Source organism: Ferrimonas sp. SCSIO 43195, from assembly GCF_023716685.1.
GTDB lineage: Bacteria > Pseudomonadota > Gammaproteobacteria > Enterobacterales > Shewanellaceae > Ferrimonas > Ferrimonas kyonanensis.
In genome coordinates, this window is sequence record NZ_CP072679.1 from 965,459 (window position 1) to 1,080,801 (window position 115,343).

At 57.1% G+C, this 115,343-nt stretch carries 104 protein-coding genes, 1 tRNA gene, 1 other RNA gene and 1 pseudogene (2 of these 107 running past the window's edge); 77 read left to right on the forward strand and 30 right to left on the reverse strand.

Annotated elements, in window-relative coordinates; all coding sequences use genetic code 11:
• Positions 1 to 360, reverse strand: a transfer-messenger RNA (tmRNA) gene (gene ssrA / locus J8Z22_RS04650) (it extends 3 nt beyond the left edge of the window).
• A gap of 66 nt (positions 361 to 426) precedes the next feature.
• Positions 427 to 915, reverse strand: a complete 489-nt coding sequence (smpB, locus tag J8Z22_RS04655) for an SsrA-binding protein SmpB (RefSeq protein ID WP_028113941.1) — start codon at positions 913 to 915, stop codon at positions 427 to 429.
• A gap of 95 nt (positions 916 to 1,010) precedes the next feature.
• On the opposite strand from smpB, the gene J8Z22_RS04660 reads away from it, so the two are divergent.
• Together J8Z22_RS04660 and J8Z22_RS04665 are read left to right on the forward strand one after the other, a co-directional pair.
• On the forward strand, positions 1,011 to 1,445 hold the full coding sequence (locus tag J8Z22_RS04660; RefSeq protein WP_028113940.1) for a type II toxin-antitoxin system RatA family toxin: 435 nt from the start codon (positions 1,011 to 1,013) through the stop codon (positions 1,443 to 1,445).
• Positions 1,438 to 1,737: an RnfH family protein gene (locus tag J8Z22_RS04665; RefSeq protein WP_028113939.1), complete on the forward strand. Its 300-nt coding sequence runs from the start codon at positions 1,438 to 1,440 to the stop codon at positions 1,735 to 1,737. The genes J8Z22_RS04660 and J8Z22_RS04665 overlap by 8 nt, the downstream gene beginning before the upstream one ends.
• A gap of 56 nt (positions 1,738 to 1,793) precedes the next feature.
• Here J8Z22_RS04665 and J8Z22_RS04670 read toward each other — a convergent pair whose 3' ends face one another.
• The 4 genes and pseudogenes from J8Z22_RS04670 to recN all read right to left on the reverse strand — a co-directional run bounded on the left by J8Z22_RS04670 (position 1,794) and on the right by recN (position 6,398).
• Positions 1,794 to 2,609, reverse strand: coding sequence for a hypothetical protein (locus J8Z22_RS04670; RefSeq protein ID WP_252009119.1), 816 nt, complete (start codon positions 2,607 to 2,609; stop codon positions 1,794 to 1,796).
• A 108-nt stretch (positions 2,610 to 2,717) separates the two neighbouring features.
• A pseudogene (locus J8Z22_RS04675) lies at positions 2,718 to 3,104 on the reverse strand (outer membrane protein assembly factor BamE); the annotation flags it as partial.
• A gap of 194 nt (positions 3,105 to 3,298) precedes the next feature.
• Positions 3,299 to 4,450: an L-threonine dehydrogenase gene (gene yiaY / locus J8Z22_RS04680; RefSeq protein ID WP_028113937.1), complete on the reverse strand. Its 1,152-nt coding sequence runs from the start codon at positions 4,448 to 4,450 to the stop codon at positions 3,299 to 3,301.
• A 271-nt stretch (positions 4,451 to 4,721) separates the two neighbouring features.
• Positions 4,722 to 6,398, reverse strand: a complete 1,677-nt coding sequence (gene recN / locus J8Z22_RS04685) for a DNA repair protein RecN (protein ID WP_252009131.1) — start codon at positions 6,396 to 6,398, stop codon at positions 4,722 to 4,724.
• Between the two features lie 155 nt (positions 6,399 to 6,553).
• On the opposite strand from recN, the gene J8Z22_RS04690 reads away from it, so the two are divergent.
• Positions 6,554 to 7,246, forward strand: coding sequence for an SDR family oxidoreductase (locus J8Z22_RS04690; RefSeq protein WP_252009133.1), 693 nt, complete (start codon positions 6,554 to 6,556; stop codon positions 7,244 to 7,246).
• Between the two features lie 10 nt (positions 7,247 to 7,256).
• On the opposite strand, the gene nadK is transcribed toward J8Z22_RS04690, so the two are convergent.
• Positions 7,257 to 8,141, reverse strand: a complete 885-nt coding sequence (gene nadK / locus J8Z22_RS04695) for an NAD(+) kinase (protein ID WP_051252794.1) — start codon at positions 8,139 to 8,141, stop codon at positions 7,257 to 7,259.
• Positions 8,142 to 8,376: 235 nt separating this feature from the next.
• Between nadK and grpE the strand changes: the two genes are divergently transcribed.
• Positions 8,377 to 8,967, forward strand: coding sequence for a nucleotide exchange factor GrpE (gene grpE / locus J8Z22_RS04700; protein ID WP_028113933.1), 591 nt, complete (start codon positions 8,377 to 8,379; stop codon positions 8,965 to 8,967).
• Positions 8,968 to 8,995: 28 nt separating this feature from the next.
• On the opposite strand, the gene J8Z22_RS04705 is transcribed toward grpE, so the two are convergent.
• Entirely contained in the window at positions 8,996 to 9,703 is a 708-nt protein-coding gene (locus tag J8Z22_RS04705; RefSeq protein WP_252009135.1) for a murein L,D-transpeptidase family protein, read from the reverse strand.
• On the reverse strand, positions 9,666 to 10,388 hold the full coding sequence (locus J8Z22_RS04710) for an SDR family oxidoreductase (RefSeq protein WP_028113932.1): 723 nt from the start codon (positions 10,386 to 10,388) through the stop codon (positions 9,666 to 9,668). The genes J8Z22_RS04705 and J8Z22_RS04710 overlap by 38 nt, the downstream gene beginning before the upstream one ends.
• A gap of 247 nt (positions 10,389 to 10,635) precedes the next feature.
• Here J8Z22_RS04710 and J8Z22_RS04715 point away from each other — a divergent pair, with 247 nt between their 5' ends.
• Positions 10,636 to 11,475, forward strand: a complete 840-nt coding sequence (locus tag J8Z22_RS04715; RefSeq protein ID WP_028113931.1) for a LysR family transcriptional regulator — start codon at positions 10,636 to 10,638, stop codon at positions 11,473 to 11,475.
• Here the strand turns inward: J8Z22_RS04715 and J8Z22_RS04720 are convergent.
• Positions 11,472 to 12,407, reverse strand: coding sequence for a DMT family transporter (locus J8Z22_RS04720; protein ID WP_252009137.1), 936 nt, complete (start codon positions 12,405 to 12,407; stop codon positions 11,472 to 11,474). The genes J8Z22_RS04715 and J8Z22_RS04720 overlap by 4 nt on opposite strands.
• 247 nt (positions 12,408 to 12,654) lie before the next feature.
• Between J8Z22_RS04720 and dnaK the strand changes: the two genes are divergently transcribed.
• The 9 genes from dnaK (at position 12,655) to greA (ending at position 25,709) form a co-directional block, all read left to right on the forward strand.
• Positions 12,655 to 14,571 carry a molecular chaperone DnaK gene (gene dnaK, locus J8Z22_RS04725; protein WP_028113929.1) on the forward strand — a complete coding sequence of 639 codons (1,917 nt, stop codon included), beginning with the start codon at positions 12,655 to 12,657 and terminating at the stop codon, positions 14,569 to 14,571.
• Positions 14,572 to 14,659: 88 nt separating this feature from the next.
• Positions 14,660 to 15,796, forward strand: a complete 1,137-nt coding sequence (gene dnaJ / locus J8Z22_RS04730; protein WP_252009138.1) for a molecular chaperone DnaJ — start codon at positions 14,660 to 14,662, stop codon at positions 15,794 to 15,796.
• Between the two features lie 228 nt (positions 15,797 to 16,024).
• Positions 16,025 to 17,968 carry a S9 family peptidase gene (locus J8Z22_RS04735; RefSeq protein ID WP_252009141.1) on the forward strand — a complete coding sequence of 648 codons (1,944 nt, stop codon included), beginning with the start codon at positions 16,025 to 16,027 and terminating at the stop codon, positions 17,966 to 17,968.
• Positions 17,969 to 18,039: 71 nt separating this feature from the next.
• Positions 18,040 to 18,831, forward strand: a complete 792-nt coding sequence (locus J8Z22_RS04740; protein WP_028113926.1) for a M48 family metallopeptidase — start codon at positions 18,040 to 18,042, stop codon at positions 18,829 to 18,831.
• 115 nt (positions 18,832 to 18,946) lie between these two features.
• Positions 18,947 to 19,558 (forward strand): FKBP-type peptidyl-prolyl cis-trans isomerase, encoded by a 612-nt coding sequence (locus J8Z22_RS04745; RefSeq protein WP_028113925.1) that lies wholly within the window; start codon positions 18,947 to 18,949, stop codon positions 19,556 to 19,558.
• Positions 19,559 to 19,683: 125 nt separating this feature from the next.
• On the forward strand, positions 19,684 to 20,493 hold the full coding sequence (gene dapB, locus J8Z22_RS04750; RefSeq protein ID WP_090363757.1) for a 4-hydroxy-tetrahydrodipicolinate reductase: 810 nt from the start codon (positions 19,684 to 19,686) through the stop codon (positions 20,491 to 20,493).
• A 193-nt stretch (positions 20,494 to 20,686) separates the two neighbouring features.
• Positions 20,687 to 21,811: a glutamine-hydrolyzing carbamoyl-phosphate synthase small subunit gene (gene carA / locus J8Z22_RS04755; protein ID WP_156897084.1), complete on the forward strand. Its 1,125-nt coding sequence runs from the start codon at positions 20,687 to 20,689 to the stop codon at positions 21,809 to 21,811.
• 22 nt (positions 21,812 to 21,833) lie between these two features.
• Positions 21,834 to 25,055, forward strand: a complete 3,222-nt coding sequence (gene carB / locus J8Z22_RS04760; protein WP_028113922.1) for a carbamoyl-phosphate synthase large subunit — start codon at positions 21,834 to 21,836, stop codon at positions 25,053 to 25,055.
• A gap of 177 nt (positions 25,056 to 25,232) precedes the next feature.
• Positions 25,233 to 25,709 carry a transcription elongation factor GreA gene (gene greA, locus J8Z22_RS04765; protein WP_028113921.1) on the forward strand — a complete coding sequence of 159 codons (477 nt, stop codon included), beginning with the start codon at positions 25,233 to 25,235 and terminating at the stop codon, positions 25,707 to 25,709.
• A 99-nt stretch (positions 25,710 to 25,808) separates the two neighbouring features.
• Here greA and yhbY read toward each other — a convergent pair whose 3' ends face one another.
• Positions 25,809 to 26,111 (reverse strand): ribosome assembly RNA-binding protein YhbY, encoded by a 303-nt coding sequence (gene yhbY, locus J8Z22_RS04770; RefSeq protein ID WP_028113920.1) that lies wholly within the window; start codon positions 26,109 to 26,111, stop codon positions 25,809 to 25,811.
• 130 nt (positions 26,112 to 26,241) lie between these two features.
• Between yhbY and rlmE the strand changes: the two genes are divergently transcribed.
• The 24 genes from rlmE (at position 26,242) to deoD (ending at position 52,655) form a co-directional block, all read left to right on the forward strand.
• Positions 26,242 to 26,874: a 23S rRNA (uridine(2552)-2'-O)-methyltransferase RlmE gene (gene rlmE / locus J8Z22_RS04775; protein ID WP_035416046.1), complete on the forward strand. Its 633-nt coding sequence runs from the start codon at positions 26,242 to 26,244 to the stop codon at positions 26,872 to 26,874.
• Positions 26,875 to 26,915: 41 nt separating this feature from the next.
• On the forward strand, positions 26,916 to 28,862 hold the full coding sequence (gene ftsH / locus J8Z22_RS04780; RefSeq protein WP_252009144.1) for an ATP-dependent zinc metalloprotease FtsH: 1,947 nt from the start codon (positions 26,916 to 26,918) through the stop codon (positions 28,860 to 28,862).
• A 61-nt stretch (positions 28,863 to 28,923) separates the two neighbouring features.
• Positions 28,924 to 29,754 (forward strand): dihydropteroate synthase, encoded by an 831-nt coding sequence (gene folP, locus J8Z22_RS04785; protein WP_028113917.1) that lies wholly within the window; start codon positions 28,924 to 28,926, stop codon positions 29,752 to 29,754.
• Positions 29,755 to 29,851: 97 nt separating this feature from the next.
• Positions 29,852 to 30,634: a triose-phosphate isomerase gene (gene tpiA / locus J8Z22_RS04790; protein ID WP_028113916.1), complete on the forward strand. Its 783-nt coding sequence runs from the start codon at positions 29,852 to 29,854 to the stop codon at positions 30,632 to 30,634.
• 6 nt (positions 30,635 to 30,640) lie between these two features.
• Entirely contained in the window at positions 30,641 to 30,943 is a 303-nt protein-coding gene (gene secG / locus J8Z22_RS04795) for a preprotein translocase subunit SecG (protein ID WP_028113915.1), read from the forward strand.
• A gap of 8 nt (positions 30,944 to 30,951) precedes the next feature.
• Positions 30,952 to 31,037: transfer RNA gene (locus J8Z22_RS04800), tRNA-Leu, on the forward strand.
• 484 nt (positions 31,038 to 31,521) lie between these two features.
• Positions 31,522 to 31,977, forward strand: a complete 456-nt coding sequence (rimP, locus tag J8Z22_RS04805) for a ribosome maturation factor RimP (protein ID WP_028113914.1) — start codon at positions 31,522 to 31,524, stop codon at positions 31,975 to 31,977.
• Positions 31,978 to 32,005: 28 nt separating this feature from the next.
• A complete protein-coding gene (gene nusA / locus J8Z22_RS04810; protein ID WP_028113913.1) occupies positions 32,006 to 33,508 on the forward strand; it encodes a transcription termination factor NusA in 1,503 nt (500 codons plus the stop codon).
• A 26-nt stretch (positions 33,509 to 33,534) separates the two neighbouring features.
• Positions 33,535 to 36,183, forward strand: a complete 2,649-nt coding sequence (gene infB / locus J8Z22_RS04815; RefSeq protein ID WP_028113912.1) for a translation initiation factor IF-2 — start codon at positions 33,535 to 33,537, stop codon at positions 36,181 to 36,183.
• Between the two features lie 42 nt (positions 36,184 to 36,225).
• Entirely contained in the window at positions 36,226 to 36,636 is a 411-nt protein-coding gene (rbfA, locus tag J8Z22_RS04820) for a 30S ribosome-binding factor RbfA (RefSeq protein WP_028113911.1), read from the forward strand.
• Positions 36,636 to 37,580, forward strand: coding sequence for a tRNA pseudouridine(55) synthase TruB (gene truB / locus J8Z22_RS04825; RefSeq protein WP_028113910.1), 945 nt, complete (start codon positions 36,636 to 36,638; stop codon positions 37,578 to 37,580). Before rbfA ends, truB begins: the two co-directional genes overlap by 1 nt.
• An 88-nt stretch (positions 37,581 to 37,668) precedes the next feature.
• The gene (gene rpsO, locus J8Z22_RS04830; RefSeq protein ID WP_028113909.1) at positions 37,669 to 37,938 is read left to right on the forward strand and encodes a 30S ribosomal protein S15; all 270 of its coding nucleotides are present in this window, start codon (positions 37,669 to 37,671) and stop codon (positions 37,936 to 37,938) included.
• 225 nt (positions 37,939 to 38,163) lie between these two features.
• Positions 38,164 to 40,272, forward strand: coding sequence for a polyribonucleotide nucleotidyltransferase (gene pnp / locus J8Z22_RS04835; RefSeq protein WP_028113908.1), 2,109 nt, complete (start codon positions 38,164 to 38,166; stop codon positions 40,270 to 40,272).
• A 200-nt stretch (positions 40,273 to 40,472) separates the two neighbouring features.
• Positions 40,473 to 41,369 carry a lipoprotein NlpI gene (gene nlpI, locus J8Z22_RS04840; protein WP_252009147.1) on the forward strand — a complete coding sequence of 299 codons (897 nt, stop codon included), beginning with the start codon at positions 40,473 to 40,475 and terminating at the stop codon, positions 41,367 to 41,369.
• 138 nt (positions 41,370 to 41,507) lie between these two features.
• Positions 41,508 to 43,091 (forward strand): peptide chain release factor 3, encoded by a 1,584-nt coding sequence (gene prfC / locus J8Z22_RS04845; RefSeq protein WP_028113906.1) that lies wholly within the window; start codon positions 41,508 to 41,510, stop codon positions 43,089 to 43,091.
• A 70-nt stretch (positions 43,092 to 43,161) separates the two neighbouring features.
• Entirely contained in the window at positions 43,162 to 43,293 is a 132-nt protein-coding gene (locus J8Z22_RS22130; protein WP_256471817.1) for a hypothetical protein, read from the forward strand.
• A complete protein-coding gene (locus tag J8Z22_RS04850; RefSeq protein ID WP_252009149.1) occupies positions 43,283 to 44,050 on the forward strand; it encodes a TatD family hydrolase in 768 nt (255 codons plus the stop codon). The genes J8Z22_RS22130 and J8Z22_RS04850 overlap by 11 nt, the downstream gene beginning before the upstream one ends.
• A gap of 255 nt (positions 44,051 to 44,305) precedes the next feature.
• Positions 44,306 to 45,547: a NupC/NupG family nucleoside CNT transporter gene (locus tag J8Z22_RS04855; RefSeq protein WP_252009151.1), complete on the forward strand. Its 1,242-nt coding sequence runs from the start codon at positions 44,306 to 44,308 to the stop codon at positions 45,545 to 45,547.
• Between the two features lie 210 nt (positions 45,548 to 45,757).
• Complete coding sequence (locus tag J8Z22_RS04860; protein WP_028113903.1) at positions 45,758 to 46,567, forward strand: outer membrane protein OmpK; 810 nt, start codon at positions 45,758 to 45,760, stop codon at positions 46,565 to 46,567.
• Between the two features lie 628 nt (positions 46,568 to 47,195).
• Complete coding sequence (locus J8Z22_RS04865; RefSeq protein WP_252009154.1) at positions 47,196 to 48,011, forward strand: outer membrane protein OmpK; 816 nt, start codon at positions 47,196 to 47,198, stop codon at positions 48,009 to 48,011.
• A gap of 420 nt (positions 48,012 to 48,431) precedes the next feature.
• Positions 48,432 to 49,202 carry a deoxyribose-phosphate aldolase gene (gene deoC, locus J8Z22_RS04870; protein WP_028113901.1) on the forward strand — a complete coding sequence of 257 codons (771 nt, stop codon included), beginning with the start codon at positions 48,432 to 48,434 and terminating at the stop codon, positions 49,200 to 49,202.
• A 166-nt stretch (positions 49,203 to 49,368) separates the two neighbouring features.
• Positions 49,369 to 50,691, forward strand: a complete 1,323-nt coding sequence (gene deoA, locus J8Z22_RS04875; RefSeq protein WP_252009156.1) for a thymidine phosphorylase — start codon at positions 49,369 to 49,371, stop codon at positions 50,689 to 50,691.
• Positions 50,692 to 50,704: 13 nt separating this feature from the next.
• Entirely contained in the window at positions 50,705 to 51,922 is a 1,218-nt protein-coding gene (locus tag J8Z22_RS04880) for a phosphopentomutase (RefSeq protein WP_028113899.1), read from the forward strand.
• Positions 51,923 to 51,950: 28 nt separating this feature from the next.
• A complete protein-coding gene (deoD, locus tag J8Z22_RS04885; RefSeq protein ID WP_028113898.1) occupies positions 51,951 to 52,655 on the forward strand; it encodes a purine-nucleoside phosphorylase in 705 nt (234 codons plus the stop codon).
• A gap of 12 nt (positions 52,656 to 52,667) precedes the next feature.
• Here the strand turns inward: deoD and J8Z22_RS04890 are convergent, their stop codons facing one another.
• Positions 52,668 to 53,312, reverse strand: a complete 645-nt coding sequence (locus J8Z22_RS04890; protein ID WP_252009159.1) for an AhpA/YtjB family protein — start codon at positions 53,310 to 53,312, stop codon at positions 52,668 to 52,670.
• A gap of 106 nt (positions 53,313 to 53,418) precedes the next feature.
• Here J8Z22_RS04890 and serB point away from each other — a divergent pair, with 106 nt between their 5' ends.
• Positions 53,419 to 54,288 carry a phosphoserine phosphatase SerB gene (gene serB / locus J8Z22_RS04895; RefSeq protein WP_252009161.1) on the forward strand — a complete coding sequence of 290 codons (870 nt, stop codon included), beginning with the start codon at positions 53,419 to 53,421 and terminating at the stop codon, positions 54,286 to 54,288.
• A 55-nt stretch (positions 54,289 to 54,343) separates the two neighbouring features.
• A complete protein-coding gene (locus J8Z22_RS04900) occupies positions 54,344 to 55,288 on the forward strand; it encodes an alpha/beta fold hydrolase (protein ID WP_252009163.1) in 945 nt (314 codons plus the stop codon).
• Here J8Z22_RS04900 and J8Z22_RS04905 read toward each other — a convergent pair.
• Positions 55,230 to 57,581 carry a PilZ domain-containing protein gene (locus tag J8Z22_RS04905; protein WP_252009165.1) on the reverse strand — a complete coding sequence of 784 codons (2,352 nt, stop codon included), beginning with the start codon at positions 57,579 to 57,581 and terminating at the stop codon, positions 55,230 to 55,232. The two genes, J8Z22_RS04900 and J8Z22_RS04905, sit on opposite strands and share 59 nt — an antisense overlap.
• Positions 57,582 to 57,762: 181 nt before the next feature.
• On the opposite strand from J8Z22_RS04905, the gene radA reads away from it, so the two are divergent.
• Positions 57,763 to 59,130, forward strand: a complete 1,368-nt coding sequence (radA, locus tag J8Z22_RS04910) for a DNA repair protein RadA (protein ID WP_252009167.1) — start codon at positions 57,763 to 57,765, stop codon at positions 59,128 to 59,130.
• 42 nt (positions 59,131 to 59,172) lie between these two features.
• Here radA and J8Z22_RS04915 read toward each other — a convergent pair whose 3' ends face one another.
• The 11 genes from J8Z22_RS04915 to fixA all read right to left on the reverse strand — a co-directional run bounded on the left by J8Z22_RS04915 (position 59,173) and on the right by fixA (position 72,226).
• The gene (locus J8Z22_RS04915; protein ID WP_028113894.1) at positions 59,173 to 59,526 is read right to left on the reverse strand and encodes a PilZ domain-containing protein; all 354 of its coding nucleotides are present in this window, start codon (positions 59,524 to 59,526) and stop codon (positions 59,173 to 59,175) included.
• A gap of 107 nt (positions 59,527 to 59,633) precedes the next feature.
• A complete protein-coding gene (gene caiA / locus J8Z22_RS04920) occupies positions 59,634 to 60,770 on the reverse strand; it encodes a crotonobetainyl-CoA dehydrogenase (RefSeq protein ID WP_028113893.1) in 1,137 nt (378 codons plus the stop codon).
• Between the two features lie 403 nt (positions 60,771 to 61,173).
• Positions 61,174 to 62,838: an energy-dependent translational throttle protein EttA gene (gene ettA, locus J8Z22_RS04925; protein WP_028113892.1), complete on the reverse strand. Its 1,665-nt coding sequence runs from the start codon at positions 62,836 to 62,838 to the stop codon at positions 61,174 to 61,176.
• Between the two features lie 168 nt (positions 62,839 to 63,006).
• Positions 63,007 to 64,563: a BCCT family transporter gene (locus J8Z22_RS04930; RefSeq protein ID WP_252009170.1), complete on the reverse strand. Its 1,557-nt coding sequence runs from the start codon at positions 64,561 to 64,563 to the stop codon at positions 63,007 to 63,009.
• 82 nt (positions 64,564 to 64,645) lie between these two features.
• Entirely contained in the window at positions 64,646 to 65,497 is an 852-nt protein-coding gene (locus tag J8Z22_RS04935; RefSeq protein ID WP_028113891.1) for a MaoC/PaaZ C-terminal domain-containing protein, read from the reverse strand.
• Between the two features lie 116 nt (positions 65,498 to 65,613).
• Positions 65,614 to 66,834 (reverse strand): L-carnitine CoA-transferase, encoded by a 1,221-nt coding sequence (caiB, locus tag J8Z22_RS04940; RefSeq protein ID WP_028113890.1) that lies wholly within the window; start codon positions 66,832 to 66,834, stop codon positions 65,614 to 65,616.
• Positions 66,835 to 67,158: 324 nt separating this feature from the next.
• A complete protein-coding gene (locus J8Z22_RS04945; RefSeq protein WP_028113889.1) occupies positions 67,159 to 68,475 on the reverse strand; it encodes an MFS transporter in 1,317 nt (438 codons plus the stop codon).
• Positions 68,476 to 68,848: 373 nt separating this feature from the next.
• Positions 68,849 to 69,136, reverse strand: coding sequence for a 4Fe-4S dicluster domain-containing protein (locus J8Z22_RS04950; RefSeq protein WP_028113888.1), 288 nt, complete (start codon positions 69,134 to 69,136; stop codon positions 68,849 to 68,851).
• Complete coding sequence (locus tag J8Z22_RS04955; protein WP_252009173.1) at positions 69,133 to 70,422, reverse strand: FAD-dependent oxidoreductase; 1,290 nt, start codon at positions 70,420 to 70,422, stop codon at positions 69,133 to 69,135. The genes J8Z22_RS04950 and J8Z22_RS04955 overlap by 4 nt, the downstream gene beginning before the upstream one ends.
• Positions 70,423 to 70,494: 72 nt before the next feature.
• Positions 70,495 to 71,436 (reverse strand): FAD-binding protein, encoded by a 942-nt coding sequence (locus J8Z22_RS04960; RefSeq protein ID WP_028113886.1) that lies wholly within the window; start codon positions 71,434 to 71,436, stop codon positions 70,495 to 70,497.
• A gap of 16 nt (positions 71,437 to 71,452) precedes the next feature.
• Positions 71,453 to 72,226, reverse strand: coding sequence for a putative electron transfer flavoprotein FixA (gene fixA / locus J8Z22_RS04965; RefSeq protein WP_028113885.1), 774 nt, complete (start codon positions 72,224 to 72,226; stop codon positions 71,453 to 71,455).
• Positions 72,227 to 72,912: 686 nt separating this feature from the next.
• Between fixA and J8Z22_RS04970 the strand changes: the two genes are divergently transcribed.
• From J8Z22_RS04970 to J8Z22_RS05075, 22 genes are all read left to right on the forward strand, one after another.
• Positions 72,913 to 73,854 carry a hypothetical protein gene (locus J8Z22_RS04970; RefSeq protein WP_252009176.1) on the forward strand — a complete coding sequence of 314 codons (942 nt, stop codon included), beginning with the start codon at positions 72,913 to 72,915 and terminating at the stop codon, positions 73,852 to 73,854.
• A 224-nt stretch (positions 73,855 to 74,078) separates the two neighbouring features.
• Complete coding sequence (gene caiT / locus J8Z22_RS04975) at positions 74,079 to 75,614, forward strand: L-carnitine/gamma-butyrobetaine antiporter (RefSeq protein ID WP_252009179.1); 1,536 nt, start codon at positions 74,079 to 74,081, stop codon at positions 75,612 to 75,614.
• 58 nt (positions 75,615 to 75,672) lie between these two features.
• Positions 75,673 to 76,809, forward strand: a complete 1,137-nt coding sequence (gene caiA / locus J8Z22_RS04980) for a crotonobetainyl-CoA dehydrogenase (protein WP_028113882.1) — start codon at positions 75,673 to 75,675, stop codon at positions 76,807 to 76,809.
• A gap of 77 nt (positions 76,810 to 76,886) precedes the next feature.
• Complete coding sequence (gene caiB / locus J8Z22_RS04985) at positions 76,887 to 78,119, forward strand: L-carnitine CoA-transferase (protein ID WP_028113881.1); 1,233 nt, start codon at positions 76,887 to 76,889, stop codon at positions 78,117 to 78,119.
• Positions 78,120 to 78,225: 106 nt separating this feature from the next.
• Positions 78,226 to 79,791 (forward strand): crotonobetaine/carnitine-CoA ligase, encoded by a 1,566-nt coding sequence (gene caiC, locus J8Z22_RS04990; RefSeq protein WP_252009181.1) that lies wholly within the window; start codon positions 78,226 to 78,228, stop codon positions 79,789 to 79,791.
• A 51-nt stretch (positions 79,792 to 79,842) separates the two neighbouring features.
• Positions 79,843 to 80,628, forward strand: a complete 786-nt coding sequence (caiD, locus tag J8Z22_RS04995) for a crotonobetainyl-CoA hydratase (RefSeq protein ID WP_252009184.1) — start codon at positions 79,843 to 79,845, stop codon at positions 80,626 to 80,628.
• A 109-nt stretch (positions 80,629 to 80,737) separates the two neighbouring features.
• Positions 80,738 to 81,595: a MaoC/PaaZ C-terminal domain-containing protein gene (locus tag J8Z22_RS05000; RefSeq protein WP_252009187.1), complete on the forward strand. Its 858-nt coding sequence runs from the start codon at positions 80,738 to 80,740 to the stop codon at positions 81,593 to 81,595.
• Between the two features lie 184 nt (positions 81,596 to 81,779).
• On the forward strand, positions 81,780 to 82,406 hold the full coding sequence (gene caiE, locus J8Z22_RS05005) for a carnitine operon protein CaiE (protein WP_252009190.1): 627 nt from the start codon (positions 81,780 to 81,782) through the stop codon (positions 82,404 to 82,406).
• A 244-nt stretch (positions 82,407 to 82,650) separates the two neighbouring features.
• Complete coding sequence (locus tag J8Z22_RS05010) at positions 82,651 to 83,592, forward strand: alpha/beta hydrolase (RefSeq protein WP_252009191.1); 942 nt, start codon at positions 82,651 to 82,653, stop codon at positions 83,590 to 83,592.
• 4 nt (positions 83,593 to 83,596) lie between these two features.
• A complete protein-coding gene (locus J8Z22_RS05015) occupies positions 83,597 to 83,926 on the forward strand; it encodes a multidrug efflux SMR transporter (RefSeq protein ID WP_028113876.1) in 330 nt (109 codons plus the stop codon).
• 111 nt (positions 83,927 to 84,037) lie between these two features.
• On the forward strand, positions 84,038 to 85,669 hold the full coding sequence (locus J8Z22_RS05020) for a methyl-accepting chemotaxis protein (protein ID WP_028113875.1): 1,632 nt from the start codon (positions 84,038 to 84,040) through the stop codon (positions 85,667 to 85,669).
• Between the two features lie 62 nt (positions 85,670 to 85,731).
• The gene (gene panD, locus J8Z22_RS05025) at positions 85,732 to 86,112 is read left to right on the forward strand and encodes an aspartate 1-decarboxylase (RefSeq protein WP_252009194.1); all 381 of its coding nucleotides are present in this window, start codon (positions 85,732 to 85,734) and stop codon (positions 86,110 to 86,112) included.
• Between the two features lie 210 nt (positions 86,113 to 86,322).
• On the forward strand, positions 86,323 to 87,579 hold the full coding sequence (gene glyA / locus J8Z22_RS05030) for a serine hydroxymethyltransferase (RefSeq protein WP_028113873.1): 1,257 nt from the start codon (positions 86,323 to 86,325) through the stop codon (positions 87,577 to 87,579).
• A 59-nt stretch (positions 87,580 to 87,638) separates the two neighbouring features.
• Positions 87,639 to 88,784 (forward strand): patatin-like phospholipase family protein, encoded by a 1,146-nt coding sequence (locus J8Z22_RS05035; protein ID WP_252009197.1) that lies wholly within the window; start codon positions 87,639 to 87,641, stop codon positions 88,782 to 88,784.
• A gap of 80 nt (positions 88,785 to 88,864) precedes the next feature.
• The gene (gene nrdR / locus J8Z22_RS05040) at positions 88,865 to 89,314 is read left to right on the forward strand and encodes a transcriptional regulator NrdR (protein WP_028113872.1); all 450 of its coding nucleotides are present in this window, start codon (positions 88,865 to 88,867) and stop codon (positions 89,312 to 89,314) included.
• A gap of 6 nt (positions 89,315 to 89,320) precedes the next feature.
• Positions 89,321 to 90,433 carry a bifunctional diaminohydroxyphosphoribosylaminopyrimidine deaminase/5-amino-6-(5-phosphoribosylamino)uracil reductase RibD gene (ribD, locus tag J8Z22_RS05045; RefSeq protein WP_035416043.1) on the forward strand — a complete coding sequence of 371 codons (1,113 nt, stop codon included), beginning with the start codon at positions 89,321 to 89,323 and terminating at the stop codon, positions 90,431 to 90,433.
• Positions 90,434 to 91,090 (forward strand): riboflavin synthase, encoded by a 657-nt coding sequence (locus tag J8Z22_RS05050; RefSeq protein WP_028113870.1) that lies wholly within the window; start codon positions 90,434 to 90,436, stop codon positions 91,088 to 91,090.
• A gap of 13 nt (positions 91,091 to 91,103) precedes the next feature.
• Positions 91,104 to 92,207, forward strand: coding sequence for a 3,4-dihydroxy-2-butanone-4-phosphate synthase (gene ribB, locus J8Z22_RS05055; protein ID WP_028113869.1), 1,104 nt, complete (start codon positions 91,104 to 91,106; stop codon positions 92,205 to 92,207).
• A 109-nt stretch (positions 92,208 to 92,316) separates the two neighbouring features.
• Positions 92,317 to 92,781, forward strand: coding sequence for a 6,7-dimethyl-8-ribityllumazine synthase (ribE, locus tag J8Z22_RS05060; RefSeq protein ID WP_028113868.1), 465 nt, complete (start codon positions 92,317 to 92,319; stop codon positions 92,779 to 92,781).
• A 25-nt stretch (positions 92,782 to 92,806) separates the two neighbouring features.
• Positions 92,807 to 93,217, forward strand: a complete 411-nt coding sequence (gene nusB / locus J8Z22_RS05065; RefSeq protein ID WP_028113867.1) for a transcription antitermination factor NusB — start codon at positions 92,807 to 92,809, stop codon at positions 93,215 to 93,217.
• Between the two features lie 62 nt (positions 93,218 to 93,279).
• Positions 93,280 to 94,245, forward strand: a complete 966-nt coding sequence (gene thiL / locus J8Z22_RS05070) for a thiamine-phosphate kinase (RefSeq protein WP_211227322.1) — start codon at positions 93,280 to 93,282, stop codon at positions 94,243 to 94,245.
• 12 nt (positions 94,246 to 94,257) lie between these two features.
• Positions 94,258 to 94,740 (forward strand): phosphatidylglycerophosphatase A, encoded by a 483-nt coding sequence (locus J8Z22_RS05075; protein ID WP_028113865.1) that lies wholly within the window; start codon positions 94,258 to 94,260, stop codon positions 94,738 to 94,740.
• Between the two features lie 86 nt (positions 94,741 to 94,826).
• Here the strand turns inward: J8Z22_RS05075 and J8Z22_RS05080 are convergent, their stop codons facing one another.
• Genes J8Z22_RS05080 through J8Z22_RS05095 form a run of 4 tightly spaced genes read right to left on the reverse strand, consistent with a single transcriptional unit; the run spans position 94,827 to position 98,591 of the window.
• Positions 94,827 to 96,530 (reverse strand): aryl-sulfate sulfotransferase, encoded by a 1,704-nt coding sequence (locus J8Z22_RS05080; protein ID WP_028113864.1) that lies wholly within the window; start codon positions 96,528 to 96,530, stop codon positions 94,827 to 94,829.
• Positions 96,531 to 96,557: 27 nt separating this feature from the next.
• On the reverse strand, positions 96,558 to 97,307 hold the full coding sequence (locus tag J8Z22_RS05085; protein WP_252009200.1) for an outer membrane protein OmpK: 750 nt from the start codon (positions 97,305 to 97,307) through the stop codon (positions 96,558 to 96,560).
• 46 nt (positions 97,308 to 97,353) lie between these two features.
• A complete protein-coding gene (locus J8Z22_RS05090) occupies positions 97,354 to 97,968 on the reverse strand; it encodes a disulfide bond formation protein B (RefSeq protein WP_252009202.1) in 615 nt (204 codons plus the stop codon).
• Positions 97,969 to 97,979: 11 nt separating this feature from the next.
• Positions 97,980 to 98,591: a thiol:disulfide interchange protein DsbA/DsbL gene (locus J8Z22_RS05095; protein WP_028113861.1), complete on the reverse strand. Its 612-nt coding sequence runs from the start codon at positions 98,589 to 98,591 to the stop codon at positions 97,980 to 97,982.
• A 240-nt stretch (positions 98,592 to 98,831) separates the two neighbouring features.
• Between J8Z22_RS05095 and J8Z22_RS05100 the strand changes: the two genes are divergently transcribed.
• A complete protein-coding gene (locus J8Z22_RS05100; protein ID WP_084144506.1) occupies positions 98,832 to 99,578 on the forward strand; it encodes a TetR/AcrR family transcriptional regulator in 747 nt (248 codons plus the stop codon).
• Between the two features lie 30 nt (positions 99,579 to 99,608).
• Here J8Z22_RS05100 and J8Z22_RS05105 read toward each other — a convergent pair whose 3' ends face one another.
• Positions 99,609 to 100,202, reverse strand: a complete 594-nt coding sequence (locus J8Z22_RS05105; RefSeq protein ID WP_252009206.1) for a YjaG family protein — start codon at positions 100,200 to 100,202, stop codon at positions 99,609 to 99,611.
• Positions 100,203 to 100,215: 13 nt separating this feature from the next.
• A complete protein-coding gene (barA, locus tag J8Z22_RS05110) occupies positions 100,216 to 102,942 on the reverse strand; it encodes a two-component sensor histidine kinase BarA (RefSeq protein ID WP_252009222.1) in 2,727 nt (908 codons plus the stop codon).
• 135 nt (positions 102,943 to 103,077) lie between these two features.
• On the opposite strand from barA, the gene rlmD reads away from it, so the two are divergent.
• The 13 genes from rlmD to J8Z22_RS05175 all read left to right on the forward strand — a co-directional run.
• Positions 103,078 to 104,406 (forward strand): 23S rRNA (uracil(1939)-C(5))-methyltransferase RlmD, encoded by a 1,329-nt coding sequence (gene rlmD, locus J8Z22_RS05115; protein ID WP_252009240.1) that lies wholly within the window; start codon positions 103,078 to 103,080, stop codon positions 104,404 to 104,406.
• A 112-nt stretch (positions 104,407 to 104,518) separates the two neighbouring features.
• Positions 104,519 to 106,723, forward strand: coding sequence for a GTP diphosphokinase (gene relA / locus J8Z22_RS05120; RefSeq protein WP_028113856.1), 2,205 nt, complete (start codon positions 104,519 to 104,521; stop codon positions 106,721 to 106,723).
• Positions 106,724 to 106,728: 5 nt separating this feature from the next.
• A complete protein-coding gene (gene mazG / locus J8Z22_RS05125; protein WP_252009243.1) occupies positions 106,729 to 107,502 on the forward strand; it encodes a nucleoside triphosphate pyrophosphohydrolase in 774 nt (257 codons plus the stop codon).
• Positions 107,503 to 107,598: 96 nt separating this feature from the next.
• A complete protein-coding gene (locus J8Z22_RS05130) occupies positions 107,599 to 109,236 on the forward strand; it encodes a CTP synthase (RefSeq protein WP_028113855.1) in 1,638 nt (545 codons plus the stop codon).
• A gap of 75 nt (positions 109,237 to 109,311) precedes the next feature.
• A complete protein-coding gene (eno, locus tag J8Z22_RS05135; RefSeq protein ID WP_252009246.1) occupies positions 109,312 to 110,607 on the forward strand; it encodes a phosphopyruvate hydratase in 1,296 nt (431 codons plus the stop codon).
• Between the two features lie 121 nt (positions 110,608 to 110,728).
• Positions 110,729 to 111,022: a cell division protein FtsB gene (gene ftsB / locus J8Z22_RS05140; RefSeq protein WP_028113853.1), complete on the forward strand. Its 294-nt coding sequence runs from the start codon at positions 110,729 to 110,731 to the stop codon at positions 111,020 to 111,022.
• A 30-nt stretch (positions 111,023 to 111,052) separates the two neighbouring features.
• Complete coding sequence (gene ispD / locus J8Z22_RS05145; protein WP_252009249.1) at positions 111,053 to 111,739, forward strand: 2-C-methyl-D-erythritol 4-phosphate cytidylyltransferase; 687 nt, start codon at positions 111,053 to 111,055, stop codon at positions 111,737 to 111,739.
• Positions 111,739 to 112,215 (forward strand): 2-C-methyl-D-erythritol 2,4-cyclodiphosphate synthase, encoded by a 477-nt coding sequence (ispF, locus tag J8Z22_RS05150; protein WP_028113851.1) that lies wholly within the window; start codon positions 111,739 to 111,741, stop codon positions 112,213 to 112,215. The genes ispD and ispF overlap by 1 nt, the downstream gene beginning before the upstream one ends.
• Complete coding sequence (gene truD / locus J8Z22_RS05155) at positions 112,208 to 113,260, forward strand: tRNA pseudouridine(13) synthase TruD (protein WP_245595611.1); 1,053 nt, start codon at positions 112,208 to 112,210, stop codon at positions 113,258 to 113,260. The genes ispF and truD overlap by 8 nt, the downstream gene beginning before the upstream one ends.
• A gap of 12 nt (positions 113,261 to 113,272) precedes the next feature.
• Positions 113,273 to 114,022 (forward strand): 5'/3'-nucleotidase SurE, encoded by a 750-nt coding sequence (gene surE, locus J8Z22_RS05160; RefSeq protein WP_028113849.1) that lies wholly within the window; start codon positions 113,273 to 113,275, stop codon positions 114,020 to 114,022.
• Positions 114,019 to 114,657: a protein-L-isoaspartate(D-aspartate) O-methyltransferase gene (locus tag J8Z22_RS05165; protein ID WP_028113848.1), complete on the forward strand. Its 639-nt coding sequence runs from the start codon at positions 114,019 to 114,021 to the stop codon at positions 114,655 to 114,657. Before surE ends, J8Z22_RS05165 begins: the two co-directional genes overlap by 4 nt.
• Complete coding sequence (locus J8Z22_RS05170) at positions 114,644 to 115,180, forward strand: YqaA family protein (protein WP_051252788.1); 537 nt, start codon at positions 114,644 to 114,646, stop codon at positions 115,178 to 115,180. The genes J8Z22_RS05165 and J8Z22_RS05170 overlap by 14 nt, the downstream gene beginning before the upstream one ends.
• Positions 115,181 to 115,206: 26 nt before the next feature.
• Positions 115,207 to 115,343, forward strand: the beginning of a protein-coding gene (locus J8Z22_RS05175; RefSeq protein WP_084144504.1) for a peptidoglycan DD-metalloendopeptidase family protein. Its footprint extends 688 nt past the window's final position; only the first 137 of its 825 coding nucleotides appear in the window; it begins with the start codon at positions 115,207 to 115,209; its stop codon lies beyond the right edge, outside the window.

A 115,343-nucleotide genomic window follows, 5' to 3' on the forward strand; every position in this document is an offset into this window, starting at 1 on the left:
TGGAGTCGGGGGGAGTTGAACCCCCGTCCGAAAAACCTACATCCTCGGTACTACATGCTTAGCCGACTCTTTTAGTTAACCCTTCGCAGCGCCGAGCGGCAGGCTTTGCTAGGGCGATCCAGATTAGTTTTAACGCTTTGTCTACTGGAGAAGACGCCACGCGATCCTATATGGCTTGACTACCTGATTCCTCACCCAATAGGCGGGGGGTTGGAGGTAGGCGATCTAACCGCTATTTAGGCGGCGATTGCGTAGTTTTCGTCGTTTGCGACTATTTAAATGCGGCTTTTTTACGAGGCCAACCGCACCTCGGCATGCACCTTGGGTTTCAAGAATCCCGTCGAATCCAAAATCGACCCCAGGAAACTGCAGTATACCACCGAAAGCGCGCTGGCTCCAAGCCCAGGCTGGGCAAGGTTTAAGCGGTTAGCGGTTGGAACCCTTCATGACCCGGGCTTTTTCACGGTCCCAGTCACGTTGTTTGGCGTCATCACGCTTGTCGTGCTGCTTCTTACCGAAGCCCAGACCAAACTCCAGCTTCACCCAGGCCTTCTTCCAGTACATGGCGGTCGGGATCATGCTGTAGCCTTTACGTTCCACCAGACCCATGAGGCGATCCAGTTCCCGGCGCTTGAGCAACAGCTTGCGCAGGCGCAGTGGATCCGCCACCACGTGGGTGGATGCGGTGTTCAGCGGCGTGATGGTGCAGGCGTGAAGGTAAGCCTCGCCATCTTTAATTTGAATGAAGCCTTCGGTCAGGTTTACCTTGCCCATCCGAAGGGACTTAACTTCCCATCCCTGCAGGGACAGACCCGCCTCAATCTTCTCCTCAATGTGGTACTCGTGTCGCGCCTTTTTGTTCAGGGCGATGGTTGAGGAGGTGGGCTTGGATTTCTTTGAATTTTTCTTAGCCATAGGCGCACCATTATACCCGTCTTAGACAGATTTGGTATGACCTTAGACGTTGGATTGGTACAATGGCGGCAGATTATTGATGGGAGATTGAGTGAATGCCGCAGATAAACCGCAGCGCACTGGTTCGATTCAGTGCGCAGCAGATGTACGACCTGGTCAACGACGTGGCGTCTTACCCGCAGTTTCTTCCCGGTTGCGTGGGGGGCGAGGTACACAGCCACGAAGCCGAGCAGATGGTTGCCACGGTTGCGGTGAAAAAAGCGGGCATCGCTCAGAGCTTTACCACCATTAACAGCCTGACCCTGAATGAAAAGGTGTCGATGAAGTTAAAAGAGGGACCGTTCAGCAGTCTGCAGGGCGACTGGAGCTTTAAGGCGCTGACCGACAGCGCCTGCAAAGTGGAGTTGAGCCTGTCGTTTGAATTTGCCAATCCGGTGGCGCAGAAAGCCTTCGGTAAGATCTTTAACGACCTGGCTCAAAATATGGTGATGGCGTTTTCCGAACGTGCCAAGGAGGTTTACCGTGGCTGAAGGGTTTTCTGTGGATGTGGTGTACGCCTTGCCGGACGGGGCAACGGTGATTTCGGTGCAGGCGCATGCGGACAACAGCGCCGAGCAATTGGTGCGTGACAGTGGCATGCTGGCTCGTCATCCGGAAATCGACTTAACCAAGAACAAGCTTGGGGTGTTCAGCCGTCAGGTTAAGGCCGATTACCAGGTACAACCCGGTGAGCGCATCGAGATCTATCGGCCACTGATTGCCGATCCTAAAGAGGTGCGCAAACGTCGCGCCGAACAAGCGAAAGCTCCCAAGGCCAGCTAGGTTGGCTGCGATGGCATGAAAACAGGCTCCCTCGGGAGCCTGTTTGTGTTTGGGGCTCAGTCCAGTCCCAGGGCATCCACCGGGTTGGGGTGGCGAAACCGATAGCCGAGTTGACGCTTGACCTTATCGCAGTTCACCAGCCGGTAGGGGCGAGGATCGGCGATAAAGATTGGCGGTGCCAGTCCGGCCAGTTCGCAGGAGCGGCTGTACAGCTCGCGGCGACTGGGGTGCTCACAGGCACTGGCGTTAAACACCTCGCCCCAGGCGCCCTGTTCGACGATGGCGCTGATGATGCCGATGCAGTCATCGCGGTGAATCATGTTGACCGGATCGTCGGCCCCCCCGAGTTCGCGCCCGGAAAAGTAACGCCCCGGTTGGTATTCGCCGCCAATCAGGCCCGAGAACCGCACCACGGTAGTGCTGACGTGCTTAAGGGAGGTAAAGCAGGCCTCGATGTCCAGCCAGGGACAGTCGCTAAAGGGGGACTCAATCCGCTCTGCATCCGCCTCGGTGACTTCGCTGTTGTTTTGCGGGTACACCGAGGTGGCACTGATGAACACCAGCTTATCGATGGCCGACGCCTCGATGGCGGCCGCTAGGTGGGCCATCTGACGCAGGTAGAACTGAGGTTTACCATCCCCTTTGGAAGGGGGAATGGTGATCACCGCCACTCGGGCATTGAGCAGTGGGTGACCGTCCAGGTCGCTGCTTGGAGTCAGTTGCAGTTGATGCGGAGTGATGCCGGCCTGGCGCAGCAGGGGCAATTTTTCGCTGCGGGTGGTGCTGCCAAGCACCGGGTGGCCGAGATCGGCAAAATGTCGGGCCAGGGGCAGGCCGAGCCAGCCGCAGCCAATGATGGAGATGGGGGTCATGGGCGTGTCCAATTAATTGAGCATGAGAACCATTCTCATTAATTGGGCGGGGGATTGCAAAGACCGGGATCAAAAAAGCCGGCGATGCCGGCTTTTTCGTTAAGGCGTGGTGACCTCTGGGGTGGTCAGCGCCGAGTCGTTCAATGGCGTATTGAATTGCTCCGACAGGGTGTAGTCACCGGTAATCTGGGTTACCTTGTCGTCGCGGAAGCTGACCACAAGCTCTTTGCGGGTCAGTTCGTTGGTGCGGCCATTTTTGTATTGGTACACATAGTACCAGGTGTCATCGGCAAAGCTGTCGCGCAGTACCGGACGGCCAAGAATGAACTCAACCTGCTCCCGGGTCATTTCGATGCGCAGTTTTTCAACCTGATTGTCTTCGATGAAGTTGCCTTGCGGGATGTCAATCTTGTACACCATCCAGTCGAAAACCGAACATCCGCTGAGGGTTACTGCGGCCACTGCCGCCAGTAACAAGTGTTTGAACTGCTTCATGCTGTTTGTTTTTGTCCCCTAAACGTGAGCCCCGATGATACCCCAGCCTTGAAGTGGCACAAAGGGAAAATGTTACCAAACTGAGACTCGTAAAGGTCGCTATGGTTCCCCACCGCTCGTTGGTCGCCGGCAGACAGAGATAAAAAAGGCCGACAATGCCGGCCCTTGGGTTCACTCATGAGGAGGGAGTGGGATTACAGTGCACCTTTAAACAGGGCAGAAATCTCTTCGTGGGTGGCTTGCTTAGGGTTAGTCAGGCCACAGGCGTCGTTCAGGGCGTTGGTTGCCAGAGTCGGAATGTCTTCCTCTTTCACGCCCAGCTCGGTCAGGTTGGCTGGAATGCCGATGTCCTTGGACAGAGCGCGAATCGCTTCCAGAGCCGCTTCGGCGCCTTGCTCGTCGGTCATGCCGCTGATGTCGACACCCATAAACTGAGCCACTTTGGCCAGACGCTCTGGTACAACCTGAGCGTTGTATGCCTGTACGTGAGGCAGCAGGATGGCGTTACACACACCGTGTGGCAGGTCGTAGAATCCACCCAACTGGTGCGCCATGGCGTGCACGTAACCCAGGCTGGCGTTGTTGAAGGCCATGCCGGCCAGGAACTGGGCGTAGGCCATCTGATCACGGGCAGCGATGTCCTGACCGTTATTAACCGCATTACGCAGGTTGTCGGAAATCAGGGTAAAGGCTTTTTCCGCGCAGGCATCGGTGATGGGGTTGGCGGCGATGGACACGTAGGCTTCCACAGCGTGAGTCAGTGCATCCATACCGGTTGCCGCGGTCAGCGCCTTAGGCTTGTCCAGCATCAGCTCAGGATCGTTCACCGACAGCAGAGGAGTGGTGTTCTTGTCGACGATGGCCATCTTAATGTGACGCTCTTCATCAGTAATGATGCAGAAGCGAGTCATTTCTGAGGCGGTACCGGCGGTGGTGTTGATGGCTACCAGAGGCATCTGTGGCTTGGGAGACTTATCCACGCCTTCGTAGTCGGCAATGCTGCCACCGTTGGCGGCGACCAGGGCGATGCCCTTGGCACAGTCGTGTGGGGAACCGCCACCCAGGGAGATAACGAAATCACAGTCGTGCTCTTTCAGCAGCGCCAGACCGGCGTTAACGTTGCCCACGGTTGGGTTAGGTTGAGTACCGTCAAAAATCACGGTTTCCACCCCTTTGGCAGTCAACTTGGCGGTCACCTTGGCAACCAGGCCCACTTCAACCAGAACCTTATCGGTTACGACCAAAGCGCGTTTAAAACCCAGTGCGGCGATATCGTCGGCGGCGGAGTCTACCGCGCCGGTGCCCAGAGTGTTAACTGATGGGATGAAGAACTTTGCAACTGACATGGCCAGTCTCCTATCAAAGTGAAATAAAATCTCTATCTGGGGCCAAAATAACGCTAAATAGGTAGGCTTTGTGTGATATGGCACCTATTTTTGTGTGAAAATTACAGAAAATGGCGAGAATACTACTTATGTAAAAAAAGAAGCAAAATCGGCGACTTGAGTGGCAAAAATCAGAATAACGTGCGGAAATACCGCGATCTGGATCGCGGTTTCGGGGTGGGGTGTGATCGGGGTGAGTGCCCGATCAGCACGATGTTGCGCCGAGTGGCATTCAGGCCCGGGGTTGAGGTTCCATCAATAATTCGCGGGCATTGGCCAGCGTATTTTCGGTAATGCTGTCCCCACCCAGCAGGCGCGCCAATTCGTCGAGGCGATCGTCGTTCGACAGTGCCGCCATCTGAGTTTCGGTCACCTGGCCCTTAGTGGACTTACTGACAAACATGTGATTATGGCCGTTGCCCGCAACCTGAGGCAGGTGGGTGACGCAAAATACCTGAGTGGCGTCTCCCAGGGTGCGCAGCATTCGACCGACCACGGCGGCGGTGGGGCCGGAGATTCCCACGTCCACTTCGTCAAAGATCAGGGTCGGGGTTGAGACCTTCTTGGCGGTGATCACCTGAATCGCCAAGCTGATTCGTGACAGCTCACCACCGGAGGCCACTTTACCCAGAGGTTGCAGTGGTTGGCCCGGGTTGGTGGAGACCTGAAACTGAATGCGATCCCCACCGGCCGGAGACACACTGCCGTCGTCGAACTGAACCTCGATTTGGAATTTGGCGTGGGGCAGGGCCAGTTCACGCAAGTTGGCGGTCACCAACTTGTTCAGCTCTTTGGCGTAGCGTTGCCGGCTTTTACTCAGGCGCTGGGCCGCCTGCAGATAGGCGTCCATGGCCAGTTGCCGCTCTCCGTCGAGTTCATCCAGCCGCTGTTCGCTGGCGCTGAGGCTTTGCAGCTCTTCCGCCAGGGTCTGATGCAGCTGTGCCAGTTCGCCGGCCTTGACCTGATGTTTGCGGGCCAGAGTCATGGCTTTGGACAGGCGCTGCTCCAGTTCGTCAAAACGTTGCGGGTCCAGCTCCAGCGATTGATGGTAGTGGGCCAGTTCGTTGGCGCCCTCCTGCAACTGGATCAAGCCTTCGTGCAACAACGCCAGCCCCGGTTCCAGGGCCTTATCGTCACTGGCCAGGGTTTCCACCTCGGCAATGGCCTGCTGCAACAAGCTGACGGCACTGACCTCTTCGCCTTCGCTGAGCAGGTACACCGCCCGCTGGCTCTGTTCCATCAGCGTGGTGCAGTTGGCCAGGCGACGGTGCTCAGATTCGATGGCTTCGAACTCGCCGGGTTCGAGGGCAAACTCGTCCAGTTCCTGTACCTGGTATTCCAGCAACTGTTGGCGCGCCTGGCGCTGCTGCTGCTCCTGTTGCAGCCGAGCTAACTCGTTATCCAGGTGTTTCCAGCGCCGGTAGCCGTCGCTGCACTTATGCAGCAAGGCCTGATGGCCGGCGTATTGATCCAGCAGTGACAGCTGGGTGTGGCTCTGCAGCAGCCCCTGATGGGCGTGCTGGCCGTGGATGGTGATCAGCCGTTGTCCCAGGGCTTTGAGCTGCGCCAGAGGGACCGGTTGGCCATTGATCCAGGCTTTGGAGCGGCCTTCGCTGCTGATGCTACGGCGCAGAATGCACTCGTCGTTGTCATCGAGGTCGTTGTCTGCCAGCCAGCGGCGGGCCGCATCGATGCGCCGAACATCGAAGCAGGCGCTGATCTCGGTTTTGCCGGCGCCGGGGCGAACCATGGCCGCCTCGGCTCGCGCACCCAGACACAGGCCCAGGGCATCGATGGCGATGGATTTACCGGCACCGGTTTCCCCGGTAATGGTGGTCATGCCCTGGCGAAAATCCAGCTCCAGGAATTTAACGATGGCGAAATTGGAAACCGTAAGTTGAGTCAGCATCTCTCTGCCCTGTATGAATAGACATACTGTATGAAATAACAGTATATGTATTTTCCCTGTTCAGTAAAGCACCAATGGCAAAAAGTTGTACAGCGCCGTAACTCTTCCTATGTTTTCAAAGGGCCGCACTGGCGGTGACTGACGGGAGAGTCCGTATGATTGCGGTGGTGACAGGCAGTAACCGGGGGTTGGGTTGGCACGTGGCCCATCAGTTGGCCGATCAGGAGTTTCATGTGGTGGCCTGTGCCCGGCGGCATGAGGACGCCATGGCGGTGGCGGCGTCGATTCGAAGTCAGGGCGGTGAGGCCAGTCCGTTTGCCCTGGACGTTACCCGGCCACAGCAGGTGCAGGAGTTGGCGGCCTGGTTGACCGAGCTGTACGGAGGGGTCGAGGTGTTGGTCAATAACGCCGGCATTATGCTGGATCAGGGGCTGCCATTGCCGGCCATTACCTTGTCACAGTGGCAGCGGACTCTGGACACCAACCTGACCGGGGCGATGCTGATGTGCCAGATGATTTTGCCGCTGATGCGAGCCAGCCAATATGGCCGCATCGTCAATGTCTCCTCCGGTTACGGTTCGCTGGCGGAGATGGGGCAGCATCAGGCCGCCTACCGGGTGTCCAAGGCCGGTTTGAATGCCTTGACCCGGGTGGTGGCGGCAGAGACCGCCGATGACGGCATCAAGGTCAATGCCGTGTGTCCGGGCTGGGCCCGCACCGACATGGGCGGGCCTCAGGCCAGCCGGGATCCGGCGGACGCGGCCCGCTGGATCACCTGGGCGGCGACGCTGGACGATCATGGCCCCAGTGGCGCCTTCCTGCGTGATGGTCAGCCCATCGAGTTTTGAGCTTGAGGGATCAGAACAGTTTGCTGCCCCAGTCCAGTTTGCTGCGCAGCACTTCGAAGTAGTTATAGCCCTTGGGGTGGATCAGCCTGAGGGCGTAAGGGGACTTGCGAATGCGAATCTCATCGCCGGGCAGGCAGGCCAGAGTAACCTGGCTGTCGCAGCTGATCTCCAGCTCCGGTGAGCTGGAGCTGCAGGAGGCGCGCAGGGTAATCTCGCTGTCGCCGTCTACCACAATGGGGCGGCAGGAGAGGGTGTGGGGAAACATCGGCACCAGAATGTTGGCGTTGAGGTTCGGGGTCAGGATGGCGCCGCCCGCCGACAGCGAGTAGGCGGTGGACCCGGTGGGGGTGGCGACAATCATGCCGTCGGCGCGCTGGCTGTACATGAAACGACCGTCGATGTAGACCTCGAAATCGATCATGTGCGCCACCTTACCGGCGTGCAGAACCGCTTCGTTGACCGCCACATTGTGGCTCTTCTGTTCGCCGTGGCGATGGACTTCGGTGTGCAGCAGAAAGCGCTGCTCGGTCTCAAACTCGCCGCCAAGGACCTTGGTCAGGGTTTCTTTAAACTGGTCCGGGTCGACGTCGGTCAGAAACCCCAGGTTGCCGCGGTTGACCCCGAGTACCGCCACGTCATAGCGGGCCAGTACCCGTGCCGCCCCCAGCATGTTGCCGTCACCGCCGACCACGATGGCCAGATCGCAGCGCTCGCCAATCTCAGTCATCTCCACGGCTTCGGCCTTGTCGCAGCCCAGCTCTCTGGAGATGTCGGATTCGATCAGCACTTCATAGCCTTGCTTATTAAGCCAGTAAAACAGTTGCGCCAGAGTCTGGTTGGCGCCCTGGTGGCGAGGTTTGCCAATAAGGCCGATGGTTTTAAATGCTGTTTGCATGTTGGTCTCGTGTCGGATTGGGCGGTCAGGTGCGCCCCATGGACGGGTTACTCTACTTAGGTCAACGATATACGGGGATTGCCGGTTTGTCACCTCAGGACTGCTGAGGCCGCCGCTCAGGCACAGATTGTCCTTCGCGACCGGGATATTGCTCCGTTAGCCCTTGAAGTCACAAAATCAGTCCCCATAATAGGCTCAGAGCCAATGGTAACAGAGTATTTTAGCCGGAGTTGAAATGAGCGACGAGCAGCAAAAAGTGGAGCAGCCAGAACAGGTTGAACTGGAACAAGAGCAAGTTGAAACCGAGCAGGATCCACACGCCGCCCGCATTGAGGAACTGGAATCACAGCTGGCGGCCGCCAAAGCCACCATCGATGGCCAGAAAGACAGCGTAGTACGTGCCCATGCCGAAATGGAGAACATTCGCCGTCGCAGTGCACAGGATGTGGAAAAAGCCCGTAAATTTGCCCTGGAGAAGTTTGCCGGTGAACTGCTGCCGGTTATTGATAACCTGGAGCGAGCCTTGCAGACCGCCGATAGCGACAATGAGGCGGTTAAGCCTCTGATCGAAGGGGTTGAACTGACTCGCAAGAGCTTCCTGAGCAGCGTGGATAAGTTTGGTATTAAAGAGATTGATCCACTGGGTCAGCCGTTTAATCCGGATCAGCACCAGGCGATGGCGATGCAACCGTCGGAAGAGTTTGCCGCCAATACCGTGATGGCAGTCATGCAGAAAGGCTACGAACTCAATGGCCGTCTGCTGCGCCCGGCGATGGTGATGATCTCCAAAGGCAGTGAACAGCCCAGCGTCGACACCACCGCCTGATCGGCCTTGCCGCGGAATGAAGCAGCCTCTATGGCTGCTTTTTTTGTGGCTGCAGTTCGGCCACCGCCGCTTCGATGCGCCGGTACTTGTCGTCGGTCCAGCTCGGACTGGAGGGCCAGCGTCGCAGTGGGGTACGGCGAGGATCCACCGGGGTGATCACCACTCGGGTGTCGCGAAGGCCCACCACCGACACCAGCCAGTACAGCTCTTCGATGACGGTATTGCCCATGGCCAGGCAGCCGCTGGACGCCTCCTGGCCGTGGATAAAGATGTTGCTGCCGGGGTCCCGACGGCCATCGTTCAGGGCCATGCGCCGGTCGAAGGCGTTGGGGTAGTTGAGTTTCAGTGACAGGTGGTAGCGGCTGTTGGGGTTGAAGGCCACCGGCCGATAGACGCCCTCGGGTACCTGCAGGTCACCCTCGAGTAGCTTGGGACCAGGCCCGCCGCTGAAGGCCATGATCGGGTAGGTACGCAGCCGGGTCCAGTGACCGTCGGCGTCACTGCCCCACAGCTCCAGTCGGTAACTCTGCTTAATCGCCAGCAGCAGCAGTTGCTGCGGCAACTGGCCGCCGGGCATGCGCTGCAGGGCCGGGGTCAGGCGTTGGCGAGCCGCGTCCAGATCCCCGGCGGCGCAGGCCAACCCCGGTGACAGCAGCAACAGCGCCGCCAACAGCTGGCGGCGCCAATGCGAGCGGACGTTACGCCGGCTGGCGGGTGGTGGTGAGTACGATTTCACGAATGTGCACATTCTGTGGCTGACGATAGGCGTATTCAATGGCGTTGGCCACGTCCTGAGCGGCCAGCACGCCACCCATGCTGTCTTTCCACTCCCCGTAACCGTCTTTGATGTCCTGGCGGGTGGTGTGACCCAGCAGTTCGGTTTCCACCGCGCCTGGGGCGATGGTGATCACCCGTACGTCGTCGCCACACACCTCTTCGCGCAGGGTTTCCGACAGGCCGTGAACGGCAAACTTGGTGCCGCAGTAGGCCACGTGGTTGGGGAAGGTCTTGCGACCGGCCACCGAGCTGATATTGACGATGGTGCCGCACTTGCGTTCACGCATCTTGGCCAACACCAGGTGAATGCCGTTGAGCAGGCCCATCACGTTGACGTCCAGCATCTTCTGCCACTCGGCCGGATCCTGGGAGTCGGCGTCGCCCAGCAGCATCACGCCGGCGTTGTTGACCAGGCAGTCTACCGGGCCGTACTGGGCTTCGGCGTCGGCGATGGCGGCGGCAAAGCTGTCACGGTCGGTGACGTCCACCTTGCGGCACAGGGTGTTGGGCAGGTTCAGGGCTTCCAGCTTGTCGACCCGGCGGGCGATCAGCAACAGCGGATGGCCTTGGGCGGACAGGGTGCGGGCAGTGGCTTCACCGATGCCGGAGCTGGCGCCGGTAATCACGATCAGAGGTTGAGACATAGGGGTTCTCCAATAAAAGCTGTGTCTAAGGGTAGCAAGGCGATGGCCGTTGCGATGGCGATTACTATAGAGAGGCTATTCATAGTCTTAAAATATTAATTTTCTCTGCCTGACATAGGGTAAACTTATGGCAAGACGATCATCGGTGATAAGCCGATTTGCCGCGGGGGGGCCTGATTCTGGGCGATGTTCAGCTGCGGCGGCGAAACTCGTCCTTGATCACTGAGGGTTAACATAGGAATTTTGTATGGATGTACGATTGTTGCGTAGTTTTGTGGCGGTGTTCGAGGAGCGCTCCATAACGTCGGCATCGCAGCGGCTGTTTGTGTCTCAACCCAGTTTGTCATCGGCCATCAAGCAACTGGAGTCGGAGTTGGGGGTGGCGCTGTTTGTGCGTCACAAGCGTGGAGTGGATCTGACCGACGAGGCCCATCAGTTGTACCCGCTGGCGCTGCAGTCTCTGGGGCAGATGGAAAAGATGAGTCGGCTGTTTGCCAGCCAGCAGGCCACTCTGCCGCTGGCACTGGGCAATTTTCATGACATCAGTCCGGCCACCTATGCTCGCTTCCTGAGCCATTGCAGCCAGGCATCGCCGCAGTTGAGCTTCGAACTGCTGGATCACGACGACGATGCGGCACAGGCGCGCATCACCCTGGACGTGTTCAAGAAAGAGGATGAGTTGTTTGTGCCGTTGTGGGAGGAGGACTACGTACTGTGCGTGCCTAACCATCACCCTCTGGCGCAGCAACAGGCGGTGGGCATCGCCGATCTCAATGATTTTAATTTTATCGAATGCGTGGTGTGCGAGGCCCATCAGCAAACCCTGAGTCTGCTGGCCAGCGAGGGCTTCGCGGTTAACCTGGTGGCCAAGGCGCAGCACAAAACTCAGGTGCGCCATCTGGTCAGTGCCGGCATTGGCATCTCGTTTCTGCCCACCGGGGTGCTGGAGACCGCCGCCGATCTGACCCAGGTGCGGCTTCAGGCGCCGCGCATGTTCCGCCGCATCGGCCTGACATTGCCGGCCAGCGCCAGTACTAAGCCGGCATTGGCAGCCCTGCTGGCGGCGTGTCAGCAGTGGTGCGATTAGCGACTACTGTCGATCTCCGGCTTGGGTGCGTTGGCGGCGGTTTTTTGCGCCAGTCGCGGCCCCAGTTGCTGGGTGGCTAACCCGGAGACGATTAACGCCAGGCCGACGAAGGTCGCCGGAGCAATGGTTTCACCGACAAAAGTGGCGATAAAAAACAGCGACAGAAACGGTGACAGGAACACCATGTTGGTGATGGAAGCGGTGCGCTCGGCGCTTTTCAGGGCCATCAACCACAATACGAAGGTAAACCCCATCTCAAACAGGCCGACGTAAGCCGCGCCGGCGATCCCCTGCCATTGTGGCATTGCCCAGCCGTCGCGGTACCAACTGGTGGCGATGATGAACGGCAGTGCCACCATGAAGCTGAGCAGCAGGCTGACCACCGGGTCGCCTTTGTCCTTGGTGTTGACGATCCAGTACAGCGACCATAACAGGGTCGACAGCAGGGCCAGGCCGTAGCCCAGGTAGCTCTCGACCTGAAAACCGCGCAAGTCGCCACCCGTGGCGATCACCACCACCCCGCCGTAGGCGATGAGGGCGGCCATCAAATCCCAGCGGCGCAGTTTCTGTCCCAGCATCGGCACGGCCAATAGGCTGAACAGTATCGCCCAGGTGTAGTTCAGTGGCTGGGCCTGTTGCGCCGGCAGCAGGTCGTAGCAACCGAACAACACCAGATAGTACAGGAAGGGGTTGAGCAGCCCGCTTTGCAGGTAGCGCCCGGGCGTGGCTTGCAACTGCGCCCGCAGCAGGTGGGTCTTTTTCTGCAGTATCACGATCAGGCTGAGGGCGATGCAGGAGAACAGTGCCGCGTACAGCAGTAACTGGCTCGGGCTCATGTAGCCCAGCGACAACTTAAAGGCGGTGGCCACTGTGGACCAGGCGAATACCGCTGCGGCTCCATACTGAACCGCACGACGCTGATTTTTGACCATTCGAAACACGACTTGATTAACGAAACCACAGGAATGGCAATTATTATATTGTATACAATCCTTGAGTTGCAAAGCGTCAGATCAAATTATTTGCCGATGACCATTGGAATCTCAGACCCTGCCCCCATATCCCTGACATCAGCGGGGAATTTTTTTAGCCGTCGCCCTTGAAAGGCTGAGGCGGCAACCCCAAATAGGTGTTATCGCAAATTTTCGCATTAGATTTAAACGCATTTGGAGGCTTTCGATGGGCAAGATCATCGGCATCGACCTGGGTACCACTAACTCCTGTTTGGCTATCCTGGATGGCGACAAGCCAAAAGTAATTGAGAACGCGGAAGGCGACCGTACTACTCCTTCTATCATTGCTTACACCGATGATGAAACCTTAGTAGGTCAACCCGCCAAGCGTCAGGCTGTTACCAACCCGCACAACACCGTGTTTGCCATTAAGCGACTGATCGGTCGCCGGTTCAAAGACGAAGTGGTTCAGCGTGACATCGACATCATGCCGTTCAAAATTGTTGAAGCCGACAACGGTGATGCCTGGGTAGAAGCCCAAGGCAAGAAGATGGCTGCACCTCAGGTGTCTGCGGAAGTCCTGAAGAAGATGAAGAAAACCGCCGAAGACTACCTGGGTGAAGAAGTGACTGAAGCGGTAATTACCGTACCGGCTTACTTCAACGACTCTCAGCGTCAGGCGACCAAAGACGCCGGCCGCATCGCCGGTCTGGATGTGAAGCGCATCATCAACGAGCCGACCGCTGCTGCCCTGGCCTACGGTCTGGACAAAAACACCGGTGACAACATCATCGCGGTATACGACCTGGGTGGTGGTACCTTTGATATCTCCATCATCGAGATTGACGACGTAGAAGGTGAAAAGACCTTTGAAGTACTGGCCACCAACGGTGACACTCACCTGGGCGGCGAAGACTTCGACAACCGTCTGATCAACTACCTGGTTGAAGAGTTCAAGAAAGAGCAGGGCATCGACCTGAAGAACGATCCCCTGGCGATGCAGCGCCTGAAAGAAGCCGCTGAAAAAGCTAAGATTGAGCTGTCTTCCACTCAGCAGACCGAAGTGAACCTGCCGTACGTAACCGCAGACGCCACCGGTCCTAAGCACATGAACATCAAGGTGACCCGCGCCAAGCTGGAAGCCCTGGTTGAAGACCTGATTGTTCGCTCCCTGGAGCCGTTGAAAGTGGCTCTGCGTGACGCCGACCTGAACGTGTCCGATGTACAGGACGTGATTCTGGTGGGTGGTCAGACCCGTATGCCTAAAGTTCAGGCGGCGGTGGCTGACTTCTTCGGTAAAGAGCCTCGTAAAGACGTGAACCCGGATGAAGCCGTTGCCATGGGTGCCGCGGTTCAGGGTGGTGTACTGGCCGGTGACGTGAAAGACGTACTGCTGCTGGACGTAACCCCTCTGTCTCTGGGTATCGAAACCATGGGCGGTGTCATGACCGCACTGATCGAGAAGAACACCACCATTCCGACTAAGAAGTCGCAGGTGTTCTCTACCGCCGAAGACAACCAGTCTGCGGTAACCATCCACGTGCTGCAGGGTGAGCGTAAGCAAGCCGGCGCCAACAAGTCTCTGGGTAACTTCAACCTGGAAGGCATTCAGGCGGCACCTCGTGGTCTGCCACAGATTGAAGTGACCTTCGACATCGATGCCGACGGCATTCTGCACGTGTCCGCTAAGGACAAGGGCACTGGCAAAGAGCAGAAGATCACCATCCAGGCGTCTTCCGGTCTGTCCGAGGACGAGATCAACAAGATGGTGAACGAAGCCGAAGCCCACGCGGAAGAGGACCAGAAGTTCGAAGAGCTGGTTCAGGCCCGCAACCAGGCTGACGGTCTGGCTCACGCGACCCGTAAGCAGATCGAAGAAGCCGGTGAGGCTCTGCCTGCTGACGAGAAAGAGAAGATTGAAGCAGCCATCAAAGAGGTTGAGGAAGCGACTAAGGGTTCCGACAAGGAAGCCATCGAAGCCAAGACCCAGGAGCTGGTTCAAGCCTCTGCTAAGCTGATGGAGATTGCTCAGGCCAAGGCCCAGCAAGCTCAGGGTGGTGCAGAAGCCGGTGAACAGCAGGCTCAGCCAGCAGACGACGTGGTTGACGCTGAGTTCGAAGAAGTGAAAGACGACAAGAAATAAGTCTGACGTCCTTTGACCTGAATGAAAGCAACGGGCGTTCGGTACCACCGATCGCCCGTTTTTTGCGAAACAACTATTGGCTAGAGATATGTCCAAACGCGATTTCTACGAAGTGCTTGGTGTGGCGAGAGATGCCAGCGAGCGAGACATCAAAAAGGCCTACAAGCGCCTGGCTATGAAGTTCCACCCGGACCGCAATCCGGGCGACACCCAAGCCGAAGAATCTTTCAAAGAGGTTAAGGAAGCCTACGAGATCCTGACCGACTCTGAAAAACGCGCCGCCTATGATCAATTTGGTCATGCCGGTGTCGATCCGAACCGCGGCGGCGGTGGTTTCGGTGGCGGTGGTGGCGACTTCGGCGACATCTTCGGCGACGTGTTTGGCGATATCTTTGGCGGCGGTCGTCGTGGCGGTGGCCGTTCCGGCCCGAGCCGGGGCAATGACCTGCGCTACAACATGGAGCTGTCCCTGGAGGAGGCCGTTAAGGGCATCACCAAGGAGATTCGCATTCCGGTGCTGACCACCTGCGACAGCTGTCATGGCAGCGGCGCCAAGAAGGGCTCCAGCGCTCAGACCTGTGGCACCTGCCACGGTCAGGGCCAGGTGCAGATGCGCCAGGGTTTCTTTGCGGTGAACCAAACCTGCCCGACCTGTCATGGTAAGGGCAAGGTGATCAAGGATCCGTGCAGCAAGTGTCATGGTCAGGGCCGGGTCGAGAAGACCAAGACCCTGTCGGTGAAGATTCCGGCCGGTGTCGATACCGGAGACCGCATTCGCTTGTCTGGCGAAGGCGAAGCGGGTGAAATGGGGGCGCCGGCAGGCGACCTGTATGTGCAGGTGCACGTCAAGGATCACCCCATCTTCCAGCGGGACGGCAACAACCTGTACTGCGAAGTGCCAATCGGTTTCTCTACCGCCGCGGTGGGCGGCGACATCGAAGTGCCGACTCTGGATGGCCGGGTGAACCTGAAGGTGTCCGCCGAGACTCAGACCGGGCGCATGTTCCGTCTGCGTGGCAAGGGCGTGAAATCGGTGCGCAGCCATGCCGTCGGCGACCTGATCTGCAAGGTGATCATCGAAACGCCGGTGAACCTGACCGAGCGTCAGAAGGAGTTGCTGCGGGAGTTCGATCAGACCCTGGAGGGCTCCTCCAAGAAGCACAGCCCCAAGGCGGAAGGGTTCTTCGATGGGGTGAAGAAGTTCTTCGATGACCTGACCAGCTAACGCTGCCGTCGCACATCGAGTGCCATTTCCAAGGCCGCTGTTTACAGCGGCCTTGTTGCGTTTATGGCCTGAGAAACGGCTCGAACGGCCGAGCCGATGTCTTGGAACTTATTCATTTTATTGTGATTTAAATTCGATGGCGGTCAGGTTGGGCTTGTTATTTTTTCGGCCGCGCTTAACATTACACTAACGTTACCGTTTAAATCATTCCCATTTTGGAGCTGTTCGATGTCAAGGATGATACTTACCCTGCTGCTGACGCTGAGCCTGCCACTGGCGGCTCAGATCCCAGTGGAAGATTTTGCCAAATCCAGCCAGGCGTACTCCGTTAAGCTGTCCCCCAAGGGCGATCGCCTGGCGCTGATGACCAAGGTCGACGGCAAGCGAAGGGTGGTGATTCTGGAAACCCAGACCCGCAAGCCGCTGCACTCCATCTATTTCCCGATGCGAGCCGAAGTGGGCAGCTACTACTGGGCCAGCAATGACCGCATCGTGGTCACCAAGCAATACCTCAAAGGCTGGACCGAGGCACCGCAGTATCACGGTGAGATGATGGCGGTGGATTACGACGGCGACAAGCCGGAGTATCTGTTTGGCTATAAGCAGACCAAGAACACCACAGGTAGTCGTCTCAGCAGTGCTGCGGGTGCCATTCGAGCCTGGGGTTTCATGATTGACCCGCTGCCGGAGGATGAGGATCACGTGCTGATCAGCTCGGTGCCCATGGGCGCCAAGCAGGACAAGAAAGCCACCGTGTTCCGGGTCAACATTCACAACGGTAAGCGCAAGAAGATTGCCTATGCGCCGGTGTCTTTTGCCCAGTTCCTCACCGACGCCAGGGGCGAGGTGCGGTTTGTTACCGGCACCGACAAGCACGGAGAGGGCCAGATCTACTACCGCAACAAACGCGGCGAGTCGTGGACACTGTTTGGTTCCAATAATCACGGTCGGGGCAGTGTGAACCCGGTGGCCTTTGCCAGCGACCACGAAGTCTATGTGCTGGATAACACCGATGCCAGCATTCAGGGGCTGAAAAAACTGGATTTGACCAAGGGCACCAGCACGCTCATCTATCGTGATGACACCGTGGATCCTTCACAGCCTTGGCTGTCGGTGGCAGACCGGGCCCTGTACGCCCTGGAGCTGGAGTCCAGTTACCCCAGCTACGTGTTTATCGATAAACAGCGGCCGGAGAGCCGGCGCCTCAAAGGCCTGCTGGCGGCCTTTCCTGGCCAGCAGGTGTCGCTGACCAGCCAGACCCTGGATGGCAAACTGGCCATCGTCGCTGCCTACAGTGACACCCATCCGATTAGCTACTACCTGTTTGATACCGAGAAAAACAGCGTCAGCCTGCTGCTGAACAGTCGCGGCTGGGTGGACCCTAAGCAGTCGGCCACGGTGCAGGCCATCAGCTTTACCGCTCGTGACGGCATGACCATTCACGGTTACCTGACGGTGCCGGCGGGCACCGAGGCCAAGAATCTGCCGCTGCTGGTCAACCCTCATGGCGGCCCCCATGGCGTCCGGGATTACTGGAGTTACAACTGGGAGTCGCAGCTGTTTGCCAGTCGCGGCATGGCGGTGTTGCAGGTTAACTTTCGCGGCTCCGGTGGCTATGGCCTGGATTACGAAGTGGCCGGCTACCGCAACTGGGGCAGCAAGATTCAGTACGACATCATTGATGCCACTCAACACCTGATCGACACCGGGGTGGCCAACAAAGACAACGTCTGCATCTACGGCGGCTCTTTCGGTGGCTACTCCGCCCTGCAGACGCCGATTCTGGCACCGGATCTGTTTCAGTGCGCCATCGGTTTTGCCGGAGTCTATGATCTGGAGTTGATGTACGAGGTCGGTGACATTCCGGATTACCAATTCGGGGTGAACTACCTGCGGGAGGTGATCGGTGCGGATAGCGATAACATGAAGGCGTTCTCGCCGGTGTACAACGCCGACAAGCTGAAAGTGCCGCTGCTGTTGATTCACGGTGGTGACGACGAGCGGGTGCCCATCGAGCACGCCGAGGAGTTGCGAGAGGCTCTGGATAAGCACCATCGTGCCTATCAGTGGCTGGAGCTCGACAAAGAGGGTCATGGCCTGTTCAATGAGGAGAATCGAATCAGCACCTACAAAACCATGCTCAGCTTCTTAGACCAGCATTTGGCGCTGTGAGTTTATAACCCGCCAGCGAATGGGGTAACATTAAGGGATGCACACGCATCCCTTTTTTAATGGAGTAGATTATGCGAAAGCTTGGCGCTGTGGTCCTGTTGGGGCTGCTTTCGTCTTGTGCCACTCATCAGTCGCCGACCGGGCGGGATCAGATGCTGCTGTTTTCCGGCTCGGAGATGGCGCAGATGGGGGACCAGTCCTTTGCCCAGATCAAGGAAAAAGAAACCCGTGCTACCGATAAGGCCACTATCGCCTACGTGCAGTGTGTGGCCGATGGCATCATCACCGCCCTGGGCGACACGCCATCCGAGTGGGAGGTGGTGGTGTTTGACTCCGAGCAGGTGAATGCCTTTGCCCTGCCGGGCAAGCACATCGGCGTGTACACCGGCTTGCTGGAGGTGGCGGAAAACCAGGATCAGCTGGCCGCGGTCATGGGCCACGAGGTGGCGCACGTGCTGGCGCGCCACAGCAACGAGCGGGTGTCCCGCTCCCAGCTCAGCAATGCCGGGCTGCAGATCGCCGATGTATTTTTGCAGGGCACCGCCAATCGCGATCTGTATATGGCCGGCCTGGGGCTGGGCGTACAGGTGGGCATCACCCTGCCTTATGGCCGCACCCAGGAGAGTGAGGCCGACGTGATGGGGGCGGATCTGATGGCCAGAGCCGGCTTCGATCCGCAGCAGTCGGTGGCACTGTGGCACAACATGGCCGAAGCCAGTGGTGGCAATGCGCCACCGGAACTGATGTCGACCCACCCGTCACACAGTACCCGCATCTCGGATCTGGAGCGACTGCAGGGGCAGGTGCAGCCGCTGTATCGTCAGGCGAAAAGCGCCGGAATTCAGCCTCGTTGCCGTCGCTGAGATGGAACCGCCCGGCCTGGTTCCGGGCGCTCAAAAGAGACTCAATTGCGTTGGTATTAATTGCCCCACAAGTGGTACACTCCGCAGCAGTTTTTTCCATACTGGAACATACATCATGAAGTTCGACACAGTAGAACAGCAAGCAAGCTACGGCGTAGGCCGTCAGCTGGGTGAGCAACTGGCCGCCAACAGCTTTGAAGGTATTGAGATCTCTGCGGTTCAGCAGGGCCTGGCCGATGCCTTCGAAGGCAAAGACAGCCTGGTTGAAATGGCCGAGCTGCAGCAGGCGTTTGCGGTTATCTCTCAGCGTCTGGCTGAAGCCCGCGAAGCCAAGGCTGCGGAAGCCGCCGGCGAAGGCGAAGCCTTCCTGGCTGACAACGCCAAGCGTGATGGCGTGATCACCACCGAATCTGGCCTGCAGTACGAAATCATCGCCGAAGGCGAAGGTGATAAGCCGGGTCTGAACAGCACTGTGAGCTGTCACTACCACGGTACCTTCACCCATGGTGGCGTGTTCGACAGCTCCGTGGATCGCGGTGAGCCGGTTGAGTTCCCGGTCAGCGGCGTGATTGCAGGCTGGACCGAAGCGCTGCAGATGATGAACAAGGGTGCCAAGTGGAAACTGTACATCCCTCACCAGCTGGCCTACGGCGAGCGCGGTGCAGGTGGTGCCATTCCACCGTTCTCGGCACTGGTGTTCGAAGTCGAGTTGCTGGACATTAAATAATGTCATAAGGGGAAGCGGTTGCTTCCCTTTTTTTTGGGCTGCGAAATGGGACAGAGATCTTTATGTCGGCGGTCAATAATCATATGATTATCCAGATGCATAGAGCCGATTGGGAGCAGTAACAGATGGAACAGATCCGAGTAGCCATTGTCGGGGCCAGCGGCCGTATGGGGCGCACATTGATTGAAGCCGCCCTGGCGCACCCTCAGATCCGTCTTGGTGCGGCCATAGAGCGCAGTGGTGCCAGCTTGCTGGGGGTGGATGCCGGTGAGTTGATTGGCCACGGTGCCGTCGGCGTGACCCTGGTGGATAAACTGGAACTGGTGGTGGATGACTTCGATGTGCTTATCGATTTCACCAACCCGGAAACCAGCCTGGAGATGGCCGCCTGGTGTGCCCAGCACGGCAAACCCATTGCCATCGGCACCACCGGCTTCAGCAGCCATCAGAAAGAGCGCATCGCCGAGCTGGCGCAGGATCTGCCTATTGTCTTGGCACCGAATATGTCGGTGGGGGTGACCCTGCTGTTTAAGTTGCTGGAAACGGCGGCCAAGGTGATGGGCGACTACACCGACATTGAGATCATCGAAGGCCACCACCGCTACAAGAAGGACGCCCCGTCGGGCACGGCGTTGCGGATGGGTGAGGTGATTGCCGAGACCCTGAACCGGGATCTGGAGCAGTGTGCCATCTACGGTCGTGAAGGCATCAGCGGCGAGCGCGACCGCGACACCATCGCCTTCTCCACCATTCGGGCCGGCGACATCGTCGGTGAGCATACGGCGCTGTTTGCCGACATCGGTGAACGGCTGGAGATCACCCACAAAGCTTCGAGCCGAATGACCTTTGCCAATGGCGCCATGCGGGCGGCACAATGGCTGTTTCAGAGGCCCAATGGCCTGTACGACATGCACCAAGTATTGGATTTAAAATAAAATTAGGGCTTTTTAGCCCTTTTTTATTGTTTGGCTATATACAAATGTGACTTTGGTCGCTATAATCGCCGGAATTTGTCAAAAATTCACTTTTTGAGTTTGGCGAGTTGAAGAGGTTTACCCTAAATCATTGTAAAACAATAACTTATAATTCTTCTGGTGGGAGGTCAAGTTGAACAAAACTGCCCTATTAATGCTCCAGGATGGCACAGTTTTCACCGGTACTTCCATAGGTGCCGACGGATCTGCTGTCGGAGAAGTCGTTTTTAACACTTCTATGACTGGTTATCAAGAAATCCTGACCGATCCTTCCTATTCACGTCAGATAGTTACTCTTACCTACCCTCACATCGGTAACACCGGAACCAATTCCGAAGACGTTGAATCCTCTGCAATCCACGCCACCGGCCTGATCATTCGTGACCTGCCTGCGCTGGCATCCAACTTCCGTAATGAACAGTCCCTGTCTGAGTACCTGAAACAGCATAATGTGGTTGGCATTGCGGATATCGATACCCGCAAACTGACTCGCATTCTGCGGGAGAAGGGCGCTCAGGCCGGCTGCATCATGACCGGAGTAGCGGCCGACGCCGCCCAGGCGCTGCAACAGGCCCAGGGCTTCCCTGGCCTCAAAGGCATGGACCTGGCCAAGGAAGTCACCGTCAGCGCCCCTTACCACTGGCGCAATGGCAGCTGGAAACTGGTGGGCGGACTGCCCAGCGATACGCCGGCAGACGCACTGAAGTACAAGGTGGTGGCCTACGACTACGGCGTGAAGCAGAACATTCTGCGGATGCTGGTGGATCGTGGCTGTGACGTGACCGTGGTTCCGGCCCAGACGCCGGCGGCCGAGGTATTGGCGATGAATCCGGATGGGGTGTTCCTGTCCAACGGCCCCGGTGATCCGGAGCCTTGTGATTACGCCATCCGTGCCATTCAGTCGCTGCTGGAAACCGATACGCCTTTGTTCGGCATCTGCCTGGGGCATCAACTGTTGGCCTTGGCCTCCGGCGCTCAGACCCTGAAGATGAAGTTTGGCCACCATGGCGGTAACCACCCGGTCAAGGACCTGGACAGCGGCAAGGTGATGATCACCGCCCAGAACCACGGTTTTGCCGTCGATGAAGCCAGTTTGCCGACCAACCTGAAAGCCACCCATAAGAGCTTGTTCGATGGTTCCCTGCAGGGGATTCACCGAACCGACAAGCCGGCTTTCTCGTTCCAGGGCCACCCTGAAGCCAGCCCGGGTCCCCACGATGCGGCACCGCTGTTCGATCATTTCATCGAACTGATGCAACTCCGCAACGCGGCCCAATAACAGAGCGTGAAGAGATAGAACAATGCCAAAACGTACCGACTTAAAAAGCATTCTGATTCTGGGCGCGGGCCCCATCGTCATTGGCCAGGCGTGTGAGTTTGACTACTCTGGCGCCCAGGCCTGTAAGGCTCTGCGTGAAGAGGGCTACCGGGTCATTCTGGTGAACTCCAACCCGGCCACCATCATGACCGATCCGGAGATGGCCGACGCCACCTACATCGAACCCATCCACTGGGAAGTGGTGCGCAAAATCATCGAGAAGGAGCGCCCGTGTGCGGTGTTGCCCACCATGGGTGGCCAGACCGCACTGAACTGCGCCCTGGAGCTGGAGAAACACGGTGTCCTGGAAGAGTTCGGCGTCCAAATGATTGGCGCCACTGCCGATGCCATCGATAAGGCCGAAGATCGTGCCCGCTTCGATGTGGCGATGAAATCCATCGGCCTGGAAACCCCACGCTCGGGCATCGCCCACAGCATGGAGGAGGCCAATGCGGTTCAGGAGCAGGTGGGCTTCCCCTGCATCATCCGCCCGTCGTTCACTATGGGCGGCAGTGGTGGCGGCATCGCCTACAACCGTGAAGAGTTTGAAGAGATCTGCACCAATGGTCTGGATCTGTCCCCGACCAACGAGTTGTTGATTGATGAAAGCCTGATTGGCTGGAAAGAGTATGAGATGGAGGTGGTCCGCGATCGCGCCGACAACTGCATCATCGTCTGCTCCATCGAAAACTTCGACCCCATGGGCATCCATACCGGTGACTCGATCACTGTGGCGCCGGCGCAAACGCTGACCGACAAAGAGTATCAGCTGATGCGAACCGCCTCCATGAACGTACTGAGAGAGATCGGTGTCGAAACCGGTGGCTCCAACGTTCAGTGGGCGGTGAATCCGAAAGACGGCCGTCTGGTGATCATCGAGATGAACCCACGGGTGTCCCGTTCCTCGGCGCTGGCGTCCAAGGCCACCGGCTTCCCCATCGCCAAGGTGGCGGCCAAGTTGGCCGTGGGCTACACCCTGGATGAGCTGCAAAATGACATCACCGGTGGCACCACCCCGGCGTCGTTTGAGCCGTCCATCGATTACGTGGTGACTAAGGTGCCACGCTTTAACTTCGAAAAGTTTGCCGGCGCCAATGACCGCCTGACCACTCAGATGAAGTCGGTGGGCGAGGTCATGGCCATTGGCCGAACCTTCCAGGAATCGCTGCACAAGGCGCTGCGCGGCCTGGAGACCGGCATGACCGGTCTGGACCCCATCGTCAATCTGGACGACAACGACTCGTTGTCCAAGATTCGCTACCAGCTTCAGGAGGCCGGTTGCGATCGCATCTGGTACCTGGCCGACGCCTTCCGCGCCGGCTTGTCCATGGAGGCCATCCATCGGCTGACGGGCATCGATAAGTGGTTCCTGGTTCAGATTGAAGAGCTGTTGCAATTGGAAGAGCAGGTCAAGGAACGGGGTTTTGCCGGTCTGGACGCTGGCTTCATGCGCAAGCTGAAACGCAAAGGCTTTGCCGATGCCCGCCTGGCGAAGTTGCTGGGGATCAGTGATGGCGAGATTCGCAAGCTGCGCCAGCGCCTTGAGGTGCTGCCGGTGTATAAGCGGGTCGATACTTGCGCCGCCGAGTTCTCCACCGACACCGCCTACATGTACTCCACCTACGAGGAGGAGTGCGAAGCGCAGCCATCCACCAATGACAAGATCATGGTGATTGGTGGTGGCCCCAACCGCATCGGTCAGGGCATTGAGTTCGATTACTGCTGCGTGCACGCGGCACTGGCAATGCGGGAAGACGGTTACGAGACCATCATGGTCAACTGTAACCCGGAAACCGTGTCCACCGATTACGACACCTCCGACCGCCTCTACTTCGAGCCGGTGACCCTGGAAGATGTGCTGGAGATTGTGCGGGTTGAACAGCCGAAAGGCGTGATTGTTCAGTACGGCGGTCAGACGCCACTGAAACTGGCCCGGGATCTGGAAGCCGCCGGCGTGCCGATCATCGGTACCAGCCCGGACGCCATCGACCGCTCCGAAGACCGGGAACGCTTCCAGCAGGCGGTAGAACGCCTGGGGTTGCTGCAGCCGGAAAACAGCACCGTCACCAACATGGAGCAGGCGGTGATTGACGCCAAGCGCATCGGTTACCCGCTGGTGGTTCGCCCTTCCTACGTGCTGGGTGGTCGTGCCATGGAGATCGTCTACGACGAGCAGGATCTGCGCCGCTACTTCAATGAAGCGGTGAGCGTGTCCAACGAGTCACCGGTACTGCTGGATCGCTTCCTCGATGACGCCATCGAAGTGGATGTGGATGCGGTGTGTGACGGTGTCGACGTGGTCATCGGCGGCATCATGGAGCACATTGAGCAGGCGGGCGTTCACAGTGGCGACTCCGGTTGCTCTCTGCCTCCCTACACCCTGAGCCAGTCGATTCAGGACCAGATGCGGCTGCAGGTGCGCAAGCTGGCGCTGGAATTGGGTGTGGTGGGTCTGATGAACGTGCAGTTTGCGGTCAAGGACAACGCCATCTACCTGATTGAGGTCAACCCTCGCGCCGCTCGAACCGTGCCGTTCGTGTCCAAGGCCACCGGGGTGCAGCTGGCGAAAGTGGCTGCCCGGGTCATGGCGGGCACTTCCCTCAAGGCGCAGAACTTCACCCAGGAGGTGATTCCACCTTACTACTCGGTGAAAGAGGTGGTGCTGCCGTTCAACAAGTTCCCCGGCGTGGATCCGCTGCTGGGGCCGGAGATGCGCTCCACCGGTGAGGTGATGGGCGTGGGTGACACCTTTGCCGAGGCTTACGCCAAGGCGCAACTGGGGGCCATCAAGGACGTGCCGAAATCCGGCCGAGCCCTGTTGTCGGTTCGTCAGGGCGATAAGTCCCGAGTGGCGGATCTGGCCACCCAGCTGATTGAGCTGGGCTATGAGCTGGATGCCACCCACGGCACCGCCGTTGCGCTGGGAGAGGCGGGCATTAACCCTAGACTGGTCAATAAGATCCATGAAGGGCGTCCCCACATCCTGGACCGGATCAAAAACGACGAGTACACCTACATCGTGAATACCACCGAAGGCCGTCAGGCCATCGAGGATTCCAAACACCTTCGTCGAGGGGCGTTGCAGCACAAGGTGAACTACACCACCACCATGAATGCCGGCTTTGCCACTTGCCTGGCCCATACCGCCGATGACCGTGGTAAGGTCAGTTCGGTGCAGGAGCTGCATCAGCGCAGTTTGAAGTAACCCCGCTTTTTTGGCGATACTGAGACGTCGGCAGGGATGACCTGCCGACGTTTTCTTATTACAATCGGTCTATTCCAGAACCAAAACACCCTATTTACAATACCCGGAATTCAACTTGGCAGGTCAATGCGTGCATTGGCTGGGGCCCGGTTTGGCCGGATAAGACGGAAGCAGATTATGACCCAGGTTCCAATGACCGTTGTCGGTGCCCAGCAGCTACGAGAAGAGCTGGAGCATCTGAAGCACACCAAGCGTCCAGCGATCTCCGAAGCCATCGCAGAAGCACGAGAGCTGGGTGATTTGAAAGAGAACGCCGAGTACCATGCGGCCCGCGAAGAGCAGGGATTGTGTGAAGCTCGGGTTCGCGACATCGAAAGCAAGCTGTCCACCGCGCAGATCATCGACGTGACCAAGATCCCCAACAATGGCCGGGTGATTTTCGGCGCCACTGTGACCATTTTGAATGTCGACAGTGACGAAGAGGTGACGTACCGCATTGTTGGTGATGATGAAGCGGATCTGAAAGGCGGAATGATCTCCGTGAACTCCCCCATTGCCCGCGCCCTGGTGGGCAAAGAGCTGGACGACCTGGTGGTGGTGAAAGCCCCGGGTGGCGAAGTGGAGTATGAGATCATCGAGGTCCAATACAAGTAATCTCGAGGACTCGCCCGCGGGGTTTAGGTGTACACTGACCCCGCATAAAAAAAGCCGCGACTTCGCGGCTTTTTTATTGAGACTGGCTGACAGACCGGATTAACGGGCTTTCGGCAACTCAATTTTGCACTTTTCAGATTCGCGGTACAGCACCAGAATATGGCCGATAACCTGAACCTGAGCCGCGCCGGATTCGCGCAGGATGGCGTCCATGATGGCGCGCTTGGCATCACGGTCTTCACTGGCCACCTTGACCTTGATCAGCTCATGGTGTGCCAGAGCCAGTTCAATTTCGGCCATTACGCCTTCGGTCAGACCGTTGCCGCCCAGCAGGACTACCGGCTTCAGGCTATGGGCCAAGCCTTTAAGATACTGCTTCTGCTTGGTAGTTAATTGACTCATTGGGCCACTCATTTTGGTTTGGGGACTTGAAAAGCGCGTATTCTAACGCCATCTATAGCGTAATACTAATTCTTACCAAGATGATAAACTTCCTGGTAATTAAATCCTCACTACTACGGTCTGGAGAATTATGGCCGGTAAAAAGAAGCGCAGTGCCAGCTCGACGCGCTGGATGAAAGAGCATTTTGATGACCAGTACGTGAAAGAGGCGCAAAAAAAAGGCCTTCGTTCCCGAGCTGTGTTTAAACTTGAAGAGATTCAGGGTAAAGATAAGTTGTTGAAACCCGGCATGTCCGTGGTGGATCTCGGTGCGGCTCCCGGCGGTTGGTCTCAGTACGCCGTAAAGGAGATTGGCAGCGAAGGACAGGTCATTGCCTGTGACATTTTATCGATGGACCCAATCGCCGGAGTCGATTTCCTGCAGGGGGATTTCCGCGAGGAAGCGGTGCTCAATGCGTTGTTGAAACGGGTCGGTGATGGCAAGGTGGATGTGGTGATGTCGGATATGGCGCCCAACTTCTCCGGAGCCCAGTCGGTAGACCAACCCAGCGCCATGTACCTGGTAGAGCTGGCTTTCGACATGTGCCATCAGGTGCTGGCGGCCAACGGCAGTTTCATCGTTAAGGTGTTCCAGGGCGAAGGCTTTGATCAATACCTGGCTGAAGTACGTAAAGCCTTTAAAGTTGTAAAAATTCGTAAACCAGACTCCTCCCGGGCGCGCTCCCGCGAGGTCTACATTGTGGCAAGCGGCTACAAGTTGTAAGCTTGCTAAGATAATCAAAGGAATTTGCGAGGTTCCCTACCTTGAGTGATATGGCGAAAAATCTGATTTTATGGCTGGTTATCGCTGTCGTATTGATGTCGGTATTTAAGGGTTACAACCCCACTAATGGGGCTGGGAACGCTTTGAGCTATACCGATTTCGTTGAAGCGTACAGCAATAGCCAGGTACCCGCGGTGGAGTTCCAGGAAGATGGCATCACCATCACTGGTAAGACTCGCAATGGTGAGCAGTTTGTCACCTACATGCCGGCTTACGATGACAAGTTGATCGACGACCTGATCAAGCACAAGGTCGACATCACCCGCTTGCCACCGGAGCAACCCAGCGTGTTGGCGCAGATCTTCATCTCCTGGTTCCCGATGCTGTTGCTGGTGGGGGTATGGATCTTCTTCATGCGTCAGATGCAGGGCGGCGGTGGCAAAGGCGCCATGTCGTTTGGTAAGAGCAAGGCCCGCCTGATGGGCGAAGACCAGATTAAAACCACCTTCGTCGACGTGGCCGGTTGCGACGAGGCCAAAGAAGAGGTGGGCGAACTGGTGGATTACCTGCGTGATCCCACCAAGTTCCAGAAACTGGGCGGTAAGATTCCTACCGGTGTGCTGATGGTGGGACCTCCGGGTACCGGTAAGACTTTGCTGGCGAAAGCGATCGCCGGTGAAGCCAAGGTGCCGTTCTTTACCATCTCCGGTTCTGACTTTGTTGAGATGTTTGTGGGTGTGGGTGCATCCCGTGTCCGTGACATGTTCGATCAGGCTAAGAAATCCGCGCCATGCATCATCTTCATCGATGAGATCGACGCCGTCGGTCGTCAGCGTGGCGCCGGCCTGGGTGGAGGTCACGATGAACGTGAACAGACCTTGAACCAGATGCTGGTAGAGATGGATGGCTTTGAGGGCAACGAGGGCATCATCGTCATCGCCGCCACCAACCGTCCAGACGTACTGGATCCGGCCTTGCTGCGTCCCGGTCGATTCGACCGTCAGGTTACCGTTGGTTTGCCGGACGTCCGTGGTCGTGAGCAGATCCTCAAGGTGCACATGCGCAAGGTACCGCTGGCGGAAGACGTCAAAGCCGACCTGATTGCCCGTGGTACCCCTGGCTTCTCCGGTGCCGACCTGGCCAACCTGGTGAACGAAGCGGCGTTGTTTGCTGCCCGTGGCGATCGCCGCCTGGTGTCCATGGAGGAGTTTGAGAAGGCCAAAGACAAGATCATGATGGGGGCCGAGCGCCGTTCCATGGTGATGACCGAGGACGAGAAGAAGATGACCGCCTACCACGAAGCCGGTCATGCCATTGTCGGTCGCATGGTACCTGAGCACGATCCGGTCTATAAGGTGTCCATCATTCCCCGTGGTCGAGCCTTGGGTGTGACCATGTACCTGCCAGAGCAGGATCGCTGGAGTCACTCCAAGCAGCACCTGGAGTCCATGGTGTCCAGCCTCTACGGTGGCCGTATCGCCGAGGAGATCATCTACGGCGCCGATAAGGTGACCACCGGGGCCAGTAATGACATCGAGCGGGCCACCGACATTGCCCGTAAGATGGTGACCCAGTGGGGCCTGTCGACTCGCATGGGGCCGATGAACTACGCCGAAGAAGACGGTGAGGTATTCCTGGGTCGCTCTATGGCCAAGGCCAGCCACATGTCCGATGAAACGGCGATGATGATCGATCAGGAGATCAAGGACATCATCGACCGTAACTACCAGCGCTCCCTGAGCATCCTGGAAGACAACATGGACATTCTGCACGCCATGACCGACGCATTGATGAAGTACGAGACCATCGATGCCCGTCAGATTGACGACTTGATGGCCCGACGGGAAGTGCGCGAGCCGGCGGAGTGGGGCAAGGGCGACAGCTCTGACGATACCCCGTCTGGAGGTTCCAAGGTGGAAGCCAGCGACAGCGCTGCCGACGACAAGCCGGCCACCGACATCGACGGCACCGAAGCACCGGCGAAATAGTTCGTCTTTTAGGTTACAATCAAGTCCCGCCTCTGGCGGGACTTTTTTATGGAGAGCGATAATGACACTCGATTGTGCCGGTCGCACACTGGATCTGAGCCAGGTGCAGGTGATGGGGATCATCAACGTCACCCCGGACTCATTTTCCGATGGCGGCCGCTTTCATGGCGTAGACGCCGCTTTGGCGCAGGCCCGCAAGATGGTCAATGACGGCGCCAGCATTCTCGACATCGGCGGTGAGTCCACCCGCCCGGGCGCACCGGACGTGAGCGTCGAAGAGGAGCTGAACCGGGTGATTCCCGCCATCGAAGCCATCGGCTCCGAGCTGGATGTGGTGATCTCCATCGACACCAGCAAGCCGCAGGTGATGCGGGAGGCGGTGGCTTCCGGTGCCGGTCTCATCAATGACGTGCGCGCGCTGCAGGAGCCGGGCGCCCTGGCCGCCGCGGCCGATCTGCAGGTGCCGGTGTGCCTGATGCACATGCAGGGGCAACCGAGAACAATGCAGAGTGCGCCTAGCTATCAGGATTTGGTTGCTGATATCATGGCGTTTTTCGCCCAGCGTATTCGGGCCTGTGAGCAAGCCGGTCTGGCCAAGGAGCGGTTGCTGCTTGATCCCGGATTTGGTTTCGGCAAGACTCAGGAGCACAACTTTCAGTTGCTGGCGCAACTGGCACAGTTCCAGTCTCTGGGGTTGCCGCTGCTGACCGGCCTCAGCCGCAAGTCGATGTTCGGTGGCCTGCTGGATCGCAACGTCAATGAGCGTCTGGCTGCCAGTTTGGCCGGGGCCATGCTCTGTGCCCAGGGCGGCGCCAGCATCGTACGGGTTCATGACGTACGGGAAACCTGGGACGTGCTGCAGGTCTTGGCAGCGACTCAACGAATAAAATAAAAGCAGTTAAACGGCTTAAGCCAGATTTTGCCGGGCGAGGACTTGTAACTTAAATATGGGTTCGTTATTATCTCGCCCGCTTTCACAGGAGAGAAGTATGGCACTACGACGCCCTATGGTCGCAGGCAACTGGAAGATGAATGGTTCTCGTCAGTTGGCTGAAGAGCTGGTTAAAAAATTTGGCCGCTTAAAAGACGACTCTGCTGAAGTGGTGATATGCCCTCCGACAGTGTACCTGGAAAGCGCAAGCAAGCTGCTCGAACAGAGTAAGCAAAGCTTGGATGGCCGTCTGGTGCGCTTGGGCGCTCAGAACGTCAGCCATCATGAGTTCGGCGCATACACCGGCGAAGTATCGGCCTCTATGCTGCGGGAATTCGGTTGTAATTACGTTATTGTTGGTCACTCCGAACGACGTCGTATGTACGGTGAGACCAGCGATATTGTGGCAAATAAGTTTGCCACGGCACAGAAAATGGGTTTGACGCCGATTTTGTGTGTGGGTGAATCCCTGGCGGCCCGCGAAGCCCGCCGAACTTTTGAAGTGATTGCCGGCGAATTGGACGCGGTCATCGAAAAAGTCGGGACAATGGCCTTTGATAATGCCATTATCGCCTACGAGCCGCTTTGGGCGGTGGGAACCGGCAAGAGTGCCACTCCCGAGCAAGCACAAGAAGTGCATGCTTTCATTCGACAGAGATTATCTGAAGTGTCGCCCTTCATCGGCGAGAAGATTCGAATCCTCTACGGAGGCAGCGTGAAACCCAGTAACGCGGCGGATCTGTTCTCTCAGCCTGATGTGGACGGTGGTTTGATTGGCGGTGTGAGCCTCAATGCCAGCGAGTTTCTGGCACTGTGCAGCATTGCAATGAATGCGGAATAAGCGACGATGCTTTATACGGTTTTGATGGTAGCTTACCTGTTGGTTGCAGCAGCAATTATCGGCCTGGTGCTGATTCAACAGGGCAAAGGTGCGGACATGGGTGCCTCTTTTGGTGCCGGCGCGAGTGGAACCCTGTTTGGTTCTACCGGTTCAGGCAATTTCCTGACCCGCGCAACCTCAGTCTGTGCCGTGTTGTTCTTTGTACTGAGTCTGACTATCGGTAACATGTCTTCCCATAAAGGCAAGGTGACCAGCGACTTCGAAACCATCGAAGTGGAGCAGCCAGTGCAGGACAACCTGCCGCAGTAACAGATTTAGCCGAGGTGGTGGAATTGGTAGACACGCTATCTTGAGGGGGTAGTGTCCTATGGACGTGCGGGTTCAAGTCCCGCTCTCGGCACCAATTAAAAAGGTCGATTATTAAATCGGCCTTTTTCACGTTTACAGCCCGGCATTTGGGTTGCGTGTATAAAGGCGCAACAGTATAATAAGTGCCGCTGATTCATGGGGACCGACGCGTTTGGTGTTCATGGGCTAAAATGGTTGAGGTTTCACTCCTGTTTTGGCCAGTGCGGAAACGCACAACAGCTCTCTCCGTGATCAAGTTTCTTGATGGGTATTGATACCGAGAAGGCCGCGACGGAGGCGGTGGATTGTTCCCCTGTGGGCAGTTCGATGACATCAGTCATCCTAAACAGGGTACAGCGCACTTTAGCCCCGTTTGAGCTCGGGGCTTTTTGTTATCTGTCCTCTGGGATTGGCTAAGAGCACACCGATGGGGCAATTACATGGTGGTATCCTGGATAAACCATCTAATTACCTCTATTGGTATGGCTAGTTAGATAACAGGGCTTTATGCCCTTTTTTCGTTTGTAGGGGGAGGCGCGATGGCTACGCTAGAGCAACGCTTAACCGAGATGTTGCAAGAACCGGTTCAAGCCCTGGGTTTTGAGTTGGTAGGGATTCAATACGTTCGTGCCGGTTCGCACTCCACATTGCGAGTGTTTATCGACCACGAAAATGGCATCACAGTGGACAACTGTGCCGAAGTCAGCCGCCAGATCGGAGCGGTGCTGGATGTGGAAGATCCCATCAGCACCGAATACAACCTCGAGGTGTCTTCTCCTGGGATCGAACGGCCGCTGTTTACGCCGGCACATTATGAAAAATTCATCGGTGAGGAGGCCTTCGTGCTTCTGAATATGCCGGTTGAAGGAAAACGCAAGCTGCAGGGACTGATCACCGCCGTTGAGGGCGAGATGATCACCTTGTCAGTGAAAGGTACGGATCAGGAAGTGGCTTTAGCAAACGTGCGCCAAGCCCACCTGGTAGCTAAGTTCTGATAGTTTCAGGGTGAAACGAGGCTGACCCATGAGCAAAGAGATTTTACTTGTCGCCGAAGCGGTATCTAACGAAAAAGCACTGCCGCGTGAAAAGATTTTTGAGGCCCTGGAAACGGCCTTGGCGACCGCTACTAAGAAAAAATATGAAATCGAGATCGAAGTTCGTGTCGAGATCGATCAGAAGACCGGTGAGTTCGATACCTTCCGTCGTTGGTTGGTGCTGGAAGACGATGCCGAGATGGAAGAGCCAACCCGAGAGTTGTCTCTGTCCGCGGCGCGTGCCATGTACGAAGACGACAGCATTGTCGCCGGCGATTACGTCGAAGAGCAGATCGAATCGGTGAAGTTTGACCGCATCACCACCCAGACTGCCAAGCAGGTTATCGTACAGAAAGTACGGGAAGCCGAGCGCGGTTTGATCATCGAGCAGTTCCGTGACAAAGAAGGCCAGCTAGTTACCGGTGTGGTCAAGAAGGTCAACCGTGACTCTGTGATTCTGGATCTGGGCGGCAACGCCGACGCGATCCTGTATCGTGAAGAGATGCTGCCTCGGGAGAACTTCCGTCCCGGTGACCGGGTGCGTGCGCTGCTGTTCGCCGTGCGTCCTGAGTCCCGTGGTGCTCAGCTGTTCCTGAGCCGCACCAAGCCAGAGATGCTGATCGAGCTGTTCCGCATTGAGGTGCCGGAAATTGGCGAAGAGATGATTGAGATTATGGGCGCCGCCCGTGATCCAGGCTCTCGCGCCAAGATCGCCGTGAAGAGCAACGACAAGCGCATCGACCCGGTCGGCGCCTGTGTCGGCATGCGTGGTGCCCGTGTTCAAGCGGTATCCGGCGAGCTGGGTGGCGAGCGCATCGACATCGTACTGTGGGACGACAACGTGGCCCAGTACGTGATCAAGGCCATGGCGCCTGCGGATGTGGGTTCCATCGTGGTTGACGAAGACGCCCACAGCATGGACGTTGCCGTTGAGCCGGACAGCCTGGCCCAGGCCATTGGCCGTAATGGTCAGAACGTTCGCCTGGCGTCGCAGCTGACCGAGTGGGAACTGAATGTGATGACCACCGATGAGATGGCGGCCAAGCATCAGGAAGAATCCGACCGGCTGATCACCCTGTTCGTGGACAACCTGGACATCGACGACGAGTTCGCCGAAGTGCTGGCCGAAGAGGGCTTCACCAGCCTGGAAGAGATCGCCTACGTGCCAATCCAGGAGCTGTTGGAGATCGACGGCCTGGACGAAGAGGCGGTTGAAGAGTTGCGTGAGCGTGCCAAAGCGGCACTGACCACCAAAGCGCTGGCCGACGAGGAAGCCCTGGACGGCGCCGAGCCGGCACAAGACCTTCTGAACCTGGAAGGCCTGGAGCGCCATCTGGCCTTTGTTCTGGCTTCCCGTGGTGTCATCACCCTGGAAGATCTGGCAGAGCAAGGCATCGATGACCTGAGCGACATTGAAGAGCTGAGCGAAGAGCAGGCCGGCGAGCTGATCATGGCTGCCCGCAACATCTGCTGGTTCAGCGACGAGGCGTAAGCCGATCAACGGAGGATTCAGAAAATATGGCAGATTTGACTGTTGAAAAACTGGCCAGTGAAGTAGGAAAACCGGTTGATCGTCTGGTTGCCCAGTTCGCCGAAGCCGGGATTAAAAAGAGTGCCAACGACAGCGTGACTGAGCAGGAGAAACAAACCCTGCTGAGCCACCTGGCCGATCAACACGGCGGCAGTAACGAGCCGACCCGTATGACCCTGCAGCGTAAGAAACGTTCGACTCTGAGCGTTAACGCCGGCGGTGGTAAGTCCAAGGATGTGCAAGTTGAGGTGCGCAAGAAGCGCACCTACGTGAAACGCAGTGCCGTTGATGAGCAGCAGCGCCAGGAAGAGGAAGCCCGTCAGGCCGCAGAAGAAGCGGCACGCCTTGAGGCAGAGGAACGGGCTAAGCGTGAAGCCAAAGAACAAGCCAAGCGTGAAGCGGAAGAGAAAGCCAAGCGTGATGCCGAAGAAAAAGCAAAGCGTCAGGCTGCAGAAAAAGCCCAACGCGAGGAGCAAGAGAAGTTGACCACGAAAGAGAAGGCCCAAGATGACATCGCTCGCCAAGAAGCTGACAAGCTGAAGGCCGCCCAGGAAGCCGAAGCCGCCCGTAAGGTGGAAGAGGAAGCCAAGGCGAAAGCGGAAGAGGCCAAGCGACTGGCGGAAGAAAACGCCAAACGCTGGGAAACTGAAGAAGCGGAGCGTAAAGCCCGCGAGCAGGCTGACTACCATGTCACCACCTCCACTGCCGCCCGTGCTGCCGAAGATGCGTCTGACGCTCAGGCCGAGCGCGGTCGTCGTCGTAAGAAGAAGAAAGCGGCCGATACTCAGGATCGTAACGCCCGTGGCCCACGCGGTCGTGGCCGTGGTCGTGGCAAGACGCCGTCTTCCATGCAGCAGGGCTTCCAGAAGCCGGTCGAGAAAGTGACCCGCGACGTGGAGATCGGCGAGACCGTGACCGTTGGCGAACTGGCCAACAAGATGGCGGTTAAAGCCACCGAAGTCATCAAGGTGATGATGAAGATGGGCGCCATGGCCACCATCAACCAGGTGATCGATCAGGAAACCGCCGCTCTGGTGTGTGAAGAGATGGGTCACAAGATCATCCTGCGCAACGAAAATGAGCTGGAAGATGCCATCCTGTCCGATCGTGACACCGATGCCACCACCGAGCCTCGCGCGCCGGTTGTGACCATCATGGGTCACGTTGACCACGGTAAGACCTCCCTGCTGGATTACATCCGTCGTGCCAAAGTGGCCGATGGTGAAGCCGGTGGTATTACCCAGCATATCGGTGCCTACCACGTAGAAACCGGTAACGGCATGATCACCTTCCTGGATACTCCTGGACACGCGGCGTTTACCTCCATGCGTGCCCGTGGTGCCCAAGCCACTGACCTGGTTGTTCTGGTGGTGGCGGCCGATGACGGCGTAATGCCTCAGACGGTTGAAGCGATTCAACACGCCAAAGCGGCCGGTGTGCCTCTGGTGATTGCCGTCAACAAGATGGACAAAGAAAGTGCCGATCCGGATCGCGTTAAGACTGAGCTGTCTCAGCACGAAGTGATTCCAGAAGATTGGGGCGGTGAGCACATGTTCGTTCACGTGTCTGCTAAGAGCGGCATGGGCGTTGACGAACTGCTGGAAGGCATCCTGCTGCAGTCCGAAGTTCTGGAACTGAACGCACGCAAAGAGGGCATGGCCCGCGGCGTGGTGATCGAGTCCCGTCTGGATAAGGGCCGTGGTCCAATCGCTTCGGTACTGGTACAGGAAGGTACTCTGAACCAGGGCGACATCGTGCTGTGTGGTCTGGAGTATGGCCGTGTACGTGCCATGCGCGATGAGAACGGTAAAGAGATCAAGACTGCCGGTCCTTCCATTCCGGTTGAGATTCTGGGTCTGTCCGGTGTTCCGGCAGCCGGTGACGAAGCCACCGTGGTTCGTGACGAGAAGAAAGCCCGCGAAGTGGCGCTGCACCGTCAGGGCAAGTTCCGCGAAGTGAAGCTGGCACGCCAGCAGAAGGCCAAGCTGGAGAACATGTTCGCCAACATGCAGGAAGGCGATGTGTCCGAGCTGAACGTGGTCCTGAAGGCCGACGTACAGGGTTCCCTGGAAGCCATTGCCGACTCTCTGATGAAGCTGTCCACCGACGAGGTGAAGGTGAACATCATTGGTCGCGGTGTGGGTGGTTTGACCGAAACCGACGCCTCTCTGGCGGCGGCGTCCAACGCCATCATGGTCGGCTTTAACGTCCGTGCCGATGCCGTTGCCCGCCGGGTTGTGGATACCGAGAACCTGGACCTGCGCTACTACAGCGTGATCTATGACCTGATTGACGAAGTGAAGTCTGCCATGAGCGGCATGCTGGCTCCGGAATTCAAGCAGCAGATCATCGGTCTGGCGGAAGTGCGTGACGTGTTCAAGTCGCCTAAGATTGGCTCCGTGGCCGGTTGTATGGTGACCGAAGGCATCGTGAAGCGCAGCGCCCCTATCCGTGTACTGCGTGACAACGTGGTTATCTACGAAGGCGAGCTGGAATCCCTGCGTCGCTTCAAGGATGACGTACAGGAAGTTCGTAACGGCATGGAATGTGGTATCGGTGTGAAGAACTACAATGACGTGAAGGTCGGCGATCAGATCGAAGTCTTCGAAGTCGTTGAAGTGCAACGCACCCTGTAATGACAACGAGGGGAGGGGTAACCCTCCCCGGATTAAGGTGTTATGGCTAGAGAATTCAGTCGAACTCGACGCGTCAATCAACAGATTCAGCGAGAGCTGGCAACGATCATGATGCGTGAAGTCAGAGATGCTCGTCTGGGCATGGTGACCATCAACGAAGTTGAGACCTCCCGTGACCTTAACTACGCCAAGGTGTTCGTAACCTTCCTGGACAGCGAACCTGAGCAGGTTAAGGCGCAAATGGATGCCTTGCTTGAGCTGGCGCCCTACATCCGTTCCCTGCTGGCGTCGTCGCTGCGCAACATGCGCGCGATTCCGGAGCTGCGCTTCGCCTACGACAAGTCGCTGGTGGAAGGCATTCGCATGACCAACGTGGTGACCAAGGTCATCGCCGAGGATCAGGCCAAGGCCGATAAACACGGCAGCAACGACTCGGACGAGGAACAGCAGTAATGGGCAGACGTCGCATGCGCGGCCGCATGGTGGATGGGATTGTGCTGCTGGACAAACCAGCGGGCATCACCTCCAACGATGCGCTGCAGCGGGTAAAACGCATCTACAATGCCGCCAAAGCTGGCCATACTGGCGCCCTGGATCCCCTGGCGACCGGCATGTTGCCGCTGTGCTTTGGTGAAGGCACAAAATTTTCTCAGTACCTGCTGGAGGCGGACAAGCGTTATCGAGTGGTCGCCAAGCTGGGTGTTCGCACCACCACCTCCGATGCGGACGGTGAAGTGGTCAAAGAACGGCCGGTTACCACCAGCCTGGGTGAGATCAACAAGGCCATCGAGCACTTCCGCGGCGAATCCATGCAGGTTCCCAGCATGTTTTCCGCCCTGAAGTACAAGGGTGAGCCGTTGTATAAATACGCTCGTCAGGGCATCGAAGTGCCACGTGAGGCACGCCCCATCAACGTTTACGAAGCGGAGCTGATCCGGTTTGAAGGCGATGAAGTGGAGATGGATCTGCACGTGTCTAAGGGCACCTACATCCGTACCATCGTCGATGATATGGGTGAGCTGCTGGGGTGCGGAGCGCACGTAAAAGTGCTGCGTCGTACCCAGGTGGCAGGGTACCCCTATGAGCGGATGGTGACCCTGGAGCAGCTGGAAAACCTGCTGCAGCAGGCATTGGATCAGGGCCGTAAGCCCAGCGAACTGCTTGACCCACTGCTGTTGCCCATGGACACCGCGGTAATGACCTTGCCGGAAGTGAACATGAACGAGGTGGTGGCCAGCTACATTATGCAGGGCCAGCCGGTTCAGGTGCCCAAGGCTCCGGACGAAGGCCATGTTCGCCTGACCGTCGGCAGCCAGCGGGTGTTCGTCGGCATCGGTGAGATCGATGCCGACGGCCTGGTGGCACCCAAACGCCTGATTAACGTCAGGCAGGGTTGAGTTTAGCGGCTCAGGTCGCTAGAATGCCCGTCCCGCTGGAGCTGAATTAGTGATTGGCTCCGGCATTATTTGTTTATCGGAGATAGTTATGTCACTAAGCACTGAAGCGAAAGCAAAGATTCTGGCTGATTTCGGCCGTGGTGAAAACGATTCTGGTTCTCCAGAAGTACAGGTTGCGCTGCTGACCTTCCAGATTAACCATCTGCAAGGCCACTTCAAGAAGCACATCCACGATCACCACAGCCGTCGCGGCCTGCTGCGCATGGTTTCTCAGCGTCGTAAACTGCTTGATTACCTGAAGCGTAAGAACCAAGCTTCTTACGTTGAGCTGATTGCTAAGCTGGGCCTGCGTCGCTAATAGATGCAATTCCGGTAAAAAGGGGACCCGTTTGGGTCCCCTTTTTCGTTTTTCTGGTTCGATCGGGAACCGCTAACAACCTCAGTAAAACCTCGCTTTAGCCACGGATTCAGAGCCAGTGGTCTTTTTTCTGCTTTTGCTCCTTGACACCTGTCATTCCTGCTTGGTTGCAGTATACTAAGCGACGAAATTTAAGGTTAAAAACACAGTTAAGGAACACATAAAGTGAATCCCGTCATTAAGAGTTTTGAGTATGGCCGTCACACGGTCACTCTGGAGACTGGCGTTATCGCCCGTCAGGCAGATGCCGCCGTTCTGGCAAGCATGGGTGATACCACCGTATTGGTTAGCGTGGTTGGTAAAAAGCAAGCCGATCCAGGCCGCGATTTCTTTCCTCTGACGGTGAATTACCAGGAAAAAACTTACGCAGCGGGTAAGATTCCAGGTGGTTTCTTTAAGCGCGAAGGTCGCCCTTCTGAAGGCGAGACCCTGACCGCGCGTCTGATCGACCGTCCTATTCGTCCTCTGTTCCCTAACGGTTTCAAGAACGAAGTCCAGGTGGTTGCCACCGTTGTCTCCGTTGATCCTGAGATCTCTCCTGACGTAGTTGCCATGATCGGTGCCTCCGCCGCACTGTCCATCTCCGGCATTCCGTTCGATGGCCCTATCGGCTGTGCCCGCGTGGGTTACCAGAACGGCGAATACCTGTTGAACCCTTCTGTTACCGAACTGGTTGAAAGCGACTTGGATCTGGTGGTTGCCGGTACTTCCGAAGCGGTTCTGATGGTGGAATCCGAAGCCAACATGCTGTCTGAATCCGTGATGCTGGGCGCCGTGGTCTTTGGTCATCAGGAACAGCAGAAAGTGATCAATGCCATTAACGAGCTGAAGGCCGAAGCCGGCAAGCCAGTATGGGATTGGACCGCGCCTGCGAAGAACGAAGATCTGGTTGCCAAGGTTGCCGAACTGGCGGAAGCCGACATGGGTGCCGCCTACCGCATTACCGACAAGATGGAGCGTAAAGACGCTGTTGATGCGGTGAAGTCCAAGACCGTCGAAGCACTGCTGGCTGCGGATGAGAGCCTGGACTCTCAGGAGATCGGTGGCGTACTGGGCAGCCTGGAGAAGACCGTGGTTCGTGGCCGCGTTCTGGCCGGTGAGCCTCGTATCGATGGTCGTAACACCAAGATGATTCGTGCCCTGTCTGTGGCGCCTGGTGTTCTGCCGCGTACTCACGGTTCCGCCCTGTTCACTCGTGGTGAGACTCAGGCCCTGGTAACTGCCACTCTGGGTACCGAGCGTGACGCTCAGATGATCGACGAGCTGAGCGGCCTGCGTACTGACCGCTTCATGCTGCACTACAACTTCCCTCCATACTGTGTGGGTGAAACCGGCATGATCGGTTCTCCAAAGCGCCGCGAAATCGGCCACGGTAAGCTGGCTAAGCGTGGTGTGATGGCCGTGATGCCAACCGCCGAGGAGTTCCCGTACTCCGTACGTGTAGTGAGTGAGATCACCGAGTCCAACGGCTCTTCCTCCATGGCTTCCGTTTGTGGTACCTCTCTGGCCCTGATGGACGCCGGTGTGCCGATTAAGGCTTCTGTGGCGGGTATCGCCATGGGTCTGGTGAAGGAAGGCGACAACTACGTGGTTCTGTCTGACATTCTGGGTGATGAAGATCACCTGGGTGACATGGACTTCAAAGTGGCCGGTAGCCGTGACGGCATCACCGCCCTGCAGATGGACATCAAGATCTCCGGTATCACCCAGGAGATCATGCAGACTGCCCTGAAGCAGGCGTACGAAGCCCGTATCCACATCCTGAACGTGATGGACGAGTCACTGCCGACGGCCCGTACCGAGCTGTCTGAGCACGCGCCTCGCATCACCACCATCAAGATTCATCCGGACAAGATCCGTGACGTGATCGGTAAAGGTGGCGCCAACATCCGTGCGCTGACCGAAGAGACCGGCACCACCATCGAGATCGAAGATGACGGTACCGTGAAAATCGCCTCTACCGACGGCGCCGCTTCTGCCGAAGCCGTTCGTCGCATCGAAGCGATCACCGCCGACGTGGAAGAGGGTCGTATCTACCAGGGTAAGGTTGTCCGCATCGTTGACTTCGGTGCCTTCGTAAACATCCTGCCGGGTAAAGACGGTCTGGTTCACATCTCTCAGATTACCGCTGAGCGCGTGAACAACGTCTCCGATCACCTGTCCCTGGGTCAGGAAGTGGACGTGAAGGTTGTCGAAGTGGACCGTCAGGGCCGCATTCGTCTGTCCATCAAGGAAGCTCAGGCAGACAAAGGTGGCGAAGCGAAAGGTGAATAATCACTAGTCGCCGCGACCACAGAGGGGGAAGCCAACAGGCTTCCCCTTTTTTTATGGAACTTGGCGGCCGTTCGTTGCTCTAATCTGAACAGTTTTCTTGCGCAGACAAATATTTAATGCGTTTGCGACAGTGCCCCACTACAATGGGAAAATGCATGTTTTACCCCTTGCCACCGGCAAAGGGTCCTAAGGACGGTTCTATGAGTTTGAGTAAACGTTGGCTGGTTTTGGTCCTCGTCAGCCTGGGGTTGGCCGGGTGCGCCTCCACCAACAGTGAGACCGAGTCCGGTAATGGCCAGATGATGCTGGTGACGCCGTTGCAGCCTGACGCTAACCTGGAAGTGGCGCTGGCGAAGATCAGCGAAGTGCTGATCTCTGCCGAACTGACCGAGGAGCAGCGGGCACGGTTTCTGTACGATCGCGGCGTGCTCTACGACAGCGTTGGCCTGAGAACTCTGGCTCGAATCGATTTCTCTCGAGCGTTGCAGTTACGCCCTGATCTGCCTGATGCCTACAACTTCATGGGCATCTACCTGACTCAGGCGATGGAGTTTGATCAGGCTTATGAAGCCTTTGACGCGGTACTGGAGCTCGATCCCGGCTACGATTTCGCCTATCTGAACCGAGGCATTGCCCTCTACTATGGCAGCCGCCCTATGCTGGCTGTGGACGATTTAAATGAGTTCTACCAGCGCGACCAGTCCGATGCCTACCGGGCACTGTGGCTGTACCTGGCCGAGTACCAGCAGGATCCGGTTCAGGCTAAGGCGCAACTGCGCGCCCACAGCAGCCAGATTGGTGATGGCTGGGGAGCGGCACTGGTGGCGTACTACCTGGGGGACATCGACGGCGGTCAGTTGCTGGCTGCGTCGCGCCAGGACCTGAATCACCAGAAGCAGTTGGCCGAGCGTCTGTGTGAGGCTTACTTCTACATGGGCAAGCAGGCCCGCATGGAAGGCCAGCCACGCGCGGCGCTGAACCTGTTTAAGTTGTCTTTGGCCACCAACGTCTACGAGTTTGTGGAGCACCGCTACTCCATCATGGAGATGCGCCAGATCGCCGAACAACTGATGGAAGAGCAGGAGCAGGCCCACTGAGCCAGCCCTCGTCATTTCGAAGCCCGCTCCCTTGTGAGCGGGCTTTTTTGTGGTCGCAGCCGGGCGGTGATCCTTGATTACACTGAGCTACGGCTTTTGATATAATGCCCGCCTTTGATTTTCAGCGGCGGGTTTTTCATGTCTACGCACCAGCAGGAAGTGGCCAAACGGCGCACTTTCGCCATCATCTCCCACCCGGATGCGGGTAAAACCACCATCACCGAAAAAGTGATGCTGTACGGCAACCTGATTCAGAAGGCGGGTACCGTAAAAGGCCGTGGGTCGGGTCAGCACGCCAAGTCTGACTGGATGGAGATGGAGAAAGAGCGGGGCATCTCGGTAACCACCTCGGTAATGCAGTTCCCCTATGGTGACAGCCTGGTCAACCTGCTGGATACGCCGGGACACGAAGACTTCTCCGAGGACACCTACCGTACCCTGACTGCAGTGGACTCCTGCCTGATGGTGATCGATGCCGCCAAGGGTGTGGAAGACCGGACCCGTAAGCTGATGGAAGTGACCCGCCTGCGTGATACGCCGATTGTCACCTTCATGAACAAGTTGGATCGCGACATTCGTGATCCCATGGAGCTGATGGATGAGGTGGAGAACGAGCTCAACATCCTATGCGCTCCGGTTACCTGGCCCATTGGCTGTGGTAAGGAGTTTAAAGGGGTGTACCACATCCACCGTGATGAGGCGATTCTGTACCAGAGCGGTCAAGGCCATACCATTCAGAACCTGGATGTGGTTAAGGGCCTGAATAACCCGGAACTGGAGCAGAAAATCGGCACCGAACTGGCAGAGGTGCTTCGTGACGAGCTGGAGTTGGTGCTGGGGGCGTCCAACGAGTTTGATCAGGAGATGTTCGATAACGGTGATCTGACCCCGGTGTTCTTCGGTACCGCCCTGGGTAACTTCGGCGTGGATCATATGCTGGACGGCCTTACTGCCTGGGCACCGACGCCACAGCCGCGCGAGACCGACGTACGCACCATCGAAGCCGGTGAGGAGAAGTTCTCCGGATTCGTGTTTAAGATTCAGGCCAATATGGATCCTAAGCACCGGGACCGCATCGCCTTTATGCGTATCTGCTCCGGCAAATACAGCAAGGGCATGAAGATGCGCCACGTTCGCATCGGTAAAGATGTGTCCATTTCCGATGCGGTGACCTTTATGGCCGGCGACCGCAGCCACGCGGATGAGGCCTACCCCGGAGACATCATCGGCCTGCACAACCACGGTACCATTCAGATCGGTGATACCTTCAGTCAGGGCGAAGTGATGAAATTCACCGGCATTCCGAACTTCGCTCCTGAGATGTTCCGCCGCATTCGTCTCAAAGATCCTCTCAAGCAGAAGCAGCTGCTCAAAGGCCTGGTTCAGCTGTCTGAAGAGGGCGCGGTACAGGTTTTCCGGCCCATCGACAGCAATGATCTGATCGTGGGCGCGGTGGGGGTACTGCAGTTTGATGTGGTGGTGGCCCGACTGAAAGCCGAATATAAGGTGGAAGCGATCTACGAGGCGGTCAACGTGGCTACGGCTCGCTGGGTGTCCGGTGAGGATGCTCGTAAGGTGGATGAATTTCGTCGTAAGGCTTCGGCCAACCTGGCGCTGGATGGGGGCGATAACCTCACCTACATCGCCCCGACCATGGTGAACCTGAATCTGACCGCGGAACGCTACCCTGACATCCGTTTCCACAAGACCCGCGAGCACTAAGCCTCGGCTTTGACAAGGCTTAGGGTATACTAAGGGCAGCTTCGGCTGTCCTTTTTTATGGAGAGAGCAGATGGGATGGATTCGGCGGTGGTGGCAGGCCTATTGCAGCTGGTGTGATGCCAATGGCCTCAACCCCAAGCATAAGCGCAGCTGTGTGGTGACCATGGCGGAGCCACAGGACTCCGGTCGTGATGCTGACTGACAGTCACTGTCATCTCGATTTCGAGTGTTTCGATGCCGATAGAGAGGCGGTGCTGCAGCGGGCGGCGTTGGTCGGGGTGGAACACATCGTGGTGCCGGCGGTGGCCGCCGAGCACTGGCCTAGAGTCGCGGCGTTAGCGGGGCGCTACCCCAATGTGAGCTACGGCCTTGGCATTCACCCTTGCTTCGCCAGCGAACACAGCCTGACGGAGGTGGAGACGTTGCCGCAAGGGCTGCAGCAGCCTGGCTGTGTGGCCATCGGCGAGTGTGGCCTGGATGCGGTCAACTCGCCACTGAACCTGGCTGAACAACAGCGGTTGCTGGAACGGCACCTGGTGGTGGCCAGCGAGGCGCAGCTGCCGCTGCTGCTCCATGTCCGCAAAGCCCATCACCTGTTGTTGCCGCTGCTGGACCGGCATTCGCTGCCCGGCCGCGGGGTGATTCACGGTTTCAGTGGCAGCCGTGAACTGGCGATGGAATACGTTCGTCGGGGCTATCGGCTCGGGGTTGGCGGCGTCATTACCTACGCCAGAGCCACAAAAACCCGTGCGGCCATCGCCAGCGTACCTGTTGACGCTTTGTTATTGGAAACCGATTCACCGGATATGCCGCTGTGCGGACAGCAGGGAAAGCGCAATGAACCTGCCTCGGTGCAATCGGTGTTGCAAGCCCTGTCACAGCTTCTAGACTTACCTTCAGATGCGCTCGCTGAGCAGTTAGCTCGCAACAACTCGCGCTTTTTCAACCGTTTGGTGTAAATTTTCACCGAGCAGCCTTGGCTTTTGTCCCACTTTACGAACTGGCAGCCGTAATTCCTGTTCGACTGTAATGTGGCTATCAAAGTGTGTATCTGAATTACTGATATGTAAGATAAATATGTCGTTTGCCTGTTTTATGGTCGAAAAATTTGATCTGGACAGCGATTTTTGTTTTTTGGAACAGTATAATTCCGACCGGATGATAAGTTGTTTTACGACATAATTTATAAAATTTAACAAGAGGATGATGGGTTCATGGGTATACTGATGAGCTTAGTAGGGGTGGCTACCCTAATCGCGATCGCCATTGCGTTTTCGACAAATCGCAAAGCGATCAACCTGCGCACCGTTGGTGGTGCTCTGGCCATCCAGGCTGCCCTGGGTGCGTTTGTACTGTACGTTCCTTTCGGTAAGGACGTACTGGGTGATATCTCCAGCGCCGTTTCCAACGTAATCTCTTACGCGAACGACGGTATTGGTTTCCTGTTTGGTGATTTGGCCAAGTTCAAAGTTGGCTTCATTTTTGCCATCAACGTTCTGCCAATCATCGTGTTCTTCTCCTCCCTGATTGCAGTGCTGTACTACCTGGGTGTGATGCAGTGGATCATCCGTATTCTGGGTGGTGGCTTGCAGAAGGCTCTGGGTACCTCTCGTCCTGAGTCCATGTCTGCGACTGCAAACATCTTCGTGGGTCAAACCGAAGCGCCTCTGGTTGTTCGTCCGTTTATTGCCTCCATGACTCAGTCTGAGCTGTTCGCCATCATGACCGGTGGTCTGGCGTCGGTAGCCGGTTCTGTTCTGGCGGGTTACGCCGGTCTGGGTGTGAAACTTGAGTACCTGATTGCCGCTTCCTTCATGGCTGCCCCTGGTGGTCTGTTGATGGCCAAACTGATTGTGCCTGAAACCGAAGAAGCCAAGCAGGACATGGATGACATCGGCGAAGCCGACGACAAGCCTGCTAACGTTCTGGACGCTGCCGCGGCCGGTGCCTCTTCCGGTATGCAACTGGCTCTGAACGTAGGTGCCATGCTGTTGGCCTTCATCGGTCTGATCGCCATGATCAACGGCATCATCGGTGGTATCGGTGGTTGGTTCGGCATGCCTGACCTGACTCTGGAAATCATCCTGGGTTACGCTTTCTCCCCACTGGCCTTCATGATTGGTGTGCCTTGGAGTGAAGCCACTGTTGCCGGTTCCTTCATCGGTCAGAAAATCGTAGTGAACGAATTCGTTGCCTACATCAACCTGGCACCGTACCTGAGCGGCGAAGCTCTGATTGACGGCGTTGTGATGAGCGACCGTACTCAGGCTATCCTGTCCTTCGCTCTGTGTGGATTTGCGAACCTGTCCTCCATTGCTATCCTTTTGGGTGGTCTGGGTGCCATGGCTCCAAACCGTCGCCACGACCTGGCTCGCCTGGGTCTGCGTGCGGTACTGGCCGGTTCTCTGTCCAACCTGATGAGTGCGACTCTGGCTGGTTTGTTCCTGGCCCTGTAATCGCGCTACGCACTAGTGTGCTTCAGGAAGGCCGGACCTCGTGTCCGGCCTTTTGTTTATCTGCAGTATGGCAACCGACGGTTCCCATTTACTCGTTAAGCGGTGGGTAATAAACCAAATATCCCGGCTCCTGGCAGTCGGTTTTGCTGTTTTGGCCGGGCATCATCGGTACCAGGGTAACTGGTAAATACTCTAAGGAAATGGGAGTGGATGATGAAAGTAGCAATAGCAACGACGGTGTTGTCAGCGGGGCTGATGACTCTGCCGGTGGCGGCCGAGCAGTTTTATGGTTTTATGGATCTGTCCATCAACTATCTGGACTGGACCGATAAGGCCGAGGACCGCACCAATCCCGACATTGGCGGGCGCGGCGGGCCGAAAGAGGACTTCTTCTACATCGAGCTGGAGGGCGGCGCCGGATTTGACTGGGGTGACGTCTACGGCTTTATCGATTTCGAAAATCCCACCAACTCCAACGATGGCCAGTTCTCCGATGAGGCCTTTGCCACCGATGGCTTTCGTATCGCCGCCAAAGGCACCCTGGCCTATAACCTGGGCAGCAGTAACTGGAACGCCTACGGTCACCTCTACAGCTTCACCGAGTCCTCCAGTGGCTTCTTTGATCAGAACCTGGTGCTGGGGGTCAGTTACGACGTGTTCACCGACTTCGGCCTGTGGTTTAAGCCTTTTATTGGCGGCCACTATGAGCAGCAGTCGTTTGCCGGCTCAGGCTGGAATGGCGGCATGCTGGGGTGGGTGCTCGGCTACGACTTTGCCATCGGCGAGCAGAAGTTTTCGGTCACCAACTGGCATGAAACCGAGTTTGCCCGCGATGATCAGTTCCGCAGCAACGGCACCCAGTACCAGTTGGCGTCGGTAGGCTGGAACGGGGCCGTGGCCCTGTGGTGGCACCTGCCCAACAACCTGACCGGTGGCCTGCAGTATCGTTACGCCGACAATAAGCTCGGTACCGCCGCCTACCATGACGCCATTATCTACAGCTTGCGATACAACTTCTGAGGTGATGGCACAGTTGAACACGCCCCTTTCGGGGCGTTTTTTTTTATGACCGTTTCCGTGGCTGAACAATTTGTAGACATTTTACTACTGACTGGGCAGGAAATGGGCCTTGTGGTCGGAGCTGTTGAGGTGGTTGGAGGCGAGAGTGCCAGAGTTAATTGCCGTCGCGGCCTTCGGTGACGGGATCAATTGAGCGCTGAGGGCGATGGCGGAGACTAAAAAATAGCCACAAATTGGTATCTAATTTTCAACTTATCACCCTTCGGATTGGAAACCGGGTTTTTCTTCCGAATTATCTTCGTGTGTTGATTGCTTTCATTCTGATCGGCTTTTTAGTGACATTAGATCATAAATCGTTCAATAAGTAATCTAATCACAATTCATTATGTAATTTTACAACTAAACTGGAATATTGATGAAATGCGGGGGTTCGTTACGACAGTATGTCAAAAAGTCTATTAAGTTGCCGCTGAAGTGTTATCTGGATCACGCTTTTTGATATTTCTACTTTCTTTTAACCGGAAACGTGTAGCTAGTGATTGTGCCTGTGGGTGGGTCGGATAAAATGCGCCCTGTTCCAAGGATGTTGGAAAACAATATTTAATAATCTGTATTAATACAGGGGTTGATGATGAAAAAAGTATTGGCTGGTGCGGCTCTGGCTGCCCTTTCACTGAACGCTTTCGCTGCCGATTACTCTGACGGCGATATCCACAAGAACGACTACAAGTGGATGCAGTTTAACCTGATGCAGTCTGTGGATGCTCGCATCCCATTTGGCGCACAAGACACCACTTACCTGGAATTCGAATTCGGCGGTCGTTCCGGCATCTTCGATTTGTACGGCTACGTTGATTACTTCGACGTACTGGGTATTGACAGCGACGATCGTGACAACAGCGATAACATGTTCATGAAGCTGGCCCCTCGTATGTCTCTGGACGCCCTGACCGGTAAAGACCTGTCTTTTGGTCCAGTTCAAGAGGTTTACCTGGCGAACGTACTGAACGTTGGTGACAACGCTCTGGTTGACAGCTACTGGGGTGTGGGTTCCGACATCATGGTACCTTGGTTCGGCAAAATGGGCCTGAACTTCTACGCTCGCTACGTTGATGAAAACTACGGCGCCGACAACGAAAGTTCTTGGGATGGTTACATGATCAGTTTCAACTGGTTCAAGCCTTTCTACTTCTTCGACAACGGCAGCTTCATCTCCTACCAGGGTTACAACGATTATAAGTTTGGTGCTGATGAGATTGATGGCAACGGCTTGAATGCTAAAGAGTCTCTGGAATCTTTCCACGGCATCTACTGGCACTCTGATCGCTTTGCTGCCGGTTACGGCCTGAAGTACTTCTACAACATGGCGCTTGTTGAAGACGGCGGCATTGGTGGCGACACCACTGGCTTCGGTCACTACTTCGCGATAACTTACAAGTTCTAAGTTACGCTGAAAATGAGCCTCGAGTCTTTGAACTCGGGGCTTTTTTTTGTCTGAATTTCGCCGTCAGTCACCGTCCCTTGGCTGGCGTTGGCGTTCAGTCACGATTTTGTTAGTAATAAATCAACATTTCCTGCCGAAGGCGGTTGTAATCTGCATCCACTGCTGCCATGATGCTGCCGTTGTTGAATTTGTTACTGCGGGAAAATGGATTTTTCGCCCAAGGGTCGACCAAGGTCGCTCTTTCGATTCTTCAGGGAACCAAGTCCGCGTCACGGCATGTGAGCGGTAACCTCCTGCGCTAAGATACCTCATGTATCTCTGCCTGCCATTAATAGGTTTTATGATCATCTTTAGCCACGTGCGAGTGACCAATCTTTTTCTATACTGCTTTTAGTTAAATTTAGATCTGGGAGACTCACCATGAGTGATATTAAAGCGATTGCACAACGTGCACTTCAACTGATGGACCTGACCACCTTGAACGATGATGACACCGATCAGAAAGTGATCGATCTGTGTCACAACGCCAAGACCGCGGCTGGCAATACCGCTGCCATCTGCATCTACCCCCGCTTCATCCCCATTGCCCGTAAGACCCTGCGTGAAATCGGTGCCGAAGGCGTTCAGATTGCCACGGTAACCAACTTTCCTCACGGCAACGATGACATCGCCATCGCGGTAGCTGAAACCAAAGCGGCCGTGGCCTATGGCGCCGATGAAGTGGACGTGGTATTTCCATACCGCGCCCTGATGGATGGCAACGAGCAGGTCGGCTTCGATCTGGTGAAAGCCTGTAAAGAAGCCTGTGGCGATGTGCTGCTGAAAGTGATCATCGAAACCGGTGTACTGGAAGAGGAAGCCCTGATCCGCAAGGCATCTGAGATCTCCATCGATGCCGGTGCCGACTTCATCAAGACCTCTACCGGTAAAGTGCCTGTGAACGCGACTCTGGAAGCCGCTCGCATCATGATGACCGTGATCAAAGAGAAGAACACCAAGATTGGCTTCAAGCCTGCTGGTGGTGTTCGCAACGCCGAGCAAGCCGGTGAGTACCTGGATCTGGCTGCCAGCATCCTGGGTGACGACTGGACCTCTGCCCGTACCTTCCGCTTCGGTGCTTCCAGCCTGCTGAACAGCTTGCTGCACACCTTGGAACTGGCCGACGCACCTGCCGATTCTAAAGGTTACTAATCTACATCTGCGTTGATATTTGTGATCCGGATCGCCGGAACTTGCCAAAAGCTTGTCTACTATTGAGTCAGCTTTAGTAAGTTTACGACACAACCGATTCGAATCCATCTCAAAAATAAGATGATGTCGATGCCCCTCTGGCATCGGCATGCACCGGAGGCAAAGGATGTTTCTACCTCAAGAGATTATCCGTAAAAAACGTAACGGCGAGCCGCTCAGCGAGCAGGAGATCCGTTTTTTCGTTCAGGGGATTACCGACAACAGCATCAGCGAAGGTCAGATTGCGGCGTTTGCCATGGCAATCTACTTCAAAGACATGCCGATGGATGAGCGCATTGCGCTGACCAAGGCGATGCGCGACTCCGGTATGGTCCTGAATTGGGACGACCATAATTTCGATGGCCCGGTTATCGATAAGCACTCCACCGGTGGTGTGGGTGACGTGGTCTCGCTGATGCTTGGCCCCATGATCGCCGCCTGTGGTGGTTATGTTCCAATGATTTCTGGTCGTGGCCTGGGCCACACCGGCGGTACTCTGGATAAACTGGAGTCCATTCCTGGCTACAACATCACTCCGACCAACGACACCTTCGGCAAGGTTGTAAAAGAAGCCGGCGTCGCCATCATCGGTCAGACCGGTGACCTGGCACCCGCCGACAAGCGCTTCTACTCCATTCGCGACGTTACCGCTACCGTGGAGTCCATCGCCGCCATTACCGCTTCCATTCTTTCCAAGAAGCTGGCCTGTGGCCTGGACGCACTGGTAATGGATGTGAAAGTCGGTTCCGGCGCCTTTATGCCAACCTATGAGGCGTCTAAGGATCTTGCCAAGAGCATCGTCGACGTTTCTAACGGCGCCGGTGTCGCCACCTCTGCATTGCTGACCGACATGAACCAAACTCTGGCCAGCAGTGCCGGTAATGCGGTTGAAGTTCGTGAAGCGGTGCGTTACCTCACCGGTGAATATCGCAACCCACGTTTGCACGAAGTGACCATGGCGCTCTCGGCTGAGCTGCTGGTCCAGGGTAAACTGGCGACCGATACCACCGATGCCCGAGCCAAGCTGCAGCAGGCGCTGGACAGCGGTAAGGCGGCAGAGATCTTCGGTAAGATGGTGGCCGGCCTTGGTGGTCCTACCGACTTCATTACCAAGATGGATGTTCACCTGCCTCAGGCACAGATTATCCGTCCCGTCTATGCTGAACACAGTGGCATTGTCACTGCGATGGATGCCCGGGCCATGGGTCTGGCTGTCGTCGGTCTGGGTGGCGGTCGCCGCCTGCCAACCGATGGCATCGATTACGCCGTGGGTCTGAGCAACATCATCTCTCTGGGTCAAACTCTCGATAGCAGCACGCCTATCGCCATGGTTCACGCTCAGGATGACGCTCAGTTCCTGGAAGCGGAGGCCGCCTTGCGCCAGTCCGTTACTCTGGGTGAGTCTTACGAGGCCACTCCGGATGTGTACGAGACCATTCGCGGCAGCTAAGGAGAAAAAGTAGATGAAACGCGTATTTATCCTGATGATGGACTCCTTCGGCATTGGTGCCGCAGGGGATGCCGACAAGTTCGGTGACGTCGGTGCCGACACCTTTGGCCACATCGCCAAAGAGTGTGCCGATGGCAAGGCCGAAGTGGGCCGTTCCGGCGCACTGGCGTTGCCAAACCTGGCCAATTGGGGCCTGGTGCACGCCGCCAAGGAAAGCACCGGTGAAGTGCCTGCGGGCATGAACCTGGATGCCACCGTCACCGGCGCTTACGGTTACTGCTCCGAACTGTCATCGGGAAAAGACACTCCCAGTGGTCACTGGGAGATGGCCGGTGTGCCGGTTCTTTACGAGTGGGGCTATTTCCACGACAAAGAGAACAGCTTCCCGAAAGAGCTGACCGATAAGATCCTGGAACGTGCTGGTCTGGACGGTTTCCTGGGTAACTGTCACGCCTCGGGCACCGCCATTCTGGAACAGCTTGGTGAAGAGCACATGCGTACCGGTATGCCGATCTTCTACACCTCCGCTGACAGCGTGTTCCAAATTGCCTGCCACGAAGAGACTTTTGGTCTTGAGCGTCTGTACGAGCTGTGTAAAATCGCCCGCGAGGAGCTGGAGCCCTACACCATTGGTCGAGTAATCGCTCGTCCATTTGTGGGAGCTGGCGCCGCTGATTTTGCCCGTACCGGTAACCGGGCCGACTACGCCATTGAGCCGCCAGCGCCGACCGTGCTGGACAAGCACAAGGCGGCCGGAGGCCAGGTGGTGTCTGTGGGCAAAATTGCCGACATCTACGCCAACTGCGGCATCACCAAAAAGGTGAAGGGCACTGGCCTGGAAGCGCTTTGGGATCGCACCCTCGAGCAGGTAGACGAAGCCGGTGATAACACCATTGTGTTCACCAACTTTGTGGATTTCGACTCCTCCTACGGCCATCGTCGTGACGTTAATGGTTACGCCAATGCCCTGGAGTATTTCGATAAGCGTCTGCCAGAACTGATTGAAAAACTGGGTGATGAAGACGTGGTACTGGTGACTGCCGATCACGGTTGCGATCCAACCTGGACCGGCACCGATCACACTCGCGAGCACGTGCCTGTGCTGGCGTTTGGTAAGCCAGTGAAGCCCGGTTCTCTGGGCCACCGCGAATCGTTCGCCGATATCGGCCAGTCCATTGCCAGCTATCTTGGGCTGGAACCGATGGACTACGGTAAGTCTTTCCTGAATTAACTGATGAAATAACAAGGGGTCAATAATAATGGCAACTCCGCACATTAATGCACCAGCCGGCGCTTTCGCCGAAACCGTACTGTTCCCAGGGGATCCTCTGCGCGCTAAGTACATCGCCGAAACCTTCCTGGAAAACGTCGAGCAGGTGACTGACGTACGTAACATGCTGGGTTTCACCGGTACCTACAAGGGCAAGAAAGTGTCCGTTATGGGTTCCGGCATGGGCATCCCATCTTGCTCCATCTACGCCAAAGAGCTGATCACCGAGTACGGTGTGAAGAACATCATCCGCGTAGGCAGCTGTGGTGCCGTGAGCACCGACGTTAAAGTTCGTGACGTGATCATCGGTATGGGTGCCTGCACCGATTCCGGCGTAAACCGCACCCGTTTCAAGGGCTACGATTTCGCCGCCATCGCGGACTACGGCCTGCTGGCCAACGTAGTGAAGTCTGCCGAAGCGTCCAACATTCCGGTTAAGATCGGTAATGTTTACTCTGCGGACCTGTTCTACACGCCGGATCCAGAGATGTTCGACGTGATGGAAAAGATGAACGTCCTGGGCGTAGAGATGGAAGCGGCTGGCCTGTACGGCGTTGCGGCTGAATTCGGCGCCAACGCTCTGTGCGTAGTGACCGTATCTGACCACATCCGTACCGGTGAAGCGACGACCTCTGAAGAGCGTCAGAACACCTTCAACGACATGATCGTGATGACTCTGGACTCTCTGCTGTAACTCAGCCTGAGTTTACCGAGATAAAGGCGGCCCTTTTGGGGCCGCTTTTTTTTGTCTGTTGAGTCTGCTCATGGCGGCGCGCTTGGCCGACAGCGACTTAGCCAGCAGATAGCCTACCAGGCCGGCCATCAACAACATCAGCGGTTGCTGGCGTTGCTGGTCCCTGTCCAGTCGGCGGTTGTCCAGGAAGAACAGCTGGGTGTTGACCCGAATGCGAATAAACCCCAGGGTGCCGGTAGGTTGCTCTATGGTGGCCACAAAGGGGGTATAGCGCTTGAGCGCCGCTTCCAACTGTTCCGCTTCCGGTAGTTGAGACTCAGGAAACAGGCTTTGGGCCTGCGCCAGTCGCTGGCCTTCATCACTGAAAATGCTGGCAGACAGGACCCGGGGATCCTTGATCAGTTGCTGCACCAACCAGTCCAGCTGTTGGTCGTCCTCTTTGGCCAGTGCCGGGGCGGCGCCGATGGCGGCGTATTGCACCAGCTGGGTGGCCAGCTCACCGGCCTGCTGGTTCAGTAGCTGCTGGCCCTGATGCTGATGATGACGCCAAAGGTTGAGGGTGATCACCATCAGGGTTACCGCCAGTATCACCTGCAGTACCCGCCAGACCACCAGGCGTTTATTACTGATTTTTATGTGGGTATTCGTTCCCGCCATGGTTGTCCTTGCGACCGGCTCATCCTTCTGTGATCCTAACCACTCTGGTTGAAAAATAACAGCCGACAAGGTTACCTCCCTGAAAATCTAAGCGAAAGGAAGTCTAATGAGTCGCCCCGATTGCCATACGCCCGTCAGCCACCCCTGGCAGTTGCTGCTGATCTGTCGCAGCGTCGCCGCACTGGAAGCCAGCCCACTGCCTCAGGGGGTGTCGCTGGCGAACGCCTGGCGCAGTGAGGTGGCTGGCTATCAGGTCGCCCGCTGGCCGCTGCAACAGCCGTTGACCTCTTTGCCCGAGGTGGTTGAGGGCGAGCTGTTGTGTCTGGCTACCGACGGCCCGGTGCTGGCTCGGCCCGGCTTGTTGCTGATGGACATGGACTCCACCGCCATCGATATCGAATGCATCGATGAGATCGCCCGCGCCGGTGGCGTTTACGAGGAGGTCAGCGCTGTCACCGAAGCGGCCATGCGCGGTGAACTGGGGTTTGAGCAGAGCTTGCGTCAGCGGGTGGCCAAACTGGCGGGAATACCGGCATCGGTACTGGATGAGATTGCCGCCGAGTTGCCGCTGAATCCGGGGTTGACGACGCTGGTGACTCACCTGCAACAGGCGGGCTGGCGGGTGGCACTGGCCTCAGGCGGCTTTAATCGCATCGCCTCGGTGTTGGCGGCGCAGTTGCAGCTGGATTATTTTCAGGCCAACGATCTGCAGGAACAAGACGGGCGCCTGACCGGCGAGGTAACCGGCACCATCGTCGATGCCCAGACCAAGGCGCTGATTCTGCGGCGGCTGGGGCAGCAGTATGGCATTGAACCGAGCCAGTGGCTGGCGCTGGGAGACGGGGCCAACGATCTGCCGATGATGGAGACCGCCAAACTGGGTGTCGGCTTTCGGGCCAAGCCGGCGGTGGCGGCCCGAGCCGACGCCCATTTGAGCCAATTAGGGTTGGATGCGGTGCTGGCAATGTTGATCTAGCTCACGTTTTTCTGGTCTAATCAGTGGCCTCGCAGTTAATGAGCAGTAGAGAGCCATGCAACACAGTCAGGGATCCGACTATCTGAACTATCGGAACGGCCGCCTGCACCTCAAGGTGCTGACCCCGCAGTCGCCACCCAAAGGGGTGGTGCTGATGGTGCACGGCGCCATGAGCAACGGCCGAGTGTTTTACAGCGATAAAGGCAAGGGGCTGGGCTGTTATCTGGCGGATCAGGGCTATCTGGTGTACGTGCTGGACTGCTACGGTCATGGCCTGTCCCACCCGCCCCTGGCTCACAAAGAGAGCCATGGCCAGTACGAGATCATCAGTGAACAACTGCCCCTGGTTCAGCAGTGGCTGCATCAGCGCCACGGCGGGGCGGTGCACTGGGTCGGCCACTCCTGGGGCGGGGTATTGATGATTGCCGCGCTGGCCCGTTACCCGCAATTGCTTCGCCAGGTGCAGACGCTGTCGCTGTTTGCCTCCAAGCGTACCGTGCGCAGCTGGAGTTCGGAGCGGTTGTTGAAGATCGAGTTGGCGTGGAAACGGTTGTTCCCCTGGTTGGGGGAGAAATTGGGTTACCTGCCGCTGCAACGGTTACGGGTCGGCATGGATGATCAGTCAACCCGGTTCCTGCTGGACTCGCTGCCCTGGATCAGCCAGCGCCAGTGGCTGGACGAGCGCGATGGTTTCGATTACGGCGATGCGGCCCGAACGCTGGTGCGCCAGGGGCGCTGGCCGGTGACCTGGTTTGCGGCCGGAGCCGGCGATCGTGCCCTGGGCAATCCCAGAGATGTGCATGACCTGATGCAGGAGTGCGGCTTGGCAGGACAGGCTCAGTACCAGGTGTTTGGCCGCAGTCAGGGCTTTCGCCGAGACTACGACCATGCGGGGCTGCTGACCCATAGGGATGCCGCCGCCGAGCTGTTTCCTAATGTCCTTAGCTGGTTGCAGCAGCCTCAATGGGCAGGCGATATTGCAGCAGAAACTCAGGGGTGATGTCCCGCAGTTCACCGATGACCGCGATCTGCCACAGCATCTCTTCCAGCTCTTTGGCCCGGTGCAGGGCGTGGGTGCTGATGGCGGCCAGTTCGGCCTGCAAGTAATCCAGATCCGGTTTCTGTGCCCGGTCCAGCTGTAGGCTGACGACCTTGAGGTGCCCGTCGCCATGCAATTGGGCCAGCTTGAGCCGAACCTGATCAGAGTTGCCAATCTCAGACAAAGCCCATACCTGGCGCTGGTCCCGCTCCGGTGGCCAGTGCAGCACCAAAGTCGACTGCCAGGCCGGCTCCTCGTTGCGGCTGCGGGCCATGTGATCGTACTGAGTGTGCACCACCTCATTGTTGAGGATGGCGTCGAGGTTGAGGCCGTGCAGGTCGGTCAGCGACTGCAGCGCCGGACTGGGCAGCAGGCTGTTGCCAGCCAGGTTGGCGTGCAGCTTGCTTTGGCGCTTGTGAATGAAAAACGGCAGAGAGTACAAGCGCTTTAGCACCAAGTTCTTGACCCCTTCCAACAGCTGACGATGTTGAATCTGGCTGCCGACCTGCACCATCTTATCCCGGTTCTGACTCAGCAGGTGAGACAGGAACACCACTCCGGAGTGCGGTTCGTCCTCCACCGCTTTCAGGTGCAGGGTCTTGCCGTCCTGCTGGCTGCGCACCAGCTCATAGGGCAGCTGTTTCAACTTCAGTTTACCCGCCAGTGGCTGCAACTCGGGAAACTCCAGTTTGAGGGTGTCATGCAGCGGCAGGTCCACCGTCTGCTCCATATCCAGCCTCAGCCCTCGCGGTGACACATCCACCGACAGGGCCACCATCTCATCGCGCTTGTGGGTGACCAGCACTCGGGTTTGCAGCGAGAAACGAGGCTCTCGCCGTAGCTCCTGTTGTTGGCAGGGCAGGGGGCGAGGATCCATGTCCGACACTCGCTTCTGGCCAAACTGGCGCAGCTGGTTGATGTGGCAGTCGGAGTCGTAGTCGGCAAAACCGCTGTGGTCGCCAGGGGCCTGACTGCTCAGATGCACCAACAGCGACATGCCGTTGATCTGCTGCCGCACCAGGGCGTCGCTGGGGCGGCCGTTGACCGGCGAATGACTGGCCCACTCTTTATCCCGTTCACTGATGGCATGCAGGTTAACACGGTGGACCCGGAATCCGCTCTTGCGGCTGGCGTGTTTGAAGAAGCAGGCGCTCATCTGCTGCCGCTCCAGTTCAAACAGGGTCGCCGAGAAGAACAGCTTGTGGTTGTCATGGTGGTGGACAAAGCTGAACAACAACTGGTGAGCCAGTTCGCCAGGGTGCTTGAGTTGCCTGGCCAGACGCTCCTCGGTGAGGGCCGAGCACAGTTGGCTGTGGCCACGTTCATCCAGCCAGTAATTCAGGTGGTTGCGGTTGGATTCGGTTTGCAGCGCCATGGACGGCTGCAATTTGCCGCTTTTCAGTGACATGGCAATGGGAACCGACGCCAACCTTGGCAGGTACTGGCGCTCATAGCCACGACTTTTGGCCGTAGACAGCAGATGGTTGAGCTCGGGGCGGGTTCGCAATCGACTGACACTGAGAATCCGCTCAAAGGTCTGATCCAGGCTGGGGGTATTGTCCACCCGTCTCAGCCGTATCTGGGTGTGATCGTCGGCCGGCTGGGTGTCGATCACCTGGTAGCTGACGCCGTGTTTGAGTTCCGGCACCGTGAACTCACTGGCGATCTCGGTGAAACTGACAATCACCGGCTGGGCCGGATCCAGTACCCAGGGCCGCTGGGTTTTAATCTTGGCACCCCGAATCGATACATCCTGAGTGCGTCCGGAAACCGGTGCGCCATTGGGCTGCCACAGGGTGATGGGCGATGAGAAGGTGTGGCGGGTTTCCCGACGGCGAATGTAATGCCCCATGGGCAGCAGATCCATGCGCGGCGGCCGGGCCGGTTGGTCGCTGTCCGAGTCGAGGGGGGCCGGGTCGTTGCTGTCGGGCTTGAGGGACTCCAGCAGCGCCTCGTATGCCCCGACGGTATAGCGCCCCTCATACAGCTCGATCTGTTGCTGCAAAAACTGCTCGGCCTCTTCATCCAGGCGGTGGCTGACCCCACAGATCTCCACCTCGCGGGTCTCCTGGGCACAGTGGCCGCTCAGGTCGATTTTCCGTTGGCAATCCTGATTCAGCCGCCGTAACTCCATGCGGACAAGAAAGCGGTCGGAGCTGCTGAGGTGGGACGTTGCCTGGTCGAGCAGGCTGTCAAAACTGGCGTCTTGCAGTAATGGAATGAGCTGATTTATAAGATCGTTATGGTCTTCCATGGGAACAAAATTCAACCTTCTGATCGCTAGAGTGTAACCCCTCAGGCGGTTGCCGTATATAATCCGATGCATAAGCGGTTGGTTGGCTCTCAGTTTTTGCCTGCTTTGGTGCAGTGGTAAGAGCAGAGAGGGCCGAAATCCAGCCAGAAGACAAGGTTAAGAGCAGCGCTTGAGGGACAAAATGGCAAAGGCGAAATCGGCATACGTGTGCAACGACTGTGGATCCGATCATCCGCGTTGGCAGGGGCAGTGCAACGCGTGTGGCGCTTGGAATACCCTGACGGAGGTGCGTCTGGGGGCGACAAGTAAAGGACGCAGCGATCGTTTCAGCGGCTATGCCGGCGATGCTGCGTCAGCCGGAGTGCAGTTGCTCAATGAGATCAACCTGGAAGAGTTGCCTCGGTTCGGTAGTGGCTTCAGTGAGTTGGATCGGGTGCTCGGCGGCGGCATCGTTCCCGGCTCGGCCATCCTGATTGGGGGCAGCCCGGGGGCCGGTAAGTCGACGCTGCTGCTGCAGACCATGTGCAGGCTGTCCCAGGGCATGAACGCCATTTATGTGACCGGTGAGGAGTCGCTGCAGCAGGTGGCGATGCGGGCCAACCGACTGGCGTTGCCCACCGATAAGCTGAAAATGCTGTCGGAAACCTCGGTGGAGCAGATCTGCCACATCGCCGAGAAAGAGAAACCGGCGATCATGGTGATCGACTCCATTCAGGTGATGCACATGGCCGACGTCCAGTCGGCACCGGGCAGCGTGGCCCAGGTGCGGGAGAGTGCCGCCTATCTCACCCGCTTCGCCAAGCAGAATAACGTTGCCATGTTCCTGGTGGGCCACGTTACCAAAGACGGCTCCTTGGCCGGGCCTAAGGTGTTGGAGCACTGCATCGACTGCTCGGTGCTGCTCGATGGCGAAGGCGATTCCCGTTTCCGCACCATGCGCAGTCACAAAAACCGCTTTGGTGCCGTCAATGAACTGGGGGTCTTTGCCATGACCGGTCAGGGGCTGAAAGAGGTGGCCAACCCGTCGGCGATTTTCCTGTCTCGCGGTGAGGAGCAGGCACCGGGCTCGGTGGTGCTGGTGATCTGGGAGGGAACCCGGCCGCTGCTGGTGGAGCTGCAGGCGCTGGTGGATCACAGCCAGTTGGGCAACCCCAGACGGATTGCCGTTGGACTGGAGCAGAACCGGCTGGCGATGTTGCTGGCGGTATTGCACCGTCATGGCGGCCTGCAGATGTCCGATCAGGATGTGTTTGCCAATGTGGTGGGTGGCGTCAAGGTCACCGAAACCGGTGCCGATCTCAGCCTGTTGTTGGCGATGGTCTCCAGTTTTCGGGATCATGCCTTGCCCAGAGATTTGGTGGTGTTTGGTGAAGTGGGCTTGTCCGGTGAGATTCGGCCGGTACCCAACGGCGGTGAGCGCCTCAATGAAGCCGCCAAGCATGGCTTTACCCGCGCCATCGTGCCGAAAGGCAATGTGCCCCGGCAGCCGATCGCCGGCATGGAGGTGATCGGGGTGACTAAGTTGGAGCAGGCGCTGGAAGCGATTTGACGTCGATCTGGCCCGAAGCGTTTTGGCGGCGGCAGAGGGGGTTCAGATCTCCATCCACAGCTCTTCCAACTCCTTGTCGATGGAGGTGGGGCTGTGCAGCTCGATGAGCCGGCGCAGATGGATCAGGCTGTCGACGTTGATGTTGTCCCACACCAGCCCCAGCGATTGGGCGTTGATCCGTTGGATTGCGCCCTGCATCTCGATGGTGACGGTGTCGCTGAGCGGCACATGCACCGTCATGGTCTGATTCAGTTCTACGGTCATCCCTTCGGGTCTGGCCAACAGAATGCCGTGCAGGCTGAGATCCAGCACTCGGGTCGACCACTGCCGTTGGCCCTGCCACAATAATGCCGGCCCCATAAATTGCACCCGGGTAAAGTGTCGCCGTTCTTCCATCGGTTTCGTGCTCCTGATGTCGATACCCTGAGTATAGGGTTAACTTCAGAGCAGAAACAGCAACCAGGCCGCAGAATCGCCAACCCGGTCACCCTTTGAACACGGTGTTAGGCGTACTCTTTGAGCACCGCCCGCCCCAGTGTCAGTCGCTGCATCTCTTCCGAACCTCCAGAGACCCGGTCCACCCGCAGATCGCGCCAGAAGCGGCTGATGCGGTGCTCACCGGTAATGGCCGAGCCGCCAAAGACCTGCATCGCCTCGTCCACCACCTCGAAGGCGGCTTTGGCGCAGTAGAGTTTGCACATGGCGGCATCACCGGCGGTCATCATGCCGTTGTCGGCTTTCCAGGCGGTTTGATACAGCATGTTTTTCATGTTGTTCAGGTTGATGGCCATCTGGGCAAATTTGTCCTGAATCAACTGGGTCCGGGCGATGGGCTGGCCAAACTGGACTCGCTTATTGGCGTAGCGGGCGGCATCTTCAAAGGCGCAGTAGGCGCTGCCGTAGTTGGTGCAGGCGATCAGGAAGCGTTCCAGGTCGAACTCCTCCTTGACCCGTTCGAAGCCGTTGCCTTCGGTACCAAACAGGTCGCTCTCCTCCAGTTCCACCTGGTCAAACTCCACCTCGCAGCAACTGTCCATCTTCAGGCCCAGCTTAGGCAGTGGCGTGACGCTGATGCCAGGCTTGCTCATGTCGACAAAGAACTCGGAGAACACCGGCGTCATTGAAGTGGCGTCTTTGGCCATCACCACCAGGTAGGCGGCGCCGGCGGCACTGGTAATGTAGCACTTGCTGCCGTTGAGGTAGATCTTGCCGTTCTTACGCAGGTAGCTGGTTTGCAGGCTGCGCACGTCAGAGCCGGCCCCCGGTTCGGTAATGGCTGAGTTCCACATCTGTTTGCCGGTGCCCCTGAGCGCCAGAAGCTTGTTGATCTGCTCTTCGGAACCTTCCCGCAGGAAGGTGGAGAAACCGGCCATCTGATACAGCACGTAGGTGGGGGCGCCAAGGCGGCCCAGCTCTTCCCAGATCACGGTCAGGGTCAGCAAGCCGGCATCAAAACCATCGTGTTCCTCGGGCAGCAGCAGACTGTCCAGACCCATGTTCGCCAACTCTTTGACGAACCGCTCCGGATAGGTGTTGGTGTCATCGCATTCCGCAAAATAGGGTTCCCAGTTTTCCCGTTCCATCAGGTTGCGTACCCCTTGGACAAACAGCTCTTGTTCGTGGGTCAGTCTGTAGTTCATATGTCATTCACCGCTAAAGCAATCGAGGGAAGCGAGGTGTCCATTCCTGGGGCTGTGCCGGGGAGTCACAGGCTTCCAAATTCAGGTTGATCCCCTTACATCGGCGTCCGGGTACCGATCTGAGACGGGCGGTTAGCATCGGCCTGTCTGGTGTTGGACGAAGCGGACGAGGTAAGGAACCGTCATCGACGTGACGACGGCAGTGATCGATTCAGAGCACTAGCATAACACTTTCATGGTCGTGACAGGTGAACTCAGATTGGATTTCTGTTTGCTAATGGCAAGATATTTCGGTCAGAGAGGGGGAGTGCTGATGTGAAAGTTGTTCAGTTAAAACAATGGGATAAATCTAGTTTGTGGTTATTGGAGAGGAGCAAGGGCCGCCGTGGCGGCCCTTGGGGGATCAGTCGATGCGCTTGTACTTGATGCGATGCGGCTCCAGGGCGTCGGCGCCATGGGTCTTCTTCATCCACTCGCGGTATTCGCTGTAGTTGCCTTCGTAGAAGTTAACCTGCCCCTCATCCCGGTAGTCGAGGATGTGGGTGGCGATGCGATCGAGGAACCAACGGTCGTGGGAGATCACCATGGCACAGCCAGGGAATTCCAGCAGGGCGTTTTCCAGTGCCCGCAGGGTTTCGATATCCAGGTCGTTGGTGGGCTCATCCAACAGCAGCATGTTACCGCCGGCCTGCAGCAGCTTGGCCAGGTGCAGACGGCCGCGCTCACCACCGGACAATTCGCCGACGCGCTTCTGCTGGTCGGTGCCTTTGAAGTTAAAGCGGCTGACGTAGGCTCGGGACGGAATTTCAAAGCTGCCAATCTTGAGAATGTCCTGGCCACCGGACAGCTCCTGGAACACGGTTTTGCTGTCGTCCATGGAGTCACGGAACTGATCCACGGAGGCGATCTTGACGGTATCGCCCAGTTCGATGCTGCCGCTGTCGGCACTTTCGCTGCCGTTGAGCATGCGGAACAGGGTCGATTTACCGGCACCGTTGGCACCGATGATGCCGACGATGGCCCCCTTGGGAACGGAAAACGACAGATCGTTGATCAGCACCCGACCGTCGTAGGACTTGGTCAGATTATTGACCTCCAGCACCTTGTCACCCAGACGCTCACCCGGCGGAATGAACAACTCGTTGGTTTCGTTACGGCGCTGATAGTCGGTGTTGTTTAACTCTTCGAAGCGGTTCAGACGGGCCTTGTTCTTGGCTTGACGGCCTTTGGGGTTCTGGCGCACCCACTCCAGCTCTTTCTGGATTGACTTCATGTGTGCCTTTTCCTGAGCGGCTTCCTGCTCCAGACGGGCCTCTTTCTGTTCCAGCCAGGAGGAGTAGTTGCCTTCCCACGGAATCCCTTCGCCACGATCCAGTTCCAGAATCCAGCCGGCGGCGTTATCGAGGAAGTAACGGTCGTGGGTAATGGCCACCACGGTACCCGGGTACTCTTCCAGGAAGCGTTCCAGCCAAGCTACGGACTCTGCGTCCAGGTGGTTGGTGGGTTCGTCCAGCAGCAGCATGTCCGGCTTTTCCAGCAGCAGACGGGCCAGGGCCACCCGGCGGCGTTCACCACCGGACAGCACCTTAATTTTGGCGTCCCACTCTGGCAGGCGCATGGCATCGGCGGCGCGCTCCAGGGCGTTATCCAGGTTGTGGCCGTCTTTGGCGTCGATCAGCGCTTCCAGTTCACCCTGCTCCTTGGCCAGAGCATCAAAGTCGGCGTCTTCGGCGGCATAGGCGTCGTACACCTCGTTGAGGCGGGCGATGGCGCCGGCCACGTCGCTGACCGCTTCCATGACCACTTCGCGGACGGTCTTTTCCAGATCCATCTGCGGTTCCTGAGGCAGGTAGCCGACATTGATGCCGGGCATCGGCCGGGCTTCCCCTTCAAACTCGGTGTCGACGCCGGCCATGATCCGCAGCAGGGTGGATTTACCGGCACCGTTCAGACCCAGTACGCCGATCTTGGCGCCGGGAAAGAACGAGAGTGAGATGTCTTTGAGGATGTGGCGCTTAGGTGGAACCACCTTACCCACTCTGAGCATGGAATAGATGAACTGTGCCATGGAGTTTCCTATATCAAAAATCAATCAGTGCCAGTCAGGCCGGCTCCGGTGGTTGACTCCGGAGTTCCCCAGCGTGCTGGCGAGCGTCATTGGAATGGCGCCTATGATACTGGGTCGTGCGCCGGAATCCAGTAGCAGAGCCCGGATTCCGGCGACAAGGGGGGGGAATCAGCGAGATTGCGCCCAGCCGGTGGCCTTCACTTCTTTGACGAAGGAGACGATTCCCAGGGTGACGACCCCCATGATCGGCAGTCCCGAAATGATGGTGGCGGTCTGCAGTACCTCAAGCGGGCCGTTGACCACCATAATGCCCAGCGGCAGCAGGCTTAACACGAAGGCCCAGAACAGACGATTCCAACGGGCCGGCTCCTGGTCCGGAGTCAGGTGGGCGGTGGTGGTCGCGGACAGGGCGTAGCTGACGGCATCATAAGTGGTGGCCAGGAAGATGCCACACACCAGTGAGAAGGTGCCAATGAACAGCGGCGTTAACGGCAGAAACTCGGCCATTCGTACGATCACCTCACCGCCTTTGAACTGGGTAACCAGGGAGGCCACGTCCAGCTGACCGGACAGCTGCAGGTGCAATCCAAAGTTGCCGAAGATGATGTAGAAGGCGGCACAGCCGCTGGAGGCGGCCACCAGGGTCACCAGTATGGTGGCTTTGACGGTGCGGCCGCGGGATATTTTGGCAATAAAAATAGACATAAACGGTGCAAACGAGGCCCACCAGGCCCAGTAAAACACGGTCCAGTTGGAGATCAGGCCGCAGTTTTCAATGGGATCCATATTGGTGGCCATGGCAACGAAATTCGACAGTACCCGCCCCAGGGTGCTGACCCCCATCTCCATGGTGAAGACCGTCGGCCCGGTCAGCAGCACAAACGCCAGCAGTGCCACCGACAGCACCACGTTGATGTCTGACATGGCCCGCAGGCCGCGCTTAATGCCAAAAAAGGCACTCATCCCGAACACCGCGGTGACCAAAAACAGCACCAGCACTTCCATCTGCAGGCCATTGGGAATGCCGGTCAGAACACTGATGCCAGCGGCAATCACCGGGGCGCCCAGGCTCAATGAGGTGGCGGCGCCACCAATGAGGCCAATCATAAACAGAATGTCGATGACCTTGCCCACCGGGCCGTTAACCCGATCCCCAAGTACAAAATGGCAGCACTGGGAGATGTTCAGTACCGGGGTTTTCTTCACGTGAAACGAGTAGGCGATGGGAATCGCCAGGGTGGCGTACATGGCCCAGGCGATGGGCCCCCAGTGGAACATGGCGTAGGCCGAGGCCCATTCCTTGGCCTGGGCACTGCCGACTTCGGTGCCGTTGATACCCAGGTTAGACAAGTGGGCCCAGTCGAGCATGCTGCCATACATGATGCCGGAGCCGACACCGGCACACACCAGCATCGCCACCCAGCTGTAGTCGGAGTATTCGGGGGTACTGCCCAATACCTTGTTGCCATAGGGGCCGAAAGCCAGCCACAGGCACCACAGGAAGGCGCCGATCCCGGCCATGATGTACAGCCAGCCCAGTTCCTGGGTAATGAATTGGAACAGGGAGAAAATCAGGGTTTTTGAACTGTCTGGGTAGAGCAGCATGGGCACTGTGCCCAGCAACACCAGAGTAAAGGCGCCAAAAAACTTGAAGGTGTCGATATTCGGCAAAAGGGATGACGCACCATAGCCGAGGCGTGCCTCCGTAGACGGAATAGTACTCACTGCTGCTCTCCAAAGCGGGTTAGGGGGACAATGTGCCCGGTCGGGCAGAACTGGGGCGGGGAGTGACTCCCGCCCCTGGGGATCACTGCCATTCTGCCAGGGCAAAATTAAGCAGCACGGTGTCTGGGTTGTTTTTATCGATCACCCGGAATCGAACCGAGTGATCGTCCCAGCGCCAGATCTGGGTGGTAACCGTCATGCCGGGATAGCTGACGCCGGTGAAGCGCAGCTTGAACCGGGTCAACCGTTGTGGCTGGCGCTCCAGCAGGGTATTGCAGATGTGGCGACAGGCCATTCCTGATACCGCCAGCGCCATGTGGATGGGCCGATCATAGCCGTACTTCTGGGCGTAGTCCCAGTCAACGTGCAGAGGGTGATAGTTGCCCAGCAGGCGGAAGATCACCGGTTGGTTGAGGCTCAGGGTTTCGTCGATCTCATAGTCCGGCTGGCGGTCGGGGATCTCGACGATGTCTCTGGGGGCTTTTTCGCCCCCGAAACCACCATCGTAGATGGCGCAGTCCCAGTTATCGATGGTCAGCAGTTTATCGCCATGCTGGTCGTAGGTTTCGGCAATCTTCTGAGCCAGGCAGCCCCGTCCTTCACCCCGGTCATACAGGGCATTCAGGGTGATGTTGGTGGACAGGGTGCCGCTGGTTTCCAGCAGCGGTTTGTGAATCTGCATGTCGATTCCCCAATGGAGAATGCCGGCCCAGTCAAAGCCAAAATCGATGTCGGCGGTGACCTTATCGGAGGCGACGATGGTGGCGAGATACACAGGGTTAATCCGCAGATCTTGTTCGTAGGCCCAGTCCAGGTCGGTTTTGCCGTCGCTGGCGGCGCCACTGCCCAGGGCAAACACGATCAACTGGGTGATGTCATAGTCAGTATGATACGGGCCGTAGGTCTGGCCGATAGTTTCGAGCTTGATAGCCATAATTCATCTTCTCTCAATAGGAGTCAGGGCTCCTGAAGTCGTAACGTCCGCAGCCCCGTTGATGCCATCAAGGGGTGGCCGTCCCTGGCCGACTGCATTGCGAAAGTGAAACCGGTTTACTGATCGTCGGTTTTTAACAGCCCCTGTTCGATCAGAGAGGCGATGTCGCTGTCGGAGTAACCCAATTCGGACATGATGCTGCGCGAGTCCATGCCGCGTTTGGGCATGGGGCGCCAGACTTTACCCGGGTTGTTTTTAAATTTTGGAGTGACATTGAGGCCTTTGACGGTATCGCCGTCCTGAGTTTGCCATTCAATGAAATTGTTCCGGGCGACGTAATGTGGGTGTGATTCCAGCTCCGGGATGGTCAGGACCCGGGTCCCGGCAACCACCAGTTCGGCAAACAGGGCTTCACACTCTTCGATACTGCGGCCAGCGAAGAACTGATCCAGTTTTTCCTCCAGGTAGTCGGCTGCCGGGCTGTCGGCCCGAATCCCCTGAATCCCTTCTGGGTAGTCATCGCTGCCCAGCAGATGATCTTCGCCCATGACCGTCAGCATTCCCTGAATCTGTTTCCAGCCCACCAGGTCCATGACGATGTAACCGTCGTTGCACTTGTATACGCCACAGCCGACCTGAGTCGGATCCTTGCCGCGTGTTGATCTGGGGTAGAGTTTGCCGTTATTGAAATAGTCGACCATGTAGTACTGACCGACTCGCAGCAGGGCTTCGTACATGGCAACGTCGATGCTCTCCCCTTTGCCGGTGGCCTTGGCGTTGTACAAGGCGGCCAGCACTGAACTCAGTACCGTCATGCCGCTGATGTAATCACCGGTATAGGGAAAGGGGGGAATGGGTTGGTCTTTTTCACCGTTTTGAATCAGAAAACCACTGAAGGCACCGGCAATGTGGTCATAGGAAGGCAGGTTAATGTATTTGTCTTCGCCCCATTGGCCGTAGCCGGACAGGTGGGCGATCACCAGGGCGGGATTGTGTTGCCACAACAAGTCGTCGGTGATGCCGCGGCGACTGAACGCCGGCCCTTTGCTGGATTCGATAAAGACATCTGCGGTTTCGATCAGTTTCAGGAAAGCCGCTTTGCCGTCGTCGGAAAAGATGTTTAAGCACAGACTGTGAAGGTTACGACGCGAAAACTGGCTGTAGAATTCCTGTACGCGAATGGTATCGGCGTAGGCGACGTTTTCTATCCAGATCACTTCGGCGCCCCATTCGGCCATCATCTGGGCGGGAAAAGGACCGGCAATCTCCATGGCGGAAAAGACCACTCGAACACCGGTGAGTGGGCCGAATTTAGGCGTTTCAATTTTATCAGTCATAGCGCGTCGTCCTTATTCGTCTGTGAGTTAAATAAAGGTTTTGTTCTATTTTTAACTAATTTCGAGAGTGGACATTACCTGTCTGTGACTAATAAAAATACACTTTGGGTCACGTTTTTTGTTTGGTAATTTTATTTTTATTTGTTGTAGGTATTTGTGCTCTTTGTTTCTTTATTGTTTTAGAGGCGAGCAAGGCCTGTCCGGTCAGTGTATCCGGCAGGCCTATTATAAGTTAATTTGCTATAAATAAATGGAGCTTTGATTATTTACATAACCACTCTATTTATAAAGTATGTTTATTTTATTCATTGGCATAGAGACACCTTATCCAAATTTTGCCGAGCTGGTTTCATTCAAGGCCAACCCTCGGGTTTCCGGTGCCATGGTGACCGAAATAAAGAAGCCAACGAGGGAGACGACCGCCCCCATCAGCATGGTCATGGACACGCCGTACTTGGCCATAAACAGCGGCAGAGCATAGGTGGACAGAATGGTGCCGATGCGACTGAAGGCCATGACCGCACCGACGGCGGAGGCGCGTATCTCGGTGGGGAACAGTTCATTGGGGTACAGCCATTGCAGAATTCCGGGGCCGCCGGAGAAAAAGGCGTACAGGCCAAAGGCGGCAATCACCAGGCCGATGCCGGGGTTGGGAACGATGCCCAATACCGCCAGGGCGGCAGTCATGATGGCGAAACTGCCAATCAGCAGTGGCCGGCGGCCGATGGAGTTGAGCCAGTACATGGCGGGAACGCAGCCGGCAATAAAGAAGGCGCTGATCAGAATGTTTCCTAACGCCGCGTCCTTGCCATCGTGAAGTCCCAATAAGCCGATAATTTGCGGCCCAAAGGTATAAATGGCAAACATGGGAATGATTTGGCAGCTCCAGATGGTGCCGGTAAATATCACCATTCTGAGGTTTCGTTTTTCAAAAATATCCCGGTAGCGGGTGGGCTTTTTCTCCTCCACATCCAGGGCGATCTCTTTGCCAAAGTAGGTGGCCATCACCTGTTTGCACTCTTCGATTCGGCCCTTTTGCATTAGCCAACGGGGGGATTCCGGCAGATGGAAGCGGCCCAGAAGAATGACCAGACAGGGAATGACACCGCTGCCCAGCATCCAGCGCCAGCCATCTTCAAGGTCATACAGCATATAGCCGACGGCGTTGGCACAGGTGGCGCCGACGTACCACATCAGGGCGATGAACCCCATGGTAAACGCTCGGTGTCGGGTCGGAGAAAATTCGGCAACCATAGAGGTGGCAATGGGATAATCGGCACCAATGACCACGCCGATGAGAAAGCGCATGATCACCAGTTCCATCGGGGAGGAGACAAAAACGGTGGCGATGGACAGGGCGCCGATGGCGATGATGTCGATCAGAAACATCAACTTGCGGCCGAACAGATCGGCGATGTAGCCGAACAGGGCGGTGCCGACGAACAAACCGACCAGAGTCGATGCGCCCACCAATCCAATCCAGTTGGAGTCCAGTTGCATCTGTGGAATCAATTGTTCCAGAGCGATGCCGATGATGACCAGGATATAACCGTCTAGGAAGGGGCCGCCACTGCCCCAGAGCATGATCTTTCTGTGGAGTGGGGTAAACTCCATGTCATCGAATTTTTTCGCATTTTTCATTATGTGCCCTCAAATTCTGCACAGAAAGACGGTGGAGTTTATTGTCCCTAAATAGTGGTGATAATTAGCTCTTCCATTGCTGTGTTGCTTAAAAACCGATCGTGTCACTCCAGTGTCAACTCAATCCAGTAGAGGTTATCAAAACCCTTCATTGCTAACCGTGTATGATCTAACAAATACTGAATTTAATGTCTCTCTTAGTGCTTATTCTGTACTGTAAATTACAGTTTCTTGCTGCTTAATTTAGTGGTGGTTGACTGTGATTCAGTCTGGGAACGGTCTATTTAGTTTTGCCCCCCTTCTAAGAGGAACGTATTTAGTGACCGTTCACTATAGAAATAAGAGAGGCAAATCTCTTTGCCTCTCTGCATTCTTAGCCGTAGCGGTACTCGATACCGAATGTGCCCCGTGGGTATTCCCACTTTTCCAGAATGGTGTCACCACACAGGAATTTGCAGGTGCCACATTCCAGACAGCCGGCAGCGTCGAAGCGGGGGGTGCCGTCGTCAGCCAGCTTGTACAGACCGGCCGGGCAGGCGTTAACCAGCTTTTTGAACTCGTTCATGTCGGGGTTGTCTTTCAGGACAATGTGCGGGTGTCCTTCATCCACATAGAACTTGTTCACACCCAGTTTGACGTCGACGTTCACTGAATTGCTCATAGTGCCGTGACTCCTTTGAATCCGTCTTTAATCAAATTGAGGTAACCCACCTCTTTGCAGTGCTTCATCAGCATTTTCCGAATCGGCGGCGTGTCGCTGCCATCGACGGTAAACATCTCTTGCATGATGTCGGCGACCATCTTGGGGTACTGGTTAAAGATGCGTGGGTTTTCCATAAAGGCGGGCAGTTTCTGATACAGCTTCAGATCTTTCATGACAAAGCTGTCTTCCAGCAGGGTCTGGTAGCTGCCCAGGCCAGTTGCAGAGAAATCGCTGTTTTCGCGAGCGGTCAAAATGGCTTGAGCGGCGGCTTCGCCGGAAGCGATGGCCAAGTCCATGCCGCGAACGGTGTAGCCAACGTTGAGACAGAAACCGGCGGCATCACCGACAATCAGTACGCCATCATCCACCAGTTTCGGTACCATGTGCAGGCCGGCTTCCGGAACCACGTGACCGGAGTATTCGATCATCTTGCCGCCTTCGATCAACGGTTTAACCGCTGGATGATTTTTGAAGTCTTCCAGCATCTGCGGCACGGTTTTGCTGGAGGTGCCGATGTCATGAAGGCCACAGACGACACCGAGCGAGACGGTGGTTTTGTTGGTGTACAGGAATCCGCCACCCATCAGACCATTGGAGGGCGAACCGGCAAACAGCCAGGCAGCGCCTTCGTCACCACTGACGTTGAAGCGGTCCTGAATCTGGGCTTCACTGAGCTCAATCAGCTCTTTGGCACCGACGGCCATGGCACTGGCTTTCACCTTGGAGACCATACCGAGCTGTTCGCCCAGTACCGGGTTAACCCCCTCGGCCAGGATGACGGCTTTGGCGGTGAGTTCGTCGCCATCGGCTTCCACGCCCAGCACTTTGCCATTTTCGGTCAGAATCTTGTCGACGCGAATGCCGGTGATGAATTGAGCCCCGGCTTCTTCGGCCTTGGCCATCAGCCACTGGTCAAACTCGCCGCGCAGTACGGTGTAGGATTCCTGCAGGGCATTTTGATCGCGGCCGTTGTGGTAGTCGAGAGTGACGGCGCTGTCGTCGGTCAGGAAGGTCACTTTCTCCTTGGTGACTTTGCGCTCGATGGGGGCTTCACTGGCAAAGCCAGGAATGACGCGCTCCAGGCTATGACCATAGAGGCGGCCGCCGGTCATGTTTTTTGAGCCGGCGTAGTTGCCTCGTTCGATGACCAGGACGTCGGCTCCACCCTTGGCCAGAACGTAGGCGGCGATGCAACCGGCTACCCCCGCTCCGACGATGATGGTGTCAAAGGCTTCTTCAGACATAATAGTGTTACTCTTTCAGGTTGAGTCGTCCGTGGCCCGTCCTTGGGCCAAAATGTTGACAATGAACAATGGTTACGCGTTGAGAGACTCGATCAATGCTGGGATCACCTTGCCGGCATCACCCACCAGGCCGTAATCGGCGTACTGGAAAATCGGTGCATTCTTGTCTTTGTTGATGGCCACAATGGTCTGGGCACTGTTGACGCCCACCATGTGTTGAATCTGACCAGAGATGCCCACGGCAAAGTACAGTTCCGGCTTGAGCATGATGCCGGAGACACCGATGTAGCGTTCGCGCTCCATCCATTTCTCGGTTTCGGCGATGGGGCGGCTGCAGCCCATTTCAGCACCCAGCAGTGAAGCCAGCTCTTGTGCTTTTTTCAGGTTGTCCTGAGAGACGATGCCGCTGCCAACACCGACGACGCGCTTGGCTTTGCCCAGATCCACGCCTTGACCGGCTTTTTGGCGGCGCTCGACACAGGTGATGCTGTGTTTCGGAGCAACAAACTCCAGAGCCACGGTTTCGCCGCTGGCACCAGTGGCTGCAGCAGGTTCAAAAACGCCGTTGGCCAGGGTCACGATGGCGGTTTGAGAGCACAGGGTTTCTTCACCCAGTGCCAGACCGCCGTAGACCATGTGCTTGGCTTTTACTTTGGCGTCGGCAATCGTCAGTTCGCTGGCGTCGTTAAAGACACCGGCTTGCAGGCGGGCACCCAGTTTGGCGGCGATGGCTTTGCCACGGCGGGTTGCACCGATCAGAACCAGTTCGGGGCGGCCATGGGCATCGGCAGCGTGGATCATGGTGTCCACGTAGTCTTCGACGATGCGGGTGTCTGGTTTCTCTCCCAGGTGGAAGACCTGGTGGGCGCCAAGGCTGTGAGCCATGGCGACATCGGCATCGCTGCCCAGTACCAGGGCGCTGACTTTGTCACCCAGTTGCAAGCCGCCAGCGATCACTTCCGGTAGGCGTGAGTCAACGTCGCTGAAGACCCATACATTTGCCAGTTTGCTCATTCTCAATTCCTCTCAATTAGTTGGCGGCTTTACGCAGTAGCTCGGTGAATTCGGCGATTTGGTCGTCGCCGTCGCCTTCAATGATGTGACGCTGGCGCTGTTGCTGTTCCGGCGCCTTGATGGAGACCAGTTCAGCCACTGCCGGTTGCTCTTCCAGAGCCAGATCCGCCAGGCTCAGAGTGGTGGTGGGCTTTTTGGCCGCACCCAGAATCGCTTTCATGGATGGGATTTGAGGCTCGTTAATGTCGGCAGAAACCGAGACCACGGCGGGCAGGGCAATTTCCAGTACCTCAACCTCGTCATCCAACTCTCGCTCAACCCGCAGGATGCCGGCGTCGCTGGAGAGAATCTTGCTAACACCGTTGATGGTGGGCAGGCCCAATTTTTCGCCTAGCAGCAAGCCCACTTGTTGGGCATACAGGTCGCCAGAGCCGTCACCGCAAAGAATCAGGTCAAACTCTGACTTGGCCGCGGCAGCCGCCAATACGTGCGCGGTTTGATGGGGCAGCGATTGTTGCAGGCTGTCGTCGACCACAATGGTCAGGGCATCGGGGCCACGAGACAGAATGTCCTTACGGGCCTTTGGGTTCTCCAGGGCTTTGCCGCCCATGCTCAGGGCGGTGATGTGTCCTTCACCGGCTGCGGCTTTCAGTTGTACCGCCGCTTCTACCGCGCTGAGATCAAATTGGCTGATTTTCAGGGAGGCTTTGCTGGTATCGATGGCGCCGTCGGAGGTTACGGCGATGTCCTGCTCTTCAGGAACCAGCTTGTAACACGCAATAATTTTCATTGTCTCTCCAGTGTGATTCTCGCAATGTTTGAGGCTAAGCCGGGTTCAATTCAGTGAACGCCTGGCGCTATTTCCTTAGGTGTGTGACCCGAAATTCATAGCGAGGATAGCGGTGTTTTTTGCGCTATATCTCGAATGTTGTTCGTGAGTCTCACTGTATAAACAAGCAAACTTAAAAAGCGGTGAAAAGAAAACTTACTGCCGTTTTTTGTGGGAGTAAAAATATTCATTTCCTGCATTTTTGTGTGCTGCCGTTTCCTGTTTTTAATTAATACCGCCGTACCCGATTTGAGAGCAATCGAAACCGGCGTTCGAACAGTGCAAATGTTATCTGTGTCACAAAAAATACCGTTCGAGCCATTTTGTGGTGAGTGATTTTTGCTCTAAAAATAAATATCGGCCGACAAAGTGTGACCAGCTTCAAGAAATGCTCGTATTAACCTTACTCGCTAAAGGGGAAGTGTGACCTGGGGCTGTTTTTTCCTGAAATCCGATATGCATAATGCAATCAACCTAAAATGGAGGTGATTTGGATGAATAAGAAAATAATGTCTTTACCCATTGCTTTATTACTGGTTAGCCAATCAGTTTCAGCAGTTGAGGTAGCGGGTAATGTTCGGGTTAATTACAATTGGAAAGATTATAGTGAGACGTCAAAAGCCACGTCCGGCGACTTTGACTTCAATATGTTCGCTATCAAACTTTCCGAGAACTTCGATGATTACGGGGTGACGGCAGAGTATCGCTTTACCGATTCCTACGACTACCTGAAGTACGCCTATGCTTACTGGAATGCCAGCGAAGATCTGACCTTCAAACTGGGTGTGGTTGACAAGGCGTTTGGTAACAAGAACTTTGCTTCTCACAACTGGTGGTACAGCCTGAACTACTACCTGGGTTTTGAAGATGACTGGGGTGTGGGTGCCAACCTGAGCTACGTAAAAGGGCCATGGGAAACTGAGTTTTCTTTCCACCAGGGCTCAACTTACAGCGGCAGTGATTATCGGAACTACGCCGGTACCGTGGGCTCGGGCACCATCGGTGACAACACCTACAATAACGAAGAGCGTAATACCTTCGACCTGCGTCAGTCCTATCGTCTCAGCGGTGAAGGTTACGAATTGCTGTTGGGCGCATCGCTGGAGTACGGACAACTGTACAACAGTGTTGAGAATGAGTCCGGTGACACCCTGACCTGGGCCGCACACGGTGATTTCAGCTACGGCGACTGGGGTCTGCAACTGCAGTACCTGGACTACAGCTTCGATCAGTATGACGACGGCAGTGTCGATACCAATAAAATTGGCATCGGTGCCGTGACCGGCTTCTATGAAGTGGCCAGCGAAGGCAAAATCCTGACCGCCAATATTGCGAAGAAGTTCCCAATGAGCTGGGGCACAATTACGGTTTATAACGACTACAGTGTATTGCAGCCGGATCAAGCGGGCTTCGATGACTCAATCCTGAACTCCACCGGTTTCTCTGTCTCTTATAAGAGCTTCTTTGTCTATGTAGATTATTACAATGCCAAGAACACTCTGTGGCTGGGTGGCAATAGCCTGGGCCTCGAGCAGAGCAGCGATGACTGGAATGGTCGTTTCAACATAAATCTTCAATATTATTTCTGATAAATGAGATGCAGTACTGATTTCATTTTTAAGAGAGTGAGTATTTAAGTACTTTTAATTTAGACCTCTTTGCCAGCTAAATTATAAATCGAAGTAAATATTGTCAATATCAATATCGATGTTGTCACGGAGACCTTTTTGTCTAGTGAAAAGGTCAATTAAATAAAAGAAATCAAACTTGTTGCCTCCAGAATATACGAGGTAACTGGAATGGAGATTTTAGGATGGACAGTGTACAAGCTGTAAAGGGCACACAGCCGAAAAAGGTGGGGATTGAACCAACCATATTCTTCCCATCTTTGCTGATTGTGATTTTGCTCTCCTATTTTACTGTGCGAGACCTGGATGCGGCTAACCAAGCCATCAGTTCCGTGTTTCACTACCTGACTCACTCCTGGGGGTGGGCATTTGAGTGGTATATGATCGCTCTGGCCATCGGTTGGGCCTGGCTGGTGTGGGGTCCCTACGCCAATAACCGCCTCGGTCAGGAAAAGCCGGAATTCAGTACCGGAAGTTGGATTTTCCTGATGTTTGCCTCCTGTACCTCTGCGGCGGTACTGTACTGGGGCTCTCTGGAAGCTTACTACTACCTGACTTATCCTCCTTTTGAGCTGGAATCCATGTCGGTTCAGGCCAAAGAGTTGGGTGTGGCCTACAGCTTGTTCCACTGGGGTCCTCTGCCCTGGATGGGATATGGCTTCTTTACTGTTGCCCTGGGTTACTTCCTGTTCGTGAAGAAGATGGATGTGGTTCGCCCCAGTGGTACCCTGGAGCCGGTTCTGGGCAAGCATCACAAAGGCGTTCTGGGCTCCATTATCGATAACGTCTATGTGGTTGCACTGATTCTGGCCATGGGCACCAGCCTGGGTCTGGCGACGCCTCTGGTGACCGAGTGTATCCAATGGCTGTTTGGCATTCCTCGTACCATTGAAGTCGATACCTTCGTTATCTCCGTTTGGATCATCTTTAACGCCGTTTGTGTGGCCTTTGGTCTGACTAAGGGCATCAAGATTGCCAGTGACCTGCGCAGCTACCTGAGCATCATCATGCTGGTGTGGGTACTGCTCATCGGCGCCACCAGCTTCACCGTAAACTACTTCACCGAGTCCGTGGGCGTAATGCTCAGCTACCTGCCACGCATGCTGTTCTACACCAGCTCCATCAGTGAAGGCAGCTGGCCACAAGACTGGACCGTATTCTACTGGGCCTGGTGGGTGGTGTATGGCATCCAGATGTGCATCTTCCTGGCCAAGATCTCCCGTGGTCGTACCGTGCGTCAGCTGTGTCTGACCATGGTGGGTGGCCTGACTGCGTCTACCTGGTTCCTGTGGACCATTCTGGGCAGTAACACCGTTAACCTGATGCACAACAGCCTCATCAACATGGGACAGCTTATCCAGGAGCATGGCGCACCTCGGGCCATCATCGAGACCTGGGCCGCTCTGCCTATGAGCACCATCACCATGTGGGGCTTCTTTATCCTGTGTTTCCTGGCGACCGTGACTCTGATCAACGCCTGTTCTTACACCTTGGCCATGTCCACCTGTAAGGGTGTGGATGCCGACAACGAGCCACCAGTGTGGATTCGTGTGGGCTGGTCCATTCTGGTGGGTGTTATCGGCATCGTGCTGCTGTCTCTGGGTGGCCTGAAGCCTCTGCAGACGGCGATTATTGCCGGCGGTGCACCACTGGTGATTGTCAACATCTTGGTGATTACGTCCTTCCTTAAGGACGCCAAGAAGAACAAGTGGTCGGACTAAATTCCATTTGGGTGACGACCTACGTCGCGAATAGAGAAGTAACTAGAAGGTATTGATTATGGATTACAGATTAACCGACGAACAGGAACTGTTTGTTAAAGGCGTTCGTGACCTGATGGAGCGTGAAAACTGGGAAGCGTACTTTGCCGAGTGCGATGAGACCAGCACCTACCCTGAGCGTTTCGTTAAGGAACTGGCTGAGATGGGCATCGATAGCCTGTTGCTGCCGGAAGAGCATGACGGCTTTGACGCCGGCCTGACCACCCTGGCGGTGATCTGGGAAGAGCTGGGCCGCCTGGGCGCCCCGACCTACGTGCTGTATCAACTGGCAGGCTTTACCACCGTGCTGCGTGAAGGCACCGACGAGCAGATCGATAAGATCATGGCACTGCGCGGTACCGGTAAGCAGATGTGGAACTCGGCCATTACCGAACCCGGTGCCGGCTCCGATGTGGGCAGCTTGACCACCAACTACCTGCGTAAAGACGGCAAGATCTACCTGAACGGCAGCAAGTGCTTTATCACCAGCGCCGCCGGTACCCCTTACCTGGTGGTGATGGCTCGCGATGCCGCGTCCGACACGCCGGTGTTCTCCGAGTTCTTTGTCGACATGACTAAGCCAGGCATCAAGCTGAGCAAGCTGCCGAAACTGGGTCTGAAGATGGACAGCTGCTGCGAAGTGCAGTTCATCGATGTCGAGCTGGAGGAGAAAGACTTCTTCGGCCGTGAAGGCAACGGCTTCCAGCGAGTCAAAGAAGAGTTCGACATGGAACGCTTCCTGGTGGCTTGCACCAACTACGGTACCGCTTACTGCGCCTTCGAGGATGCGGCTAAGTACGCCAACCAGCGTGTTCAGTTCGGCGAGGCCATCGGTCGTACCCAGCTGATTCAGGAAAAGTTTGCTCACATGGCCATCAAGCTGAGCAACATGAAGAACATGATCTACCACGTGGCCTGGAAAGCCGACAACGGCATGATGACCTCCGGTGATGCGGCGATGTGCAAGTTCTACTGCGCCAATGCAGCCTTTGAAGTGGTGGATTCTGCCATGCAGGTACTGGGTGGCTACGCCATCGCCGGTGAGCATCGCATCAGCCGCTTCTGGCGTGACCTGCGCGTGGATCGTGTCTCTGGTGGTTCCGACGAGATGCAGATCCTGACTCTGGGTCGTGCGGTTCTGAAAGAGTACCGCTAATCCCCGCAATGCAGCCAGGCGTCGCGATTGCGCCGTCCTGGCTGCCATTTTGAGACACATTACATAAGGACATCACCATGTCACAGACATTAGCCACACCGAAATTTGGTCCTCTTTCCGGGGTTCGGGTTGTGTTTTCCGGTATCGAGATTGCCGGTCCATTCGCAGGCCAGATGCTGGCGGAATGGGGCGCAGAAGTGATCTGGATTGAGAACGTTGCCTACGCCGACACCATTCGGGTGCAGCCTAACTACCCTCAGTTGTCACGACGCAACCTGCATGCGCTGTCTTTGAACATCTTTAAAGACGAAGGCCGTGATGCGTTCCTGAAACTGATGGAAACCACCGACATCTTCATTGAAGCCAGTAAAGGGCCAGCGTTTGCTCGCCGTGGCATTACCGATGAGCTGCTGTGGGAACGCAACCCTAAGCTGGTTGTGGCACACCTGTCCGGTTTTGGTCAGTTTGGTACCGATGAATACACCAACCTGGCGGCGTACAACACCATTGCTCAGGCGTTCAGCGGCTATCTGATGCAGAACGGCGATGTGGATCAGCCGATGTCGGCGTTCCCTTACACCGCCGATTACTTCTCCGGCATGACCGTGACCACCGCGGCCCTGGCAGCCTTCCACAAGGCCAAGGAAACCGGCGTTGGTGAGAGCATCGATGTGGCCATGTATGAGGTGATGTTGCGCATGGGCCAGTACTTCATGATGGACTACTTCAACGGTGGTCAGATGGCGCCTCGTCAGTACAAGGGCCGCGACCCTTACTACGCTGGCTGCGGTCTGTACAAGTGTGAAGACGGTTACATCGTGATGGAGATGGTCGGTGCCAACCAGATCGAAGAGCTGTTCAAGGACATTGGCCTGGGCCACCTGCTGGGAACCGAAGCCGTGCCGGAAGGAACTCAGCTGATTCACCGCATCGAATGCCCTCATGGTCAAGCGATCGAGGATGCCCTGGATAGCTACATCAATGCCCGCTCCGTGGCCGAGGTGCGCAAGCGCTTCGCGGAACTGAAGATCGCCTGTGCCAAGGTGTTGAGCGCCGAAGATCTGGAGTCTAACCCGCAGTATATTGCCCGTGAGTCCATTACCGAATGGGACACCATCGACGGCAAACGCTGCAAGGGCCCCAATGTGATGCCCAAGTTTAAAAACAACCCGGGTCAGATCTGGCGCGGCATGCCGGATCATGGCATGGACACCGCCGCCATTTTGCGTGATATCGGCTACAGCGATGAAGCGATCACAGAATTGGCAGACAAGGGTCTGGCCAAGGTTGACAAGGCGCCTGAGGCGTAAAACACCGTCAGCAGATCACGTGTCCGGAGGGTGGAGAGTGACAAGCTGAACTCCGGTCATTAGGGTTTCAAAATCCACACAGATGGTTGATGTTGTAAGGTAACAAATGGACATTATTAGCGGACATAACTTGCGTCAGACCTGGGACGACCTGGCTGAATTGCATAGCGACAAAACGGCGTTGATTTTTGAAGATGCGTCCGGAAACGCCACTCAGTACTCCTACGCCGGACTCAATGGCGAGATCAATCGGGCCGCCAACCTGTTTACGGCCCTGGGAGTGGTGAAAGGCGAACGTGTCGCCCTGCATCTGAACAACAGCGTGGAGTTCATCCTGTGCTGGTTCGGACTGGCGAAAATTGGCGCGGTGATGGTGCCCGTTAATACCCATTGGTTGCTGGATGAGTGCGCCTACCTGGCGGAAAAGTGTGGCATTCGACGCGTGGTGACCACCACCGAATTTTTGCCTATTTACAGCCAGATTCGAGCCGGCGCTCAGACGGACCTCGAGCAGATTCTGGTCACCGACCTCAAAGACGGCGGAGTCATCGAGGGCGTTGGGGACTTTGCTCAGTTGCTGAGCCAGTACTCGACCCGCTTCGTTGCCGAGTCTGAGATTGGTTGGGATGACACCGCTGAGATTCTGTTCACATCCGGCACCACCTCACGCCCCAAAGGCGTAGTGATCACTCACTACAACTTGCGTTTTGCCGGCTATTACAGTGCCTGGCAGGCGGCCCTGCGCAGCGATGATGTGTATATGACGGCCATGCCGGTATACCACATCGATTGTCAGTGTACCGCGGCCATGGCGGCGTTCTCCGCCGGGGCGACCTTCGTATTGCTGGAGAGATTCAGCGCCCGCAATTTCTGGAGTCAGGTATGCAAATACCAGGCGACGGTGACCGAGTGCATCCCGTTGATGATGCGCACCATGATGATGCAACCGCAGCAGCCGTGGGAGCGCAACCATCGTTTGCGGGAGGTGATGTTCTACCTGAGCATGCCCGTGCAGGAGAAAGACGCGTTCATTGAGCGATTCAATGTGCGTTTGCTGACCTCCTGGGGAATGACGGAGACCATCGTCGGTATCATCGGCGATCGTCCCGGAGATAAACGCCGCTGGCCGTCCATCGGCCGTACCGGCTTTGGTTATGAGGCTCGTATTGTCTCTCCGGAAGGCCAGGAGCTGGCCGCCGGCGAGATCGGCGAGATTCAGGTCAAGGGCGAACCGGGGCGGACCATCTTCAAGGAGTATTATCAGGCACCGGAGGCCACCGCCAAAGCGATTGGCGTGGATGGCTGGCTCAGAACCGGCGATTCCGGCTACGTGGACGAAGAAGGGTTTTTCTACTTTGTCGACCGCAGTTGCAACATGGTGAAGCGGGGGGGAGAAAATATCTCCTGCATGGAGATTGAAAACATCATCACCGCGCATCCGAAAGTGATTGAAGCGGCCGTTATTGGCGTTAAAGACTCGATTCGTGATGAGGCCATTAAAGCCTTTGTGGTGCTGAGACCCGACGCAGATATTAATGAGCAGGATATTATTAACTATTGCGCAGAAAAGATGGCCAAATTTAAAGTGCCTTCTTTTGTTGAGCTATTGCCGAATTTGCCAAGAACGTGCACCGGCAAAGTTAGAAAAAATCTCCTGTGTGAAAAAGAGTAATCTTTAATTTAGTGGATGGAGTCATCAGTTGACTCTTAATGGAGTAAGAACATGAGCGAATCATTGCACGTAACTCGAAATGGCAGCATTTTGGAAATTACATTGGATCGGCCTAAAGCCAATGCCATTGATGCCAAAACCAGCTTTGAAATGGGCGAGGTTTTTCTGGCATTCCGAGATGATCCTGAGCTTCGAGTTGCCATCATCACCGGTGCGGGCGAGCGTTTCTTCTCCGCCGGCTGGGATCTGAAAGCGGCCGCCGAAGGCGAAGCGCCGGATGCGGATTTCGGCCCCGGTGGTTTCGCCGGTCTGACCGAACTGTTTGACCTGGACAAGCCGGTGATTGCCGCCGTCAATGGTTACGCCTTCGGCGGTGGTTTTGAACTGGCGCTGGGTGCCGACATGATTGTCTGTGCCGATAACGCCAGCTTTGCTCTGCCCGAAGCCAAGCTGGGCATCGTGCCAGACAGCGGCGGCATGCTGCGTCTGCCAAAACTGCTGCCACCGGCCATCGTTAACGAGATGATGATGACCGGTCGCCGTATGGATGCCGAAGAAGCGCTGCGCTGGGGCATCGTCAACCGCGTCGTCAGCAACGCCGAGCTGATGGACTCTGCCCGTGAACTGGCAGCGCAAATCGCTCAGAGCGCGCCTCTGGCCGTGGCGGCATTGAAAGAGGTGGTTCGTACCACCAGTGAAATGACCGTCGAAGAGGGCTACCGCTACACCCGCAGCGGTGCGCTGAAGCACTACCCGGCGGTTCTGCATTCTGAAGATGCGCTGGAAGGACCTGCGGCGTTTGCTGAGAAGCGCGATCCGGTCTGGGCGGGCAAGTAACCGACTTGCATGTCCGTGGTGGCAGTCGGTGTCGATAGGGCACCGGTTGCCACCGTTGATCCGCTGTCTGGTGGAGAGGGCGGAGACGTTCGATAGAAGGAGTTTCGACATGGCGTTAAAGCTGGAGATGCAAGGCCAGACATACGGGCCTTTTATTAATGAGTATACGGTCAGGGACTTGATGCTGCTGGGGCTGGGATGCGGTGCCGGCAGTGATGGTAAGACCGACCTTGAATATGTGTATGAACAAGATCTGAAAGTGCTGCCCACCTTCTGTGCCATGCCAATTGTGGACAGTGAAGTCACCAAAACCATCGACTTTGGTTTTGAGTGGGGCGGCTCTTTGCATTGGGGCTTCGATTTTCGGGTACATCGGCCACTGACTCCGGAGCTGGTGACCGGCAAACTCAGTACCACTGTGCTGCTGAAGGGGTTGTACGACCGCGGTGAGGGGCGAGGCTGCCTGGCCCAGCACATCGGTGAAACCCGCAATCAGGATGGCACCCTGCTGTTCACGAATGAAAGCTGGGATTGCTGCCTGTATGACGGCGGCTTTGGCGGTCCGAAAGCGCCCCGCGACATTGTCGAAATTCCGCAGCGGCAGCCGGACTTTGAAGTGACGGAACAGGTGCCACTGAATCAGGCCCTGGTGTATCGCCTCAGCGGTGATTATCACCCTCAGCATGTGGACTGGGCCTATGCGCAGAAGTTTGGCCATCCCAAGCCGAACCTGCACGGCGTGAGTACCACCGGGGTGGCCTGCCGACACATTATTCGAAGTGTGATTCCTGGCGAGCCGGAGCGGTTAACTCGATTTAAAACCCGGTTAACCAAGGCGCTTTATCCAGGCGCGAGGGTAAAGACTCAAATTTGGAAATGGAGTGATAATTGTGTCCATTTTAGAGTAGTGGATGCAGACGACTCTGACTGTTGTTATTTGAATTTTGGTTTAGTTGAGTGGCGTTAGTTATTTAGATTTTCACTGTTGTTTTTGATTGTTTTTGAGTGTTGTTTTAAGGCAGCTGTTGGCGTGCTCTATTTCCATTCGCAATGCGTTTGGTGCACCAAAGTAGTGTCACGCCCTTTTTATTATTGCGATTTTTATTTATTTGTTTTCAGTGTTGTTACGTCATAGGTTCTAAAGGTGTTTTATGCCCTGCTATGAATTTGAAGGTGTTATTCCAGTCGTTGATCCTAGCGCCTATGTTCATCCGACCGCAGTATTGATCGGCGATGTCATCGTCGGCCCTGGAGTGTATGTGGGTCCGACCGCATCGCTGCGAGGGGACTATGGCCGCCTGATCCTGGAAGCCGGGTGCAACGTTCAGGACGGCTGCATCATGCATGGTTACAGCGACCGCGACACCATCGTCAGTGAGAACGGCCACATTGGCCACGGCGCCATTCTGCATGGCTGCGTTATCGGCAAAGAGGCCCTGGTGGGCATGAATGCGGTGGTGATGGATGGGGCCGTGGTGGCCGAACAGAGCATCGTCGCCGCCATGAGTTTCGTCAAAGCCGGTTTTCAGGGCCAGCCCCGGCAGTTGCTGATGGGGACGCCGGCAAAAGCGGTCCGGTCGGTCTCGGATCAGGAGCTGGAATGGAAGCGCCTCAATACCCAGGAGTATCAGGATTTGGCAAAACGGTCGGCGGCATCGATGAATGAAGTCGAACCCCGGACGGCCATGGAGCCCAATCGTCCTCGCCTTCAGGGCACCACAGGGGTGCAGGAAACTGCGGTCACCACCGCAGCCAACCGGGAGCGCGATCCGGCCTAGGGGCCGGCCGCCTGAGGTTGGCCGATTGAATTTGGTTTTGTTGTCTGTCTGCCGGTGATTGTCCATCAACGCACAAGCGATCCTCTCATCCTAAACATTCGCTTACCCAAGTGATTGCCGGTCAGACAGACGACATTTTTACTTCGCGCCACCCCGCCAGGCCGTTCAACGGCTGGCAGGTGTTGGGGTGGCGCACTCGATTTCGCTGTGACTACACGGCGGTGCACGCTTAAAGGAAACCGTTATGCCATTAGATCCCAAGGTCGATGAATTTTTGCAGCAGGTGCGTGACTCCGGCGCCAAAGCCTACGAAGAGATGACCCCGGCAGAGGCCCGTCATCTGGAGCTGTCCAGTGACAGTCCCTGCAGAGAGCCGGCCGCCGTTGCGGCGGTGGAACATCGTTTCATTCCCGGCCCCAGCGCCGATCTGCCTATTCGAATCTACCGGCCGCTCGAGGGCGACGCCAGTGCCGAATTGCAGCCGGCGCTGGTGTTTTTCCACGGCAGTGGCTGGATGGTGTCCAATATTGAAACCAACGACGGCTTCAGTCGCGCCCTGGCCAACCACACCGGTGCGGTGGTGGTGGCGGTGAACTATCAAAAGGCGCCTGAGCACAAATTCCCGACCCCCATGGACGACTGCTATGCCGCCACTTGCTGGGTGTTTGAGCATGCCCAAAAACTGGGGCTGGACTCACGGCGCATCGGTGTGTTTGGCGACAGTGCCGGCGGCAACCTGGCGGCGGCCGTGGCCTTGCGGGCGCGGGATGAAAATGGCCCGCGTCTGGCCTGCCAGGTCCTGGTTTACCCGGCGGTGCAGTACGGCTGGGATACGCCGTCGGCCATCAATCACGGCGAAGGCTACCTGTTGCAGCGAGCCAGCATGAGCTATTACTGGAATCACTACCTGCGCAGCCCGGTCGATGGTTTGCACCCCTATTGCTCACCGCTGCGGGCCAGCAGTCATGAGGATCTGCCGCCAACCCTGATCGCCTGTGCCGAGTACGACCCGCTGTGCGACGACAGTCGCCTGTATGCCGACAAGCTGGCCGCCGCCGGGGTCTCGGTGGAGTACCGCCTCTATGAAGGGGTGATCCACGGCTTTATCAAGATGCTGGGGGTGTTTGATCAAGCCGATCAGTACCTGCAGGACACCGGTCCGCGGATTCGGGCTTTGCTGGCGTAATCCCATGGCCTACCTCTGCCTGCTTGTGGCGATCATTGCCGAAGTGTCTGCCACCAGTTTGCTGCCGCGCACCCAGGGGTTTACACAACCGCTGCCGACGCTGTTGTGCCTGTGTGGTTACCTGGTGGCGTTTGCGTTGCTGGCGCAGGTGGTTCGGGTGATGCCGGTGGGCATCGCCTATGCCATCTGGTGCGGCGCCGGCATCGTGCTGGTGGCCGGCGTTGGGTGGTGGCGGCTGAAACAGCCTTTGGATGCTGCGGCGATGTTGGGGATGGGGCTGATCGTGGCGGGAACGCTGATCATCCACCTGTTCTCTCGCTCGGTGCAGCATTGACTGCCGAAGTCTTGGCGGCCGGTTTAGGCTTCGGCGTTAAGACTGTCGTGCATCTCGAGACATCTCTCTATTTCTCTATTTTGACTACCACTGCGCCACAAGGAGCCTGGAGTGCGACTCAATAATCTCAGTGTAAAAAATAAGATATCCCTGGCCTATCTGTTAATCGCCCTGGCCATGGCGGTGTTGATTGGCATTGTCACTCGACAAGCCACCACCATGGCGGCCACCATTACCGCGTTCAACACCACCACCATCCCCAGCCTGATGCAGGCCGAAGACATGCGGGCGTTCATTATCGACTACCGCAAGTACGATTTTTCGCTGGTGTCCAACGCCGGGGATCCGGACATGCCTGAGTGGGTGCTGGAAGGCAAGAAGATGGCGCTGTCCATGGACGACAACCTCGACCGTTATCGGGCGACCCTGGCCAACGAGGCGGATCGGCAGGCGTTCTCTGTGATGGAGCAAAGCTGGCGGGCCTACCTGGTGGCCAATGAGCCGTTTCTGGGGCTGATCAGCCAGGATCGTTATGAAGACGCCAACTCCGCCATCATGGCCAGTTACCCTGCCTATCTGGAGCTGATCGATGCCATCGAGGCCCTGGTGACACTGAACCAGAGCTTCGTCGATGAGGAGGCCGATGCCAGCGCGGCATCGGTGGTGACCATGTACTGGGTGATCGCCCTCGGCGGCGCGGTGATGCTGGTGTTTATGCTGGTGACCGGCATGCTGCTGGTGCGGCAGATCTGCACCCCTCTGGCTCGAGTACGCAACCTGATTGAAGCCATTGCCAAGGGCGACCTGACCCATGTACTGAGCCGGAACCAGTTTGCCGACGACGAGTTGGGGCAGTTGGCGCAGGACAGCCTGGAGATGCAGTCCCGCCTGGCGGCATTGGTGGCCCAGATCACCGAGGCGTCTAATCAGTTGGGGGCCTCCATCGAAGCCATGGGCTCGGTGTCTGAGCAAACTTCCGAGGGGATGCGTCAGCAGCAACTGCAAGTGGCGTCCATCTCCAGTGCCATGACCGAAATGCAGTCCACCGTGGCCGAGGTGGCTCGGAATACCGAGGAGGCCTCTCACTCTGCCGAGTCGGCAACCCAGGACGCCAATGAGGGGATGACGGTGGTGATTCAGGGCATCGAGGGCATTCAGCAGGCGGAGTCGGTGATACAGCAGGCGGGGGCCCTGGTCGGCGAGCTGGAGCAGGATTCTGCCAACATCAGCATGGTGGTGGATGTGATTCGCGACATCGCCGATCAAACCAATTTGTTGGCGCTCAATGCGGCCATCGAAGCCGCCCGGGCCGGCGATCAGGGCCGCGGCTTTGCGGTGGTGGCGGATGAAGTTCGTACCCTGGCCGGTCGCACTCAGGAGTCCACCAGCCGCATCGTTGCCATCATCGAGCAGCTGCAAAATCGCTCCAAGCAAGCGGGCAGTGCGACTCAGAACAGTTGCCAGTTGATTGCCGCCTGTGTCGAACAGTCGAATCAGGCGCGTACCTCCATCGAGCAGGTGGTGGGAGCGGTGGGCAACATCGCGTCGATGAACCTGCAGATTGCCAGTGCCTGTGGCGAACAGGCGGCGGTCGCCGAGGATCTGGGGCAGCATCTCGAAGGCATCAACCTGGCCTCCAAAGAGGTGTTGGCCGGCTCTGAGCAGACCGCCCTCTCCGGCGCCGAGTTGACGCAGCTGGCGGATCGCCTGCAACACACATTGGGGCAGTTCAGAACCGCCTGACGCCTGACAAAGGGGCCGCCAGTTCGGCCCCGAAGAACTCTAAACCAAGGAACATACAAGCGATGAAAACAGAGATGCTGAAAGGCAAATTGCACCAGGCCAGAGTGACCCACGCCGAGTTGGAATACGAAGGCTCTTGTGCCATCGACCGGGACTTTCTCGAGGCCGCCGGCATTCTGGAGTACGAGAAGATCGAGTTGTACAACGTCGACAATGGCGAGCGCTTTGCCACTTACGCCATCGAAGCGGAGCGGGGGTCGCGCATCATCTCGGTCAATGGCGCTGCGGCCCATAAAGCCAGCCCCGGAGATCGGTTGATCATCTGTGCCTATGTGCAGATGGAACACCAGCAAGCGGCCAGCCACAAGCCTCGGTTGGTGTACCTGGATCAGAACAATGCCATTAAAGGTGTGGGTCAGGGGGTACCGACTCAGAGCCGCTAAGCGGTTCCGGCGCGGGCAGTCCGGTTCTGGTGGGGCTGCCTCGCGCATTTCTCCTCGGTTGGCAACGGTTCAATGGATAGAGTTCGATGGGCGTTTCATTGCGTTCGTTTATGAGAGCGACTCGGTCGGTGTCATTGGACTTGGGATCGCCGTCACACAGGAGTAATATAGTGGCGCCTAAAAAATAACCCCCTACACCAGGAGACATGGATGCTGGACAAAACAATGAACATCGCCGATTTCGATCCCGAGTTGTGGCAGGCGATGGAGGCGGAGCGCACGCGCCAAGAAGAGCACATCGAGCTGATTGCCTCCGAGAACTACACCAGCCCTCGCGTACTGGAAGCCCAAGGCTCCCAGTTGACCAACAAGTATGCCGAAGGCTACCCGTCCAAACGCTATTACGGCGGCTGCGAGTATGTCGATGTGTCCGAACAGCTTGCCATTGACCGCGCCAATGAACTGTTTGGATCCGAGTACGCCAACGTTCAGCCGCACTCCGGTTCTCAGGCCAATGCGGCGGTGTTCATGGCTCTGCTTCAACCTGGCGATACCGTTCTGGGCATGAGCCTGGCCCATGGTGGCCACCTGACTCACGGTGCCAGCGTGTCGTTTTCCGGTAAGATCTACAACGCCGTGCAGTACGGTATCACGCCGGAAACCGGTGAAATCGACTACGACGAGGTGCTGGCTCTGGCCAAAGAGCATCAGCCGAAGATGATCATTGCTGGCTTCTCCGCCTATTCCGGCATCATCGACTGGGCTAAGTTCCGTGCCATTGCCGATGAGGTGGGGGCTTACCTGTTTGTGGATATGGCCCACGTTGCCGGCCTGATTGCGGCGGGGGTTTATCCTAACCCGGTGCCTCATGCGCACGTGGTTACCACCACCACTCACAAGACTCTGGCCGGTCCCCGTGGCGGCCTGATTCTGTCTGCCTGCGGTGATGAAACCGTGTATAAGAAGCTCAACTCGGCGGTGTTCCCCGGCGGTCAGGGCGGGCCTTTGTGCCATGTGATTGCCGCTAAAGCGGTCGCCTTTAAAGAGGCACTGCAGCCGGAGTTTGCCGAGTATCAGAAGCAGGTTGTGGTCAACGCCAAGGCGATGGCGGACGTGTTTATGAGTCGCGGTTACAAGGTGGTGTCCGGTGGTACCGACAATCACCTGTTCCTGCTGGACCTCATCGACAAGGACATTACCGGCAAAGACGCCGATGCCGCCCTGGGGCGGGCCAACATCACCGTCAACAAAAACTCGGTTCCCAATGATCCCCGCAGCCCGTTTGTGACCTCCGGTCTGCGGATCGGTACACCGGCGCTGACCCGTCGTGGCATCAATGAGGCCGAGTGCCGTGAAATGACCGGCTGGATCTGCGACATCCTGGATGACTTCGGCAACGAAGCCGTGGTGGAGCGGGTGCAGCAGCAGGTGCTGGCCCTGTGCCGTACTAAACCTGTCTACCGTTAATCGCCGATTCGGTATACTGAGCCCATCCTGAGGATGGGCTTTTTTGTGGAGCAACAACAATGACCTCGAACATCTGGCTGGCGGCAATGCTGGCACTGTGTCTGCAAGCCTGTGCCAGCCGGCCTGCGCCCCTGCCTGCGGGTCATGAACAGGATCTGCCCTTTGGCGCCATTGCCGACCCGAACCCAAATCCACCGCCGGTCATTGCACTGACTCAAACTCGAGTGGATCACCTGGTGTTGTCCGGAGGCGGTGCCTACGGCGCCTGGAATGCTGGCTTGTTGGCCGGTTGGCAGCAGCGGGGGGACCGGCCGCGGTTTCAGGTCGTCACCGGCATCTCCACTGGCGCCCTGGTGGCCACGGTGGCGTTTTTGGGGCCGAAGTACGATCAGGCTCTGAAGCAGGCCTATGCCGAACAACCGGCCTCGGCCATTGTTGGCTATCTCAACCCGTTCGGGGCGCTGTTTGGCCGTTCGGCGTATGACAGCGACAAGTTGCGGGCGCTGATCGACCATTTTATCACCGATGGGATGATTGATGAGGTGGCAGCGAGCCACCGTCAGGGGCGGCGACTCTACGTGGGGACCACCAATGCCGATGCCGGTGTGCCGGTGTTCTGGGATCTTGGTGCCATCGCCGCCAGCGACCGAAGCGATCGTTACCACTACTATCGAGATGTGTTGCAGGCGGCATCGGCGTTTCCCGGTGCCTTCGAGGCTCGCTATTTCCCGGTCGGCGTCGCCGGTAGCACTTACTATCAGATGCATCACGATTCCGCCTGGGATTTGCTGTTTTTGCGGCCCTTCATGGTAGACCAGTTTCGACTGCCGCCCCGGGCTCAGCAGCGGGTATGGGTGGTGGTGAATCACCAACTGTTGTTTCAGCGACAGCACCCCTCCAATGGCAAAGCTCTGGCCAACGGCATTCAGTTTGCGTATGACAGCAACCAGTATCGGGTCAATGAAAGCTTGCTGCGGGTCTATCGCATGGCGGCGGCAAAACAGATGGGTTTTTGTTACGCCGCCATCCCCCAGAGCTATCCATTGGACTTCGAACCCTTGCAATTTGGACCGGAGAACATGCTGCCGCTGTACCGCCTCGGGGTCGATGCTGGCCTCTCAGGGGACCATTGGCAGTCGCATCCGTCACGAATTGCTCCTTCAGAGCGGATGGAGATCAAACTCAGCTGTGAAGAAACGCCCTGATTGTTAACCTAAAGCCCTAAATCCGGTATTCTTAGCAGTCAGTTTACCTGTCCTGGTAAAAGGGACCTGCCGGAGGCGCCATGCACTGCCCATTTTGTTCTACGACGGACACCAAGGTGATCGACTCCCGACTGGTGGCCGAAGGTCATCAGGTTCGTCGGCGCCGTGAGTGCCTGACCTGCCATGAGCGATTTACCACTTTTGAAAGTGCCGAGCTGGTGATGCCCAGAGTGATCAAGCAGGACGGCACCCGCGAACCTTTCGACGAAGAGAAGCTGCGCCGGGGTATTCAACGGGCGGTGGAGAAGCGACCGGTGTCGGCAGAAGCGATTGAACAGTCTTTGACTAAGATTAAATCAGCCCTGCGGGCTACCGGCGAGCGGGAAGTGGGCTCGGACATGGTCGGCAACCTGGTGATGGAACAACTGATTGCCCTCGATAAGGTGGCCTACATTCGCTTCGCCTCGGTGTACCGCGCCTTTGAAGATTTGTCGCAATTTGGTGAAGCCATCGCCAAGCTGGAAAAATAACGATAAATGAACGGCTCACAACACGATTATTCCTTTATGCGCCGGGCCATCGAGTTGGCCCGGCGCGGCCGTTTTACCGCCCGGCCCAACCCTGCTGTGGGGTGTGTGCTGGTCAGAGACGGCGCCATCGTCGGCGAAGGGTTTCACCCTAAGGCCGGCGAGCCCCATGCCGAAGTGTTTGCCTTGCGTCAGGCGGGTGAGCGGGCCAAGGGGGCCACGGCCTACGTGACCCTGGAGCCCTGCTCGCACCATGGCCGCACCCCGCCCTGTGCCGAAGCCTTGATCAAGGCCGGGGTCAGTCGGGTGGTGGCCGCCATGGTCGATCCTAACCCTCAGGTGGCGGGTCGTGGTTTGTCGATGCTGAAGCAGGCCGGCATTGAGGTGGTCTCCGGAGTATTGGAGGCCCAGGCGCGTCAACTCAACCCGGGCTTTATCAGCCGCATGGCCAAGGGGCGTCCCTACATTCGGATTAAGTTGGCGGCGTCCATGGATGGCCGCACGGCATTGGCCAACGGTGAGTCCAAGTGGATCACCGCTGCCGATGCCCGCCGCGACGTTCAGTTGATGCGTTTGAGTCACGGGGCGGTGATTACCGGCGCCGGTACGGTGCTGGCGGATAACCCCTCGATGAATGTGCGTCCCGAACAGTTGCCCGCATCGGTGAACTTGCCGGCCCACTGGTCGCAGCCGCTGCGAGTGGTGATCGATGGCCAGGCTCGGCTGCGACCCGGGCTGCAATTGACCCAGATTGAGTCGCCGGTGCTGCTGGCTTCGACACAGGAGTATGGCTGCGACTGGCCCGAGCATGTGGCCTGTTGGCAAGGGCCGTCTGTCGCCGGCAAGGTGGACCTTCATGCGCTGATGGCCGAACTGAGTCAACGTCAGATCAACACCCTGATGGTCGAAGCCGGGGCGACCCTGGCCGGGGCTTTTGTTCAAGCCGGGCTGTGGGATGAGATCATTTTCTATCAGGCACCGAAAATGATGGGCAGTGACGGTCGTGGGGTCTTGAATTTGCCCCAGTTAACCGCCATGTCACAGGTGCCCGAATTTCAATTTAAAGACGTTCGCCGGGTCGGTGCCGATTTGCGCCTGACCCTGGTGCGCGCGGAGTCATAGATGTTTACAGGCATTATCGAAGCGGTGGGCCAGTTGCGCCAGTTAGAGCGCCGCGGTGAAGATTTACGGGTAACCGTGGCCAGTGGCAAGTTGCCACTGGAGGACGTGCAGTTGGGTGACAGCATTGCCACCAATGGCGTGTGCCTGACCGTGGTTGCCAAGCTGAGTGACGGCTACGTGGCGGATGTGTCCGGAGAGACCCTGGCCCGTACCAATTTTGCCCACTACGCGGTGGGCCAGTCGGTCAACCTGGAGCGGGCGGTTACCGTCAACACCCGCCTGGGCGGTCATATGGTCAGTGGCCATGTGGATGGTCTGGCAACCGTAGAGAGCATCAGCGACCGTGGTCGCGCCATTGAGTTCTGGCTGCGGGCCCCAGCGGGCCTGGGCCGCTACATCCCTGAAAAGGGCTCGGTCACCATCGACGGCATCAGCCTGACCGCCAATGAAGTCGACGGTAATCGTTTTCGTCTTACCCTAGTCCCCCATACCGTCCAGGAAACCACCATTGGTGAACTGCGACCCGGCTCGACCGTCAACCTGGAGGTGGATCTGATTGCCCGATACCTGGAGCGATTGATGCAGCCTGCAACAGACAGCGAGGAGTCCGGTGGCATCACCATGGAGATGTTGGCGAAATCTGGATTTTTAAAATAACAAGGTCAGCAAGATGGCACTGAATAGTATTGAAGAGATCATCGAAGACATCCGTCAGGGCAAAATGGTTATCCTGATGGACGATGAAGACCGTGAGAATGAAGGTGACCTGATCATGGCCGCCGAAGCGGTGACTCCCGACGCCATTAACTTTATGGCCAAGTATGGGCGCGGGTTGATCTGCATGCCCATGAGTGGTGAGCGTTGTGATCGCCTGGGTCTGCCGCCGATGGTATCGCGCCACACCGAGCAATACGGCACCGCCTTCACCGTTTCCATTGAAGCGGCCGAAGGGGTAACCACCGGCATCTCCGCCGCCGATCGCGCCGTCACCGTCCTGACCGCCGTCGGCAAAGACGCCGGGCCGTCGGATCTGGTTCAGCCGGGCCACATTTTTCCTCTGCGCGCCCGCCAGGGCGGCGTCCTGACCCGAGCCGGTCACACCGAAGCCTCGGTGGATCTGGCTCGTCTCGGGGGCTTCGAATCGGCGGCGGTCATCGTTGAGATTCTCAACGAAGACGGCACCATGGCCCGTCGTCCACAACTGGAGTTGTTTGCCGCGGAACATGATCTGAAAGTCGGCACCATTGCCGACCTGATTGAATACCGCAACAACAATGAAACTACCATCGTGCGTGAGTCCAGCTGTCACTGGCCGACCCGTTTCGGCGATTTCGAGCTGGTGAGCTTCCGTGACACCATCGACGGCGAAGCCCACTTTGCCCTGGTGAAGGGGGACGTCAGCAACAACCCGCTGGTTCGGGTTCACCTGCACGACGGTTTCAATGATCTGCTGTTTTCCCAGCGCGGAGGCAGCGGTGCCTGGTCACTGGACAAAGCCATGAGCCGCATCGGTGATGAAGGCGGCGTGCTGGTTCTGCTGGGGCGCCACCAGAGCAGCGACGAGATGCTGGATCGAATTCGAGCCCTGGCGGTTGAAGACGCCGGCGAACAGGGGCCTAAACGCAAGCCCTTTGGCACCTCCCGTACCGTTGGGGTGGGATCGCAGATCCTGGCCAACCTCGGGGTGACTCAAATGCGCTTGCTGTCGGGTCAAAAACGGTATCACTCTCTGTCCGGTTTCGGCCTGGAAGTGACCGAATACATCGGCGAATAATTGTGAGCCGTCGGCATTAAGGTTTTGCTGACGGCTGTGCTATCATTACGCCACTTTTCGCCCCGCCACCGGTGTGGGGCGTCTACCAATCTGTTTTTGGGTACAAATAATGAAAGTCATCGAAGGAAACATTGAAGCCAAGGGTGCCAAGGTTGCACTGGTGGTTGGCCGCTTTAACAGCTTTGTTGTAGAGAGCCTGGTTCAAGGGGCGATCGATACCCTGAAGCGCCTTGGACAAGTCAATGATGATGATATCACCATTGTCCGTGCTCCTGGCGCATTCGAACTGCCTCTGGTTGCCCGTAAGCTGGCAAAAGGCGGCGAGTTTGACGCCATCATCGCCCTGGGGGCGGTGATTCGTGGTGGTACACCACACTTTGATTTCGTTGCCGGAGAGTGCAACAAGGGACTGGCACAGGTAATGCTGGAGTTTGATACTCCGGTGGCCTTCGGCGTCCTCACTACCGACACCATCGAGCAGGCCATTGAGCGTGCCGGCACCAAGGCTGGCAACAAAGGCCACGAGGCCGCAATGAGCGCCTTGGAGATGGTTAACGTCCTTAAGAACATTTAAGCGACGGATACATCAGGAGAATTACGTGAAGCCTTCAGAGCGTCGTAAAGCCCGCCGTTTGGCGGTGCAAGCCATCTATTCATGGCAGTTAAGCGGAAATGATGTGGCCAACATCGAGCATCACTTCCTCACCGAGCAGGAAACCGACGGCGTTGATGTGGCTTACTTCCGCGAATTGCTGGTTGGCGTAGTCAGCCATTGCAAGCAACTGGATGAGCGCTGTAAGCCTTATCTGGCACGTTTGCTGGAGGAAGTGGACCCCATCGAGATGGCGGTATTGCGGGTGGGCGCCTATGAGTTGCTCTACCGTGATGACGTGCCTTACAAGGTGGCCATCAACGAGGCCATTGAACTGGCGAAAGCGTTTGCATCCGACGACAGCCACAAGTTTGTCAACGGCGTGCTTGATAAGCTGGCTAACGCCTTGCAGCGATAACCGGCAATGCAATATTGAATGGAGCGGCCACATCCCAAAAATGTGGCCGTTTTTATATGGCGATTAGTGAATTTGAGTTGATTGAGCGTTACTTTCGCCAGGGTTGCCAACGGGGTAACCAGCGAAAGGACGTGCTGTTTGGCATCGGTGACGATGCCGCGATATTGCGGGCTCCCGACAATAACCAGTTGGTGGTGACCACCGATACCCTGGTGGAGGGGATTCACTTTCTCAAGCAGATTGAGCCGGCGGTGCTGGCGTACAAGTCGGTGGCGGTCAACCTCTCTGATCTGGCGGCCATGGGCGCCGATCCGGCCTGGTTGACCCTGGCACTGACCCTGCCGGAGAGCAATGAACCCTGGCTGGCGGAGTTTGCCGCCGGGCTGAATCAGATCTGTGAATACTATGGCATCGCCCTGGTGGGCGGTGACACCACCCGCGGACCGCTGACCATCACCCTGACCGCCATGGGCCATGTCCCCGCCGGGCAGGGGATCTACCGTCACGGTGCCTCGCCGGGTGACTGGATCTTTGTCACCGGTAACCTGGGCGACAGCGCCGCCGGTTTGAAGATTCTGCACGGTGATCTGACCGCCAGTGACGATCACCGCGAGTTTCTGGTGACCCGTCATCTGCGACCGACGCCCCGAATCCTGGCGGGCCGCTCGCTGCGTGGCATCGCCAGTGCCTGTATGGACATCTCCGACGGCCTGGCCGGTGACCTGCGCCATATCGTCAAGGCCTCGGAGGTCTCGGCCCATGTGGAGATCACCGATGTGCCGCTGTCTTCGGCGTTGGTGGAGACCCTGGGACTGGAGCAGGCCCAGCGGGTGGCCATCGCCGGGGGCGAGGATTATGAGTTGCTGTTTACCGTACCGGAAGCCAAGAAGGGCGCATTGATGACGGCCCTGGGCGAGGCCGGCGTCAACCACACCTGCATTGGTCAGATTCGGGCCGGGGAGGGGATCCACTACTACCGAAATGGTGAAGTGGAGAGCGACGCCCCCACGGGTTTTCAACACTTTTAACGGAATGAAGTAATGACACGTTTTGCAGGACTCAGCCTTAAGAACCCGGTGCATTTCCTGGCTCTGGGGGGCGGATTGGGGCTGGCGCCCAAGGCGCCCGGTACCTTTGGTACCCTGGCGGCATTTCCTTTCTATTTCCTGATGCAGGACTGGGGCTTGTTCCCCTACCTGATGACGTTGATCCTGTTCTCGGCCGCCGGCATCTACATCTGTGGTAAGGCCGCCAAGGACATGGGCGAGCACGATCACCCAGCCATCGTCTGGGACGAGGTCGTCGGCATGCTGATCACCCTGATCGCGGCACCGGCCGGGTGGATCTGGCTGATCATCGGTTTTGCCCTGTTCCGGTTGTTTGATATCTGGAAGCCTTGGCCGATTCGCTTCTTCGATAAGCAGGTGGATGGTGGACTGGGCATCATGGTGGATGACATCATTGCCGGTATCTTTGCCCTGGTGTGGCTGCAGGCCTTGGCTCGCGTCTTTCCCGGATTGTAGATACCGCCAACTCCCTTGCTCAATAAAAAAGCCAGTCTGCGATTGCGACTGGCTTTTTTTATTGCTGATAGTCGGCCCTTGGCGGCTTAGAACAGCTGCTTAGGATCGACGATCAGCGCCCGGTAGCTGGGCTCGGTCTTGGCCATGGAGTTAACGGTCAGTTCCACTTTGACCTTGCCGTTTTCGGTCACTTCGTTGATGAAGTGTTTGCCAGGCTTGCCGGTAAACAGGCCCGCAGAGGCGGAATACATGAAGAAGCTGTTCTTGTCGTCGCGCCACTCGATGTTGGAGGTGATCGGCGAGTACCACTCGTAGCCTCGCTCCTTGCCGTACTCGAAGGTCTGTTGCACCGTCATCTTGTCTTCATCGATCTTGTATTCGACGCCGCGACTGTACTTCATGGTCGGCATGGCCGGTTGCTCGAAGTGACGGCCGTCGCCATTGTCGAAGGAAACCAGAGTACCGCGACTGGTGAGCCAGGAGGTGTGCTGAGTCCAGGGCCAGTCGAAGTCGGTGTTGTCACAGGTGCCGGTGTTCATGTTGCAATCCAGCGGTTTGCCGTTGGCATCCACCGGGGTCAGCACCTTGTTGGAAAGTTTGCCCCAGCCCTTGTTGGCGGCCAAAATCCACTTCACTTCGCCATCGCGACTGACCTTGGCGGTGCCCTGGTGACGCATGGAGACGATGATGGAGTCGTCTTTCGGGTCATAATCGATGGAGTTGATGTGAGCCCAGTTGCGACCGGCTGCGACGCCGGGCAGGTCGCCAAACGGGGCGTCCGGCTCGATGTCCATGGTTTCACCGGCGTGGCTTTCATCCACGTTCAGACACACGGCACCGGAATCCAGTCCTTTCAAAAGATCATCGCGCATGTTGTCGAAGATCTTGTTGAAGTCCCATACCTGAACCACATTGCCGGTCTGGTCCACTTCGATTACGTGGTCGCGAACGGTGTCGATGCGCTTACCGTCTTCGCGCAGGTATTTTTTCTTGGCGACTCGCAGCAGGTAGTGGCCGTTGGGCATCTCCAGCATGGCGTGAGAGAAGCCGGTAAAGCCCCGAGGCATATCGCGTTTAAACACCTTGCGCCCCAGCATGTCGTAGCGGGCGTAGTAATGATCCTGACCCCAGTACAACTCACCGTTGTCCGCCAGGTGGAAGCCCATGGCGATCCCCTTGGTGGTGTCCTGATCGTAGACCTTGTCCCAATCCATGAACCAGCGCACTTCACCGGCGGTGTCGGTGACAAACACGATGGGGTAGTTGTCCCAGCCCTGGGTCTGGTCGTCGGCACCCAGGTGGTTCACCAGGTAGAGGCGGTCTTTGAACTGCTTATCCACCTTGACCACGTCCACTTCCGGGAAGGAGCGGGTCTGGCCATCAAACAGCAGTTGCTTGACCGGTGCGGTCTTGATCTTGTACTGCTCTTTGATGCGCTTGCCGTCTTTGTTGTATTCCACCGACACGGTGTTGTTGTAATCGGCGTACAGGCCAAACACCGGAATGCCGTTGTGGGTGGTGATGGCACTGTCGGACACCGGGTACTGGATCACCGCGCCGCCTTTCTTGGGCTCGATGCGGACCTGGACGTCGGAGATGCTGAAGCCATTGAGGTCGATGACGGCGGTTAACGGGGCAAAATCGTAGGGGTTGACCTTCACGATGCCGATCTCCCCCTGAGTGGCGACGGTGGTCAGGTATTTATCGGCCCAGTCGCCTCCGGCGATGGCGGCGTGGCTCAGGCCCAGCAGGCCCATGGCAAGGGAGGTGGCAATCAGTGTTTTTTTCATGGTGTTTCTCCAGTCATTCGTCGAGGCTTAAAAGGTGTATTGCAGGCCGTAGAAGAGGCCGTCATGGAAGCCCTCCTTGCCCAGATTGTTGTTGGCGTATTTGTAAGTCAGAGAGGCCGACAGAGAATCGGTGGCGTGCCAGCGAAGGATGGCCGAGCCATTGAGGCCAAAGTCTTCACCGTCACCAGACAGGCTCAGGTACAGGTCGTCGCGGCCAAAGTAGTGTTCTTGCCACCACACCATGCTGAACGCGTGTTCGCCGAGGCTGAACCCCTTGCTCAGGGTGTAGATGACATAGCCACCGTTGAAGCCGCCTTCAAAATCGCCATCGAAATGCTTGTAGTCGGCGGTCACGATGTGGCCGGCGACGGCCAGCTGGGCATAGAGGTCATTGTCATAGGTTTTATCCCAACTGAGTCCCAGCAGGGTGTTGGTTTCCGACCACACCGGCTTTTGCTTATTGAACACCTGCCCGTACCAGTTGAAATCCGACTGGCCGATGTTGATCTGACCGACGATGTTGATCTCCGAGCCGATCATCTCGCTGTCTTCAACGTCTTCCAGTTGCACATGGGCGTACAGATCCCCAAAGGCGTTGCCGGTGGCGCCCTTGATTTTGATGAAGCTGTTTTCGCTCTTGCCTTTGCCGAAATGGTCTTCGGCCTGGCTGCCCCAGTCCATCAGCCCGGCTTCTACCGCCAGCATGCCGGCGTGGGCCGGCAGACAGGCACAGGCCATCGTCGCTGCCACGAGCGTGGCATTGAGGGTTTTCATCATCGTTTCTCCAGAGAGTGGGGTGCCCATCGTGGGGCACCTGTTTGAGTTATTTGGTTCTAAGGTGGTGAATCCAGCCGGCGGTCACCGGCGCCAGGGCGGCGATGAAGATGGCGTAGGCGATGATGCAGTACTGGGCCATGTTCAGCCCCAGCAGGCTCCAGTCGTCTTCGCCACAGATGCCGGAAGGCTGGAACTCGTAGGGGAACCACTCATGCATCGGCAGTCCCAGTGGGAAGGTCGGTTCGGTGGAGCAGGCACCGCCGCCGCCACCGGCAGCAAACAGGTCGCCGCCTTCGGCCATCACCGCATCCAGGGCATGGGAGGAGTCGTGCAGGCCGGCCAGGTCGATGGACCAGATCATGCCCTGGACTACGGCGTACCACGCCAGCGCCAGACCGATCAGCTTGAGCAGAGGGTTTCCTGGTTGGATGGCGATGATCAGCCCGGCAAACAGGATGCACATCTGGCTGAAACGGATGTAGACGCAGATCTCGCACGGGTCCATCTCCAGGAACCACTGGAAATAGCCCATGGCCGACAGAATCAGGAACAGCGCCGCGCCGCTCATCAGTAGCCACAACCAACGTTGGTTTTGCCACTGGGCCAGGGTGGGCAGGGGAGAGCGGCTGAGATCCTGCCAGCCTTTGCTGATTACACTCATGGTGGGGCTCCCTATTTAGCCAGCAGATCGGCGGTCAGTTCATCCAGCATCGCCATGCTGGTGATCGATTGGGTAATAATCAGGTAACGACCATTGACAACAATGGCAGGAATGCCTTTAACCTTGGCAACTTTGAGGCCCTGATCCCATTTCTTCAGAAGAGTGATGACGGCGTCACTGTCTTTTTTAGCGGCAAAGGTTGAGGCATCTATGCCACCGGCATTCAATCCAAACTCGATGGCTTCTTCAGGGCTCTTAAATTTTATTTTATCGTCATGGATGTGCTTGTAATATGCCATTTTTACGGCTTTGTACTGCTTGTCGCTCAGGGATTTCGCTACCGCCACTACCGTTGCTTTTTCTTTACCGAACGGTGGTTTAGTGGTGATGTGATAGGCGTCGTAACCCACCCCCTCAGGTAGATTTTTAATGTAATTTGGCATCACTGCTTTTTCATACTTGTAGCAGAAAGGGCAGTTGGTCGAATACACTTTAACGACCTGGTTTGGAGCGTTAAAGCCCTGATCTTTAAGGTCAATGTAATGCTTGCCTTCGCTGAAGTCCGCGGCTTGGGCGGTCAGGGCCAGCAGCGAGGCGGCGGCCAGAGTGAGGATGCGCTTCATAAGGGTCTCCGTTGAGTCGACGGCGATAGTGCCGTGTGTGGTGACTAGAATAGGGAGACTGGCGATGGGTAACTGTGACGACACCGGCCGGGAAACCGGGGAATTATTTTACTTTTATAAAGCGAGATGTGACCGAATTCGCGTTCTGATTATATCGGGCTTTATTTGTGGGTTAGCTAACAGAAAACGGTAATTCTTTTATGAATACTTTCCCCAACTTATTTGTGATCTGGTGCAGAGATGACTCGAGCTGAATTAAAAAGAAAGAGAATAAGTACGATATTAAATACCGCCGAAATAGCGATAGTCGAACACGGGCTTTTCTCCTTAAGTTTGCTTGAGTTGGCTCGCCAGTCCAATTGTCCGGTAAATAGCCTGTATAACTATTTTTCCAGCCGTGAGGACATCGCCGTTGCCTTGTTTAACCGCATCATTGGCAAGTGGGGCGTCAAGGCGACTCAGGAGATTGCCCTCTATCCTGCCAGCTTTCAGCAGCGGTTTATGGCGATGCAGTTGCTGTGGGTCCACCGTGCGCGTCAGGCCATGGACCCGGCAGGAGTGCAGTTTTTGGCGGCCATGCCCTGTGTCTGGAAGCACGCGTCCCATCACCGTATTGCCACCACCCGAAAATTACTGGATGGCTGGTATCAGCTTAATTGCGACTTTCTTGAGCGGGCCCGCACTCTCGGGGAGTTGCAGGCCACCGATGAGGAGATTCATCACTGCCTCAATCTGGTTACCTGTGTGGAGCGGGGCTTTTCTCTGTTCAGTAATAACTACAGCTTTCGGGATGAGATGGTGCAGATGCCGATGGAGCGGGTGTTTGAGGCGATGCTGCCAAGTATTGCGTCGCTGCGTTGGTCTGAGCCGATGACCCTGGCCTGCCTGGAGCCAGTGATGGACATCTGCACCGACATCGATGCCAGCTTGAGCGAGTTTGATGTGGATGAACTGATTGAGCGGGTGGAGGCGTCGCTGGAGGAGTAGTCGCCGGCCCCGGGGGACCGGCGTCAAGCATCAGCCCAGGCTGATGCCGATGTTGGAGGTGGCCGCCTGACGGATGTCACGGCGCATCTCTTTGATGTCGTCGATGTTGGGTTCCGATTCGACCCACTCCAGCAGTTGCTGCTGGATCGCTTTCTCCTGCTGCATCATCTCATGGGCAAAGATGAAGTCATCCAGGGCTTTGCCTTCCAGCTCCGGCTCTTCCACCACTTCGATGTAGTTGGTGACCGTTGAGCTGGAGAGTTTGGACACGTTGATCAGGTCGTCCTCGATCTTCTGCTGCATGGCAATGAAGATGGTGCTGACGGCGACCACCGCGTCCATGGCCGGGTAGACCCCGTACATGTCGTGGTCGTCCGGCTCTGGGGTGATCGCCTCCAGTTTCTCCAACTGCAGCTCATAACTGAGTTTCAGGCGCCGGCTGAAACAGCTTTCCCATAACAGATCCAGGGACGACTGCAGTTGAGCGTGGTCGTTGTTGTCCAGAGCCGCGCAAAACAGCTGGAAGTTTGGCAGCATGCGCTCCGCCAGGGCGGTGGCGAACAAGCGCTTGCCCTCGGGAGACAGGGCTTTGATGCGGCTGAAAAAGCCGGGTGCTTTACTCATGTATGGATTCCAATTAGGCGGCCAGTATGGTTTCGGCCGCGGATTCTACCTTGTTTAATTCGTCGAGTAACTCAAGAATTTCCGGTTCCAGCTGGGCGGTGCTGTTGCCTTGCTTCAGTTGTGACTCCAGATCCGCACACAGCTTCTGCAGCCCGGGCACGCCGGAGTAGCAGGTGGCGCCGTGCAGCTTATGGACGGTTTTCAGCATGGCGGTGCGATCCCCCAATTGCAGGTGGTTGTCGATCAGCTCCCGGGTTTCCGGAATGCTGTCCATCAGCATCTTGAGCATCTCTTTGGCCAGTTCATTATTGCCGCCGGATTGCGTCAGTGCCAGTTCCCAGTCCACCACCTGAGTCAATACCGGGCTGGCGGTGGAGGTCCAGCGGTCAATGACCTGCTCCAATCCCTCTTCGTCGATGGGTTTGGTCAGGATGTCGTCGATGCCGCTGGCGAGTACTTGCTCACGCTCGGCGCCCAGCAGGTGGGCGGTGACGGCGATGATCGGGGTACGGGTATTGCGGGATTGCTGGCGGATTCGCTGCGTGGCTTGAATGCCGTCGATGTCCGGCATCTGAATGTCCATAAAGATGATGTCGTATTCCTGCTCCTGGGCCCGCTGGATCGCCTGGGTGCCGGAGGAGAGGGTGTCGACCTCCTCCACCAGTTCACTGAGCAGGGTATCGATCAACTTGAGGTTGGCGCGGTTGTCGTCCACGGCCAGGGTTTTGAGCGCCTTTTTGTCCCGGCCCAGGGGCATGGGCAACTGAGGCGCCGGCAGGTGCTGAGCGTCTTTATTGGTGAGGCTGGCGAACAGCCGTCGCTCGCTCATGGGCAGGGTCAGGCAATGATCGATGCCCAGGCCGGCCATCTGGTTCGCCACCTCGCTGTTGTTGCTGTCCAGCAGCAGCACCAGGTTGTCGCAGTGGTTGCGGATCACCGACAGGGTTTCCATCATGCCGTCGCTGGGCTTGAGCTTGCGCCAGGCGATCAGGGCGTGATTGTAGTGTTGGCCGTTGAGGTGCTGCTGCAGCGGCGAACTGCTGCCGCAGGCGGTGGCCTTGATGTGCCAGCTGTCCAGCTGTTGCACCAAGTTGTTACGGGTCAGCAGCCGTGGCTCAAACACCAGCGCGCTCTGGCCATAGACCTGTTCCAGAATCAGCGGGTCGGAGATGGTAAACGGGCTCTTTTCGATGCTGAGGGTAAACCAGAACGTGGACCCCTGGCCTTCACTGCTGGTGAAGCCAATCTGGCCATCCATGTGATTGACCAGTCGTTTGGTGATCACCAGCCCCAGACCGGTGCCGCCAAAGCGACGACTGATGGAGCTGTCGGCCTGGCCAAAGGCCTGAAACAGCATCGATTGTTGCTCTTTGCTGATGCCGATGCCGGTGTCCGCCACTTCGCCGCGGATCAGCACCCGTTCCGGCGTCTCCTTGGCGGCATCCAACTGCAGGCGCACGCTGCCCTTGTCAGTGAACTTAATGGCGTTGTTGACCAGGTTGGTGAGAATCTGCTGCAGTCGCATCACGTCGCCATTGAGGCTGTCCGGGACCCGCTCATCGATGTCGATCACCAGTTCCAGCTCCTTTTCGGCGGCGGCGGTGGACAGCAGTTGCATGGTTTCATCGACCGCTTCCCGCAGGGCGAACGGCATCTTTTCCAGCACCATCTTGCCCGCTTCCAGCTTCGAGAAATCGAGGATGTCGTTGATGATGGACAACAGGTTGGTGGCGCTGCGCTCTATGGTATTGAGGTAGTCGCGCTGGTTGTCATGCAACGGGGTCTTTAGCAGCTGGCGGGTGAAGCCGATGACGCCATTGAGGGGGGTACGCAGTTCATGGCTCATATTGGCCATGAACTCTGATTTGACCCGGCTGGCCTCCAGGGCCCGCTTCTTGGCGATGTCCAGCTCCACGTTCTGAATCTCGATCTGCTCCAGGGTCTCCCGCAGATCCGAGGTGGCCTGATCGATGTTTTGCTGCATCTCGTTGTGGTATTCCGCCAGGGACGAGGCCATGGCGTTGATGCCTCGCTTCAGGTGATCCAGTTCGCCGATCAGCTCCCCCTGCAGCCGGGTATCCAGTTTGCCCTCGCGAATCTTGGCCACCGCCGTCACCATGTCGGTGATGGGGCGGGTGACATTTTTCATCAGCCGGAAGGTGAACAGCAGGTTCAGCTGCACACCGATGAGGACGATGATGAAGGCCCAGCCTGCGCCCCGGTATTGGCTGACCAGGGCTTCATGTTTGTTGATCTGCAGTACGATGTAACCCAGCTGGGTTCGAGGAGTAAAATTGGTGTCCACTGCCGGGGTCGGTAGGGTGTAGATTGGCGCTCGCATGATCACATGGTCACCAATGTGCTCGATGTTGATGCCTTCGGTCAGATCCCGGTTGATGGGCAGCTTAATCAGGTCGAAATTCTGCCGGTACTGGCTGGTGGCAAACACCTGATTTTGGTTGTCGAATATCGCAATCAACTGCACAAACAGCGAGTTTTGCTTGTGGATCATGTCGATGAGCCGCTGGCTGTAGTCACGGTTGCTGGTGCTCAGGCCATAGCTGGCCGCCATGGCCAGGGGGCTGACGATGTTCTTTCCGCGCACCAGCAGCGAGTGGTCCAGCTCCGAAAAACGGGTCAGAGTGAAGAAACTGCCCAGCAGCACGCCGATCAATATGGTGGGTGCCAGTGCCAACACCAGCACCCAGGCCCTGAGACTGTATTTGGTGACCCCATTCATCTGTGGGACAATGCTCCGCTAAGTATGTTTGGCTATTGTTATCCCTTAATGCCGCTGGATTTTCCAGCTTTTCAGGGGAACCCCGACAGGCCAAGACGTGTCACGATCCCCCTATTGTAATCAACGGACCTTTCTATGGCACAGTTTTTTACCCCTAAGTCCAATAAATTAAAGAAGTTGTCTAAAAAAATCCGCCTCAGTGCCGATCGTCTCGATCACAAAGGTCAGGGGGTTGCGGAGTATCAGGGCAAGGTGGTGTTTCTGCCCGGCTTGCTGCCGGGAGAGCAGGCTGAAGTGCAACTGACCGAGCAGAAAAAGCGCTTCGCGGTCGGCAAAGTGGTAAAGCGGCTTAACGACGCGCCGGCACGCATCGAGCCGGATTGCCCCCATTTTGGCCGTTGTGGCGGTTGCCAGTTGCAGCACCTGAGTGTGGCCGACCAGCGCAGCCATAAGCAGCAGTCGCTGCTTGAGTTATTGAGCAAGCTGGGGGACGCCCACTGTGACCAGGTGGCGGAGCCGGTCGTCGGCGCCGACTGGCACTACCGCCGCCGGGCTCGACTGGCGGTAAAGATGGATCAGGGGGCCCTGCAACTGGGCTTTCGCCAGGAAGGCAGTCGCGACATTGTCGCCATCGACCGCTGTCCGGTGCTGGTGGCGCCGTTTTGCGACCTGATCGCGCCGTTGAAACAGTTGGCGTCTAGCCTGAAAGCCCGCCGCCAACTGGGGCACATCGAATTGACCCAGACCGATGACGGCAACCTGGCCTGTTTTCGTTTTACTCAGAAACTGGCCGAGGCGGACCGGCAGCGGTTGCAGCAGTTTGCCAGCTCCCACAAGCTGACGGTGTTGATTGACGGCAACGAGGCGATCACCCGCCTCGATGGTCTGCCGTTGTCGCCTTTTGCCATCGGCAACGGTGAACCTGAGTTGCCGCTGGCGTACCTGCCCGGGGATTTTATTCAGGTTAACGACGCGGTTAACCGGCAGATGGTGACCCAGGCGCTGTCGTGGCTGGCTCCCCAGGCCAACGATGTGGTGCTGGATCTGTTTGCCGGTGTCGGCAATTTCAGCCTGCCGCTGGCCCGACGGGCCAAGGCGGTGATTGCCGTCGAAGGGGTGGAGCAGATGGTGGTGCGCGGCAATGCCCGGGCCGCCGAACTGGGGCTGACGAACCTCAGCTTTCATCAGGCCGATCTCAATGCCGAGGAGCTGAGTGCTCCCTGGTTGCAACCGGTGGACCTGTTGCTGCTGGATCCGGCCCGCGCCGGTGCCGTGGGCGCCTTGGCCCACCTGAGTACCTGGCAGCCGAAACGGGTGCTGTACGTTTCCTGCAACCCCGCCAGCCTGGCCCGTGATGCAAAATTGCTCACCGGGCAGAATTATCGTCTGACAAGGGTTGGACTGGTGGATATGTTCCCGCATACTCAGCATCTGGAGTCGATGGCACTCTTTGAATTGCAATAGGATAGATTGCTGCCGGGGTGAGCCGATCCCCGGGGCCACGGGTCGTCAATGATGACGACAGCCACACCAGGATGCCCAAGCCGTTGGGCCAGTTAGAGGATGAGCACGCACCATGGTTTCCGTTCGTCAGATCCATTTTGGAGAACAACAGGTTGATCTGCAGCAGTGGCTGCAGCAATTGGCACTCAGTGACAGTCAGCAGCAACAGCTGGAAGCCACCTATCGTTATTGCCAGAACCTCACTGACGTCGATACGAAGGTGGTGGACGCCTGCCTGATTCGAGCCAGGGAGATGGTGGAGATTCTGCTGCCGTTGAACATGGACATCGATACCCTGGAAGCCAGCTTGCTGTTTACCTGCATCGATGAACAGGTACTGACGCTGGAGCAGGTGGAGGCCGAATTTGGCGAGCGCCTGTTGCCGCTGATCAAAAGTGTTCAGGTGATGGACGCCATTCGAACCCTGCAGACCGGAACCGGCATCAGCGCCTCCGAAGGGCAGATCGATAACCTGCGCCGCATGCTGCTGGCGATGGTGGAAGACGTGCGGGCGGTGGTGATCAAACTGGCCGAAGGGGTGGTCATGCTTCGGGAGGTCAAAAACGCCGACGAAGAGACCCGAGTGGTGCTGGCCCGAGAAGTACGGGACATCTACGCGCCACTGGCCAACCGTCTCGGCATTGGCCAGCTCAAATGGGAGCTGGAAGATCTGTCGTTCCGTTACCTGCACCCGGATACCTACAAAGAGATTGCCAAACTGCTGGATGAGAAACGCATCGACCGGCAGAACTACATCGAAGAGTTTGTCTCCGGCCTGCAGAAGCAACTGGACGCCGACGGCATCCGCGCCGAGGTGTACGGGCGTCCGAAACACATCTACAGCATCTGGAAGAAGATGCAGAAGAAGAACCTGGCGTTTTCCGAACTGTTCGATGTGCGGGCGGTGCGGATCATTGCCGAGCGCCTGCAGGACTGTTATGCCGCCCTTGGGGTCGTGCATACCCAATGGCGCCACCTGCCCAACGAATTCGACGATTACGTGGCCACCCCCAAGCCCAATGGCTATCAATCCATCCACACCGTGGTGCTTGGCCCGCAGGCCAAGAGTGTCGAGATCCAGATCCGCACCGAACAGATGCACCAGGATGCGGAACTGGGGGTGGCGGCGCACTGGAAGTACAAAGAGGGGCCACAGTCGGGCAAATCCTCCGGTTTCGAGGAGAAGATCAACTGGCTGAGAAAAATCCTCCAGTGGCAGGAAGACGTGGTGGAAAGCGGCAACCTGGTGGACGAGGTGCGCAGCCAGGTGTTTGAAGACCGGGTCTATGTGTTCACTCCTCGCGGCGACGTGGTCGATCTGCCTGCCGGCAGCACCGTGCTGGATTTTGCCTACTACATCCATTCGGTGGTGGGTCACCGTTGCATCGGTGCCAAAATTGATGGCCGCATCGTGCCCTTTACCACCATTGTCGAGACCGGGCAGCGGGTGGAGATCATCACCGCCAAGCAGCCGAACCCGAAGCGTGACTGGCTTAACCCCAGCCTCGGCTACATCAAAACCAGCCGCGCCCGGGCCAAGATTGCCCACTTCTTTAAGTTGGAAGACAAAGACAAAAATGCCGCCGCCGGCAAGGAGATGATGGAGACCGAACTGCAGCGTCACGGGCTTAAGCTCGAGGACGCCCACAGTGCGGTGCAGCGGTTTAACATGCACGCCCTGGAGGATCTGCTGGCGGCCATCGGTGGCGGCGACATTCGCCTCAACCAGGTGATCAACCACATTCAAAGCCGCCATAAGCGAGAACAGGACAGTGACGAAGAGGCGCTGGCGGAACTGGTCAGCCGGCCGCCCACCAAACCCCGCCAAAGCTCGGGTCAGATTGAGGTTAATGGCGTTGGTAACCTGATGACTCACATGGCCAAGTGTTGTCAACCGTTGCCCGGTGATCCCATCTACGGCTACATCACCCAGGGCCGCGGTGTGTCGGTGCACCGGGAAGAGTGTGAACAGCTGGCCAGCCTGTTGGGCAAACACCCGGAGCGGGGTGTCGAGGTGGTCTGGGGCGAAAGCGTTTCCGGCGGCTACACCGTCTCCATTCGAGTCATCGCCAATGACCGCGGTGGTTTGCTGCGGGACGTGACCACCCTGCTGGCCAACGAAAAATCCAACGTACTGGAGATGCGCAGTCACAGTGATGCCAAGCAGCACACCGCCGCCATTGAGCTGAAGCTGGAGCTGTTTAACATGGACTCGTTGACCCGACTGGTGTCCAGACTGAGCCAGATCCCTGGGGTGCTGGAGGTAGGGCGCCTGTGAGCCAGATGGATCGATTGCTGGCCATCATGGCCAAGTTGCGGGACCCCGATGGTGGCTGTCCCTGGGACCTCAAGCAGGACTTTGCCACCATCGTGCCGCACACCCTGGAAGAGGCCTACGAGGTGGCCGACACCATTGAGCGTCAGAGCTGGGATGAGTTGCCTGGAGAGCTGGGCGACCTGCTGTTTCAGGTGGTGTTCTACGCCCAATTGGGCAAGGAGCGTCAGTGGTTCGATTTCGAAGAGGTCGCCCGTCGCATCTGCGATAAGCTGGAGCGGCGTCATCCTCACGTGTTTGCCGAGGCAGCCATTCCCGAGTCCGAACTGAAAGCCAACTGGGAAGCCAGTAAGTCCGCCGAACGGGCGGACAAGGGCGAGCATTCGGTGCTGGACGACATTCCTCAGGCGATGCCGGCGCTGAATCGGGCTCTGAAAATCCAGAAGCGGGTGGCGGCGGTAGGCTTTGACTGGGATGCGCTAGCGCCGGTGGTGGCCAAGATTCATGAAGAGGTGGACGAGGTCCTGGCTGAGGTCAATCAGCCAGCGGTGGATTCGGATCGGGTCGAAGATGAAATTGGCGATCTGCTGTTTGCGGTTACCAACCTGGCCCGCCACCTGAAGGTGAACCCCGAGCAGGCCCTGCGCCGCGCCAACGGTAAGTTCGAGCGGCGCTTCCGTGGCGTCGAAGCCTTGGCCTCCGATTCAGGCCGTGCCCTGCAGCAACACAGCCTGGAGGAGTTGGAGCAGTATTGGCAGCAACTAAAACGTCGAGAACCGTGAGTTCTCAATTGTTCTGTTAGTTGGCCTCTGTTATACTGTCATCCCGTCCGAATAGTGAACTCCCACTAGTTAGTTTCTTCAATTCTCAGGTTCAGCATGACTACAAATTATATCTTCGTGACGGGCGGGGTGGTTTCCTCGTTGGGTAAAGGCATTGCAGCAGCGTCTCTTGCCGCCATTATGGAAGCGCGTGGTCTGAACGTGACCATGATGAAGCTGGATCCGTACATCAACGTCGATCCAGGCACCATGAGCCCCATCCAGCACGGTGAAGTGTTCGTAACCGAAGACGGTGCCGAGACTGATCTGGACCTGGGTCACTATGAGCGCTTCATCCGTACCAAGATGAGCAAGCGCAACAACTTCACCTCCGGTCGTATCTACGCCGACGTTCTGCGCAAAGAGCGTCGTGGCGACTACCTGGGTGCCACCATTCAGGTCATTCCCCACATCACCAACGCCATTAAAGAGCGTGTGATCTCCGGTGCCGAAGGCCACGACGTGGCCATCGTTGAAGTGGGCGGCACCGTCGGCGACATCGAGTCGCTGCCGTTCCTGGAAGCCCTGCGTCAGCTGGCGGTAGAACTGGGCCGTGATCGGGCCATGTTCATGCACCTGACTCTGGTGCCGTACCTGTCTGCCGCCGGTGAAGTGAAAACCAAACCGACTCAGCACTCGGTGAAAGAGCTGCTGTCCATCGGTATTCAACCAGACGTGCTGATCTGTCGCAGTGACCGGGTGGTTCCGGCCAACGAGCGCCGCAAGATTGCGCTGTTCTGTAACGTCGAAGAGAAGGCGGTAATCAGCCTCAAAGACGTCGACAGCATCTATAAGATTCCTGCGCTGCTGAAATCTCAGGGTCTGGACGAGTTGCTGACCAAGCGCTTTGGCCTGACCTGTCCGGAAGCGGACCTGGCCGAGTGGGAGCGGGTGATCTACGAAGAAGCCAACCCAACCGCAGAAGTGACCATCGGCATGGTCGGCAAATACGTCGAGTTGCCGGATGCTTACAAGTCGGTCAACGAAGCCCTGAAACACGGTGGCTTGAAAAACCGCCTTTCCGTCACCATTAAGTACGTAGACTCTCAGGATGTGGAAGCCAAAGGCACCAGCATTCTGGAAGGCCTGGATGGCATTCTGGTGCCCGGCGGCTTTGGCGAGCGCGGTGTGGAAGGCAAGATCATGGCTGCCCGTTACGCCCGCGAAAACAAGGTACCTTACCTGGGGATCTGCCTGGGTATGCAGGTGGCGCTGATCGAGTTTGCCCGCAACGTTGCCGGCATGGAAGACGCCCACTCCTCTGAATTCCGTCCGGATTCAACCCATCCGGTTGTGGGTTTGATCACAGAATGGGTCGACGAAGAGGGTAATGTAGAGGAACGCACTGAAAACGCCGATCTGGGCGGTACAATGCGTCTCGGTGCCCAGCTGTGTCACCTGAAAAAAGGCTCCAAGGTTGCCGAACTGTACGGCAGTGATACCTGTGTCGAGCGTCACCGTCATCGCTACGAGGTGAATAACAAATATCGTAAGCAACTGGAGGAAGCGGGGCTGTCCTTTGCCGGACTGTCGACCGATAAGAAACTGGTGGAGATCATCGAGATTCCGGCGCACCCATGGTTTGTGGCCGGACAATTCCACCCGGAGTTTACCTCCACGCCGCGTGATGGCCACCCTCTGTTTGCCGGCTTTGTAAAGGCGGCGGGTGAGTTCCAGAAAGGCGAACTAAACTAGAGAGCGAGATTCCTGTCCGGCTGCCGGGAGCGGTGGCCGGACTTAATTTTTAAACTCTGTATAGGAAATAATGTAATGGCAAAGATCGTTAAGATTGTCGGCCGCGAAGTCATGGACTCTCGTGGTAACCCAACCGTAGAAGCCGAAGTGCATCTGGAAGGTGGGTTCTTTGGCATGGCCTGCGCTCCATCTGGTGCCTCTACCGGTACCCGTGAAGCCCTGGAACTGCGTGACGGTGACAAGTCTCGCTACCTGGGCAAAGGCGTACTCAAGGCCGTTGCCAACGTGAACGACAAGATCGCTCCTGCACTGCTGGGCTTCGATGCCCTGGATCAGCGTGGCCTGGATCAGGCGATGCTGGATCTGGACGGTACCGAGAACAAAGACAACCTGGGTGCCAACGCGATTCTGGCGGTATCCCTGGCAGCAGCCAAAGCGGCCGCGTCTGCCAAAGGCCTGCCTCTGTACGCTCACATCGCCGAACTCAACGGCACTCCTGGCGTGTACTCCATGCCAGTTCCGATGATGAACATCCTCAACGGTGGTGAGCATGCCGACAACAACGTCGACATTCAGGAATTCATGGTTCAGCCTGTTGGCGCCGAGAACTTCCGTGAAGCGCTGCGCATGGGTGCCGAGATCTTCCACAACCTGAAGAAAGTGCTGAGCGCCAAAGGCCTGAACACTGCCGTGGGTGACGAAGGTGGTTTCGCACCAAACCTGGCGTCTAACGCCGATGCTCTGGCGATCATCAAAGAAGCCGTTGAAGCCGCGGGTTACACCCTGGGTAAAGACGTGACTCTGGCACTGGATTGTGCCGCTTCTGAGTTTTACAAAGACGGTCAGTACGTTCTGAGCGGCGAAGGTAAGAGCTTTGATTCTAACGGTTTCTCTGACTACCTGGCCAACCTGACTGAACAGTACCCCATCGTGTCTATCGAAGATGGCCTGGACGAGTCTGACTGGGATGGCTGGGCTTACCAGACCAAGATCCTGGGCGACAAGATTCAGCTGGTGGGTGACGACCTGTTCGTAACCAACACCAAGATCCTCAAGCGTGGTATCGACAACAGCATCGGTAACTCCATCCTGATCAAGTTCAACCAGATCGGCTCTCTGTCCGAAACTCTGGATGCCATCAAGATGGCCAAAGATGCCGGTTTCACTGCGGTTATCTCTCACCGTTCCGGTGAAACCGAAGACGCCACCATCGCCGATCTGGCGGTTGGTACTGCCGCGGGTCAGATCAAGACCGGCTCTCTGTGCCGTTCTGACCGGGTTGCCAAGTACAACCAGTTGCTGCGCATCGAAGAGCAGCTGGCAGGCAAAGTGGCCTACAACGGTCTGAAAGAGATCAACGGTCAGGGCTAATTCCTGCGTCGTGATTGAAAATGCAAAAAGTCGCCTGCGGGCGGCTTTTTTGTTGGCTTTTTTCTTTTCTTTTCCCTCACCTTAGGTCAAGATCTCTGACATCAACGTACGGGTGGATGAGATGCGAGTACTGCTGATAATCATGACGCTGGCCCTGGTGGGACTGCAATACCGCCTCTGGAGCGGTGAGAATGGCTACGCCGAAGTGCGTCGGCTGGAAGTGCAGATCGCCGAACAGAGTGACAACAATCTCGACCTCGAGCAGCGCAACCAGATGTTGCGTGAGGAGATCGCCGATCTGCGTAACGGTCTGGAATCGGTGGAGGAGCGGGCTCGCAACGAGCTGGGTATGGTCGGCAGTGACGAACAGTTCTTCCGAGTCATCAAGCGCCCCTCATCCGACGTCGGTCAATAACGCCTGCCTCCCGGTCATTTCGGAGCTTAAATGCGACAACAACAACATAAAGTGTATGCCGTCGTGCCTGCCGCCGGCATCGGCAAACGCATGGGTGCTGATCTGCCCAAACAATACCTCAACCTCGACGGTCGCCCGATCCTGTCTCATACCCTGTCTCGTCTGCTGGCCCATCCGGACGTCAGTCAGGTGGTGGTGGCACTGAGCCCAAGCGATACCCTGTTTGAGCAACTGGCGGAGTCCGGCGATCCAAGGATACGCCGGGTCGATGGAGGCGGCGAGCGGGCCGACTCGGTATTGGCGGCACTCAACGCCATCGACGATGACGATGCCTGGGTCATGGTGCACGATGCCGCCCGGCCCTGCCTGCGTCAGTTGGACATCACTCGCCTGCTGCAGCAGTCCGGTGCCCAAGGGGGCATTTTGGCGGCGCCGGTTCGCGATACCATGAAACGCGCCAACAACGCCGGCGACATCGATCATACCGTCGAGCGCCAGGGATTATGGCACGCACTGACCCCTCAGCTGTTCCCCCTGGTGGCCCTGCGCGAGGCGCTGACACAGGCGCTGGCACAGGGGGCTGCCATCACCGATGAAGCCTCAGCCATGGAGCGTGTTGGCTGGCAGCCGACCCTGGTGGAAGGGTGCATCAGCAACATGAAAGTTACCCACCCTGACGATCTCAGGATGGCTGAATTATTGATAAAGGAGCTGTAATGATCCGCATCGGTCACGGTTTTGATGTACACAAATTTGGTGGAGAAGGCCCCGTTATCCTGGCGGGTGTACCGGTCGCCTATCATCAGGGGCTGCTGGCCCACTCCGACGGTGATGTGATTCTGCATGCCGTCAGCGACGCCCTGTTGGGGGCCATGGCGCTGGGTGACATCGGTCATCATTTTCCCGACACCGATCCCCGCTTCAAGGGCGCCGACAGCCGGGAACTGCTGCGTCATTGCTATGCTTTAATCAAGGAGCAGGGTTACCGCTTGGGCAACCTCGACGTCACGGTGATTGCCCAGGCGCCGAAGATGGCGCCTCATATTGACGCCATGCGCAGTAACATCAGTGCCGATTTGGAGGCTCAGTTGTCTCAGGTGAATGTGAAAGCCACCACCACCGAAAAACTGGGGTTTACCGGGCGGGCCGAAGGAATTGCCGTTGAAGCTGTGGTGGTGCTGAATCGTGTCTGACTATTCGCTGCCGCAGTGGCACTTTCTTCATGGTCAGCCGACCGCCAGCGGCTTGCTGCGCAGTCAGCCGGAAGATTTCCAGGTCGACGAGTTGTTACCCTTCAGCGCCGATGGTCAGGGCGAACACCATCTGTTGCAGATTCGCAAACGGGAGATGACCACGCATCAGTTGGCCAGAAAGCTGGCGGAGTTCGCCGGCGTTAAGGCCATGGACGTGTCCTGGGCTGGCCTCAAAGACAAATTCGGTGTCACCACTCAATGGCTGTCGGTGCGAATTCCTGGCAAGGACACACCGGACTGGTACAGCCTCAATGACGACAGCATCCAGGTACTGCAGGCCCTGCGGCATAGCAAAAAGCTGCGGGTGGGGGCGCTGCTGGGCAATGCCTTTACCCTGACTCTCAGGCAGCTGAAGGCCGATGATGGCCTTGAAGCCAGGTTGCAGCAGGTTCGGGAAACCGGTGTGCCCAACTACTTCGGTGAACAGCGGTTTGGCCATGGTGGCCGCAACGTGTCCCGGGCTGCCGAGATGTTTTCCGGACGCCGGGTCAAGGACCGCAATAAGCGCAGCCTGTATCTGTCGGCGGCCCGCAGTTTCCTGTTCAATCACTTGGTGTCGGAGCGCCTGCAGCGTCACGGATTGGCGCTGCTGCCCGGCGACACCCTGATGATGCCTGCCGGCGGCAGTTTCTTTAAGTCCGAGGTCGGTGATGCCGATCTCGGTGATCGTCTCGCTCGTGGCGAACTGAGGTTGTCTGCCCCCATGGCCGGCAGCGCTCGCTACGGCGATGACGAGGCCGATCAGTTTGAGCAGTCACAGCTGCAGCGCTGGCCTGAACTGGTGGCCGGATTGGAAGCCGCGCGAATGAAGCAGGAGCGGCGGCCGCTGTTGTTACAGCCTCAAGGGATGAACTGGCAGCAGGATGCCGAGACCCTGACGTTGAAGTTCGTGCTGCCAGCGGGGGCCTATGCCACCTCGGTATTGCGGGAAATACTCCGCTATCAAGATGTACAGAGTATTGAAAATCAATCGGTTAATGGATAAAAATAGCTCACTATGAGAATTCTTGTAAGCAACGACGACGGCGTTCATGCCCCGGGTATCCGGGCCTTGTCTGAAGCATTGGCGCAGATCGCCGAGGTCACCACCGTGGCCCCGGATCGCAACTGCAGTGGTGCCAGTAACTCGCTGACGCTGACCAATCCATTGCGAATTCAGACCATTGAAAATGGCTACATCGCCGTCAATGGTACGCCGACCGATTGCGTTCATCTGGCGATTCGGGAACTGATGGACGGTGAGCCGGACTTGGTGGTTTCCGGCATCAACGCCGGTGCCAACCTTGGCGACGATACCCTCTACTCCGGTACCGTAGCGGCGGCCATGGAGGGGCGTCACCTGGGGCTGCCGACCATTGCCGTATCCTTGGTAGGCCGGGACATGCGCCATTACGAGACCGCCGCTGAGTTTACCGTCAAGCTGGTGCAGCACCTGCAGCAACACCCGTTGCCATCGGATCAGATCCTCAATATCAATGTGCCGGATCTGCCTTCGGAACAGATTCAGGGGGTGAAAGTCACTCGGTTGGGGGCTCGCCACAAAGCCGAAGGCATGATTCGGACTCAGGATCCGGCCGGCCGCGATATCTTTTGGCTCGGCCCTCCCGGTCGTCAGCAGGATGCCGGTGACGGCACCGATTTTGATGCGGTGGCCAACGGTTACATCTCCATCACTCCGCTGACTGTTGACCTGACGGCACACGAGCAGTTGGCGGGGTTACAGAACTGGATGGGTGACTGGCAATGATCGGCAATGCGCAGGCTTACGGTCAGAGGTTGGCTCAACAACTTCAGCAAGCGGGCATTGCCGATGCCCGGGTGCTGAATGCCATCGCTACCACGCCCCGTCAGGGCTTTGTCGAGGGGGCGCTGACCCAGCGGGCCTGGGAAAACACCGCTCTGCCTATCGGTCAGGGGCAGACCATCTCTCAGCCCTACATTGTTGCCCGCATGACACAGGCGCTGCTGGCCGGACTGCAACCGGGTCCGGTGCTGGAGATTGGCACCGGTTCTGGCTACCAGTCGGCCATTCTGGCGCAGTTGGTGCCGCAGCTGTGCACCGTTGAGCGCATCAAAAGCCTGCAGATCACCGCCCGACAACGGTTGAAGAAGATGGATCTGCACAACATCGCCTTCAAATACGGCGATGGCTGGCAGGGCTGGCAGGCGAGGGCGCCGTTTTCCGGCATCATTGTGACGGCCGCAGCACGGGAATTGCCGCAAGCGTTGCTGCAGCAACTGGCCGACGGTGGCCGCATGGTCATCCCTCTGGGAGAGAATGAACAGGTGTTGCACCTGATCACCCGTCAGGGGGATCGCTTTGTCAGCGAAGTGCTGGAAGGGGTGCGCTTTGTGCCTCTGGTTGCCGGTGCAACGGAATAAGGGTGCTTCATCGTTACGCCGCCGCTCACTGGCGGCGTTTGCGTTTCTGGAAGGCCTTATCTTGCCGGTACCGGTGGAGCTGTTGCTGGCGCCCTTATGCCGGGCCCGACCTCGCCGTTGCTGGTACTATGCGACGGTAACCACGTTGGCGGCGGTGGTCGGTGGCCTGGTGGCTTACCTAGCGGCTCGCTGGGGCATGCAGGTCTGGGTGATGCCACTGGTGGAGCGTTGGGGCTACCAGGAGGAGTTGCGGCAGACCCTGGGGCTGTTTCAGCAATGGGGCCCCTGGGTACTGGCGGTAACCGGGCTGACGCCCATCCCCTATAAACTGGCGACATTGGCGGCCGGGGCCAGTGGGATTTCGCTGCTATCGTTTACAGTAGCTGCCTTGATCAGTCGGGCCAGCCGCTATTACCTGGTGGCCTGGGTTGCTCGGCAAACCGGGCGTCTGCCTGCTCATTATGCCTGGATAGGCTGGATCATTTTGGGATTGTTTTTGTGTGCGATAATTGCCCTGTTTTAACTCGTCTTTGTCTGGTTGTGTTGGTGATGATCTCTGCCGGCTGCAGTTTTCAGGCGTCCAACCCGGCGCCTGTGGAAACTTTATACACAGGCAAGACGTTTCGGGACACCGTCAAAGGCAGCGTCAATCAAAAACGCTACAAGGTGCAGCCCGGGGATACCCT

Coding starts and splice junctions, on each gene's coding strand:
- smpB (WP_028113941.1), bottom strand. CDS start 915: ATGGCTAAGAAAAATTCAAAGAAATCCAAGCCCACCTCCTCAACCATC.
- J8Z22_RS04660 (WP_028113940.1), top strand. CDS start 1,011: ATGCCGCAGATAAACCGCAGCGCACTGGTTCGATTCAGTGCGCAGCAG.
- J8Z22_RS04670 (WP_252009119.1), bottom strand. CDS start 2,609: ATGACCCCCATCTCCATCATTGGCTGCGGCTGGCTCGGCCTGCCCCTG.
- yiaY (WP_028113937.1), bottom strand. CDS start 4,450: ATGTCAGTTGCAAAGTTCTTCATCCCATCAGTTAACACTCTGGGCACC.
- recN (WP_252009131.1), bottom strand. CDS start 6,398: ATGCTGACTCAACTTACGGTTTCCAATTTCGCCATCGTTAAATTCCTG.
- J8Z22_RS04690 (WP_252009133.1), top strand. CDS start 6,554: ATGATTGCGGTGGTGACAGGCAGTAACCGGGGGTTGGGTTGGCACGTG.
- nadK (WP_051252794.1), bottom strand. CDS start 8,141: ATGCAAACAGCATTTAAAACCATCGGCCTTATTGGCAAACCTCGCCAC.
- grpE (WP_028113933.1), top strand. CDS start 8,377: ATGAGCGACGAGCAGCAAAAAGTGGAGCAGCCAGAACAGGTTGAACTG.
- J8Z22_RS04710 (WP_028113932.1), bottom strand. CDS start 10,388: ATGTCTCAACCTCTGATCGTGATTACCGGCGCCAGCTCCGGCATCGGT.
- J8Z22_RS04715 (WP_028113931.1), top strand. CDS start 10,636: ATGGATGTACGATTGTTGCGTAGTTTTGTGGCGGTGTTCGAGGAGCGC.
- J8Z22_RS04720 (WP_252009137.1), bottom strand. CDS start 12,407: ATGGTCAAAAATCAGCGTCGTGCGGTTCAGTATGGAGCCGCAGCGGTA.
- dnaK (WP_028113929.1), top strand. CDS start 12,655: ATGGGCAAGATCATCGGCATCGACCTGGGTACCACTAACTCCTGTTTG.
- dnaJ (WP_252009138.1), top strand. CDS start 14,660: ATGTCCAAACGCGATTTCTACGAAGTGCTTGGTGTGGCGAGAGATGCC.
- J8Z22_RS04735 (WP_252009141.1), top strand. CDS start 16,025: ATGTCAAGGATGATACTTACCCTGCTGCTGACGCTGAGCCTGCCACTG.
- J8Z22_RS04740 (WP_028113926.1), top strand. CDS start 18,040: ATGCGAAAGCTTGGCGCTGTGGTCCTGTTGGGGCTGCTTTCGTCTTGT.
- J8Z22_RS04745 (WP_028113925.1), top strand. CDS start 18,947: ATGAAGTTCGACACAGTAGAACAGCAAGCAAGCTACGGCGTAGGCCGT.
- dapB (WP_090363757.1), top strand. CDS start 19,684: ATGGAACAGATCCGAGTAGCCATTGTCGGGGCCAGCGGCCGTATGGGG.
- carA (WP_156897084.1), top strand. CDS start 20,687: ATGCTCCAGGATGGCACAGTTTTCACCGGTACTTCCATAGGTGCCGAC.
- carB (WP_028113922.1), top strand. CDS start 21,834: ATGCCAAAACGTACCGACTTAAAAAGCATTCTGATTCTGGGCGCGGGC.
- greA (WP_028113921.1), top strand. CDS start 25,233: ATGACCCAGGTTCCAATGACCGTTGTCGGTGCCCAGCAGCTACGAGAA.
- yhbY (WP_028113920.1), bottom strand. CDS start 26,111: ATGAGTCAATTAACTACCAAGCAGAAGCAGTATCTTAAAGGCTTGGCC.
- rlmE (WP_035416046.1), top strand. CDS start 26,242: ATGGCCGGTAAAAAGAAGCGCAGTGCCAGCTCGACGCGCTGGATGAAA.
- folP (WP_028113917.1), top strand. CDS start 28,924: ATGACACTCGATTGTGCCGGTCGCACACTGGATCTGAGCCAGGTGCAG.
- tpiA (WP_028113916.1), top strand. CDS start 29,852: ATGGCACTACGACGCCCTATGGTCGCAGGCAACTGGAAGATGAATGGT.
- secG (WP_028113915.1), top strand. CDS start 30,641: ATGCTTTATACGGTTTTGATGGTAGCTTACCTGTTGGTTGCAGCAGCA.
- rimP (WP_028113914.1), top strand. CDS start 31,522: ATGGCTACGCTAGAGCAACGCTTAACCGAGATGTTGCAAGAACCGGTT.
- nusA (WP_028113913.1), top strand. CDS start 32,006: ATGAGCAAAGAGATTTTACTTGTCGCCGAAGCGGTATCTAACGAAAAA.
- infB (WP_028113912.1), top strand. CDS start 33,535: ATGGCAGATTTGACTGTTGAAAAACTGGCCAGTGAAGTAGGAAAACCG.
- rbfA (WP_028113911.1), top strand. CDS start 36,226: ATGGCTAGAGAATTCAGTCGAACTCGACGCGTCAATCAACAGATTCAG.
- truB (WP_028113910.1), top strand. CDS start 36,636: ATGGGCAGACGTCGCATGCGCGGCCGCATGGTGGATGGGATTGTGCTG.
- rpsO (WP_028113909.1), top strand. CDS start 37,669: ATGTCACTAAGCACTGAAGCGAAAGCAAAGATTCTGGCTGATTTCGGC.
- nlpI (WP_252009147.1), top strand. CDS start 40,473: ATGAGTTTGAGTAAACGTTGGCTGGTTTTGGTCCTCGTCAGCCTGGGG.
- prfC (WP_028113906.1), top strand. CDS start 41,508: ATGTCTACGCACCAGCAGGAAGTGGCCAAACGGCGCACTTTCGCCATC.
- J8Z22_RS22130 (WP_256471817.1), top strand. CDS start 43,162: ATGGGATGGATTCGGCGGTGGTGGCAGGCCTATTGCAGCTGGTGTGAT.
- J8Z22_RS04850 (WP_252009149.1), top strand. CDS start 43,283: ATGCTGACTGACAGTCACTGTCATCTCGATTTCGAGTGTTTCGATGCC.
- J8Z22_RS04855 (WP_252009151.1), top strand. CDS start 44,306: ATGGGTATACTGATGAGCTTAGTAGGGGTGGCTACCCTAATCGCGATC.
- J8Z22_RS04860 (WP_028113903.1), top strand. CDS start 45,758: ATGATGAAAGTAGCAATAGCAACGACGGTGTTGTCAGCGGGGCTGATG.
- J8Z22_RS04865 (WP_252009154.1), top strand. CDS start 47,196: ATGATGAAAAAAGTATTGGCTGGTGCGGCTCTGGCTGCCCTTTCACTG.
- deoC (WP_028113901.1), top strand. CDS start 48,432: ATGAGTGATATTAAAGCGATTGCACAACGTGCACTTCAACTGATGGAC.
- deoA (WP_252009156.1), top strand. CDS start 49,369: ATGTTTCTACCTCAAGAGATTATCCGTAAAAAACGTAACGGCGAGCCG.
- J8Z22_RS04880 (WP_028113899.1), top strand. CDS start 50,705: ATGAAACGCGTATTTATCCTGATGATGGACTCCTTCGGCATTGGTGCC.
- deoD (WP_028113898.1), top strand. CDS start 51,951: ATGGCAACTCCGCACATTAATGCACCAGCCGGCGCTTTCGCCGAAACC.
- J8Z22_RS04890 (WP_252009159.1), bottom strand. CDS start 53,312: ATGGCGGGAACGAATACCCACATAAAAATCAGTAATAAACGCCTGGTG.
- serB (WP_252009161.1), top strand. CDS start 53,419: ATGAGTCGCCCCGATTGCCATACGCCCGTCAGCCACCCCTGGCAGTTG.
- J8Z22_RS04900 (WP_252009163.1), top strand. CDS start 54,344: ATGCAACACAGTCAGGGATCCGACTATCTGAACTATCGGAACGGCCGC.
- J8Z22_RS04905 (WP_252009165.1), bottom strand. CDS start 57,581: ATGGAAGACCATAACGATCTTATAAATCAGCTCATTCCATTACTGCAA.
- radA (WP_252009167.1), top strand. CDS start 57,763: ATGGCAAAGGCGAAATCGGCATACGTGTGCAACGACTGTGGATCCGAT.
- J8Z22_RS04915 (WP_028113894.1), bottom strand. CDS start 59,526: ATGGAAGAACGGCGACACTTTACCCGGGTGCAATTTATGGGGCCGGCA.
- caiA (WP_028113893.1), bottom strand. CDS start 60,770: ATGAACTACAGACTGACCCACGAACAAGAGCTGTTTGTCCAAGGGGTA.
- ettA (WP_028113892.1), bottom strand. CDS start 62,838: ATGGCACAGTTCATCTATTCCATGCTCAGAGTGGGTAAGGTGGTTCCA.
- J8Z22_RS04935 (WP_028113891.1), bottom strand. CDS start 65,497: ATGGCTATCAAGCTCGAAACTATCGGCCAGACCTACGGCCCGTATCAT.
- caiB (WP_028113890.1), bottom strand. CDS start 66,834: ATGACTGATAAAATTGAAACGCCTAAATTCGGCCCACTCACCGGTGTT.
- J8Z22_RS04945 (WP_028113889.1), bottom strand. CDS start 68,475: ATGAAAAATGCGAAAAAATTCGATGACATGGAGTTTACCCCACTCCAC.
- J8Z22_RS04950 (WP_028113888.1), bottom strand. CDS start 69,136: ATGAGCAATTCAGTGAACGTCGACGTCAAACTGGGTGTGAACAAGTTC.
- J8Z22_RS04955 (WP_252009173.1), bottom strand. CDS start 70,422: ATGTCTGAAGAAGCCTTTGACACCATCATCGTCGGAGCGGGGGTAGCC.
- J8Z22_RS04960 (WP_028113886.1), bottom strand. CDS start 71,436: ATGAGCAAACTGGCAAATGTATGGGTCTTCAGCGACGTTGACTCACGC.
- fixA (WP_028113885.1), bottom strand. CDS start 72,226: ATGAAAATTATTGCGTGTTACAAGCTGGTTCCTGAAGAGCAGGACATC.
- J8Z22_RS04970 (WP_252009176.1), top strand. CDS start 72,913: ATGTTCGCTATCAAACTTTCCGAGAACTTCGATGATTACGGGGTGACG.
- caiT (WP_252009179.1), top strand. CDS start 74,079: ATGGACAGTGTACAAGCTGTAAAGGGCACACAGCCGAAAAAGGTGGGG.
- caiA (WP_028113882.1), top strand. CDS start 75,673: ATGGATTACAGATTAACCGACGAACAGGAACTGTTTGTTAAAGGCGTT.
- caiB (WP_028113881.1), top strand. CDS start 76,887: ATGTCACAGACATTAGCCACACCGAAATTTGGTCCTCTTTCCGGGGTT.
- caiC (WP_252009181.1), top strand. CDS start 78,226: ATGGACATTATTAGCGGACATAACTTGCGTCAGACCTGGGACGACCTG.
- caiD (WP_252009184.1), top strand. CDS start 79,843: ATGAGCGAATCATTGCACGTAACTCGAAATGGCAGCATTTTGGAAATT.
- J8Z22_RS05000 (WP_252009187.1), top strand. CDS start 80,738: ATGGCGTTAAAGCTGGAGATGCAAGGCCAGACATACGGGCCTTTTATT.
- caiE (WP_252009190.1), top strand. CDS start 81,780: ATGCCCTGCTATGAATTTGAAGGTGTTATTCCAGTCGTTGATCCTAGC.
- J8Z22_RS05010 (WP_252009191.1), top strand. CDS start 82,651: ATGCCATTAGATCCCAAGGTCGATGAATTTTTGCAGCAGGTGCGTGAC.
- J8Z22_RS05015 (WP_028113876.1), top strand. CDS start 83,597: ATGGCCTACCTCTGCCTGCTTGTGGCGATCATTGCCGAAGTGTCTGCC.
- panD (WP_252009194.1), top strand. CDS start 85,732: ATGAAAACAGAGATGCTGAAAGGCAAATTGCACCAGGCCAGAGTGACC.
- glyA (WP_028113873.1), top strand. CDS start 86,323: ATGCTGGACAAAACAATGAACATCGCCGATTTCGATCCCGAGTTGTGG.
- J8Z22_RS05035 (WP_252009197.1), top strand. CDS start 87,639: ATGACCTCGAACATCTGGCTGGCGGCAATGCTGGCACTGTGTCTGCAA.
- nrdR (WP_028113872.1), top strand. CDS start 88,865: ATGCACTGCCCATTTTGTTCTACGACGGACACCAAGGTGATCGACTCC.
- ribD (WP_035416043.1), top strand. CDS start 89,321: ATGAACGGCTCACAACACGATTATTCCTTTATGCGCCGGGCCATCGAG.
- J8Z22_RS05050 (WP_028113870.1), top strand. CDS start 90,434: ATGTTTACAGGCATTATCGAAGCGGTGGGCCAGTTGCGCCAGTTAGAG.
- ribB (WP_028113869.1), top strand. CDS start 91,104: ATGGCACTGAATAGTATTGAAGAGATCATCGAAGACATCCGTCAGGGC.
- ribE (WP_028113868.1), top strand. CDS start 92,317: ATGAAAGTCATCGAAGGAAACATTGAAGCCAAGGGTGCCAAGGTTGCA.
- J8Z22_RS05075 (WP_028113865.1), top strand. CDS start 94,258: ATGACACGTTTTGCAGGACTCAGCCTTAAGAACCCGGTGCATTTCCTG.
- J8Z22_RS05080 (WP_028113864.1), bottom strand. CDS start 96,530: ATGAAAAAAACACTGATTGCCACCTCCCTTGCCATGGGCCTGCTGGGC.
- J8Z22_RS05085 (WP_252009200.1), bottom strand. CDS start 97,307: ATGATGAAAACCCTCAATGCCACGCTCGTGGCAGCGACGATGGCCTGT.
- J8Z22_RS05090 (WP_252009202.1), bottom strand. CDS start 97,968: ATGAGTGTAATCAGCAAAGGCTGGCAGGATCTCAGCCGCTCTCCCCTG.
- J8Z22_RS05095 (WP_028113861.1), bottom strand. CDS start 98,591: ATGAAGCGCATCCTCACTCTGGCCGCCGCCTCGCTGCTGGCCCTGACC.
- J8Z22_RS05100 (WP_084144506.1), top strand. CDS start 98,832: ATGACTCGAGCTGAATTAAAAAGAAAGAGAATAAGTACGATATTAAAT.
- J8Z22_RS05105 (WP_252009206.1), bottom strand. CDS start 100,202: ATGAGTAAAGCACCCGGCTTTTTCAGCCGCATCAAAGCCCTGTCTCCC.
- barA (WP_252009222.1), bottom strand. CDS start 102,942: ATGAATGGGGTCACCAAATACAGTCTCAGGGCCTGGGTGCTGGTGTTG.
- rlmD (WP_252009240.1), top strand. CDS start 103,078: ATGGCACAGTTTTTTACCCCTAAGTCCAATAAATTAAAGAAGTTGTCT.
- relA (WP_028113856.1), top strand. CDS start 104,519: ATGGTTTCCGTTCGTCAGATCCATTTTGGAGAACAACAGGTTGATCTG.
- mazG (WP_252009243.1), top strand. CDS start 106,729: ATGGATCGATTGCTGGCCATCATGGCCAAGTTGCGGGACCCCGATGGT.
- J8Z22_RS05130 (WP_028113855.1), top strand. CDS start 107,599: ATGACTACAAATTATATCTTCGTGACGGGCGGGGTGGTTTCCTCGTTG.
- eno (WP_252009246.1), top strand. CDS start 109,312: ATGGCAAAGATCGTTAAGATTGTCGGCCGCGAAGTCATGGACTCTCGT.
- ftsB (WP_028113853.1), top strand. CDS start 110,729: ATGCGAGTACTGCTGATAATCATGACGCTGGCCCTGGTGGGACTGCAA.
- ispD (WP_252009249.1), top strand. CDS start 111,053: ATGCGACAACAACAACATAAAGTGTATGCCGTCGTGCCTGCCGCCGGC.
- ispF (WP_028113851.1), top strand. CDS start 111,739: ATGATCCGCATCGGTCACGGTTTTGATGTACACAAATTTGGTGGAGAA.
- surE (WP_028113849.1), top strand. CDS start 113,273: ATGAGAATTCTTGTAAGCAACGACGACGGCGTTCATGCCCCGGGTATC.
- J8Z22_RS05165 (WP_028113848.1), top strand. CDS start 114,019: ATGATCGGCAATGCGCAGGCTTACGGTCAGAGGTTGGCTCAACAACTT.